This is a genomic window from Escherichia sp. WS33 (genome assembly GCF_046486385.1).
GTDB lineage: Bacteria > Pseudomonadota > Gammaproteobacteria > Enterobacterales > Enterobacteriaceae > ECMA0423.
This window is the reverse complement of record NZ_JBJQLJ010000008.1, coordinates 1-115343: the sequence shown is the minus strand read 5'-3', so window position 1 is coordinate 115343 and position 115343 is coordinate 1. Positions and strand designations below refer to the sequence as shown.

The window sequence follows — 115343 nt, the reverse complement described above, 5'->3', positions numbered from 1 at the left end:
TGCAACAGTGGGGATGGCCTAAATTACCGTTGACTGGCGACGGCAATATTCAGCTTACCGCCAGTGGCGATATTCAGGCCAATGTCCCGTTGAAACCTACGGTTAGCGGGCAATTGCATGCCGTGAACGCCGCAAAGCAGCAAGTGACTCAAACCATGAATGCTGGCATCGTTTCCAGCGGTGAAGTTACATCGACGGAGCCGGTGCGGTAAACATCAATCTCGCCGGGTACGACTCAGACGTACCCGGCATTCCATCAATAGATTACAACGTAATTGTCAGCGCATTCCCTTGAGGCTTCACCACCAGCCCCTGCTCACTTTCAGCCTGCGAACCGTCTTGCAGACCATTTACTTTCACAACATTGCGCAGGCACAGCGTCCAGTTCTTCGCCTCGCCCGCACCAGTCACAGTAATCGTGTTGCCAGTACGTGCTGCTTTTAAAGTAAAGATCACCGATCCGTCAGTAGCGGGCACTTCACAGACGGCTTCATGCCCGTCTTGCAGATTAAAGAGGTGGAATGCCGTGCCTTCGTGCCACACGTAATCGGGACGTTGATCGTTGTTGCCCAGCGCCAGTAGGGTGTTATCACGCACATAAATGGGCAGACTCAGGAAGCTGTGCTGCTGTTTATGCCAGCGACTACCGTCGAGCTCATCGTTGTGCCACAGGTGTGTCCAGCGACCTTCCGGCAGGTAGAACTGCACATCGCCCGCTTCAGTGAACACCGGCGCAACCATCACGTTGTCGCCTAACATGTATTGACGGTCAAGGTAATCACAAGCCGGATCGTCCGGGAACTCCATCATCATGGCCCGCATCATCGGCGTACCCCGCGCGTTCGCACGCGCAGCTTCACGATACAGATACGGCATCATGCGGCATTTCAGTTGCGTGAAGAAGCGCACCACATCACAGGACTCATCATCGTAGGCCCACGGCACACGATAAGATTTGCTACCGTGTAAACGGCTATGGCTGGAGAGCAAACCAAACGCGCACCAGCGTTTGTAAACGTGCGCCGGAGCGGTATTTTCAAAGCCGCCGATATCGTGGCTCCAGAAGCCAAAACCTGAAAGGCCAATAGACAAACCACCGCGCAGGCTTTCCGCCATTGATTCGTAGTTAGCGTAACAATCGCCACCCCAGTGTACCGGGAATTTCTGCGCACCGACGGAGGCCGAGCGGGCAAACAAGACAGCTTCTTCCTCACCAACGGTGTCCTTGAGCACGTTCCACACCAGTTCGTTGTAGATGTACGCATAATGGTTATGCATTTTCTGCGGATCGGAACCGTCAAACCACTGAACATCAGTTGGGATACGTTCGCCAAAGTCGGTCTTAAAGCAATCAACGCCCATCGCGACCAGACCTTTCAGTTTGTCGGCGTACCATTTGCAGGCATCCGGATTGGTAAAGTCATAAATCGCCAGACCTGGCTGCCATTTATCCCACTGCCATAGCGAACCGTCCGGGCGTTTGAGTAAATAGCCTTTCTCTTGTAACTCTTTAAAGACGGGGGATTTTTGACCGATATAGGGGTTAATCCAGACGCAGATTTTCAGTCCTTTCGCTTTCAGGCGGCGGATCATCCCTTCCGGGTCAGGGAAAGTCAGCGGGTCCCACTCAAAATCGCACCACTGGAAGGCTTTCATCCAGAAACAGTCAAAGTGGAAAACATGCAGCGGCAGATTGCGTTCCGCCATACCATCGATAAAGCTGTTTACCGTCGCTTCGTCGTAGTTGGTGGTAAATGAAGTGGTTAGCCACAGGCCGAAGGACCACGCGGGCGGCAGCGCCGGACGACCAGTAAAGCGGGTATAACGATCAAGTACCGCTTTCGGCGTCGGGCCGTCGATAACAAAGTATTCGAGATATTCACTCTCAACGCTGAACTGCACTTTGGAGACTTTCTCCGATCCCACTTCAAAAGAGACACACTGGGGATGATTGACCAGTACCCCATAACCACGGTTAGTCATGTAGAACGGGATATTTTTATACGCCTGTTCAGTACTTGTGCCGCCGTCCCGGTTCCAGGTCTCTACCGTCTGGCCATTGCGCACCAGGGCAGTAAAGCGCTCTCCCAGACCGTAAACTGTTTCGCCAACGCCAAGATCAAGCCGCTCAAACATATAATTGCGTTGATTATTCGTGTCCTGCACGTAGCCATTATTTTTCACCTGACTACCGGTAATACGTTCGCCGTTGCGCAGAAAATCCAGTGACCAGAACTCACCTTTGCTGACACGCGCGCTTAAGTTGCCACTTTTAAACTCAGCATAACGTTCTGTGTTTTCGATTGTGACCTTCACGTCCTGCAAAATATTGAGCGGATAATGAGGACCGTTATTCAGCGCCCCCTGAAAATGCTCAATCCGCACACCGACAATACCTTCCTGTGGGGAGAAAAAGCGCAACGTAAATAAAGGAGTATCAAGCTGCCAGGTACGTTCACGCACATCACGGGGGGCAGCATAGACCACCATTTCATTATCCTGCTGTTCAACCTCGAACACCTGAAGCGGGTGAATCAAATTGAGGCCAGGTTGAATCAACCAGTTTCCATCGCTAATTTTCATTGCCGTTCCTTAGTTCTGCACTTCTTGAGAGGTGAATTGTTGCTGGCAACGGCGTTTACCCTGAGCCAGCTGTTCCATAACGGTTTTCAGATTGTGCGTCGTGAGTGAGTAGTAGCGTTTAGCGATAATCGCGCTCAGCAAATAACAGATCGCCGGAACAATCGTGAATAGCGCAATAATGATGCTAATCGTGGCGCTGTTCTGCGCTTTTTCTGCCGCATCATATCCGCCATAAGCCAGCATCCAGCCGATAAGAGCGCCGCCGAAGGCCAACCCCAGTTTGAGCACAAACAGCGTGCCAGCAAAACTGATCCCGGTCAGGCGTTTACCATTGCACCACTCGCCGTAGTCGACGGTATCGGACATCATTACCCACTGGATAGGTGTCACCAGTTGATGCAACACACCAATCACGAAGATGAAGACAAACATAGTGATGCTGGCCTGCATGGGAACAAAGAACATCGCGAGGCTAATCACTGCCAGCAGGGCGTTCGTCCACCAGAAGATAGTGACTTTACATTTCCAGTCGGTCAGAGGTTTTGCCAGTGCGGAACCAATCAGGTTACCCACGCAATAAGTGGTGAGAAAAGCGACAAACACTTCCGGCGTGCCCAAAATCCATGTGACGTAATACATCATCGCCCCACCGCGTACGCACACCGCCAGGATATTGAAAATGGTTAGTAAACCGACAATCCGCCACTGGTCGTTTTGCCAGATATCACGTAAATCTTCCCGCATAGACGTTGTTGTAGGTGGTGCTTCAACGCGTTCTTTAGTGGTGAAGAAACAAAATGCCAGCATCATGAATGCCACCACGGAAAGGACCGCGATACCGCCCTGGAAACCGAGTGGTTTATTATCACCGCCAATTAAATTAACCAGTGGCATCATCAGAACAGTAGAAAGCATGCCTCCCGCGGTCGCCAGCACAAAACGCCAGGATTGCAGCGAGATACGCTGAGTCGGGTCATTGGTGATTACACCACCCAATGCGCAGTAAGGGATATTGACGACGGTATAAAGTAAGGTAAGTAGGGTGTAAGTAATTGCTGCATAGATCATTTTGCCGTTCATACTGAGATCTGGCGTGCTATAGGCCAGTACACAGACGATCCCGAATGGCAGTGCGCCAAACAGTACCCACGGACGAAATTTACCCCAGCGAGAGCGCGTTCGATCGGCCAACAACCCCATGCAAGGATCGGAAATCGCATCCAGTGCACGAGCGACCAAAAACATGGTTCCGACAAATCCGGCAGGAATGCCAAAAATATCGGTATAAAAGAACATCATATATAACATTACGTTATCGAAAATAATGTGGCTGGCGGCGTCTCCCATGCCATAACCAATTTTCTCTTTAACGGACAACACTTCACTCTTCATCTGCTTTTCCTTGATGCTATAGGGGTGCTGAGACCGATAACGCATTTTGTAAACCATCCCTGTGAGAGCGAATATTCCGATATCTGGTTATTAATTTATGATTCTTGTTTTATGTGATCGTGGTAGCGTTAATTCCGCTCATATATCATTGTAAAATATGGGTTTTATATGAACTATAATGCTTTCGTGATAATACGCTGCGTGTATTAGGCGGAAAAAACTGATCTGGGGGATGTAGAAACTCAAGGAAGTAGCTATAATGCGCCCCGCCTCCATGTAGCAATCGAGGCGCGGAAGATCGTCGTCTCCGGTGAGGCGGCTGGACTTCAAATCCAGTTGGGGCCGCCAGCGGTCCCGGGCAGGTTCGACTCCTGTGATCTTCCGCCAAAATGCCTCTCCTGACGTTCTCCAACCCCTTGTAATACTGTCAATCCAGATATTTTCTACTGCTCAATATTCAATCGGCTTCAGGAATACCTGGTCTAAGGTTTTGTGATGGACGATGAGCGGCTGAAGAATCCGCCTGTCGGTTCTTCTGTCCTCGAACGCATCCGCGATATTCACGCCAGTATGCGCCGTGTTTATTTGCAGGTGATTTGCCCCCCTGCTGACTCTCAGCCAACTGTATCGCCATTAAGGTGAAGATGTTGTTTTACTCGCCCCAGAACACCCTTTTTTATACGACTATTCTATTTCTTTAACCGCTGGCGAAAAAAACTGACTATAAACTTCACCAATAATCAGACTGCCATCAAGATTAATTTGTTCATTTAATATATCAAATCAACTTGTTTTATTTTTACTATCAAAAATAGCTCATTGCCTTACTATAATTAATATATAAATTCGGTAATTAATTCTTAACATGCTTTTACTAATAATCTCAATTGCTGGCCCTATAATATTGCGCTAGCATTGCTTTCTGGTTGTATCAGCGATACTCAAAAATTCTTAATACAATACTCATTCGACTGGTACTTATTTGTAACTCAGTTATATTTTTTCGCCCGGTGATTCAGAAGAATGCAAAAAACGGCTACCACTCCATCAAAAATACTTGATCTCACTGCCGCGGCATTTTTACTTGTCGCCTTTCTGACGGGTATTGCGGGCGCTCTTCAGACTCCTACCCTAAGTATATTCCTCGCAGATGAACTGAAAGCCCGTCCTATAATGGTAGGTTTTTTCTTCACCGGTAGCGCTATTATGGGAATTCTGGTCAGTCAATTTCTGGCAAGGCACTCCGATAAACAAGGCGACCGTAAATTACTGATTCTGCTATGTTGCTTATTTGGAGTGCTGGCCTGCACGCTTTTTGCGTGGAATCGCAACTACTTCATTCTCCTCTCAACGGGCGTACTTCTGAGTAGTTTTGCTTCCACCGCAAACCCGCAAATGTTCGCCCTCGCCCGTGAACACGCCGACAGAACAGGCCGTGAGACGGTCATGTTCAGTACATTTTTACGTGCTCAGATCTCGCTTGCCTGGGTTATCGGGCCACCGCTCGCTTATGAACTGGCAATGGGATTTAGTTTTAAAGTGATGTATCTCACCGCAGCCATCGCATTTGTTGTTTGCGGACTGATAGTCTGGTTGTTTTTGCCATCAATACAAAGAAATATTCCTGTCGTTACCCAACCCGTAGAAATTTTACCCTCCACCCACAGGAAGCGGGATACGCGGCTACTTTTTGTGGTCTGTTCAATGATGTGGGCGGCGAATAATCTCTACATGATAAATATGCCGCTATTTATTATTGATGAACTGCATCTAACCGATAAACTGGCTGGAGAAATGATTGGTATCGCTGCCGGTCTGGAAATTCCGATGATGTTAATCGCAGGCTATTACATGAAACGTATTGGCAAGCGACTATTAATGCTCATTGCTATCGTGAGTGGAATGTGTTTTTACGCCAGCGTACTCATGGCGACGACTCCGGCGGTTGAGCTGGAATTGCAAATTCTTAATGCCATCTTCCTTGGTATTCTCTGTGGTATCGGCATGCTTTATTTTCAGGACTTGATGCCTGAAAAAATAGGCTCTGCGACAACGTTATATGCAAATACTTCACGCGTCGGCTGGATTATCGCCGGCTCTGTTGACGGAATTATGGTTGAAATCTGGAGCTACCATGCGTTGTTCTGGCTGGCGATAGGGATGTTGGGTATTGCGATGATTTGCCTGCTGTTTATTAAAGATATTTAGCTCACCAGTCTGGGCTAAGAAAAATCGGCGTGGCGCAAACAGAGCCATCCTCGCCATTTTTGCTATCATGCCTGCATACATAAACGACAAAACAGTATGCAGAGGGAAAAATGGGTTCCACCAGAAAGGGGATGCTGAACGTTCTGATTGCCGCCGTGTTGTGGGGAAGTTCAGGGGTCTGCGCGCAATACATCATGGAGCAAAGCCAGATGTCGTCGCAGTTTTTGACTATGACGCGTTTGATATTCGCCGGTTTGATTCTACTGACGCTGTCATTTGTTCATGGCGATAAAATCTTTTCTATTATTAACAATCATAAAGATGCCATTAGCCTGCTGATTTTTTCCGTGGTTGGCGCGCTAACTGTACAGCTCACTTTTTTGCTAACCATCGAAAAATCGAACGCAGCCACGGCAACGGTGCTGCAATTCCTCTCACCGACGATTATCGTCGCCTGGTTCTCACTGGTGCGTAAATCGCGCCCGGGCATTCTGGTTTTCTGCGCTATTTTGACATCGCTGGTCGGGACTTTTTTATTGGTGACACACGGTAATCCGACGTCATTATCGATCTCTCCTGCCGCGTTGTTCTGGGGCATTGCCTCGGCATTTGCTGCTGCATTCTATACCACCTATCCCTCAACGCTAATTGCCCGCTATGGCACGTTACCAGTCGTCGGCTGGAGTATGCTGATTGGCGGTCTGATTCTGTTGCCTTTTTATGCCAGACAAGGAACAAACTTTGTCGTTAACGGCAGTTTGATTCTGGCGTTTTTTTATTTGGTGGTCATTGGTACGTCCCTGACATTTAGTCTGTACCTGAAAGGAGCACAATTAATTGGCGGTCCAAAAGCCAGCATTTTGAGCTGTGCAGAACCATTAAGTAGCGCGCTACTCTCTTTGCTGTTGCTGGGGATCACGTTCACATTACCGGACTGGCTGGGAACGCTGCTGATTCTGTCATCGGTGATTTTGATTTCAATGGATTCCCGTCGCCGCGCCAGAAAAATAAATCGTCCGGCGCGGCATGAGTGAGAATTACCAGCCAGGCACCGCGCCACCGTTAAAAATGGTTTCTGCCGCTTTAGCGACTTCGGGTGATTGATAAGATTGCAGAAATTCCTTCACGTTTTCTGCATTCTTATTATCTTCCCGTGCCACCAAAATATTCACATACGGCGAATTCTTATCTTCAATAAATACGCTGTCGTGCACCGGAGAAAGCCCTGTCTGCTGAATGTAAGTGGTGCTGATAATCGCTACATCAACTTTGGGATCATCCAGTACGCGCGGGAGCTGCGCCCCCTCGAGTTCCATAATCTGCAAATGACGAGGATTATCGGTTATATCCAGCGCGGTAGGTAATAACCCTTTTCCCTCTTTCAGAGTAATTAGCTTCTCTTTTTGCAACAGTAAAAGTGCGCGACCAAGGTTGGTCGGGTCGTTGGGGATCGCCACTGTCGCGCCTTCTTTTATTTGCGCCACGGTTTTGATTTTTTTGGAATAACCCGCCATAGGGAAGACAAACGTATTTCCCACCGCTACCAGTTTATAACCATGCGCCTGATTATCTTGTTCAAGAAAGGGTCGATGCTGGAAGACATTCGCATCAAGTTCGCCATGATTTGTCGCATCGTTCGGTAGCAACGAACCGCTAAATCCTACCAGTTCAACATCGAGGCCATATTTCTCTTTTGCCACCTTTTTAGCGACTTCCGCGACATCTTGTTCTGCGCCATTTATAACGCCAACTTTAATGTGTTTTGCATCGCTGCTACTCTGGTCGCAACCTGCCAGCAGAATTCCGGCCAGCAATAATGCGGCCCCTGTCCGTAGATGATGTGTTGTCAGTTTCATTTTTTTATCCTTTTATTAATGATTACCTGACTATAGCGGTAAGGTCGCTGCGGTTTAAAAAACGAAACGCTATCGATAAGAATAAAAAGGAATAAAAGTGGAATATAAAGTCTGGCACTTCTTACTGACCACGCAAGCGCGTTTCGTACAGCATGATGAGAGCGATGAAAGCAAACTACACTTATGCTTCATTCGATACACATTTGTAAAAGGTTGAATCCATGAAACCAACGACACTACTGCTTATTTTCACTTTTTTCGCTATGCCAGGCATCGTATACGCCGAGTCGCCTTTTAGCTCACTGCAGTCCGCAAAAGAGAAAACCACGGTATTACAAGATTTACGTAAAATTTGCACGCCACAGGCGTCATTATCAGATGAAGCGTGGGAAAAGTTAATGTTGTCAGATGAAAACAATAAACAACATATACGCGAGGCCATCGTGGCGATGGAACGTAATAATCAGAGCAATTATTGGGAAGCGTTGGGTAAGGTAGAATGCCCGGATATGTAAGAACAGCAACAACTACTGACCAACGCTTCTTTACCTGATATCAGGATTTCTTCATTTTCACCTTTGCAGTAACCAACAATGCAGTCAGCAACATCAATGTGCCGGACAACATCAACGGCGAAGTCAGACCAATATTATCCAGCGCATAACCGCCGATTGCCGCGCCACAGGTATTAGCAAGCTGAATAACCGCCACCTGAATAGACCCGGCTTTTTCTGCCTGATCGGCCAGCGAGCGGGTGATCCACGTTGACCAGCCGACGGGAACCAATGCAAAAGTTAGCCCCCAGATAATCGCCACGCCGGTAGCAACGATTTTATCGCTTCCCCACAACGTCAGCACCAACGCACTCACAGCCAGTATTAACGGCGCGCCTGCTAAGGCCAGTTTTACCGAACGTTTAAGAATGAACGACGAAAGCGACGTACCAATAAAGCTGGCGATACCAAAACTCAACAGCACCAGCGTTAAGCCATCCACGCCGAATCCCGCCAGGTTCATATACACCGGGCGAATATACGTGAAGAAAGCAAACTGCCCGGCGAAAGACATGAAGATGGCGATCATCCCTGCCATCACACCCGGACGTTGTAATAAGCGGAAAGTATTTTGTTTCTGATGCGAGGGTTCGCCTGGCAGTGAAGGCAATGATTTGATAATCCAGAAAATACACAGCACGCCCATCACCGCCGCCGCATTAAAGACATTGCGCCAACCGATAAGCTCGCCTAAAAAACTGCCCAACGGCGCGGCAATCACCAGCGCAATAGAAACCGCGCCGAAGATCACCGACAGTGCCTTCGGCACCGTACGCGGCGGCACCAGACGCATGGTCAGCGACGCCGACATCGCCCAGAACCCGCCCAGCGCCAGCCCCAGACAGGCACGACCGATTAAAAGCAAACTGAATGAGTTAGCAAAGGAAACCAGCAAGCAGGAGAGCGTCAGCAAAACGGCAAACAAAATAACAACGTAGCGGCGGTCAGTAGCCTGAATTGTCTGGGTAATAAACAAACTGGCAAACATTGCCACAAAGGCGGTCACGGTCACCGATTGCCCGGCAACCCCTTCCGAAATGCCTAAATCCTGGGCCATTGGCGTCAACAAACTGACGGGCAAAAACTCAACGATAATCAGACAGGCGACACAAAACGCCACCGAGAAAACGGCTGACCAGTTCGGTCGGGTGATGGCATCCGCGCCGCGGTTTTCGGCAATAAATTCACTCATGGTGTTACCCGTGGCATGTTTCAGGGGAAAAGCCGACCACTTTAACATTGAAATGTGTGACGCATTTAACGTTTTTGCAACTTTTACGGTGTTGCTTGAGCTGGAGTTAAGATCGAAACGGAACAGGGCAAAGATTACCGGATGCGGCGTGAACGTCTTATCCACCCGACAGGTCAGGCGCGGTCTGTAGGCTGATAAGACGAAACGGTTTCAATGCAACCAGTGAACGCCCTCGGCAGGCTGAAAGAACGCGTTATAGCGCATCTGAAAAGCATTAATATCCTGCATTTCAGGTTCGGTTTCGCGCAGAAAACCTAGCGCCAGCCTGACCTGAGCGTCGGTAATCGGCGCGGCGAGGCGAGCTTTTTGTAAAATCCGATGCCATTGCAGCAGGTTCTGTTCGCTACCATCGACAATGACAATTTGCCAGATGAGCAACACCTGCGCGGCGTTTTGCAGGTGCGACTCATCCGGACGATGCAAATAACGTAAAAATTCGTCACCAGCTGACTTTCCCACTTGATCGACCATCGACTCCACGGGTACGACATCGATGTTCAGCCGATCGCTGAGACGGCGAATCGCTTTTCTGGCCCCGGATGTCAGCACCCGAAAACCAACCACAAACACTACCGCCAGCGTGGCGAGCATTATCCAGATCATGAGTTCTCCTGCGTAATCAGAACTCATGATATCTGGAAACCCTCGCCAGTTACTAATCCACCAGAATAATCTTCAGTGCAAACAGAGCTGCGACCACCACCACACACAGGTTCAGATCGCGCCAGCGCCCGGTGCATACTTTCATGATGCAGTACGACATAAAGCCGAGTGCAATCCCTTCGGTGATCGAGAAAGTAAAGGGCATCATCACCGTGGTAATAAACGCAGGCACCGATTCGGTAAAATCATCCCAGTTAACGCGCGCCAGGCTCGAAGTCATCAGCACGCCAACAAAGATTAACGCTCCGGCGGTTGCGTAAGGAGGAACCATCGCCACCAGCGGTGAGAAGAACATAACTAACAGGAACATAACGCCAACCACAACCGCAGTCAGCCCCGTGCGACCACCGACTGCCACACCAGAAGTACTTTCAATATAGGCAGTAACAGACGAGGTGCCGATAAACGCCCCCGCCACCGAACTGACGCTATCAACATACAGCGCCTTATTCATATTGGGGAATTTACCGTTACTATCTATTAAGCCCGCTTTATCAGTTACACCAATTAATGTTCCTGATGAATCAAATAGGTTGATTAGCATAAAGGAGAAAATGATACCGGCGAGTTCAAGTGTTAACGCGCCGCTCAAATCTACTTCACCAATGACGCCGCTAATATCAGGCGGAATGGAATAGACGCCGCTAAAATGAACATCACCGAAAAATAATCCACAGCAAGACGTCACCACAATAGAAACCAGCACCGCGGCATGAAAATGACGTGATGACAACACGGTTATAATAAAAAACCCTAAAATACCTAACAACACGCCGTGAGAACTTAAATCGCCAATCATCACCAGCGTGTCTTTATTGGCGACAATAACGCCAGTATTTTTTAATCCCATTAAGGCGATAAATAATCCAATTCCGCTGGTGATACCAATACGTAAACTTAAGGGAATGTTGGAGATCATCCAGTACCGGATACGAAACAGCGTGAGCAAAAATAGTCCAACTGCGCCCCAGAATATTGCGCCCATCCCGGTCTGCCAGGAGATGCCCATCGCCCCCACGACCACGAAGGCAAAGAAGGCGTTCAGCCCCATTGCCGGAGCCAGCGCCACGGGTAAGTTAGCAAATATCCCCATCGCAATACTGCCGATACCGGCAATCAAACAGGTGGTAACAAACACCACTTTCGGGTCCATTTGTGCCGCGCCGAGGATTTGCGGGTTCACAAAAACGATGTACACCATGGTTAAAAAAGTGGTCATCCCCGCAATCAATTCTGTGCGGACGGTGGTCCCATGCTGAGGTAGTTTAAATAATCGCGAAAGCGTCCCTGATTCATTACTCACGTAATCGGTATTGTCATTATTCATTTTTTTGTCCATTGGAGGAGATTTAATCCCTTGCTTTTGTAAAACAAATGACAACAACGGTTCAGTGATAATTATCACATTTCAATTGCACATTAATGGATATTCTTTAATAATCTCGCGACGTTTCTTTATGATAAATAATAATCAAATTGATAAAATCAAAATGAGAAAAATATGAATAATTCTATTAACCATAAATTTCATCACATTAGCCGGGCTGAATACCAGGAATTGTTAGCCGTTTCCCGTGGCGACGCTGTTGCCGATTATATTATTGATAATGTCTCTATTCTCGACCTGATCAATGGCGGAGAAATTTCCGGCCCAATTGTGATTAAAGGACGTTACATTGCCGGTGTTGGCGCAGAATACGCTGATGCTCCGGCTTTGCAGCGGATTGATGCTCGCGGCGCAACGGCGGTGCCAGGGTTTATTGATGCTCACCTGCATATTGAATCCAGCATGATGACGCCGGTCACTTTTGAAACCGCTACCCTGCCGCGCGGCCTGACGACCGTTATTTGCGACCCTCATGAAATCGTCAACGTGATGGGAGAAGCCGGATTCGCCTGGTTTGCCCGCTGTGCCGAACAGGCAAGGCAAAACCAGTACTTACAGGTCAGCTCTTGCGTACCCGCCCTGGAAGGCTGCGATGTTAACGGTGCCAGTTTTACCCTTGAACAGATGCTCGCCTGGCGGGACCATCCGCAGGTTACCGGCCTTGCAGAAATGATGGACTACCCTGGCGTAATTAGCGGGCAGAATGCGCTGCTCGATAAACTGGATGCATTTCGCCACCTGACGCTGGACGGTCACTGCCCGGGTTTGGGTGGTAAAGAACTTAACGCCTATATTACTGCGGGTATTGAAAACTGCCACGAAAGTTATCAGCTGGAAGAAGGACGCCGGAAATTACAACTCGGCATGTCGTTGATGATCCGCGAAGGGTCCGCTGCCCGCAATCTCAACGCGCTGGCACCGTTGATCAACGAATTTAACAGCCCGCAATGCATGCTCTGTACCGATGACCGTAACCCGTGGGAGATCGCCCATGAAGGACACATCGATGCCTTAATTCGCCGCCTGATCGAACAACACAATGTGCCGCTGCATGTGGCATATCGCGTCGCCAGCTGGTCGACGGCGCGCCACTTTGGTCTGAATCACCTCGGCTTACTGGCACCCGGCAAGCAGGCCGATATCGTCCTGTTGAGCGATGCGCGTAAGGTCACGGTGCAGCAGGTACTGGTGAAAGGCGAGCCGATTGATGCGCAAACCTTACAGGCGGAAGAGTCGGCGAGACTGGCACAATCCGCTCCGCCATATGGCAACACCATTGCCCGCCAGCCAGTTTCCGCCAGCGACTTTGCCCTGCAATTTACGCCCGGAAAACGCTATCGGGTCATTGACGTCATCCATAACGAATTGATTACGCACTCCCACTCCAGCGTCTACAGCGAAAATGGTTTTGATCGCGATGATGTGAGCTTTATTGCCGTACTTGAGCGTTACGGGCAACGGCTGGCTCCGGCTTGTGGTTTGCTTGGCGGCTTTGGACTGAATGAAGGTGCGCTGGCTGCGACGGTCAGCCATGACAGCCATAATATTGTGGTGATCGGTCGCAGTGCCGAAGAGATGGCGCTGGCGGTCAATCAGGTGATTCAGGATGGCGGCGGGCTGTGCGTGGTACGTAACGGCCAGGTCCAAAGTCATCTGCCGTTGCCCATTGCCGGCCTGATGAGCACCGACACGGCGCAGTTGCTGGCGGAACAAATTGACGCCTTGAAAGCCGCCGCCCGTGAATGCGGTCCGTTACCCGATGAGCCGTTTATTCAGATGGCGTTTCTTTCTCTGCCAGTGATCCCCGCGCTAAAACTAACCAGTCAGGGGCTATTTGATGGCGAGAAGTTTGCCTTCACTACGCTGGAAGTCACGGAATAATAAAAAAGCCCGGCGTCATGCCGGGCAAAAGTCACCAGTTACGTTTATGCCACTGTCAACTGCTGAATTTTTTTCTCGCGGCGGATTTTGCGTTCTTCCATCACCGCCACTATCGCCATCAGGCAGATACAACCAATCGCGGCGATATCAAGTGCGGCGAAGGTGCCTGCCCAGCCGGTAAGGCCGAATACCGGCGTCCCATCGGCAATCATTCCCAGACCTAACTTGGCAAAGCTGTCACCAATCAGGTAAGCAAAGGTGCCTTTAATACCATCGGCAGCGCCAATCGCTTTTTTAGGTACAAAGCCAACAGCAGCCACACCAATCAACAATTGCGGGCCAAAGACCAGGAAACCCAACGCAAAGAGAGAAGCCAGATAGATATATTCGTTGCTGGCATGTTGATACACACCGAGCGTGGCGATAATCAGCGCCAGCGCGATGCAGGCCACCAGGCCACGGCGACCGTTCGCCAGGTCAGAGAGCCAGCCCCACAGCAGCGTACCGACCAGCGCACCAGCTTCAAACAGCGTAAAGCCCTGAATCGCCACCGCTTTAGAGAGTTTCAGTTCCTGGAACGCGTACACGGTTGACCACTGGTCGATACCAATACGCACCACATAGAGGAAAATGTTGGCGAAGCACAGCAGCCAGATCACTTTGTTTTTCAGCACATACTCAACAAAGATCTGCCACTTGGTCATATCGGTAGATTCTGTCTCTTTGTCCTCTTCGCTGATCTCCTCGCCGAACAGCTCTTCCGCTTTGCCGAGGCCATAAGATTCCGGGGAGTCGCTGCCGTAACGCAGGCCGATAAAACCGACAATCAACGCGATAATCGACGGGAAGATAAACATGCCGATCACGTGGCCGTCGAACAGGTAATTTGCGCCGAACAGCGCCACACCAGCCGCACCCGCGCCGCCAAGGTTATGGGAAATGTTCCAGAAACCGAGGAAGGTCCCGCGCTTACGACGCGGTGTCCATTTGGTGATGGTGGAGTAACTGCACGAACCGCCGGTACTCTGGAAAAAGCCGCTTAAGGCGTAGAAGGCAATCATCAGGAACAGGCTAACCGAGCCGCTGCCCATACTGGCACTGAAGCCCAGCATACAAATGGCAGACAGGATCAGCATGAACGGCAGGAATTGTTTGGTGTTTTTGCCGTCGGCGTAGTAGGAAACCAGCGTTTTACCCACGCCATAAGTGATGGAGAAACCCAGGCCGATCATCCCCAGCTGCGTCATGCTCAACCCGTAGGTCGAGATCATGTCGTTCTGCGCGATGTTAAAGTTCTTGCGAATCAGGTACATCGTCAGGTAGCCGATAAAGACCACCAGGTAGGATTGCATGAACGGTTTGAACCACATTTTGCGCCGCACTTCGAGCGGAAGGTCCAGGGTCGGCTTGCGAACCTGGTTTAAGAAAGCCAGCATGGGTTACTCCTGAAATGAATACCTGCGTGAGGCATGCATTGTAAAAATCAGCAGCAAATCAGGCCTGAGATAGCGTCCAGGCAAAACCTGGAAAATTTCTTAGTTTTGCCGGATATGAAGTGAAAAGGTGAGATGCATCACGCTTCGCGCGGTGCCTGGGCGTTCAAAAAGGGCAGTAACAGCAGTGCGGAAATCCCGGCGGCGATAGAGATAACCACAAAAAATCCGCTCCAGTGCCAGGTATCGAGTACTTTCGCCAGCGGCCAACCAGCAAGCGACGCCCCCAGATAAGCAAACAAGCCGACAAACCCCGTCGCCGCCCCTGCCGCCTCTTTGTGGGAACACTCTGCCGCCGCCATGCCGATTAACATCTGCGGGCCAAAGACAAAAAAACCAATGGTGAAGAAGCAGGTTGCCTGCATCACGTAGCTGGCAAATGGCATCAGCCACAGCGAGCCGACTGAAAGCAAAATTCCGGCGGCGAAAATCAAATTCATCGGCCCACGGTTGCCGTTAAACAATTTGTCCGAGCCCCAACCGGCTACCAGCGCACCGATAAATCCGCCCAGTTCAAACATCGTCACTGCCGTATTCGCCGTGACCAGATCGACGCCCAGTGTCTCGGACATATACAAATTGCCCCAGTCGTTGATCGCCGCCCGGACCACATAGACCAGCACATAGCAAAACGAAAGCAGCCAGATATACGGATTCAGCAACACATATTTGGTCAGGATCTCTTTACGCGTCAACCCTGCCCCTTCTTGTTGTTGAGCAATTTCCAGCGCGTCGTGCCGCCATTCACCGACCGCCGGTAAACCTAACGCCTGCGGGCGATCGCGTAGCCGCCAGCAGAGAAAAATCCCCACGACTATCGCCATACAACCAGCAATCATCATCCCGGCACGCCAGCCGTAATGCAGCGCACTCGCTGCCATCACAATGGGAATGAGTGCGCCGCCGACGTTATGCGCCGTGTTCCATAATGCCCACCAACCGCCGCGCTCGGTACGTGAATACCAGGCCGTTAACAGACGCGCACACACCGGTGAACCCCAGCCCTGGAAAAAGGCGTTCAGCACCCAGAGCACGGCAAACGCCCATAGCGACGTCGAGAAGCCAAACAGAATGTTCATGATGCCCGTGGCGATAAGCCCTATCCCCATAAAATAACGGGCATTTGAGCGATCGCTGACAATGCCGGAGACAAACTTCGACACGCCGTAAGTAATGTAAAACAGGGTCGCTAACAGGCCGATATCGCTACGGCTGAGCACGCCGTTAGCAAGGATTTCTGGTACCGCGGCGTTAAAACTTTTCCGCGTGAAGTAAAACAGCGCGTAACCCAGCCAGATGGTCAGCAGAATATGCCGACGCCAGTAGCGATAGCGGGCATCAATTTCATATTTATCAGTCATTAATGGCGCATCGGCAGGCGCTTTCAGAAACGGCAACATCATCAAACCTTAGACATAGCGTTGAGGTAGAGAAACGCTGACACGCGTGCCGTGCAGACAGGAAATGTGTAATGTGCCACCCAGCGCCGTTACGCGCTCGCGCATTCCGGTGAGGCCAAAACCTTGTTGCCCGGAACCCGGCGGCAAACCGCTGCCATCGTCTTCAATAACCAGCATCAACCGTTCATCCTGCTGCCAGCCTTGCAGGGTGACCGCGCTGGCATCAGCATGTTTCACAATGTTGTTCAGCCCTTCCTGGCAGACACGAAACAGCGTCACGCGCTGGTTTTCGCTTAACGCTGATTCATCGATTCGCCATTCGAGATGGCTGACAATACCGCGCCCTTCCAGCTCCATTTCCCGCATCAGTGAGCGGATGGCCTGCTCCAGGGTGAGATCATCCAACTGGCGCGGACGTAACCGACCCAACAAACGGCGCACCGCGTCGTAAACGCCCAGCGATAGTTGTTCGATGAGCTGCCCGCTCTGCTTCACGCTGGCGTTATCTGCCGCCAGCCGCTGAACAATGCCCGCCTGAGTACGAATGGCTGTGATGGTCTGACCGATATCATCATGCAGCTCACGCGCCACATCACGGCGCACGCTCTCTTCGGTTTCCAGCAACCGTTCAGCCAGATGCTGATTGCGCGCCAGTTCCTTTTGCAGCGACTGGTTAAGTTCACGCAACCGCTGGATGCCAGCGCCAAGCAACAACCCTGTCAGACTTTGCACCAGCAGCGAGAGCAATAAATCCACCGGATGATCGCGCCAGGTTTGACTGGCGATCAGCGCGATGGCGTTCATCAACGTCGCAATCAGCGCCCCTTGCCAACCATAGTGCCAGGCCAGCGCGATAATCGGCAGCGCCAGACAAAATGGCGTAAAGCGCGACAGTTCGTCCGGCAATCCCAACTGGAGCCAGAGACTGATAACAAACAGCAGCAAGTACCAGACCAGATGTCGCCCGCGCCAGTTGATCGGCTGAGAAACCAGTGACGGGCCGAGCGGCAGCCAGGTGTTATTGGCGAGATAGTGCCAGAACACCAGACATATCGGGGCCAGCGTCAGGCCGCCAGTTAAAGTCAGCAACAGCGCATTCCACGACTCTTTGCCGTGCCAAAGCCAGGGCAGCGACTGCAACAACGCCGCCGCCGTTAACGCCGCACCCTGTAACAGCAAGGTGCGCCAGTCACGCTGATGGCGATAGCGCGAGATCAGCGCCACGGGCAGTAACGTCAGTAAACTACCGATCATCAATAACGGAAAATGGGTTAAACCGACCGCCTGCGTTAGCCAGTAAATCAGCAGCCACTCCGCGCCCAGCAGCACCGGCCAGTATCCGCGCGGGCATTGCAGCATTAGCCCCAGACGCAGACCAAACGGAAATAACAGCACCGCCATATCAGGGCGCTCAACCAGGTGCAGGCTGATACTCCACAGGCAAAACCATGCGGCAGAGAAGATAAAAAAGCAGGCAATAACGGTAATTAAGCGGGAGAACAACGTCTTCATCACCAGCCATCAAACATGCGGCGCGCCAGCTCTACGTCGTTACTGACACCCAGTTTTTCCATCAGGTTGGCGCGATGGACGTGCACCGTTTTCGGCGACAAGCCCAGTTCGGCAGCAATCTCTTTCACCGCCATTCCTTGCGCCAGTTTTTCCGCCACCTGCCGTTCGCGTTTGGTTAGCGGGTCCTGACGACCGGATGCCAGTTTAATGGCAATATCCGGCGTCAGATAACAGCCGCCCGTGGCAACCGTATGCACCGCCGCAATCAGTTCGTCAGGGCTACAGCGTTTGGAGAGAAAGCCGCGTGCCCCCGCGTTAAGCGCCTGCTCAACCAGCGCCGGACTGTCATGAACAGAGAGCATTATTGTCGCCATACCTTTCGGCAGCTGGCTTAGCAGTTCCAGACCGGAGATATCGGGCATGGAGATATCGCAAATACACACCTGCACACCGCGCCCCGGCAGCCCCGCCAGCGCCTCGCGCCCCGAACCAAACTCGGCAACTACCTGCAAATCAGGTTCCAGCCCCAGCAGCTGCGCAAAGCCGGAGCGGACGATGAGGTGATCGTCTATAAGGGCAACGGTGATCATGGTCTTGTCCTGGCGGGTAAAAAAAAACGCGCTTACCTTAACGATAAGCGCGATGTTGTTCAAGCCTTGAGCGGTTACTGAAAAAACACCGCAATCTTGTTAAACATAGTCGGATCGGACTGATTACGCTGCACTTTCACCACATCTTCCAGCTTATCGATTTGGCTTATCATCTGCTCCAGACGCTGGTCGTCATTGACCAGTAGCCAGATATGGCTTTTGTCGCTGTCCTGAATCGGCAGACAAAGAATGCCTTCAACGTTAAAAGCGCGGCGGGCAAAAAGGCCACAAACGTGGGTCATTACGCCCGGATGGTTGCGAACGGTGAGCTCCAGAATCACGTTGTCATGAGTTGTGTTTTGCATGGCTTATTCCCCCACCATTTCAGTATTCGCCGCACCTGGCGGCACCATCGGGTAAACTTTTTCTTCGGCATCAATGCGCACATGGATCAGCGCCGGGCCAGGGCGATTGATGATTTCCTGCAATGCAGCCTGCGGATCGGCTTCGTTATTCAAATCACAGGTTTCGAGGCCGAATCCGGCGGCAATCTGCATAAAGTTGATTTTTCCCGGATAGGTGGCGGCAAAAACGCCTTGCTCGTAGAACAGACTCTGTTGCTGATGCACCAGCCCCAGCGCTTCGTTGTTCATCAGAATGATTTTGACATCCAGCTGATTTTCACTGGCGGTCGCCATCTCCTGAATATTCATCATCAGGCTGCCGTCGCCGGAGAAACACAACACTTTGCGATCCGGGTTCGCCAGCGCCGCGCCAATCGCCGCAGGCAGGCCAAAACCCATCGTGCCCAGCCCACCGGAGGTCAGCCACTGGCGTGGGCGATTGAGCGGATAAGCTTGCGCGGTCCACATCTGATGCTGACCCACATCGGTGGTGATAATCGCATTGTCATCGACACAGGCGGCAACGGCGTTGATCAGGCCGTAATGGCTTAATGGATCGCACGCTTTCGGGATTGGACACGGGAATTCGCGCTGCAAATCCGCTACCAACTGGTGCCACTCTGCACGCGGTTGCGCTTCCACCTGCGGGATCAATTGCGCCAGCACGTCATCAACATCCGCCTGAATCGCCACATGCGGCTGCTTGATTTTACCCAGCTCTGCGCGATCGATATCGACATGAATAATTTTGGCATTCGGACAGAACTGCTCGGTTTTGCCAATCGCCCGGTCATCAAAACGCGCACCGAGCACTATCAACAAATCCGCCTCCTGCAAAATATAGTTGGTGCTGCGCACGCCGTGCATCCCCAGCATACCCAGCGACAACGGATGCGCTTTTGGCAACATGCCCAGCGCCATTAAAGTCATGGTGGTAGGCAGTTGCGCTTTCTCCGCCAGTTCACGCACCCGTGCGGGCGCATTGATCACACCGCCGCCCAGATAAAGCACCGGGCGTTTGGCAGCGTTAATCATCGCCGCTGCGTCACGAATGCTTTCTTCGCTAAAGGCGGGGGCGGCGGCTTTTTCTGCCATAGCGGGCTGTGTTTCAATCTCAAAAACTGCCGTTTGCACATCCTTAGGAATGTCTATCCACACCGGGCCTGGGCGGCCTGATTGCGCAATGCGGAAGGCATCGCTCATGACCTGCGGGAGTTCTTCGATATGTCTGACCAGATAGTTGTGTTTGGTGATGGGGATAGAGATGCCGTAGGTGTCCACTTCCTGGAAGGCGTCGGTGCCGATCATCGAGGCGGGAACCTGACCGGTGATGCAAATCAGCGGGATGGAGTCCAGCCGCGCATCGGCAATGGCGGTCACCAGGTTAGTCGCACCCGGTCCGCTACAGGCCATACAGACCGCCGGTTTACCGTCGGTGCGCGCCATCCCCTGAGCGATAAATCCCGCGCCCTGTTCATGACGGGCCAGAATATGGCGGATTTGCGTGCTTTGGCTTAAGGCATCGTAAACAGGCAGGATAGAACCGCCCGGAATGCCCGTCACAATCTTAATGCCCTGCTGTTCCAGGAAATGAACGATAAATTCTGCGCCGGTAAAGCGCTTACGCGTCGATGTTGTGCCCGAACTTGCCATGCTCCAGTCCTTTTCTTCTGGGCCGACTTTCCGGGAGGTGCTTAAACGAAAAACCCCGCCCGGTTTGCGCCGGCGGGGTTTTGGAATCGTGTGTTGTTCCAGTCCCTACGGCGCATTGCCGACGACCACCACCACACGCACGACGACCACTGCGGCGGATAGCGCAGTTGGTAGTAGTTTTGCGTTGAACATGGAAGTAGTCATTGGGGACCTTGTTGGTTTTGTGTTTAACAATATTTATACAAGCACAGCTTTACAGGGGAGACAATGGAAAATTTTTCAGCAAGGGAAAATTGAGGGGCTGATCACGTTTTGTACTGAATTGCAGATAACAAAAAACCCCGCCGGAGCGAGGTTTCATCAGCCGCCTGCGGCTGGTAACCGCAAAGCACACTGTATTATGTCAACACTGAAAGTATACGTGTTCCGCGCAGAACGCGCAATTTCGGCACGAATTTTGACGTATTTAGGGCATAGTTGAGTATCGATCACAGTTTGCGTTTTGTCCAAATATTACTGTTTATTTATACAGTAAACTTCTATAATATCACTGTACGCAATGTGTTATGCGGGGGCCGCATCGTTACCCGGCGCACTAAGTCCTGGCTGAAACGGGTGGTGCCGTCAGCGCCTTAACCCCGCGTGAGCACACTGTGTTATGTCAACAAGCACAACGTTTCTCCTTAAGATACCGCGTGCACAACAGCTGGCAACAGGCAGCGGAAAGGTACGTCAGCTGGCAGTGCTCCTGAACCACAGGAGACGCGTATGAGCCTGGTGGATATCGCCATTCTTATCCTCAAACTCATTGTTGCAGCACTGCAACTGCTTGATGCTGTTCTGAAATACCTGAAGTAATTCAGATTCAAGTCGCACCAAAGGGGAGCGGGTAACCGCTCCCCTTTTATATTTAGCGTGCGGGTTGGAGTTGGGGGCTTCTTCTACCAGCAGAATGTTTGCACCTGCGCTGCCTGTGCCCCTCACCCTAGCCCTCTCCCCAAAGGGGCGAGGGGACCGTCCCGTGCAATGTTTAGCTCATTTTCTGAAAGGGAACGGTGGTTTCCCCCTCGCCCCTTTGGGGAGAGGGTTACAGTTCGCACGTAATCCCTCCCGGCAACATTTATTGCCGCTTTTGTTTACATATTCTGCCGCTAAACAATTCCCCATTCCTGGCGTATATCTGGCTAACATTCATCAATGTGATAGATTCCTCTCCCGCATTTATGGGAATGCGTAGTGACTTATTCTAATTATTTTTATAAAAGCATCCGTGATAATGAAAAGGCAAAGAAACGTCAATTTGTTATTGATGTTGGTATTACTCGTGGCCGTCGGTCAGATGGCGCAAACCATTTATATTCCAGCTATTGCCGATATGGCGCGCGATCTCAACGTCCGTGAAGGGGCGGTGCAGAGCGTAATGGGCGCTTATCTGCTGACTTACGGTGTCTCACAGCTGTTTTATGGCCCGATTTCCGACCGCGTGGGCCGCCGACCGGTGATCCTCGTCGGAATGTCCATTTTTATGCTGGCAACGCTGGTCGCGGTCACGACCTCCAGTTTGACGGTGTTGATTGCCGCCAGCGCGATGCAGGGGATGGGCACCGGCGTTGGCGGCGTAATGGCGCGTACTTTGCCGCGAGATTTATATGAACGGACACAGTTGCGCCATGCTAACAGCCTGTTAAACATGGGGATTCTCGTCAGTCCGTTGCTCGCACCGCTAATCGGCGGTCTGCTGGATACGATGTGGAACTGGCGCGCCTGTTATCTCTTTTTGTTGGTTCTTTGTGCTGGTGTGACCTTCAGTATGGCCCGCTGGATGCCGGAAACGCGTCCGGTCGATGCACCGCGCACGCGCCTGCTTACCAGTTATAAAACGCTTTTCGGTAACAGCGGTTTTAACTGTTATTTGCTGATGCTGATTGGCGGTCTGGCCGGGATTGCCGCCTTTGAAGCCTGCTCCGGCGTGCTGATGGGCGCGGTGTTAGGGCTGAGCAGTATGACGGTCAGTATTTTGTTTATTCTGCCGATTCCGGCAGCGTTTTTTGGCGCATGGTTTGCCGGACGTCCCAATAAACGCTTCTCCACGTTAATGTGGCAGTCGGTTATCTGCTGCCTGCTGGCTGGCTTGCTGATGTGGATCCCAGACTGGTTTGGCGTGATGAATGTCTGGACGCTGCTCGTTCCCGCCGCGCTGTTCTTTTTCGGTGCCGGGATGCTGTTTCCGCTGGCGACCAGCGGCGCGATGGAGCCGTTCCCCTTCCTGGCGGGCACGGCTGGCGCGCTGGTCGGCGGTCTGCAAAACATTGGTTCCGGCGTGCTGGCGTCGCTCTCTGCGATGTTGCCGCAAACCGGTCAGGGCAGCCTGGGGTTATTGATGACCTTAATGGGATTGTTGATCGTGCTGTGCTGGCTGCCGCTGGCGACGCGGATGTCGCATCAGGGGCAGCCCGTTTAAGCGCACGTCACCGCAGCATCGTCATCAGCTCCATGGGAGAACGATGCTGCTTTATCAGATCACGCATTACCCGCATATGCGGTGCGGAGTAAGAATAAAACGCCTGATAGCCCGCACATAGCACGCTGTCTGGCGTCTCCTCCCGAGCGTGCGGACACAGCCGATGCCAGTCGCACGCCTGGCAGTCACGGCGCAGTTGCGGGTTTTCGCTGCCACACCATTTTTGTAGGGTAGCGTCAAAAAGCTCAATCGATATACGACTGATATCTGCCCGCACCCAACACTCGAACAGGGCAATTAAAAATTTCCCCCACAGCTCTGCTGTCACCGAAGCGGCCGTCAGATCGCCCCGGTCATCAAATTCAAGATGGGGAATGAGCTGTACGGAGCGGATGCCCCGTTGTTTGAAATTGTGATAAAAATCGGCAGGTTGCAGAGCATCCTTATACTCTACAACCAGCTTATGCCTGTCCTCTTCAGCATCAATGACCTGACTTCCTGTCATGCGACTCTCTCAATAAATACGATAAGTTGATGTATATGCGTTACAGCAAACAGTATTGCGAGAGATAACACCGCGAGGGAGATCAAAAATTTGTCACGGACTACGTGAAATTGGGAAAAATCGCTATTCGTGACATCCATTAAATTGCGATTACGAGTGTAGTGCCAGAGGATCAGCGCCACGATGGCGAGGATGCCAATCGAAATCCAGAATAACATGCCCGCCTGGTGCCAGTTGTGTTTGATAGCCAACGCCATCAACGCGCCGTAGCCCAGCATGGTACGAAACCACGCCAGTGATGTACGCTCCGGCTGCAGTCCTGGGTCGGCAATGCGTCTGGCTTTGCGGCTATCCGGCATACAACACCAGTCCCATAACGATCACCGCCACGACCATCAATATTAAACTGATGATTAATAAGCTGTTGGTGTAAGGCAGGTCCTCTTTCAGACGCATCGCTTTTTCATTGCGTAACCAGCGCAAGTAGCCATACATCGCTAACCCGCCGGAAAACAGACACAACAACAACGCCAGCAGTTCGCGAATGACGGGCGTGGCGAAATCTGGCGCAAGTTGATCAAGCCCAACCCCCGCCGCCAGAAATCCTAGTGCGGTACGGATCCACGCCAGAAAAGTACGCTCATTAGCCAGCGAGAAGCGGTAATCGGGCGCTTCTCCAAGGCGGGAAATTTTCATTGTTGCTCCTTTGCAATTTCACTAACGCTCTACCTTTAGCGGTTTTTTTTTAAGAATTTCGTCCGCCCGTTTCCTGATATGCTTTCGCCATCCGCTACAAGGAGGTCAGATGGGTATCATAGCTCAAAATAAAATCAGTTCATTGGGCATGCTGTTCGGTGCCATCGCTTTAATGATGGGGATTATCCACTTTTCATTCGGCCCTTTTTCCGCACCACCGCCAACGTTTGAAAGCATCGTGGCGGACAAAACGGCTGAAATTAAAAGAGGTCTTCTCGCCGGAATAAAAGGCGAAAAAATTACCACCGTGGAGAAAAAAGAGGACGTAGATGTCGATAAAATCCTCGATCAAAGCGGTATCGCACTGGCCATTGCTGCGCTACTTTGCGCATTTATTGGCGGTATGCGTAAGGAAAATCGCTGGGGCATTCGCGGCGCGCTGGTTTTTGGCGGCGGGACGCTGGCTTTCCATACCTTGCTTTTTGGTATCGGCATCGTGTGCAGCATTTTGCTGATATTCCTGATTTTTTCCTTCCTGACCGGCGGTTCACTGGTTTAAGCAGCCTGAATAATGCCCGCCGGGTGTTCATCAGCGGGCATTATCGTCAGAACTTCTGTTTTTTCTCTTCCACTTTCACTCCTTGCGTCGGTAGGCCGGTGTCATAGTCACGTACCACCGGCGAATAGCCATCTTGTGGGCGTGGACGAAATGCCCCCATCCAGCGCGGCAGTGCATCTTTACGCCACGGACGCAGGCTCCATTGGTAACTGCGGAACGGATCGCGAATTTTGTCCATGTAATCCAATAAGGCGTCATGCATTTTGCTGCGAACGTCTGCAAAACGGATATCATCGATCAGGTTATGCATTTCATTTGGGTCATTACGGCGATCGTAAAGTTCATCACTGGTGAAGAGGTTGAGTACCAGTTTAAAGTCATCCGTCACCCAGCAACGCACCGGAATAAAACCGCCAAAGCTGTCATGCTCAATCTCGTAGCGGTTAAATTCCACCATTACACCGCGTGGCTCTTTCACGGCAAGGATATTTTCCCCCGGCAGAATCTCTGGTTTTTCAATATCTGCCAGCGCCATCATTGTCGGCAGTAAATCGATATGACTGACTGGCGTATCGACCTGTCGCCGCTCCCCTTGCGGCGAACGGATGATCAGCGGAATACGGGTGATGTCGTCATACATCGCCGCTCCTTTACTGATCAGCTTATGTGCGCCCATCATTTCGCCGTGATCGGAAGTATAAATGACCCACGTATTTTCACGTTGCTCTGGCGTTAAGGCATTGATGACCCGTCCGATTTGGTCATCAACAAAGTCATTACAGGCAAAATAGAGCGGATGGTGATAAAGCCCGTCATCACCGACTGGCGATGGCATCGCCTGCGCCCATAAGCGGTGATGTTCCGGTTTGTTCGCCAGGTCATCCTGAGCTTTCTCGCCCAGATCGTAGTAAAAATCAGCGTATTTCTCTAAATACTCCACCGGACAGGTGAACGGGTGATGCGGCTCATCATACGAAACCACCATCAGGAAGGGTTCCTCGGCGCGCGCGGGCTGTTGCAGAAAATCTACCGCCCGATTGCTGATGCGGTGCGCCCAGGTGAAGGTTTCGTCGATATGGTTCGCCTGTAAATCCTCAACGCTGTTTAGGCCATTGCGCCACAGGCTGATCTCTTTTTCCGTCAGTTCGCTAAGGTAGTTCGCCCCATCGAACCAGTAATCAGCGTCCCACTCCGGCGGACACTCGCCAGTGCCGAAATAGTCATGACCGTCGAGATGCCATTTGCCGATGTAACAGGTGTGATAGCCGGCATCCTTAAAGTAGCGCCCCATAGTGGAGATGTTTTTGCCTGGCGCGACGTTGTTGGTCCACGGGCCGGACTGGTTAGCGTAGATACCGGTAAATAGTCCGGCGCGTGCAGGCGTACAAACCGGTGAACAGGTGTAGGCGGAATTAAAGCGAATACCTTCCGCCGCCAGACTATCAATATTTTGCGTATTCAGCGGTTTACCGCTATAGCAACCGACCATATTGGTGGCCTGGGTATCGGTCATGATGAACAGAAAATTGGGGCGTTTCATAGGCTATCCTTCGCGTCGGGAGTAAAGGTTACGGCTGGGTCGTGACGATGCCGCCAGCTGTCAAAAATCAGGTAGACAATCACTACGGCGGCAATGAAATAACTGATCATCGCTAACCAGCGCGTACCGTAGCCGCCGAATTCAGCCAGCCCGGCATAGACGCCAATCATCGCGAACAGGATGCCAATTGACGCGATCTTGACGTTTCTCCACGGTTTCATGTCCACCGCAAACGCATCTTTGAAGGTGAACGGCGTGGCGCGCGGTTTGATAAAACCGATCACCAGCATCACGACCACGTTGATGCAGAACGTACAGGCCAGCACATAGAGGAAATGGAAGTCGAACTTCACCAGATAGTTGATGGTGATGTAGCTGATTATGCCAATCCCCATCGCCACTTTTGCCGCCAGCGCCGGGATGCGCGGGAAGAAAAAGCCCATAATGATGATGGTAACCAGCGGCACGTTGTAAATGCCGTTGAGCTGTTTCATCCAGCTATACAGCCCCTGCGGCGCGTTGGCGATCCACGGCGCGACCAGCACCGAAACGATAGCGATAAAGAAACCAAATTTGCGCCCGACGGTGACCAGCTGCTGCGGCTCGGCATTCTGGTTAATGATGCGACGGTAAATACCCATACTGAATAACGTACTGGCGCTATTCAGAAAGCCGTTGAAGGTACTGATCACCGCACCAAATAACACCGCGCCGAAGAAACCCACCATTGGCACTGGCAGAACGTTATTGACCAGCGTCGGGTAGGCCATGTCGGCTTTCGGTAAATCCTGATACAGATGAAACGCAATCAACCCTGGCAGCACCAGTACCAGCGGGTCGAGCATTTTCAGCACCGCCGTTAACAGCGCCCCCTTTTGCCCTTCCGCCAGGCTTTTTGACGCCAGCGTGCGTTGCACGATGCCCTGATTTGTACACCAGTAAAAGGTGTTCACCAGAATCAAACCGGTAAATGCCGCGCCAATCGGCAAGGGATCGGTCGGGCCACCGATTGAGTTTAATTTCTCGGCGTGAACGGTGGTGAGTTGCTCAATGCCCTGCATAAAGCTGCCCTTGCCCATCGCGATCAGGCCAAATACCGGCACCATCAACCCGCCGATAACCAGCCCAATACCGTTGATGGAGTCCGCCACTGCCATTGCGCGCAGTCCGCCGATCACCGCATACAAAATTCCCGCCAGACCAAGCAAAATTACCAGTAGCCAGATAGCCGCACCGTGAGAAATCTGTAGCGATTCCCCGACGTGAAACAGGCTGTTGAGCGCCAACGCGCCGGAGTAGAGAACAATCGGCAGAAAGCAGACGCCGGTGGCAATGAGGAAGCAGAAGTCGATGATAATACGCGTCGTTTTATCATAACGTTCCTCCAGAAAATCGGGGATGGTGGCAATGCCGCGCTTCAGATAGCGCGGTAAAAAGATTAGCGCGAGGAAGATCAGCGTCACCGCTGAAGTCACTTCCCAGCCCATCACCGACATGCCGCTTTTGTAGGCCTGCCCGGAAAGGCCGACCAGTTGTTCCGTGGAAAGGTTGGTTAGCATTAACGAAGCGGCAATAACCGGCGCTTTTAGTGAACGTCCGGCAAGAAAATAGCCTTGTTGCGATCCGGTATCTGTTTTGCGGACCTTCCACCAGGTGATCACCGCCACCAGCAGCGTAAAACCGACAAAACTCAAGATTTGTAACGAATTCATCTCATAGCCCTTATTTATGTTTATGTCCCGGACGCATGAATATAGGGAGAGGTAAAATGCGTCGGGTCAGGCAGTCAGATTCTTAAAATACAAACGTCGTATCCCTGAACGGATTGTTTTCTGTTAAGTTCAGGTTGTGAGCATAATTCGCCGGAGGGATATTAAAATGAATGGAAAATTGCAAAGTTCAGATGTAAAAAACGAAACTCCGTACAATATTCCCTTATTGATTAACGAAAATGTGATCTCCAGCGGAATTTCTCTGATCTCGCTCTGGCATACCTACGCCGACGAGCATTACCGGGTGATCTGGCCGCGGGACAAGAAGAAACCGCTTATCGCCAACTCATGGGTTGCGGTGTATACCGTACAAGGATGTGGGAAAATTCTTTTAAAGAATGGCGAACAAATAACACTGCATGGCAACTGTATTATATTCTTAAAGCCAATGGATATTCACTCTTATCACTGTGAAGGTTTAGTCTGGGAACAGTACTGGATGGAATTTACCCCCACCAGCATGATGGATATTCCCGTTGGTCAGCAAAGCGTTATTTATAATGGCGAAATTTATAATCAGGAACTCACCGAAGTTGCTGAGTTAATAACTTCACCAGAAGCAATAAAAAATAATCTGGCAGTCGCTTTTCTGACGAAAATTATTTATCAGTGGATTTGTCTTATGTACGCAGATGGTAAAAAAGATCCACAACGGCGGCAAATTGAAAAATTAATTGCCACTTTACATGCCAGTCTGCAACAACGCTGGAGCGTAGCTGATATGGCTGCCACGATCCCCTGTAGCGAAGCCTGGTTGCGTCGTCTGTTTTTACGCTATACCGGCAAGACGCCGAAAGAATATTACCTCGATGCGCGTCTGGATCTGGCGCTATCGCTATTAAAGCAACAAGGAAACTCGGTTGGCGAAGTCGCTGATACGCTCAACTTCTTCGACTCCTTTCATTTCAGCAAAGCCTTTAAACATAAATTTGGTTATGCGCCGTCAGCCGTGCTAAAGAATACGGACCAGCACCCAACGGATGCCAGTCCACACAATTAACGTAACTCTGGCCAGTACGCTTTGTTGGCCTCCAGCAACTCATCCAGAATAGCTTTGGCGACCGAGGCGCTCGGTACCGTTTTCGACAACGTAATCGCCTACCACAGGTGCTGATATGAACGCTGTTCCCAGGCGTCCACGACCAGTTTTTCCACCGCCACTTGCTGACTCATTAACCCTTTCTGAAACTGCGGGATATCGCCGACCACCAGTGGTTCAGGCCGTAGTAGCGCACGCGCATCTGTTTGCGATCTTGCAGCCCAACAATTTGCGCCATCCGGCTTTCAATACCGATTGGCATGTCACAGATGTTGAGGATTTTCGCATTCGGGCGCAGACGACGCGTGGCTTCTGCGACAATTGCTGCCGGGTTGGAGTAGTTGAGCATCCAGGCGTTTGGTGAATATTTTTCCATATAATCCACCAGTTCCAGGACGCCGCCAATGGAACGCATGCCGTACGCTATTCCGCCGGGTCCGCAAGTTTCCTGACCAACAACACCGTGGCGCAGTGGGATTTTTTCATCCAGTTCGCGCATCGGGTACTTGCCGACGCGGATGTGCGCCATGACAAAATCAACGTCGCTGAATGCCACTTCAGGATCGGTGGTGTAACTAAACGCAATGTCCGGCGCTTTCTCTTTAAGGATGACTTTACAGGCTTCGGCAATCACTTCCTGCCGCGCACCATCGTTATCATAAAATTTCAGTGCACGAAGCGGGAAACGGTCCTGATTCGCCAGGAGCATCAACACGATGCCTGGCGTAAAGGTGCTTCCACCGCCTGCGACAACCACTGAGAATTTGGTCATTATACTGCCTCCGTAATGGCAACATTTTCTGCTGATTGATGAGAATTAATTAAGCTATCGAGCTGTTCACGCAGCTGGGATACATGCAGACCAATGATCACCTGAATGGCATCGCCACTACGGAAGACGCCGTGCGCTCCCAGCTTTTTAAAGACTTCGTCATCCAGCGTTTGTGACATGTCATGCAGTGCAATACGTAAACGCGTCGCGCAATTGTTAATGCTGGAGATATTGCCGACCCCGCCCAGGGCTTGCAGGATACCGGCAGCCTGATCCAGCTCTTTTTTTGGCTCTGCCGCGGTGGTTTGGCCTCGCGAGGCTTTGTATTCGGCTTTTGAGTAGAGTTTCACTTCCGCATCTTCACGTCCCGGCGTGCACATGTTGAACTGCAGAATCAGTGTGCGGAAAACCACGAAGTACAGCAGGGTAAAGCACAACCCAATGGCGATTTGGGTCAGCATCATATCCGCGTGGTTGCTGAACATCGGGATCCAGTTTTGCGGTAAAACCTGGTCAATCAGACCTCCGCCCATGTTGCCCACCACACCAAAGAGATACATCACGGTCGACATTGAGGCCGCAAGCACAGCGTGTACCGCAAACAGCAACGGTGAAATGAACAGGAAGGTAAATTCCAGCGGTTCGGTAATTCCCACCAGCATGGCGGTTAAGGTTGCGGGAATCAGCAAGCCCGCCACTTTTACCCGATTTTCCGGTGCGGCAGTGAAGTACATCGCTAAAGAAATGCCCACGGCACCAAAGATTTTTGAGTTACCGTGCAGGGCAAAACCGCCTTCCGGGAACAACGATTTCAGCGGCTCGGCGCTCAGACTGAACTCTTGCAGATGCTGCGCCCAGTACATCTGAATGCCGCCTTCAACAGCTGCCGGACCAAAGATAAACGGTCCGTAGATGAAGTGGTGTAAACCGGTTGGGATCAGAATACGTTCGAGGAAGGTGTAAACCCACACCCCAAGCGCACCCGCCGAACGCAGGAACGCTTGCAGAGATTCAATCCCCATTTGTACTTTTGGCCAGCCGAGCAACGTCAGCCAGGCACAGGGGATCATCACCAGGAAGGCGATAATCACCACATAAGACGTCCCCTGGAAAATGCCGAGAAAAACCGGCAGTTTTTTATCGAACAGACGGTTATGCAGCGCCGTCACAATGCCGGAAATGATAATTGCGCCGATAATGCTGGTATCGAGGGTTTTAATCCCGGCCATCATTGTCAGACCGCTACCTGCCACCGCGTCCTGAGTGAAATCGACGCCGAAGTAGCTTCCCCAGGTCATTCCCATCGCGTTGATGAAATAGTTCCAGGTCAGGAAACTCACCATCACCGCCAGACAAGCACGCCCCTGCGCTTGCTTAGCAAGGCCAATGGGTAAACCGACAGCAAAAATCAGCGGCATATTACGGAACACCGTCCAACCGCCCTCTTCAATAATGTGTACGATTTGCGCGAATAAACTGTTCGGATCGGTCAGTGATTCCCCGACAAACATCGGGTTTTGCAGCAAGATGGCAAGACCCACCACAATCCCGGCGAAGGGAAACAGCAGCACTGGCGTGAACATCGCGCCGCCAAAGCGTTGAATTTGACTGAGCATTTCCACATCCTCTTTTCTCAATTCTGTAAGTAGGAAGCCTGATTGGTTATGCGGCAGGCCTGGAGCGAGGATAGGAAGATGCGATCGGCAGAACATGACGACCCAATGGGATTCGTGATCGCTTTCATGCTTTTCGTTGGGCGGTAGAGATCTACGTTTTCGCGAAAAAGTAGACATCTGTGAGCACAGGTACACAGCATCGAACACATCTTTAAAAAAAAGATGTTTTTTCAATCGATTAAGCAGAACTTGTGGGCGCATTACCCGTGCTTGCAGGCAAAAAAGAGATCTAGAGATGATCTACAAAAGCATTGCGGAGCGGTTAAGAATTCGACTTAATTCTGCAGATTTCACGCTAAATAGCCTTCTTCCCGGTGAAAAAAAGTTGGCGGAAGAATTTGCGGTATCGCGGATGACCATCCGTAAAGCCATTGACCTGCTGGTAGCGTGGGGATTGGTGGTCCGCCGCCACGGCAGCGGCACTTACCTGGTGCGCAAAGATGTACTGCATCAAACCGCCAGCCTGACCGGGCTGGTGGAGGTGTTAAAACGGCAGGGAAAAACGGTCACCAGCCAGGTGCTGATTTTTGAAATCATGCCTGCGCCTCCGGTCATTGCCAGCCAGTTACGGATTCAAATCAACGAGCAGATCTACTTCTCCCGTCGCGTTCGTTTTGTGGAAGGGAAACCGCTGATGCTGGAAGACAGCTATATGCCGGTAAAACTGTTCCGTAATCTTTCGCTGCAACATCTGGAAGGGTCGAAGTTTGAATATATTGAACAAGAGTGCGGGATTTTGATTGGCGGTAATTATGAAAGCCTGACGCCAGTGCTCGCCGATAGACTGCTGGCGCGGCAAATGAAGGTAGCGGAACACACGCCACTGCTGCGGATCACCTCGTTGTCATATAGCGAGAGCGGGGAGTTTTTGAATTATTCAGTGATGTTCAGAAATGCCAGCGAATACCAGGTGGAGTACCATTTACGGCGACTCCACCCGGAAAAGAGTTAACCGATACTCCAGAAGAGCACCGCCAGTAATTGGGGGGTGATAATGCGCAGGAACATCACTAACGGATAGACAGTGGCGTAAGAGAGCGCCGCCGCACCGCTGGTTGGATGAAGATTATTAGCAAACGCCAGCGCCGGAGGATCGGTCATGGAACCTGCCAGCATCCCGCACATGGTCAGGTAATTCATTTTGGCTAACATCCGCGCCAGAATGCCAACAGTAATCAGCGGAACGGCGGTGATCAGGGCACCATAACCAATCCAGCTTAGCCCTTCGCCATTGACCAGGGTATTCACAAAATCCCCACCAGATTTCAGACCAACGACCGAGAGGAACAGCACGATCCCCAGCTCCCGCAGCGCGAGGTTGGCACTTGGCGGCATAAACCAGTACAGCTTGCCGATACTGCCGATACGCCCGAGGATCAACGCCATAATCAGCGGACCGCCCGCCAGCCCCAGTTTCAACGCGGCCGGGAACCCAGGCACAAAGACGGGAATAGAACCTAACAATACGCCAAGCCCGATGCCAATAAACACTGGCAGCATCTGAACCTGTTGCAGTTTTTGCTGCGCATTCCCCAGCACATTGGCAACGGCATCAATTGCGGACGGACGCCCCACCAGATTGAGGATATCGCCGAACTGCAGGCTGATATCGCCACTGGCGACCAGTTCGACCCCGGCACGGTTCAGGCGCGAGATAACAACGTCATAGCGTTCTTTAAAGTGCAGGTCGCGAATACGTTTTCCGAGCACGTTTTCATTGGTGACCACCACACGCTCGACGCGCAAATCAGTGCCTTTCGTGGACAGCGAAGTATCGACCTCCTGACCAATCACCAGTTGCGCATTATGTAAATCCGCTGGCTGACCCACCAGATGCAGCAAATCGCCCAGTTGAATAATGGTATCTGGCGAAGGAACTTTTAGGGTTTCTTCGCGTTTCAGACGCGAGCAGATAATTTTGTCGCCGTTGAGAATCGGTACATCTTTAATGGCTAAATCATGCAGGTTAGGGTTCTCAACGCGAATATTGATAGTCTTGATCAGCGCGCCGCCATTGGTGCGTGAAGACTCGTGCTGCTGAGCTTCTGTCTCGACATTGACGCGGAAAATAACCCGCAACATCCACATGGTGAACAAAATCCCGCAAATGCCGAATGGATACGCCATCGCGTAACTCATCCCCATCTGATCGACCATTTCCATTGGTGTACCCAGGTCGCGCAAAATCTGCTGCCCTGCCCCCAGCGCTGGCGTATTGGTAACCGCACCGGAGAAAATCCCCAGCACTACCGGCAGTGGAATATCAAACAGTTTATGCAGGATGGCGGTAACCAGACCACCGATGATGACGATCAGAACAGCAAACAGGTTGAGGCGTAATCCGGAGACGCGCAATGAGGCAAAGAAGCCCGGCCCTACCTGAATCCCGATAGTATAAACGAACAGGATCAGGCCAAATTCCTGAATAACATGCAGCATATCGCTACTTAATGTCATCCCCGCCTGAGAAACAAAATGGCCGACGATGATCCCACCAAACAGCACGCCGCCAATACCTAATCCTATGCCGCGAAATTTGACATTGCCGATAAACAAACCGACGACTGCCACCAAAGCCAGAATACTGACCGTTAATGCTATATCACTCATCGTCCATTTCTCTTGAGATAACATTTTTAATTGCTACGGATTATGGCTGAATCGGTGAAGCAGATTTGCCTTATAGCGCACATTATCACGGGAAAGAACGTGCCGAAATATCTTAAACAGGCGAAATTTAACGCATTGTTGAAGAAAAAAGACAAAAAAAGCCCCACCAGAATGGCGGGGCAAAGAGAATAGCTAGTTAGCTATTTAACGCGGGACGTTCGCTGATAGCGATACGCTGCGCTGCGATGGGTTCAGGCTCATTACGAATTAAATCAATATGCAGTAAACCGTTTACGAAGGTTGCGCCAGAGACTTCCATATTTTCAGCCAGCGTAAAGCTCAGGCTAAATGGCTGATTCATAAGCCCTTGATGCAGCCATTTTTTCTCTTCTTTTGGCTGCTCCGGCGTGCCTTTTACGCTCAGGCGCGTACCTTCCAGTTGAATCTCTAAATCTTCCTGACGGAAACCTGCCAGCGCAAGGGTAATGCGGTAGTGGTTATCGTCGCTTTTCTCAATGTTGTACGGCGGGAAGCTCTGGCTTTCACCGGCGTTTTGCAGTGCGTTGGCCAGTTTGTCAAAACCGATCCATTGACGCATCAGTGGGGATAAATCGAAGTTACGCATAGTCATTTCTCCTTCTAAGAAGCGAGTAAGTACCTGCAAATCCGAAGATTCGCATATGCTCCCTGACGGCGAGCATGGAGATGTCAGGCCGCGCCAGGCGGCCTTAAGGAATTAGTTGATTTCGATACGGCGCGGTTTTTTCGCTTCCGGAATCACGCGTTCGAGATCGATATACAGCAAACCATTTACCAGGTTAGCGCCACGAACATGAATGTTCTCAGCTAACTGGAATTTGCGTTCAAAGTTGCGTTCAGCGATGCCCTGGTACAGATAGGTGCGCTCTTTTTGTTCGTCGGCGTGAGCACCTTTCACCACCAGCAGATTATCCTGGGCGGTAATTTCCAGTTCGCTCTCAGCAAAACCAGCCACAGCGATAGCAATGCGGTAATGGTTTTCGTCTACCAGTTCAACGTTATACGGAGGGTAGCCGCCATTACTCTGGCTCTGGTTGTTTTCTAAGTGGTTAAACAAACGGTCAAATCCAATAGCAGAACGGTAAAGCGGGGATAAATCAAAGTTACGCATAATCAATAGCTCCTGAAATCAGCGAGAATGTAAGACCTTCCACAATGGACAGGTCAGGTAGCCAGAACACCCATCAGGCGCGTCCTCATCGGCTACGATGTAAAAATGGGTCTGGAAATGAACTTTTCAAGCCTTATCAGCGGACTTTTTTTTGCAGTTTATGGTCTATTGCATAGACTGAGGGGGCAGCACGAAACGTTAAAGTGCGATAGCCGCCACAGTGCGACGTAATGATGATGTTATTTTCAGCAAGGGATCGCTATAACTCATCAGGCCAACACCCACGATCAACAGATGAATTTATTATGATAAGAAATGTGTTGTTAGCGTTCATGATATGCAGCGGAATGACATTACTCGGAGGATGCTCCAGCGTGATGTCCCATACCGGAGGGAAAGAAGGAACGTATCCCGGCACCCGCGCCAGCGCAACCATGATTGGCGACGATGAAACCAACTGGGGCACTAAGTCGCTGGCGATTCTCGATATGCCGTTTACCGCTGTGATGGACACGCTTTTACTGCCGTGGGATGTGTTCCGCAAAGACAGCTCGGTGCGCTCGCGCGTTGAAAAAAGCGAAGCCAACGCGCAAGCCACCAATGCGGTTATTCCACCGGCCAGAATGCCTGATAACTGATTTAGCGATCAGTTTCGGTGATCCACAGCTGGCCGCCTTCCATCCACGCCAGCCACTGACCATCCGGCGAGAAGACCACGGCGTCCGCAGAAGGTGGATTGGCGTGGTTTTCGGTTAAATACTCAACCTCGCCGCTTTGCGCATGGGCACAAGCAATTCGATTATCCAGCACAAAGCCCAACCATTCTCCTGACGGATGCCAGTTAAATGCAGACTGAATATCCGTTTTGTTATGGGTTAACTGGCGCGGCTCGCCGCCCTGTGGCGAGATAAGCCACAGTTGCACAATGCCGTTATCATCACGCATTAAAAACGCGATTTGCGTACCCTGCGGATTACAGCGCACCCAGTGGCGCGGGACGTTGACTAACCCCGGATAAGCCCGATGGTGGGTAAAGGTTAAACGTCGCTGCACGACGCCGCGCGGTGGCGCGGGCAGGGTGGTTTCCGTTCCACTTAACGGCGCATCACCTGCCGCTTTCCAGCCAGCTTCATCTTGCGGTAACTCAACGATAAACAGCTCCGGCACTTTCTCGCCCTTTGGCGAAAGTGTGTCGCCAATAAACGCCAGCGCGTGATTTCCTACCCATCCTTCTTCATAAGCACGATTGATTTCATCACTGCCAGGCTGCGGTGTGGGCGTGGTTTTGCTCACCAGTACGCACCAGTGGCTACCGCTGTATTCACGCGGATGCTGCTTTTGTACGTTGACCGGGCCAAACGGTGCGGCAACACCGACGTTTCGCAAATCCAGCGCCGGATCGAGTTCATGCATTACATGGTCGTTATAGGTAAAGCTCACCCTTTCTCCGTTCGGGCTAAAGACATGCACATGGCTGCCGCCGCGCAGCGCTCCTGGCGTATACGGCGCGGTAATATCCATTGCATCGAGATTGCTCACCTTGCCGCCTTCAGCAATGACTCCGCGTCGATGATGGAAGTCGTAATGCCATGTTTCATCAGGATTTTCCGGGCCATGGATGAAAACATATTTCTCTGACTTCGGATGAACGGTCACCACGCCGACGTGTGCGCCCTGTGACGCGCGATAGATAACCTCGACCTCGCCGGTATGGATATTCACACGCTCAATGGTCTCGCCGGTAAACGACGCCCCAGAAGGACGCACGTCAAATACCAGCCACTGGCTGTCGGGCGTCCAGGTATTGGTATTGGTGAGCAGGTGATTACGGGGAGCAAAGGTTATCTGTTTCATGGCGCGGTCCTGATACAAAACGGGTCCCGCCATCATACTTCACAAGGACTTCACTTTCAGACAATAGTCTTTTGCCATCGTGATGAATGTGAGTGAAAAGATGGAACATTTCGACGTGGCGATTATTGGCCTCGGCCCGGCAGGATCGGCGTTGGCGCGAAAATTAGCAGGCAAAATGCAGGTGATCGCGCTGGATAAAAAGCACCAGTGTGGTACTGAAGGTTTCAGCAAACCTTGCGGCGGTCTGCTGGCACCGGACGCGCAGCGATCTTTTATTCGCGATGGACTGACGCTTCCTGTCGATGTGATCGCCAATCCACAGATTTTCAGCGTCAAAACTGTCGACGTCGCCGCATCGCTCACGCGTAACTACCAGCGAAGCTATATCAATATTAATCGCCATGCTTTCGACTTGTGGATGAAATCGCTGATCCCCGCCAGCGTTGAGGTTTATCACGATAGCCTGTGCCGAAAAATCTGGCGTGAGGATGATAAATGGCATGTCATTTTTCGTGCAGACGGCTGGGAGCAACATATTACTGCCCGCTATCTGGTCGGTGCCGATGGCGCAAACTCGATGGTGCGGCGACATCTCTACCCGGATCATCAAATCCGTAAATATGTCGCTATCCAGCAGTGGTTCGCAGAGAAACATCCGGTGCCGTTCTACTCCTGCATCTTTGATAATTCGATAACTAACTGTTATTCATGGAGTATCAGCAAAGACGGTTATTTTATCTTTGGCGGTGCTTATCCAATGAAAGACGGTCAGACGCGTTTCACGACGCTGAAAGAGAAAATGAGCGCCTTTCAGTTCCAGTTTGGTAAGGCGGTGAAAAGCGAAAAATGCACGGTGCTGTTTCCCTCACGCTGGCAGGATTTTGTCTGCGGTAAGGACAACGCCTTTCTGATTGGCGAAGCGGCAGGATTTATCAGCGCCAGTTCGCTGGAGGGGATTAGCTATGCGCTGGATAGCGCAGACATTCTGCGTTCGGTGTTACTGAAGCAGCCAGAGAAGCTCAATACCGCTTACTGGCGCGCCACCCGCAAACTGCGTTTAAAACTCTTCGGCAAGATAGTAAAAAGCCGATGCCTGACCGCACCGGCTTTAAGAAAGTGGATTATGCGCAGTGGTATGGCGCATATTCCACAGTTGAAAGATTAGCCAACGCGCTTCACATCGCCCACCAGCAGGATGTAAGAGAGCGCGCCAATCAACGCGACGGCGGAGATATAAACCAGTGCAGGTGCGAAACCGTAACCCTGCGCCAGGTACCCCACCACCAGCGGAACGGTGATGCCGCCCAGACCACCGGCGAAGTTAAACACGCCGCCGGTTAAACCAATCAGGCGCATCGGTGCCAGAGAAGAGACCAGCGACCAGGTAATCGAAGCAAAACCGTTGCCGAAGAATGCCAGCGCCATCAGGCACATAATCATCATCGGATCGTTGGTGTAGTTAGCGCCCATAATGCAGGTGGAGATCAGCAAGCCGCAGATAATCGGCGTTTTACGCGCAAAGCCCAGTGAAAAGCCCTTACGTACCAGCAGATCCGCGACCCAGCCAGAGAGCAGGACGCCGACAAACGCCGCGAGGAATGGCACCGTGGTCATAAAGCCTGCTTTCAGCGCCGTGATTCCTTTTTCCTGGGTTAAATAGTTCGGGAACCAGGTTAAGAAAAACCACAGTGTAGAAGCCACCGCAAATTGCCCAAGATAAACGCCGATCAGTTTACGATGGAACACCAGTTTCCAGTCTTTGGCTGTTAACGGCTGACGCGCCTCTTTCTTCACCGGCGCATCACCATCCACCAGACCGCCGCCATCACGAATGTAATCCAGTTCAGCTTTGCTGATACCTTTGGTCAGGCGCGGCGGCTGATAAACCTTAAACCAAATCAGCGACCAGATAATGCCGATACCACCAGTGACAATGAACACCCAGTGCCAGCTCAACATCTCCTGAATCCAGATCAGCAGCGGAGTCAAAAACGCCAGACCGACAAACTGACCAGACGTATAAAAACCAACGGCGGAAGCGCGTTCATGTTCCGGGAACCAGCTGGTCACCATCCGGTTATTGGTCGGGAAAGCGGGCGCTTCGAAAATACCGGTTATCGCACGCAGACCAATTAATGACATTAATCCCGTGGCAAAGCCCTGGAATAAAGTCGCCACTGACCAACCAAATATCGCAATAAAATAAGTCACGCGAGAACCTACGCGATCTAAAAACCAACCGCCGGGGATCTGGCATAGCGTATAAAGCCAGGCGAAGGCCGAAAATACATAGCCCATTTCCGCTTTCGTAATGCCGAACTCTTCCTGAATATGGGCGGAAGCCACGGCCAGGTTAGCGCGGTCAACATAACAAATGACCACCGTAATAAAGATCATCACCAGCGTCAGATAACGCCGACGCCCCGGCTTTGCTGCATTAACGGGAATATCCATAGCGAGCTTTCTCCAGATTTTGGGCATAGCGAAGCCGCTCACCATGCCCTGTAATTTACAGAGGGTTATATTTTTGTATTGCTGTTTTAGTGCCCGATGAGGGGCTTACGTGGCAGGAATTACCACTCTGCTACGCTGTTATCTTCATGACGCCAGAGCGGATTACGCCAGTCCGGGGCATTTTTACTGAACTCAATAACTTTAGCTTCGTCGATTTCCACACCTAAGCCCGGTTTCGTTAACGGTTTAAAGAAGCCGCCAACCATACTGAAGTCTTCTTTGTTTTTCACAAAGTCGAGTAACTCCGCGCCTTTGTTGTAATGAATGCCCATACTTTGTTCCTGAAGTACCGCGTTATAGGAAACAAAGTCGATATGCAGGCAAGCCGCCAGTGCAATCGGTCCGAGCGGACAGTGCGGCGCAAGGGTCACATCATAGGCTTCTGCCATTCCAGCAATTTTGTAGCATTCGGTAATACCGCCTGCATGGGAGAGATCCGGTTGCAGAATCGAAATACCGCCTGCCTCCAGCACGCGTTTAAAATCGAAACGTGAGAACATGCGCTCACCCGCCGCCAGTGGAATATGCGTTTGTGCCGCCAATTTCGGGTAGTATTCGGCTTGTTCCGCCAGCACCGGCTCTTCAATAAACAGCGGGCGATACGGCTCCAGTTCTTTAATCAGCACTTTCGCCATTGGCGCGCTGACGCGACCGTGGAAATCAAGACCAAACTCAATCTGATTGCCAAAAGCTTCACGAATTTGTGCCACGGTGTTGACTGCCGCATCTACCGCGCGGGAGTTATCAATTAGCCCCAGTTCTTCACAACCGTTCAGTTTGAAGGTATCGAAGCCGATTTCGCGCAGGGTTTTAATGCCGTCGATAACATCCGCCGGACGATCGCCGCCGACCCAACTGTAGGCTTTAATTTTGTCGCGAACCAGGCCGCCCATCAGTTGCCAGACCGGCGCATTCAGCACTTTGCCTTTGATATCCCATAACGCCTGGTCGATCCCGGCAATGGCGCTCATCAGGATTGGACCGCCACGATAAAATCCGGCGCGATACATCACTTGCCATAAGTCATTGATGCGCGAAGGATCCTGACCAATCAAATAGTCACCCAGCTCGTGAACTGCCGCTTCCACCGTACGGGCGCGGCCTTCAATCACGGGCTCGCCCCAACCGACCACGCCTTCATCGGTTTCAATTTTCAGGAACATCCAGCGGGGAGGTAAACGATACGTGGTAATTTTGGTGATTTTCATTGCACTGCCTCTCGATACGCCTTAACAAATGCTGCTGCCTGCTGCGCGGTGCGTTCTACGGACTGCCCGGCGCGATAGAGATCGCTGCCTAAGCCCGCCCCAGCACAACCTGCGTCTATCCACTGCGCCAGGTTTTCTGGCGTCACGCCGCCAACGGCAAAGACTGCGATGTCCGATGGCAATACCGCTTTTAACGCTTTGATGTATTGCGGACCAAAAGCCGATGACGGAAATATTTTCAGCGCCTGCGCGCCCGCTTCGAGCGCGGTAAAGGCTTCGGTCGCCGTCGCGCAGCCGGGGCAGACGGTCATGCCGTAGCCCACCGCACGGCGGATCACTTCACTATGGATATTGGGCGTAACGATGAGCTGACAGCCCATCCTGGCGAGCGCATCGACCTGTTCAGGTTTCAGTACCGTACCTGCGCCAATCAACGCCTTGTCGCCATACGCATCAACGATGGCGGGAATGCTTTGCTCCCATTGTGGGGAATTCAGCGGGATTTCAACCGCGTCGAACCCGGCGTCAATCACCGCGCCAACATGCGCCAGCGCCTCGTCGGGCTTAATGCCGCGCAAAATGGCGATCAGCGGAAGTTTAGTTTGCCACTGCATGAGCGATGCTCCTTATACCAGCCTGAAATGCCGTGTCGCCCGCCACCGCCGTCACGTCGCAACCCATCGCCTGAAAGGCTTGCTGGTAGCGCGCGGTCAGCGATGTTCCGGCGACAAGGGTGATGGCGTGTTGATGGGTCACATAGTCGCGCATACTGGCAACCTCTGCGCCAATCAACAAACCAGAGAGAAATTCGCTGACCTGTTCGCGGGGAAGTGTTCCCAGCACATGCGAGGCGCGAACTTCAAAAAGCTGCGGCAATATGGCGGGCGCATTAAGGCCGCGCTCAAGGCCAGCCGCGAAGGCATCGGCAGAGTTTTCCTGCGGCGGCAAACCTGCGCCAATCAATGAGTGATTTAACAGTAAATGATGTAATTCACCGGTCATCACGGTGCGAAAATCGTTGATTTGCTGGCTATCGGCCTGCACCCATTTGCAATGCGTACCGGGCATAACATAAAGAGAGGAAGGAGCCAGAGCTGGCGCGCCGATCAATTGTGTTTCTTCGCCGCGCATCACATTGTGGTTATCGTCATGAGAGACGCATAATCCGGGAATAATCCAGATATTGTCGCCAACAGACGTTAATTGTTCGCCAATAGACGAAAAACGGGCAGGAACAGATAAATACGGAGCAACTTTCCAGCCGACATTGCTGCCGACCATTCCTGCCATCACACTGGCGTATTTTCTTCACGCCAGTCGGTCGTGACTTCTGCTAACACCGCAGCCGGAGATTTTCCGTTCAGGCGCGTGACGCCTGCTTCTGATTGCCTGCTCTCCAGGCAGTGGTCGCCCTGATAAAGCCAGGCGCGCAGATTGGTCGATCCCCAGTCAATTGCGATGTAGCGAGCTGTCATGTGATTTCCTTTAACCTTCGTGTCGAGCTGGCGATCATGGTAAGCGCCGCCTGCTCTGCCGCATCGCCGTCCTGATGCCGTATTGCATCGAACAGCGCCTTATGTTCCTGGAGCGTTTGCGGCATGTTGGCCTCATCGCCCATCCAGGTTCGTTCAAAAACCGCCCGCTGCAACGAACTGATCGCAATGCTAAGTTGCTGTAACACCGGGTTATGTACCGACTGCAGCACCGCCTCGTGGTAGCGAATATCCGCTTCGTTAAACGCTTCGCGGTCCTGATTGTTGGCAATCATCTCGTTCAGCGCCGATTCAATCTGCGCCAGATCGCTGGAAGTCGCGCGCTCTGCTGCCCAACGGGCAATCGCCGGTTCCACCAGATTTCGCACTTCGCTCATGGCACTGATAAGCCGTGGGTCGTAGTCGTTTTCCAACACCCATTGCAGTACGTCAGTGTCGAGGTAATTCCACTGGTTACGCGGTGCCACAAACGCCCCGCGATAACGTTTCATTTCAATCAGCCGCTTCGCCATCAGCGAACGGAACACCTCACGGATGATGTTGCGCGAGGTTGCAAACTCTTCACAGAGCTCCGCCTCAGCCGGAAGTGGCGAGCCAGGTACGTATTTGCCGTGAACGATCTGTTTACCCAGCGTAATGACAATGCGATCGGTTTTATTGAGAGTCATGGAGAGTCCTTGTGCTCTGTATGTTCTTCTCTACTTTACCCCGATCGATGCATAACGCGGCAACTTTGTAGTACCAGCGTGATGACGTTCGCGTTTGCCGTGTGCGTAATGTAGTACAAACTTATATTGTTGTACTACAATTTAGATCACAAAAAGAACAATGCATAAAAAAATGACATGCGTCGGGCAGAAATCTGAAAAGGGATATCAGGCGCTAAACAGGAGGGAAAGAAGAGTATGCTTTCAACGGCTTAGCTACTCGTTTAAAGGATTAATCATGAAGTTGAATTTTAAGGGATTTTTTAAGGCTGCCGGTTTATTCCCACTGGCGCTGATGCTTTCAGGCTGTATCTCGTATGCTCTGGTTTCCCATACCGCAAAGGGTAGTTCAGGAAAGTATCAATCGCAGTCAGACACCATCACTGGGCTATCGCAGGCAAAAGATAGTAATGGAACAAAAGGCTATGTTTTTGTAGGGGAATCGCTGGATTACCTTATCACTGATGGTGCCGATGACATCGTTAAGATGCTCAATGATCCAGCACTTAACCGGCACAATATTCAGGTTGCCGATGACGCAAGATTTGTTTTAAATGCGGGGAAAAAGAAATTTACCGGCACAATATCGCTTTACTACTACTGGAATAACGAAGAAGAAAAGGCACTGGCAACGCATTATGGTTTTGCCTGTGGTGTTCAACACTGTACCAGGTCACTGGAAAACCTAAAAGGCACAATCCATGAGAAAAATAAAAACATGGATTACTCAAAGGTGATGGCGTTCTACCATCCATTTAAAGTGCGATTTTATGAATACTATTCACCCAGAGGCATTCCGGATGGTGTTTCCGCAGCATTACTGCCAGTGACTGTTACGCTGGACATCATTACTGCACCGCTGCAATTTCTGGTTGTATATGCAGTAAACCAATAATCAGTAAGCGGGCAAACGCGTTTATGCTGTTTGCCCGTCCACTGATTAATTCAGCACATACTTCTCAATAGCAAACGCCACGCCATCTTCAAGGTTGGATTTGGTGACAAAGTTCGCCACTTCTTTCACCGAAGGAATAGCGTTATCCATCGCCACACCGACGCCTGCATATTCAATCATTGCGATGTCGTTTTCCTGATCGCCAATCGCCATGATTTCTTCCGGTTTAATACCTAACACGTCGGCCAGTGATTTCACACCCGTACCCTTGTTAACGCGTTTATCGAGGATTTCGAGGAAGTACGGCGCACTTTTCAGCACGGTATATTTCTCTTTCACTTCCTGCGGAATACGCGCAATAGCCTGGTCGAGGATGGCGGGTTCATCAATCATCATCACTTTCAGGAACTGGGTATTGGGGTCCATTTTCTCCGCTTCGCAGAACACCAGCGGAATGGTGGCAACGAAGGATTCATGCACCGTGTAGTAGCTGATATCGCGATTTGCTGTATACAGCGTGGTGCGGTCCAGGGCGTGGAAATGAGAACCGACTTCGCGAGAGAGTTTTTCCAGGAAACGATAGTCGTCATAGCTGAGAGCAGTTTGCGCCACGGTGCTACCATCAGCGGCCTTCTGTACCAGCGCGCCGTTATAAGTAATGCAGTAGTCGCCCGGCTGTTCCATATGCAGCTCTTTCAGGTAGTTGTGCACACCTGCATACGGGCGACCCGTCGTTAGCACGACATTCACGCCACGGGCGCGAGCTGCGGCAATCGCATTTTTAACGGCGGGTGAAATGGTGTGATCGGGCAGCAGAAGGGTGCCATCCATATCGATAGCAATGAGTTTGATAGCCATGAGTTCCCCAGGTAGATTAGTTCCTGACCCATGCTAACGCGATTCCGCTCAAAAATCAGTACAACACCCGAGGGAAAAGGGGGATGCAACGCGGGTTGCATGCTCCCCATTTGCTTAGCGGAAGAGTTTCCCTTTCAGCAGTTCCATGCCTGCGGAAAGCAGATCGTTATTGGCTTGTGGAGACACTTCACCTTGCGGTGAGAGCGCATCAATAATCTTCGGCAATTGTTCTGCCAGTAAACTGGAAGCTGTACTGGTATCCACGCCAAGTTTTTGTCCAAGATCGGACACCGCATTTGTGCCGAGCGCCGATTCCAGTTGCTCGCCACTAACCGATTGATTGCCCTGTTGATTACTCAGCCAGGTTGAGAGAATGGCCCCTAAGCCGCCACTTTGCAGTTTTTCCAGCAGCACCTGAATGCCGCCCTGCTCCTCAACCCAACTTAAAATAGCCTGATATTTCCCCGCATCGCCTTTCAGAAAGGCACCGACAACTTCATCAAAAAGCCCCATGATAATCACCTGTAAAGCGTTACGTGTTGACCCAAAAAGTATAGATCTGCGGGATGATAATTGCGGATTGCAGAAATAAAAAGGGCGGAGATGATCTCCGCCCTTTTCTTATAGCTTCTTGCCAGATGCGGCGCTAACGCCTTACCCGGCCTACAAAATCATGAAAATTCAATACATTGCAAGATTCTCGTAGGCCTGATAAGCGTAGCGCATCAGGCACGCTCGCATGGTTAACGCCATTAAATATCGATATTCGCCGCTTTCAGGGCGTTCTCTTCAATAAACGCACGGCGCGGTTCAACGGCGTCGCCCATCAGCGTGGTGAACAGCTGGTCAGCAGCAATCGCATCCTTAACGGTAACGCGCAGCATACGACGACTTTCCGGGTCCATGGTGGTTTCCCACAGCTGTTCCGGGTTCATCTCGCCCAGACCTTTATAACGCTGGATGGAGAGGCCGCGACGGGACTCTTTCACCAGCCAGTCCAGCGCCTGCTCGAAGCTGGCTACCGGCTGACGACGCTCGCCACGTTCGATAAACGCATCTTCTTCCAGCAAGCCACGCAGTTTCTCACCCAGCGTGCAGATACGACGATATTCGCCACCGGTGATAAACTCGTGATCCAGCGGATAGTCAGTATCCACACCGTGGGTACGCACGCGAACAATCGGCTCGAACAGGTTTTGCTCGGCATTGGTGTGGACATCAAACTTCCACTGGCTACCGTGCTGTTCTTTGTCGTTCAGTTCGCTGACCAGCGCGTTCACCCAGCGGGTAACGGTCTGCTCATCAGAGAGGTCAGCTTCCGTCAACGTCGGTTGATAGATAAGCTCTTTCAGCATTGCTTTCGGATAACGACGCTCCATACGATTGATCATTTTCTGCGTCGCGTTGTACTCAGATACCAGTTTCTCTAACGCTTCGCCAGCCAATGCCGGTGCACTGGCGTTGGTGTGCAGCGTTGCGCCGTCCAGCGCGATAGAGATCTGGTACTGATCCATCGCTTCGTCGTCTTTAATGTACTGTTCCTGCTTGCCTTTCTTCACTTTGTACAGCGGCGGCTGAGCGATGTAGACGTGACCGCGTTCAACGATTTCCGGCATCTGACGATAGAAGAAGGTCAACAGCAGCGTACGAATGTGCGAGCCGTCGACGTCCGCATCGGTCATGATGATGATGCTGTGATAACGCAGTTTGTCCGGGTTGTACTCGTCACGACCGATACCACAACCAAGCGCGGTGATAAGCGTCGCCACTTCCTGAGAAGAGAGCATCTTATCGAAGCGCGCTTTCTCGACGTTGAGGATTTTACCCTTCAGCGGCAGAATCGCCTGGTTCTTGCGGTTACGCCCCTGCTTCGCAGAGCCGCCCGCGGAGTCCCCTTCCACCAGGTACAGTTCGGAAAGCGCCGGATCGCGTTCCTGGCAGTCTGCCAGTTTGCCCGGCAGGCCCGCTAAGTCGAGCGCACCTTTACGGCGGGTCATTTCACGCGCGCGACGCGCCGCTTCACGGGCACGGGCAGCATCGATAATTTTGCCAACCACGATTTTCGCGTCGGTTGGGTTTTCCAGCAGGTATTCTGCCAGCAGTTCGTTCATCTGCTGTTCAACCGCCGATTTCACCTCAGAAGAAACCAGTTTGTCTTTGGTCTGGGAGGAGAATTTCGGGTCCGGCACTTTCACGGAAACGACCGCAATCAGGCCTTCACGCGCATCGTCACCGGTGGCGCTAACTTTGGCTTTTTTGCTGTAGCCTTCTTTGTCCATGTAGGCGTTCAGGGTACGGGTCATTGCCGCACGGAAGCCTGCCAGGTGAGTACCACCGTCACGCTGCGGAATGTTGTTGGTAAAGCAGTAGATGTTTTCCTGGAAGCCATCGTTCCACTGCAACGCCACTTCGACGCCAATACCGTCTTTTTCGGTGGAGAAGTAGAAGATATTCGGGTGGATCGGCGTTTTGTTCTTGTTCAGATATTCAACGAACGCCTTGATGCCGCCTTCATAGTGGAAGTGGTCTTCTTTGCCGTCACGCTTGTCGCGCAGACGAATGGAAACGCCGGAGTTGAGGAACGACAACTCACGCAGACGTTTCGCCAGAATTTCATATTCGAACTCGGTCACATTGGTGAAGGTTTCGAGGCTAGGCCAGAAACGCACCATGGTGCCGGTTTTTTCAGTCTCGCCGGTAACCGCCAGCGGGGCCTGCGGTACACCGTGTTCGTAGATCTGACGGTGAATTTTACCCTCGCGCTGGATAACCAGCTCCAGTTTTTGCGACAGGGCGTTTACTACCGAAACACCAACGCCGTGCAGACCGCCGGACACTTTATAGGAGTTATCGTCAAATTTACCGCCTGCGTGCAGAACGGTCATGATCACTTCCGCCGCCGATACGCCCTCTTCCGGGTGAATACCGGTCGGAATGCCGCGCCCGTCATCCTGTACAGAGACAGAGTTGTCGGCGTGAATGGTGACGATAATTTCTTTACAGTGACCCGCGAGCGCTTCGTCGATAGCGTTATCTACCACCTCGAATACCATGTGGTGCAGACCGGTGCCGTCATCCGTGTCGCCGATATACATACCCGGGCGCTTACGCACCGCATCCAGCCCTTTCAGGACTTTGATACTGGAGGAGTCATAAGAATTCGACATCAACGTTTCTCGCTCATTTATACTTGGGTTAATCCGTTATTTTACCCTTTTCCACGGTAAACATCTTCGAATTTTCGTCCGACATGTCTATAACGTGTTCAGCACTGATCGCGCTGACAAAGACCTGTGATTGCGTCGCTTTTAAGCGGCTGGCAAGCAGCCCGCGACGCTCATCATCAAGCTCAGAGGCAAAATCATCTATCAGGTAGAGACACCGCCGCCCGCTTTCACGGGTGAGGAACTCTCCTTGCGCCAGACGTAAGGCGCACATCAACAGCTTAAGCTGCCCACGCGATAAGGTATCTTCCACCGGCGCACCGTCGGCGCGAATGCGTAAGTCCGCTTTATGCGGGCCATGCGCGGTGTAGGTTAGCTGGCGATCGCGTTCAAAATTACGTTCCAGCACCTCAGCATATTCTGTCTCTTTCTCCCAGCCGCGCTGGAAAGAGAAAGTCAGAGAAAACTCAGGGAGAAATTGCTTACAAGTATCGGCCATATCAGCCGCGATACCGGCGCTATACTCCGCGCGCCAGGTGCTGATTTGCTCCGCCAGCGGGATCAGTTCTTTATCCCACGGGCGTAGCTGTTCGTAACGTGTCACCTGGCGCAGCGCCGCATTGCGCTGCTTGAGCAATCGCTTGAGATTGCTCCAGGCGGTGAAAAATCCGGGTTCGTTGTGAAAGCATCCCCAGTCGAGGAATGCTCTTCTGTATTTGGGGCCGCCGTTGAGTAAAGTAAACCCTTCTGGCGTTATCAACTGCATTGGCATCAGGTGCGCCAGTTCCGCGACCTTATGCCCGTCTGTACCGTCGATGCGGACTTTGCTGTCGCCCTGTTTGTCTTTGGTTAAGCCAATCGCTGTCTCGCGCTCTTCGCCCTGTAATCGCCCGTGGAGAACAAACGCCTCCTGCTCATGGCGAATGACGCGACCAATCTGCAAACTGCGAAACGCCCGACCATGGCCGAGCGTATAGATGGCTTCCAGCACGCTGGTTTTGCCACTGCCGTTGGCACCTACCAGAAAGTTAAAGCCGGGAGATAAAGCGAGATCCGCGGTTTCAATGTTGCGGAAATCGCGGATCAACAAGCGGGTGAGGGACATTACAGTCTCATTGGCATGACAACATAGGCAGCCGACTGTGATGCGGCATCTTCAATCTGCACGCTGGAAACCGAATCGGTCAGCATCATGCGGACGTTTTCGCATTTCAGCGCGTTCAGAACATCCAGCACATAGCTGACGTTGAAGCCGATTTCCATCTCCGCACCGCTATAGGTAACGTCGAGGATCTCTTCCGCTTCTTCCTGTTCCGGGTTGTTGGCGGTGATTTTCAGCTGGTTTTCGCTGACATACAGGCGCACGCCGCGGAATTTCTCGTTAGAGAGAATTGCCGCACGGGCAAACGCCTGCTTGAGCAGATCGCAGCCAGCTTCCAGATGTTTGTCCGGATTCTTCGGCAGAACGCGGCGGTAATCCGGGAAGCGACCATCCACCAGTTTGGAGGTGAAGATAAAGTCGCCAACGTGGGCGCGAATATTGTTGCTGCCAATCTGCACGCGCAGCGGATTGTCGCCGCCGTCGAGCATACGCATCAGTTCAATCACGCCTTTACGCGGTACGATCACCGAATGGCTTGGCAAAGATTGACCAATTGGCATTGAACAGACCGCCAGACGGTGGCCGTCGGTTGCCACGGTGCGCAGTTCTTCACCTTCGGTTTCAAACAGCATACCATTTAAGTAATAGCGAACGTCCTGATGCGCCATCGAAAACTGGGTCGCTTCAATCAGACGCTTCATCGTTGCCTGCGGCAGGGTAAATTCGACTTCACTCTGCCAGTCATCGAGGTTCGGGAAATCCGCCGCTGGCAGGGTAGACAGCGAAAAACGGCTACGCCCGGAGCGCACCAGCATCCGCTCACCTTCCAGCTGCACGGCAATTTCCGCGCCTTCAGGCAGACCACGGCAGATATCAAAGAATTTGCGCGCCGGAACGGTCGTCGCTCCTGGCTCGTGTGGCTGAACCAGCGCAACGCGTGCCACCATTTCCATCTCGAGATCAGTACCGGTCAGCGACAACGTACCGTCAGCAACCTGTAACAGCAGATTACCGAGAATCGGTAGCGTAGGACGACCACCTAACGGACCGCTCACCTGTTGTAGCGGTTTTAATAAATGCTCACGTTCTACGGTAAATTTCATAGGTTTACGATGACAATGTTCTGATTAAATTTGAAAAATCTTCTTTGATATCGTGGCTCTCTTCACGCAACTGCTCGATCTTACGGCAGGCATGAAGCACCGTCGTGTGGTCACGACCACCAAACGCATCGCCAATCTCCGGCAGACTGTGGTTAGTCAGCTCTTTCGCCAGCGCCATCGCCATCTGGCGCGGACGCGCCACCGAGCGGGATCGACGCTTGGAAAGGAGATCCGCAACTTTGATCTTGTAGTACTCCGCCACCGTCTTCTGAATATTGTCGATGGTGACCAGTTTTTCCTGCAATGCCAGCAAGTCGCGCAGCGCCTCACGCACGAAGTCGATGGTGATCGCCCGTCCGGTAAAGTTGGCGTTAGCAATAACGCGGTTCAGCGCCCCTTCCAGCTCACGTACGTTAGATCGTAGACGCTTGGCGATAAAGAACGCCACTTCGCCTGGCAAACGAATGTCATTTTCGTCGGCCTTTTTCATCAGGATCGCCACGCGGGTTTCCAGCTCTGGCGGTTCGATCGCCACAGTCAGCCCCCAGCCGAAGCGGGATTTCAAACGATCCTCAACGCCGTTGATCTCTTTCGGATAGCGATCCGAGGTGAGAATGATCTGTTGATTACCTTCCAGCAGGGCGTTGAAGGTGTGGAAAAACTCTTCCTGAGATCGTTCTTTATTAGCAAAAAACTGAATATCGTCGATCAGCAGTGCATCTACGGAACGGTAGTAGCGTTTAAACTCTTCGATCGCGTTGTTTTGCAGGGCTTTAACCATGTCCTGAACAAAGCGCTCGGAGTGCATATAAACCACTTTGGCATTCGGCTTGCGCGCCATAATGCCGTTACCCACCGCATGCAGCAGGTGAGTTTTACCCAGACCCGTGCCGCCATAAAGGAACAACGGGTTATAGGCACCGCCAGGGTTATCTGCCACCTGGCGAGCCGCCGCGCGCGCCAGTTGGTTAGATTTACCTTCGACGAAGTTATCAAACGTGTGTTTGACGTTTACGTTAGAACGATAGGTCGGTTCTGCCGGGGCCGGGACGTTATCCCAACCTGAGCGCGTAGAAGGCGCAGCACGTTGCGGCTGCGTTTGCGCCACCTGTGCAGGGGCCGCGACGTTGCTCGTCACTGCCGCTTGTGGCGTTTGCGTCACCGGTTTGGTGCCGACTTCAAAACGCAGCTGTGGGGCATCCGCTCCGCAGAAACTGGTTAGCAGTCCATTGATATTATTAAGGTACTTGTCCCGTACCCAATCGAGGACAAAACGGTTTGGCGCGTACAGGGCCAGCGTGTTATCGCTCAGTTCCGCCTGCAATGGGCGTATCCACATACTGAATTCTGTGGCTGGTAACTCATCCTGCAATCGGGCAAGACACTGCTGCCAAAGCGAAAGTGACACGGCGGACTCCACTCGAACAAAAGTCGATAATGACTAAGGCTGAAACATTCATGATTGTTGACGTACGTCGAAAAGACCCTGCTTGAGGGTGACGCACGAACCGCTGTCTGCGGTTATATGCCCGATCAAGATCCTGCAAAACGATCGGGACCGCGGATCATAGCCTAAACTGCGCAAGAGATCTTCTGTTTCTCACAGATTTTCCCGATTTATCCACAGGACTTTCCAGAACTCGCTAAGTGTAAACGATCCTGCCGCGAGGCGGGCACGATTTACGCCGCATATTGGAAAATTTAATGACCATAGACAAAAATTGGCTTAATCGATCTAATAAAGATCCAGGACGATCCTTGCGCTTTACCCATCAGCCCGTATAATCCTCCACCCGGCGCGCCATGCTGGTTTCCACTGGTGTGAGGTCGTACATTTTCCCTGCGAAAAGGTGCGGAAAAGCGCGGTAAATAAGGAAAGAGAATTGACTCCGGAGTGTACAATTATTACAATCCGGCCTCTTTAATCACCCATGGCTTCGGTGTCCATCGTTTCATTTTTCGGCGGATATCCAATAAAGCCATTGAATTTATTCAAGTTTAGGTAGAAATCGCCATGAAACGCACTTTTCAACCGTCTGTACTGAAGCGCAACCGTTCTCACGGCTTCCGTGCTCGTATGGCTACTAAAAATGGTCGTCAGGTTCTGGCACGTCGTCGTGCTAAAGGCCGCGCTCGTCTGACCGTTTCTAAGTAATAAAGCTAACCCCTGAGTGGTTAAGCTCGCATTTCCCAGGGAGTTACGCTTGTTAACTCCCAGTCAATTCACATTCGTCTTCCAGCAGCCACAACGGGCTGGCACGCCGCAAATTACCATTCTCGGCCGCCTGAATTCGCTGGGGCATCCCCGTATCGGTCTTACAGTCGCCAAGAAAAACGTTCGACGCGCCCATGAACGCAATCGGATTAAACGTCTGACGCGTGAAAGCTTCCGTCTGCGCCAACATGAACTCCCGGCTATGGATTTCGTGGTGGTGGCGAAAAAAGGGGTTGCCGACCTCGATAACCGTGCTCTCTCGGAAGCGTTGGAAAAATTATGGCGCCGCCACTGTCGCCTGGCTCGCGGGTCCTGATAGCCCTCATTCGGGTCTATCAACGCCTGATTAGTCCGCTACTCGGGCCGCATTGTCGTTTCACTCCAACCTGTTCAAGCTACGGAATTGAGGCATTGCGCAGGTTTGGAGTGATAAAAGGCAGTTGGTTGACGGTGAAACGCGTATTAAAATGCCACCCTTTACACCCTGGTGGTGACGATCCCGTCCCGCCCGGACCATTTGATACCAGAGAACACTAACGATGGATTCGCAACGCAATCTTTTAGTCATCGCTTTGCTGTTCGTGTCTTTCATGATCTGGCAAGCCTGGGAGCAGGATAAAAACCCGCAACCTCAGGCCCAACAGACCACGCAGACAACGACCACCGCAGCGGGTAGCGCCGCCGACCAGGGCGTACCGGCCAGTGGCCAGGGGAAACTGATCTCGGTTAAGACCGACGTGCTTGATCTGACCATCAACACCCGTGGTGGTGATGTTGAGCAAGCTCTGCTGCCGGCTTACCCGAAAGAGCTGAACTCTACCCAGCCGTTCCAGCTGCTGGAAACTTCACCGCAGTTTATTTATCAGGCACAGAGCGGTCTGACCGGTCGTGATGGCCCGGATAACCCGGCTAACGGCCCGCGTCCGCTGTATAACGTTGAAAAAGACGCTTATGTGCTGGCTGAAGGTCAAAACGAACTGCAGGTGCCGATGACGTATACCGACGCGGCAGGCAACACGTTTACCAAAACGTTTGTCCTGAAACGTGGTGATTACGCTGTCAACGTCAACTACAACGTGCAGAACGCTGGCGAGAAACCGCTGGAAATCTCCACCTTTGGTCAGTTGAAGCAATCCATCACTCTGCCACCGCATCTCGATACCGGAAGCAGCAACTTCGCACTGCACACCTTCCGTGGCGCGGCGTACTCCACGCCTGACGAGAAGTATGAGAAATACAAGTTCGATACCATTGCCGATAACGAAAACCTGAACATCTCTTCGAAAGGTGGTTGGGTGGCGATGCTGCAACAGTATTTCGCGACGGCGTGGATCCCGCATAACGACGGTACCAACAACTTCTATACCGCTAATCTGGGTAACGGCATCGCCGCTATCGGCTATAAATCTCAGCCGGTACTGGTTCAGCCTGGTCAGACTGGCGCGATGAACAGCACCCTGTGGGTTGGCCCGGAAATCCAGGACAAAATGGCAGCTGTTGCTCCGCACCTGGATCTGACCGTTGATTACGGTTGGTTGTGGTTCATCTCTCAGCCGCTGTTCAAACTGCTGAAATGGATCCATAGCTTTGTGGGTAACTGGGGCTTCTCCATTATCATCATCACCTTTATCGTTCGTGGCATCATGTACCCGCTGACCAAAGCGCAGTACACCTCCATGGCGAAGATGCGTATGCTGCAGCCGAAGATTCAGGCAATGCGTGAGCGTCTGGGTGATGACAAACAGCGTATCAGCCAGGAAATGATGGCGCTGTACAAAGCTGAGAAGGTTAACCCGCTGGGCGGCTGCTTCCCGCTGCTGATCCAGATGCCAATCTTCCTGGCGTTGTACTACATGCTGATGGGTTCCGTTGAACTGCGTCAGGCACCGTTTGCACTGTGGATCCACGACCTGTCGGCACAGGACCCGTACTACATCCTGCCGATCCTGATGGGCGTAACGATGTTCTTCATTCAGAAGATGTCGCCGACCACAGTGACCGACCCGATGCAGCAGAAGATCATGACCTTTATGCCGGTCATCTTCACCGTGTTCTTCCTGTGGTTCCCGTCAGGTCTGGTGCTGTACTATATCGTCAGCAACCTGGTAACCATTATTCAGCAGCAGCTGATTTACCGTGGTCTGGAAAAACGTGGCCTGCATAGCCGCGAGAAGAAAAAATCCTGATTCGGTGAGTTTTCGCTAAAATAAGGGCGGTCAGTTGACCGCCTTTTTTCTTTTCGTAGGGCGGATAAGCACCGCGCATCCGCCACACAAAGCAACAGGAACATCATGAGCGATAATGACACTATCGTAGCCCAGGCCACGCCTCCGGGACGTGGCGGCGTTGGCATCCTGCGCATCTCCGGCTTCAAAGCCCGTGAAGTTGCCGAAACCGTGCTGGGTAAACTACCTAAGCCGCGCTACGCCGATTATCTTCCGTTTAAAGACGCCGACGGCAGCGTGCTCGATCAGGGGATTGCGCTATGGTTCCCTGGCCCGAACTCGTTCACCGGCGAAGATGTGCTGGAACTGCAAGGTCATGGCGGTCCGGTGATCCTCGACCTGCTGTTAAAACGCATTCTGACCATTCCCGGCCTGCGGATTGCTCGCCCTGGTGAGTTTTCCGAACGCGCGTTTCTTAACGATAAACTCGACTTAGCCCAGGCCGAGGCGATTGCCGATCTTATCGACGCCAGTTCGGAACAGGCGGCCCGTTCGGCACTTAACTCGCTGCAAGGCGCATTCTCCGCACGGGTCAACCATCTGGTGGAAGCCCTCACCCACTTGCGCATTTACGTCGAAGCGGCAATTGATTTCCCTGATGAAGAGATCGATTTCCTCTCCGACGGCAAAATTGAAGCCCAGCTTAATGACGTGATTGCCGATCTCGATGCAGTGCGTGCTGAAGCACGTCAGGGTAGTTTGTTGCGCGAAGGGATGAAGGTGGTGATTGCCGGACGTCCTAACGCCGGTAAATCGAGCCTGTTAAACGCGCTGGCGGGCCGTGAAGCAGCAATCGTAACTGATATCGCCGGAACCACACGTGACGTGCTGCGTGAGCATATCCACATTGACGGAATGCCGCTGCATATCATCGATACCGCTGGGCTACGTGAAGCCAGTGACGAAGTGGAACGTATTGGTATCGAGCGCGCGTGGCAGGAAATTGAACAGGCCGACCGCGTGCTGTTTATGGTCGATGGCACCACAACAGACGCCGTGGATCCGGCAGAGATCTGGCCGGAATTTATCGCCCGTCTGCCAGCGAAACTGCCGATCACCGTGGTGCGCAATAAAGCCGATATCACCGGCGAAACGCTGGGAATGAGTGAAGTGAACGGTCACGCGTTAATTCGTCTCTCGGCAAGGACAGGTGAAGGCGTGGAGGTGCTGCGTAACCATCTCAAACAGAGCATGGGCTTTGACACCAACATGGAAGGCGGCTTCCTGGCGCGTCGTCGCCACCTACAGGCGCTGGAACAGGCAGCGGAGCATTTGCAGCAAGGTAAAGCGCAACTGTTAGGTGCCTGGGCGGGTGAACTGCTGGCGGAAGAGTTGCGCCTGGCACAGCAGAACTTAAGCGAAATCACCGGGGAATTTACTTCAGACGACCTGCTGGGGCGGATTTTCTCCAGCTTCTGTATTGGTAAGTAACCGCGCTTACGAAGCCGTATTCTGACTGTCAGATGCGGCTTCGCTTCATTGTTAGCACTCCTGTTATTCCTCAACCCTTTTTTTAAACATTAAAATTCTTACGTAATTTATAATCTTAAAAAAAAGCATTTAGTATTGCTCCCCGAACGATTGTGATTCGATTCACATTTAAACAATTTTAGAATAGACAAAATTCTTGAGTATTATACTGTAGCCTCGTGTCTTTCGAGGATAAGTGCATTATGAATATCTTACATATATGTGTGACCTCAAAATGGTTCAATATCGACAATAAGATTGTCGATCACCGCCCTTAATTTACCCTTCTGTAGCCATCACCAGAGCCAAACCGATTAGATTCAATGTGAACGATTAGTTTGCTATATCTTAATTTTGCCTTTTGCAAAGGCCATCTCTCGTTTATTTACTTATTTTAGTAAATGATGGTGCTTGTATATATACATGGCGAATTAATGGATATTGCAGATGTAATATTCACAGGGATCACTGTAATTAAAATAAATGAAGGATTATGTAATGGAAAACTTTAAACATCTCCCTGAACCGTTCCGCATTCGTGTTATTGAGCCAGTAAAACGTACTACTCGCGCTTATCGTGAAGAAGCAATTATTAAATCCGGTATGAACCCGTTCCTGCTGGATAGCGAAGATGTGTTTATCGATTTACTGACCGACAGCGGCACCGGGGCGGTAACCCAAAGTATGCAGGCAGCGATGATGCGCGGCGACGAAGCCTACAGCGGCAGCCGCAGCTACTATGCGTTAGCCGAGTCAGTGAAAAATATCTTTGGTTATCAATATACTATTCCGACTCACCAGGGCCGTGGCGCAGAGCAAATCTATATTCCGGTACTGATTAAAAAACGCGAGCAGGAAAAAGGCCTGGATCGCAGCAAAATGGTGGCATTCTCTAACTATTTCTTTGATACCACGCAGGGCCATAGCCAGATTAACGGCTGTACCGTGCGTAACGTCTATATCAAAGAAGCCTTCGATACGGGCGTGCGTTACGACTTTAAAGGCAACTTTGACCTCGAAGGATTAGAACGCGGTATTGAAGAAGTTGGCCCGAATAACGTGCCGTATATCGTTGCAACCATCACCAGTAACTCTGCAGGTGGTCAGCCGGTTTCACTGGCAAACTTAAAAGCGATGTACAGCATCGCGAAGAAATACGATATTCCGGTGGTAATGGACTCCGCACGCTTTGCTGAAAACGCCTATTTCATCAAGCAGCGTGAAGCAGAATACAAAGACTGGACCATCGAGCAGATCACCCGCGAAACCTACAAATATGCCGATATGCTGGCGATGTCCGCCAAGAAAGATGCGATGGTACCGATGGGCGGCTTGCTGTGCATGAAAGACGACAGCTTCTTTGATGTGTACACCGAGTGCAGAACCCTTTGCGTGGTGCAGGAAGGGTTCCCGACATATGGCGGCCTGGAAGGCGGCGCGATGGAGCGTCTGGCGGTAGGTCTGTATGACGGCATGAATCTCGACTGGCTGGCTTATCGTATCGCGCAGGTACAGTATCTGGTCGATGGTCTGGAAGAGATTGGCGTTGTCTGCCAGCAGGCGGGCGGTCACGCGGCATTCGTTGATGCCGGTAAACTGCTGCCGCATATCCCGGCAGACCAGTTCCCGGCACAGGCGCTGGCGTGCGAGCTGTATAAAGTCGCCGGTATCCGTGCGGTAGAAATTGGCTCTTTCCTGTTAGGCCGCGATCCGAAAACCGGTAAACAACTGCCATGCCCGGCTGAACTGCTGCGTTTAACCATTCCGCGCGCAACATATACTCAAACACATATGGACTTCATTATTGAAGCCTTTAAACATGTGAAAGAGAACGCGGCGAATATTAAAGGATTAACCTTTACCTACGAACCAAAAGTATTGCGTCACTTCACCGCAAAACTGAAAGAAGTTTAATTAATACTACAGAGTGGCTATAAGGATGTTAGCCACTCTCTTACCCTACATCCTCAATAACAAAAATAGCCTTCCTCTAAAGGTGGCATCATGACTGATCAAGCTGAAAAAAAGCACTCTGCATTTTGGGGTGTTATGGTTATAGCAGGTACAGTAATTGGTGGAGGTATGTTTGCTTTACCTGTTGATCTTGCCGGTGCCTGGTTTTTCTGGGGTGCCTTTATCCTTATCATTGCCTGGTTTTCAATGCTTCATTCCGGGTTATTGTTATTAGAAGCAAATTTAAATTATCCTGTCGGCTCCAGTTTTAACACCATCACCAAAGATTTAATCGGTAACACCTGGAACATTATCAGCGGTATTACCGTTGCCTTCGTTCTCTATATCCTCACTTATGCCTATATCTCTGCTAATGGTGCGATCATTAGTGAAACGATATCAATGAATTTGGGCTATCACGCTAATCCACGTATTGTCGGGATCTGCACAGCCATTTTCGTTGCCAGCGTATTGTGGATAAGTTCGTTAGCCGCCAGTCGCATTACCTCATTGTTCCTCGGGCTGAAGATTATCTCCTTTGTGATCGTGTTTGGTTCTTTCTTCTTCCAGGTCGATTACTCCATCCTGCGCGATGCCACCAGCACCACTGCGGGAACGTCTTACTTCCCGTATATCTTTATGGCTTTGCCGGTGTGTCTGGCGTCATTTGGTTTCCACGGCAATATTCCCAGCCTGATTATTTGCTATGGAAAACGCAAAGATAAGTTAATCAAAAGCGTGGTATTTGGTTCGCTGCTGGCGCTGGTGATTTATCTCTTCTGGCTCTATTGCACGATGGGGAATATTCCGCGCGAAAGCTTTAAGGCGATAATCTCCTCAGGCGGCAACGTTGATTCGCTGGTGAAATCGTTCCTCGGCACCAAACAGCATGGGATTATCGAGTTTTGCCTGCTGGTGTTCTCCAACTTAGCTGTTGCCAGTTCGTTCTTTGGTGTCACGCTGGGATTGTTCGATTATCTGGCGGATCTGTTTAAGATTGATAACTCCCACGGCGGGCGTTTCAAAACCGTGCTGTTAACCTTCCTGCCACCCGCGTTGTTGTATCTGATCTTCCCGAACGGCTTTATTTACGGGATCGGCGGTGCCGGACTGTGCGCCACCATCTGGGCGGTCATTATTCCCGCAGTGCTGGCAATCAAAGCTCGCAAGAAGTTTCCCAATCAGATGTTCACGGTCTGGGGCGGTAATCTTATTCCGGCGATTGTCATTCTCTTTGGTATAACCGTAATTTTATGCTGGTTCGGTAACGTCTTTAACGTGTTACCTAAATTTGGCTAAATCCTTCAGGAAGCCAGCCATTTCGCTGGCTTCTTGCCTGTCAGGAAATCACTTATGTCCAAATGGCAACTCGCCTGATTCTCCTTCACCACGTATGCTTTGCGTCACCTTACTATCAGGACGCTTTAGCCCATGTCCCGCTTTTTGATTTGTAGTTTTGCCCTGGTTTTACTTTATCCCGCCGGGATTGATATGTACCTCGTTGGTTTACCGCGCATCGCCGCCGATCTCAATGCCAGCGAAGCGCAGTTGCATATTGCGTTCTCTGTTTATCTGGCTGGGATGGCAGCTGCGATGTTATTTGCCGGTAAAGTGGCCGATCGTTCAGGGAGAAAGCCGGTCGCCATCCCCGGCGCGGCGCTATTTATTATCGCCTCGGTGTTCTGTTCACTGGCTGAAACCAGCACGTTATTTCTTGCAGGGCGCTTTCTACAGGGGTTGGGCGCGGGCTGTTGTTACGTGGTGGCGTTCGCCATTTTGCGCGACACGCTGGATGATCGACGTCGGGCAAAAGTGCTGTCATTACTCAACGGTATTACCTGCATCATTCCGGTGTTAGCGCCAGTGCTCGGACATCTGATTATGCTTAAATTCCCGTGGCAGAGTCTGTTCTGGGCGATGGCAATGATGGGCATCGCGGTACTGATGTTGTCTTTGTTTATTTTAAAAGAAACGCGCCCTGCGGCCCCCGCAGCTTCGGACAAACCACGAGAAAATAGCGAGTCGCTGCTTAACCGTTTTTTCCTCAGCCGTGTTGTTATCACCACCCTCAGCGTTTCGGTGATCCTCACTTTCGTCAATACATCGCCGGTATTGCTGATGGAAATCATGGGTTTTGAGCGCGGAGAATACGCCACCATTATGGCGTTGACTGCTGGCGTCAGCATGACCGTTTCATTCTCCACGCCATTTGCGCTGGGAATTTTTAAGCCACGTACGTTGATGATCACCTCGCAGGTGTTATTCCTTGCAGCGGGGATCACCCTTGCCGTTTCACCTTCCCATGCGGTTTCTCTGTTTGGTATCACGCTGATTTGCGCCGGTTTCTCGGTAGGTTTTGGCGTAGCGATGAGTCAGGCGTTAGGACCATTTTCATTACGCGCGGGCGTAGCCAGCTCGACCTTAGGTATTGCGCAGGTTTGCGGTTCGTCACTGTGGATTTGGCTGGCAGCGGTGGTTGGTATCGGCGCATGGAATATGCTGATCGGGATTCTGATTGCCTGTAGCATAGTGAGCCTGTTGCTGATTATGTTCGTCGCGCCTGGACGCCCCGTTGCCGCTCATGAAGAAATCCATCACCACGCTTGATCTCAATCTGCTGCTCTGTCTGCAACTGCTGATGCAGGAGCGCAGCGTGACCAAAGCGGCGAAGCGGATGAACGTGACCCCTTCAGCGGTGAGTAAGTCGCTGGCAAAGTTAAGAGCGTGGTTTGACGACCCGCTCTTTGTGAACTCACCGCTGGGCCTGTCGCCCACACCGCTAATGGTCAGCATGGAGCAAAATCTGGCGGAATGGATGCAAATGAGCAATCTGCTGCTGGATAAACCGCACCACCAGACACCGCGCGGCCTGAAGTTTGAGTTGGCGGCGGAATCGCCGCTGATGATGATCATGCTTAATGCGCTGTCGAAACGGATCTACCAACGTTACCCGCAGGCGACCATCAAACTACGTAACTGGGATTACGATTCCTTAGATGCCATTACTCGTGGTGAAGTGGATATTGGTTTTTCCGGTCGCGAAAGCCATCCTCGCTCGCGGGAGCTGTTAAGCTCGCTACCGTTAGCCATTGATTATGAAGTGCTGTTTAGTGATGTACCCTGCGTCTGGTTACGCAAAGATCATCCGGCACTGCATGAAACGTGGAATCTGGACACCTTTTTACGTTATCCGCATATCAGCATTTGCTGGGAACAGAGCGACACCTGGGCGCTGGACAATGTGTTACAGGAGCTGGGGCGCGAACGCACGATTGCTATGAGCCTGCCGGAATTTGAGCAGTCACTGTTTATGGCAGCGCAACCCGACAATCTGCTACTGGCGACCGCGCCGCGCTACTGTCAGTACTACAATCAACTCCATCAACTGCCGTTGGTTGCTCTTCCTCTCCCGTTTGACGAAAGCCAGCAAAAAAAGCTGGAAGTTCCTTTTACCCTGCTGTGGCATAAACGGAACAGCCATAATCCGAAGATCGTCTGGTTACGGGAAACCATTAAAAACCTTTACGCGTCGATGGCATAACCGAATCGTATGAAACGCGACCCAATTTCACAATAAAATGTAAAAAAGTTGTAATAAGCTTGTCTGAATCGAACTTTTAGCCGCTTTAGTCTGTCCATCATTCCAGTAAATGATTACTCTTGTATTCATAATGGACCATTAAGCATGGAGCGAAAAATGGCGACTCACTTTGCCCGAGGGATTTTAACGGAAGGACATCTGATTTCTGTTCGTCTCCCCTCCCAGTGTCATCAAGAAGCCCGAAACATTCCCCTTCATCGTCAAAGCCGTTTTCTGGCGTCCAGAGGTTTACTCGCAGAACTGATGTTCATGCTGTATGGCATTGGCGAATTGCCGGAAATTGTCACCCTGCCGAAAGGTAAACCGGTTTTCAGCGATAAAAATTTGCCTTCGTTTTCTATTTCCTATGCCGGGAATATGGTTGGCGTGGCGTTAACAACCGAAGGTGAATGTGGCCTCGATATGGAACTACAGCGTGCGACGCGCGGGTTTCATAGCCCACACGCGCCCGATAACCACACCTTTTCAAGCAATGAATCGCTATGGATCAGTAAACAAAACGATCCTAACGAAGCGCGGGCGCAGCTCATCACGCTGCGCCGAAGCGTGCTAAAACTAACCGGTGATGTTTTGAATGACGATCCGCGCGATCTGCAGCTGCTGCCCATTGCCGGACGCCTGAAATGTGCTCATGTAAATCATGTAGAAGCGTTATGCGACGCGGAAGACGTGCTGGTGTGGTCCGTGGCGGTCACGCCCACGATTGAAAAGCTCAGTGTCTGGGAGTTAGATGGCAAACACGGCTGGAAAAGCCTGCCGGATATTCACAGCCGCGCCAACAATCCTACCAGCCGGATGATGCGTTTTGCCCAGCTCTCTACCGTGAAGGCTTTTTCGCCAAATTGATAGACAACCACAGGAGTCATCATGTCTGAAAAATTGCAGGTGGTTACGTTACTGGGGAGCCTGCGCAAAGGCTCATTTAATGGCATGGTTGCACGTACCCTGCCGAAAATTGCTCCGGCAAGCATGGAAGTCAATGCGTTACCTTCCATTGCCGACATTCCTCTGTATGACGCTGACGTACAGCAGGAAGACGGTTTTCCAGCAACGGTTGAAGCTCTGGCGGAACAGATCCGTCAGGCTGACGGTGTGGTGATCGTCACGCCGGAATATAACTACTCGGTACCGGGTGGGCTGAAAAATGCCATCGACTGGCTTTCCCGCCTGCCGGATCAACCGCTGGCAGGTAAACCGGTGTTGATTCAGACCAGCTCAATGGGCGTGATTGGCGGCGCGCGCTGTCAGTATCACCTGCGCCAGATTCTGGTTTTCCTCGATGCAATGGTGATGAACAAGCCGGAATTTATGGGCGGCGTGATTCAGAACAAAGTTGATCCGCAAACCGGAGAAGTGATTGATCAGGGTACGCTGGACCACCTGACCGGGCAATTGACCGCATTTGGTGAGTTTATTCAGCGAGTTAAGATCTAAATAAAAAACCCGCCAGTAATCATGCATGGCGGGTTTTTAATGCGCTATCGATTTTAGTGAGCGTCGATAAATACAATCTTCAGGATAAACATCAGCGCAACGATGATTACGCACGGGCTAAGGTCACGCAGACGCCCGGTACCAATCTTCATCACGCAGTAGGAGATAAAGCCCAGCGCAATACCTTCGGTAATCGAAAAGCTGAACGGCATCATCACGGCGGTAATAAACGCCGGAACAGATTCAGTAAGATCCTGCCAGTTCACGCGAGCAAGACTTGAGGTCATCAACACGCCAACGTAGATCAACGCGCCAGCTGCAGCGTAGCCTGGCACCATTCCCGCCAGCGGCGACAGAAAGATAACCAGCAGGAACAGCAGACCAACAACCACTGCCGTCAGACCGGTACGACCGCCAACCGATACGCCGGAAGAGGACTCAATATAAGCCGTAACGGAAGAAGTACCGATAAACGAACCGGTCACGGAAGAGATACTGTCGACATACAGCGCCTGCTTCATGCGCGGGAATTTACCCTTCTCATCCGCCAGGCCTGCTTTATCGGTCACGCCAATCAGCGTACCGGAGGAGTCAAACAGGTTGACCAGCATGAAAGAGAAAATCACCCCTGCCAGCCCGAGGTTAAACGACCCGGCTAAATCTACATGGCCCACGACAGTCATTACGCTCGGCGGCGCAGAAACGATGCCATTGTAGTGGACATCACCCAGCATCCAGCCCAGCAGCGTTGTCACCACGATGGAAACCAGCACCGCCGCGTGAATGTTGCGCGAGGCCAGAATAGCAATGATGAAGAAGCCGAGGATCCCCAGCAGCACGCTGTGAGAAGTCAGGTTACCGATGCTGACCAGCGTTTCCGGGTTAGCGACAATCACACCTGCATTCTTCAGTCCCATCATACCAATGAACAGACCGATACCGCTGGTGATGCCCACACGCAGACTTACCGGAATGTTAGCAATCATCCAGTAACGAACGCGGAAAATCGTCAGTAACAGCAGACCAATCGCGCCCCAGAAGATTGCGCCCATCCCGACTTGCCACGGCAAGCCCATAGCCTGTACAACGACAAAAGCGAAGAATGCATTCAGGCCCATAGCGGGTGCCAGTGCAACTGGCAGGTTAGCAAACAGTCCCATCATAATACTGCCGAATGCAGCAATCAGACAGGTAGTAACGAAGACGGCGCTGGTATCCATGCCAGCAACGCCAAGAATTTGCGGGTTAACAAAAACGATGTAAACCATCGTCAGGAAGGTGGTAAAACCGGCGATCACTTCGGTCCGTGCCGTCGTGCCATGTTCGCGCAGTTTAAACACGCGTTCCAGCATCCCCTGGCCAGAAGCCTGGGTTGTGTGTTGTTGACTCATTATCTATTTCCGAACAAGGAGGGAAAATCCGTCGCTATCGTATACCAAAATGAGACAATATGGACGGCTGAAGATAACTTTTTTTCATTGTATTTGCTTATACGGCAACGATTGCGTCATGCGAATTGGCATGACGAAAACGTTAAACTAACGATAAAGGAAAGACATGTCCCAGATAGAAGCGGTATTTTTCGACTGCGACGGTACGCTGGTCGACAGTGAAGTCATTTGCTCCCGCGCATATGTAACGATGTTTCAGGAATTTGGTATTACGCTCGATCCTGAAGAGGTATTCAAACGTTTCAAAGGTGTAAAACTGTACGAAATTATCGATATTGTTTCCCTTGAACATGGTGTTACGTTAGCGAAAACAGAAGCTGAACACGTTTACCGTGCAGAAGTCGCTCGGCTGTTCGATTCAGAACTGGAAGCCATCGAAGGGGCTGGAGCGCTCCTGTCAGCGATCACTGCGCCAATGTGTGTGGTATCTAACGGCCCAAATAACAAAATGCAGCATTCTATGGGCAAGCTGAATATGTTGCACTACTTCCCGGATAAACTGTTCAGCGGCTACGATATTCAGCGCTGGAAGCCAGACCCGGCGTTAATGTTCCATGCGGCAAAAGCGATGAATGTAAATGTAGAAAACTGCATTCTGGTTGATGACTCAGTTGCCGGTGCGCAATCTGGTATCGACGCAGGTATGGAAGTGTTCTACTTCTGCGCCGACCCGCACAATAAGCCGATCGTTCACCCGAAAGTCACCACCTTTACCCATCTTTCGCAGTTACCGGAACTGTGGAAAGCGCGTGGTTGGGATATTACGGCATAGTTCTTCACACTCCCTTCACTTACCCCGCTTAAATTGGCGCTCAAAGGTAAGTAAAGGGAGTTTGATATGTCTGTTTCACGTCGGGTAATACATCACGGACTTTATTTTGCGGTTTTAGGACCGTTAATTGGTGTTCTGTTTCTTGTCCTCTACATATTCTTCGCAAAAGAACCGCTGGTTCTTTTGGTAATAATACAGGTACTTCCATTGTTTCTCTTATTGTCGATTACTACGGGAGCTATTCCTGCATTGTTAACCGGCGTGATGGTCGCCTGTCTGCCGGAAAAGATCGGGTCACAGAAAAATTATCGTTGTCTGGCTGGTGGCATAGGTGGCGTCGTTATCACCGAGATCTATTGTGCAGTTATTGTACATATTAAGGGCATGGCTTCCTCGGAGTTGTTTGAAAACATTCTTTCTGGTGACAGTCTCGTTGTCCGCATCATTCCTGCATTGCTGGCAGGTGTGGTGATGAGCAGAATCATTACCCGTCTGCCCGGATTGGATATTTCATGTCCTGAAACAGACTCTTTAAGTTAAGCGGGATACTTTATCTTTGGGCTACTCAAAAGCAGACAGGATGTTACTATGACTCAAAATATCAGGCCGTTACCCCAATTCAAATATCATCCCAAGCCACTGGAAACAGGCGCATTTGAACAGGATAAAACCGTAGAGTGCGATTGCTGTGAACAACAGACGTCAGTTTATTACTCGGGTCCCTTTTATTGCGTTGATGAAGTTGAACATCTCTGTCCGTGGTGTATTGCGGACGGTTCTGCTGCTGAAAAGTTTGCAGGTAGTTTTCAGGATGATGCCAGCATAGAAGGTGTTGAATTTGAGTATGATGAAGAGGACGAATTTGCCGGTATTAAGAACACATATCCTGATGAAATGCTGAAAGAGTTGGTTGAACGCACGCCAGGTTATCATGGATGGCAACAGGAATTCTGGCTTGCGCATTGTGGCGATTTCTGTGCTTTTATCGGCTATGTGGGCTGGAATGATATAAAAGATCGCCTCGATGAATTTGCCAACCTTGAAGAAGATTGTGAGAATTTCGGTATTAGAAATTCTGATCTAGCTAAATGCCTGCAAAAGCGTGGTGATTGTCAGGGTTATCTCTTCCGCTGTCTCCACTGCGGCAAGCTGAGACTGTGGGGTGATTTTTCGTAGTTATTTAAATAATGAGAACAGGCCGGAGCGTAATTCATGCATCCGGCCTTATTTCTTCAGCTTAACCGAGCGCTAATTCTGCGGCAGCGGCTTTATCAGCGATTACCATCAGCGAAGGATGCAGCTGCAACACGGAAGCTGGAACATCTTCGGTAACCGGACCTTGCAGCACATTTTTCAGTGCCTGCGCTTTACCTGCGCCACTGACAATTATCAGCAAGTTTTTCGCCGCCATGATGCTTTTCGGCCCCATCGTCACGTAGCTGTCAGGCACTAACGAAAAGTCGCCGCCCAACTCACCATGCGCCACAATATCAACCATCTCTCCCTGGATCGGGAACTCCACGGTTTGCTCATGGAAATGGGTCGTATTCGGCAAATTGCCACAAAAATGACCATCTGCACCTAATCCCAGCACCACCAAATCCAGGCCGCCTTCACGCGCCAGTTTCTGATCATGCTCGCGGTAGTTATCAATAGTGAGCTTCTGGATATTCTCTTCTTTGATCCCCGCAGGGGTGAAAAACAGATTACGCAGATTGGTAATCGTTACGCCTTCTCCCTCTTTGCCACGAAAGGGAATTTCATCGAAATTATAGAAATAGCAGTTATCGTACCAGGGCTTACCTTTAACCAGGGTGGTGAGGTATTCATACATGCCTTTGGGCGTGCTACCGGCGGTAATTGCCAGGTTAACACGACGCGTCTTCGACATATAACCAAGCAGATGGTGTGCCGCGACACGGCTCATTTCCTGGTAATCTTCGGTAATGATTAATTTCATCTTAATGCCTTATTTTATTTAAATAATTTCTGTACGAAGGCTGCATAGGCAGGCCGCCAGACATCCATTTCATGGTTCAGGCCGGGATATTCCTGGTAATCAAACTTAATTTTTTTCTGCTCAAGCTCAGTTTTCAGCCCGGCGATATCCTTGCCGGTTACGACATCTTTATCACCAACGACCACAGTAAAATTACGTAGTTGCTGGTTAATAGCTGCCGGATCGTTCAGCCGGGCCGCGACACATTCATCCGGTACGGTTGTCGTGGTAACACCACTGAATGTGGCCAGCCAGCCAAAGCTTTCCAGATGATTCATTCCGGAAACCAGCGCCTGGTACCCGCCTTGTGAAAGCCCTGCCAGCGCGCGACCATCGGCATCTTTACGGACATTAAAACGCTTGCTAATCAGCGGGATAATATCGTTCATCAGTTCGCGATCTGCCGCTTTAGCATTCAGCGGATAAAAGACTTTACGTCTTTCCTGAGGAACGAAATCTTCGGGAATAATGCCCTTCGCATCGGTTTCGGTATCCGGGATCACCACCAGCATCGGTTTAATTTTCCCTTCAGCCAGCAGGTTATCCATGATTTGCGGGATACGCCCCTGATCGATAGCGGAACGTCCGGTATCACCAAAACCGTGATAGAAATAGAGCACTGGCAAAGGCTCGCCCATGCCGGTGTATCCTGGCGGGGTCCAGACATACATCTGACGTTCAGATTGCAATGCGTTGGAGTGGTAAGTTATGGCGATCAAATCACCATGCGCAACAGAACGCGTATCCAGATAACTGCCTGGCACCAGAATCATACTGGAGTTAACCTGCCGCTGAGGCTTAGTCATTGCGGTGCCTGTATCAATGCTGCGTACACCATCAACATTGAAAAAATACTCGTACAGGTTGCCTTTCAGGATAGGTGTGCGCCACGACCAGACTCCTGCTTCGTCTTTGGTCATCGGGTGAATATTGTCCGGAACCGGACCACCCACCACTACAGAGACATTTTTTGCCCCAGGGGCAAAGTAGCGAAAGGTCACGCTGTTATCGGCATTGACCTGAGTCACATACTGTTTCACCGGGATAGTGGGTGCCGGGCTGGCTGGCATATCCGCTGCTATGGCCCACTGAGCAGAAATACCGCTGGCAATAGCCAGCGTTAAAGCAGCAATTTTTATATTCATCGTAATATTCCTTTCATTAAGTTCCATTACCACCAGATTTCAGCCTGGGCACCGACAGCAAACTGGTCGTCTTTATTGTCTTCGAAGGTGAAGCCATCCAGTTCGTTTTCCAGGGCTTTGATATACGTGGCGTAGAAACGAATTTCCGGACGCGAGGTCAACATACTGGTATTGACTTTAAAGGTATGGAAGAGCGTGGTTTTATAACCAGACTCATTAAATTTATTACTATTCGCATCTTTGTTTTGCTGGGTGAAATAGCCCAGTTCAACACCTGTCTGGTTATATTGGTCCCAAATATAGGCCGGGCGAACAACCGCACGAATAGATTCGAAATCAGAGTGTGCGCCTGTTTCGTAGCTATAAATATCGTTACCGAAGGAGTAAACAATCGCGTTAGCCACAATAAAATGATCGCCGATATAGGCTTCGCCCTGCGAGGTCAGACGAACTGCTGTTCCGCCGGTGTGATCACCATAATAACGACCATTAAAGGTGGTAAATGGACTTGCGCCAGCATAACGGCCAAAGTTACTGGCGATAGAGTTATTCGCAACCAGGAAGGAGAATTCGTTGAAGCCACCTTTATCAAATTTCTGCGTTAAAGATGTGCCGAACATCCAGGTATCTTTCCAGTCATAATAGCCGTTATTATCCTGATTATCTTTTTCCGATGCGCTTTCGTTTGCCGTGACATAACGACCACTCACCATTAAGGTCGCTTTATCCCATAACGGGATATCTTTATAGCGTAAATCAATAGTATTGGTATTAATCTGCTGTTTGTTTTGCAGGCTGCGATCGTAATCATCGACATCTTCGCGAACCAGCGCGATATCAATTTTACCCGGACCGACTTTCCAGTTTTCCAGACCTACACCCGCTGCGGCATCAGTACGCTGCGTTTTCCAGTCCAGCATCTGGATTTCAATTTTCGGCGCACCGTGTTTACCCACCCAGAAATCAGCCTCTGGCGCAAAGGGCAGGAAACCTTTGGTGGTAACGTACATATCGGAGAACTGCATAAAGTTCTCGCCACCGGCGTTATCGCCAAACCAGCCGGTAGAGTACTGCTGACCAACGTTACCATCCATCATCACAACGGCATCAACCCGTTTGCCGTTTTCGTTGTAGACACGTTGTTTTAACTGCAAATCAAACCAGCCGGAGTATTCGTTACCAAAGCGGCCCAGAGAACCAATCGCCCATGATTTAGGTGAACCATGAGAGGCGGTCCCCCAACCAGAACGGTAATAGCCGTTGTAACTAAAGCCAATTTCATCTTTCACAAACTTACTGAAATCTTTCAGAGTCATGGAAGAATAAATCGAGCCTGTCTCACTGGCATTTTTCTCTTCATTTTTGACCAGTACAGCATCAGGTTTTGCGGCACTACTGGTCGGGAACGGATTGGCGGCATACCCTTGATCATTCGTACTTACGCTACGATTCACCGTCGCTGGCGTATATTTTTTCTTCTCTTCATCTTTATACTTTTTGAGTTCGCTTTGCGTTTCTCTTAACGCTTTTTCTAATAACTCAAGGCGATGTTCCACCGTTAATGATTCAGCCAATGATTGTGCAGAAAAGGCTAACGGTGCCATTAATAAGATGGCAGAGGTAATAAGATTTCGTCTAAACATAATATCCCTTTATGGTGCAAAGAAAGAATTAACGTATCGCATCCAGACTGTTCTGAATGCGACGATAATTAAGGTGCTTTATTGGTTATTTTTTTAATGACAGCCCCCGCGTTTTGATCACTTCTGCATACCATCCGAAGCTTTTCTTACGCGTTCTTGTGAGGCTTCCTTCGCCATTATCATCACGATCCACATAAATAAAGCCGTAGCGCTTAGACATTTGTGAATGAGATGCACTGACTAAATCAATTGGCCCCCAACTGGTGTACCCCATAATATCCACACCATCGGCAATCGCTTCATTTACCTGTACCAGGTGATCGTTTAAATAGGCAATTCGATAATCGTCCTGTATCGAACCATCCGCTTCAACGCTGTCTTTTGCGCCTAATCCGTTCTCGACAATAAATAACGGTTTTTGATAACGATCCCAAAGCGTATTTAACAGAACCCGTAATCCAACCGAATCAATTTGCCACCCCCACTCTGAACTTTTCAGATGCGGATTGGGGATCATATTCAGTATGTTGCCCTGCGCATTTTTATTAATGCTTTCGTCGTGGGAAACACAACCAGTCATGTAATAACTAAAAGAGATGAAATCGACGGTATGTTTTAAATCTTCTGCGTCACTTTCAGTCATCTCAATGGTGATATTGTGGTCGCGGAAGAAACGCTGCATATAGCCGGGATACTGGCCACGCGCCTGAACATCACCAAAGAACATCCAGCGCCGGTTCTCTTCCATGGCCTGCAACATATCCTGTGGCTGGCAGGTGAGGGGGTAAACCAGCCCACCGAGAAGCATATTGCCGATTTTCGCTTCGGGGAGCAGGCTATGACAGGCTTTAACTGCCCGCGCACTGGCAACCAGTTGATGGTGGATAGCCTGATAAACTTCCGCCTCGCCACTCTCTTCTGCCAGCCCCACGCCCGTGAATGGCTCGTGTAACGACATGTTGATTTCATTAAACGTCAGCCATAACGCCACTTTATGTTGGTAGCGAGTAAAGACCGTGCGGGCGTAATGCTCGAAGTGATCGATGACCGCTCGATTAGCCCAACCGCCGTAGTTTTTCACCAGCCCATATGGCATTTCGTAATGGGATAACGTTACCAGCGGCTTGATCCCCGCCTGCGCCATTTCATCAAACAGCCGATCGTAAAACGCTAACCCCGCTTCATTCGGTTCGACTTCGTCGCCCTGAGGGAAAATTCGCGCCCAGGCAATGGAAATACGCAGACAGGTGAAGCCCATCTCGGCAAATAACGCGATATCTTCCGGGTAACGGTGATAAAAATCGATGGCGACATCTTTGATATTCTCTTTCCCCAGGATGCGCGGTTCCATTTTTCCCATTACGCCATGAGGCTGTAAATCTGAGGTCGAGATCCCTTTGCCATCTTCCTGCCAGGCACCTTCCACCTGATTGGCAGCTGTTGCGCCACCCCAAAGAAATGTTTCTGGAAATGCTTTCATAATTAACTTCTTTTATCGTTAGCGAATGATGGATAACAGCGGTTCACCTGCGCTTATCTGCGCCGTGCCGTGGGGTAATACGTCCGTAAAATCATCGCTATTACTGATTAATACCGGCGTCGTCAGATCAAATCCGGCCTCGCGAATAGCAGGGATATCAAAAGAAATCAGCCGATCGCCTGTATTGACCTTGTCACCCACGTTGACGTGAGCGGAAAAGAATTTGCCGTCCAGTTTTACGGTGTCGATACCGACATGAATCAGGAGCTCCACACCATCATCTGACTCAATGCCAATGGCGTGTAATGTGGCGAACAACGAAGCAATTCGACCCGCAACCGGAGAACGCACTTCACCAACCGAGGGCAGAATGGCGATACCTTTACCCAACAGGCCACTGGCAAACGTGGTATCAGCGACGTGAATGAGCGGCACAATCTCTCCCGTCATCGGTGAACAGATACCGCCCTGCTCAGGTGGTGTAATAACCTCTGGTGTTTTCTCTTGCGGGGCACCCTGCGCTGGCTGACGTTTAGCGGTGATGAAATGAAGCATCACCGTACCGACAAATGCGCAACCGATGGCAATGACACCGCCAATAACGCTGGCCCAGACGGTGAAATCAATTCCCGTTGACGGGATGGTTTGCATGAAGGTGAAAATACTTGGCAAACCAAAGGAGTACACTTTCGTTTGCGCGTAGCCAATGATGGTGGCCCCCAAAGCCCCACTGATACAGGCGATAACAAAGGGGTACTTACGCGGCAGATTAACGCCATATACCGCTGGTTCGGTGATACCAAACAGGCCCGTCAACGCCGCTGATCCCGCCACCACTTTTTTCTGCGCATCGCGTTCGCAGAGGAAGACGCCGAGCGCCGCCCCGACCTGCGCCATAATGGCGGGCATTAACAGCGGGATCATGGTGTCGTAGCCCAGCACGGTGAAGTTATTGATACACAGCGGCACCAGGCCCCAGTGCAGTCCGAACATGACGAAGATTTGCCAGAAGCCGCCCATTACCGCGCCTGCAAATGCAGGAACCGCCTGATAAAGCCAGAGATAACCGGCGGCAATCAGTTCGCTTATCCAGGTTGATAGCGGCCCCACCAGCAGAAAGGTGACGGGTGTGATAACCATCAGACATAGCAATGGTGTGAAGAAATTTTTGATTGCCGACGGTAACCACGCATTAAGTCGGCGTTCCAGAATGCTGCACAACCAGGCAGAAAAAATAATGGGAATAACCGATGACGAGTAATTCAACAATGTGACCGGAATACCCAGGAAATCCAGCCCCAGCTCATCCGCTTTTTGCCCGTTCTCGAAAGCAGTCAGAATTAATGGATGCACTAACGCTCCACCAATCACCATGGCAGTAAATGGATTACCGCCGAAGCGTTTCGCCGCGGTGTATCCCAGGATTATCGGGAAGAACCAAAACAAGGCATCACTGGCGCTGAATAAAATTAAATAAGTACCACTTTGTTCGGTCGTCCACTGAAAAGTGAGCGCCAGAGCCAGCATACCTTTCAGGATCCCGGTTGCCGCCATCAAACCGATCAGAGGCGTAAAAATACCTGAAATAACATAAACAAAGCGGTTTAGCAGATTACCTTTATCATCATTTTCCGGTGCCTGTTGCGCTTTTTCGTCAAGGCCTGCCACACTGTTAACCGCCAGGAAGACATCGGCCACATGGTTACCTATGACCACCTGAAACTGGCCACCGCTTTCCACCACCATAATAATACCGGGGGTCTTTTTCAGTACCTCTGCTTGCGCTTTGCTTTCATCCTTTAACTTAAAACGTAATCGCGTTGCGCAATGCATCAGACTCACAATGTTATCTGCGCCCCCGACTCCTGCGACTATTTTTCTGGCTAACTCCGTCATAACTTGCCCTCTACCGCTTTGCGGCAAAACTCAAAAAAAAAACCTGAAAAAAACGGCCTGACGTGAATCAAGCAATTTTTTCAGGTTTTGCCCGCTTAGTGCGGTAACAATCCTTTACTCAGTAATAATATTTCAGTGTTCTTTGCGCACGCGCTCTATATTTATGGCTAAAAACATAATCTCTGCGGGTGAGATTTTACGTTGATACTGCAAACCAATAAAAATGGCGATCCGCTCCGCACATTGCCATGCTTGCGGGTAATTTTGTTTTACTGCTTGTTGTAATGACTCATCACTATCGTTAATTGAAGCATGTCCAAGAATACGCCAGGATAAAAACTTCAGATGCGTAACCAGTCGCTGATAACTCAAGCTTTCTTCCTGGTAATTAAGGCTGAACTGAAATTTTATTAATTGCAGCATTTCGCGCATTAATTGCGTGACACCTGCAACATCCTCCATATTTCCGCTCATTTGGGCACTGACCAGATGCATGGCAATAAAGCCCACTTCATCTTTCGGTAACTGCACGCCCAACCGTTTATCAATAATGGTTAACGCTTCTTCCCCTAGCTGGAACTCTTTCGGGTAAAGCCGCTGGATATCCCACAGCAGCGGGTTGGGCAGTAACACGTTTTGCTGAAAGCGTTTAATCGCAAACTGGCAATGGTCAGTTAGCGAGATATAAATACTGTCCTGTAATTTTCCCAAGCGCTCCTGCGCTAAAGAGATAATACGATCACAGGTTGCCATCACCTCAAGAGGAATATGACTTAAGAGTTCGCTTAATCGCCCGTTCAGTTCATGACTGCTCAAGGCATACTCTTTTTCTATTCCACTTGAGTTAATTCTTTCGCCAGCGCGTTTTTGAAAGCCAATTCCGCGCCCCATGACGACTTTTTCCCGCTGTTGATCATCAATAACCACCACAACATTATTGTTGAGAATTTTGGTGATTTGCATGTTCATAGCAAGGACCTTTTTTATAAACAAAAAAACCCGACTTCACCAGTATTCTCTGGTTATGTCAGGTTTTGCCTGCGAATGCAGTAACAATCCAGTCATTTATTAATGGTTTTTATAACGAACATCCAGGTTCGGAAATTAATTTAATTGCGTGCAGAGAAAATAGCAATGCGCTATTGATAAAAATATGACCATGCTCGCAGTTATTAACTTTGTGTAATTTTAGGAATTTATAAAGTTATATATAACAAATCCCAATAATTAAGTTATTGGGATTTGTCTGGTGAATTATTTGTCGCTATCTTTCCCCGCCAGCAGTTTATCCAGCTCATCGCCACCGACGTGACGGAAATCCTGCCCCTTCACGTAGTAGAAGATAAACTCACAAATATTCTGGCAGCGGTCGCCAATACGTTCGATAGAACGCGCGCAGAACAGCGCAGTAAGTACGCTCGGAATGGTACGCGAATCTTCCATCATGTAGGTCATCAGTTGACGAACAATACCTTCGTATTCCTGATCGACTTTTTTATCTTCACGATAAATACGTACCGCTTCGTCAATGTCCATCCGCGCGAACGCGTCCAGCACGTCGTGCAGCATCTGGATGGTATGACGGCCCAGCGACTCCAGACTTACCAGCAACGGCTGATGCTGCTGGGAGAATTTCTCCAGCGCAGTACGGCAGATTTTGTCCGCCACGTCGCCAATACGCTCCAGCTCGGCAATGGTTTTACTGATCACCATAACCAGTCGCAGGTCGCTCGCCGTCGGCTGACGTTTGGCGATAATGCGCACGCAGGCTTCATCGATCGCCACTTCCATCATGTTGACGTTCTTGTCGCCTTCGATCACGCGCTTCGCCAGATCGCTGTCCTGGTTATGCATCGCGGTGATTGCATCAGAAAGCTGCTGCTCCACCATGCCGCCCATGGTCATCACCTGCGTGCGGATACTTTCCAGTTCGGCGTTGAACTGGCCGGAAATATGTTTATTAAGATTGAGACTGTCCATAACGCACTCCTGAATCAACCGTAACGACCGGTGATGTAGTCTTCTGTTTGTTTCTTCGCTGGCTTGGTGAACAGATCGTCCGTGTTGCTGAACTCAATCAATTCGCCCAGGTACATAAACGCCGTGTGGTCGGAACAACGCGCAGCCTGCTGCATGTTGTGAGTGACGATCACCACGGTGTAATCCTGCTTCAGTTCGGTGATCAGCTCTTCAATACGCCCGGTAGAGATAGGGTCGAGCGCCGAACACGGTTCGTCGAGCAGCAGCACTTCCGGGCGAATGGCGATACCACGCGCAATACACAGACGCTGTTGCTGACCACCAGAGAGAGAGTAACCGCTCTGGTGCAATTTATCTTTGGTTTCGTTCCACAATGCGGCTTTGGTCAATGCCCACTGCACGCGCTCGTCCATGTCGGCACGGGAGAGCTTCTCAAACAGACGAACGCCAAAAGCGATGTTGTCGTAGATGGACATCGGAAACGGCGTCGGTTTCTGGAACACCATGCCCACTTTCGCACGCAGCAGGGCGATATCCTGAGAGTTGGTCAGGATGTTGTCGCCATCAAGCAGAATTTCACCTTCCGCACGCTGCTCCGGGTACAGTTCAAACATTTTGTTGAAGGTACGCAGCAGCGTCGATTTACCGCAGCCGGACGGCCCGATAAACGCCGTAACCTGGTTTTTAGCGATATCCAGGTTGATGTTTTTCAGGGCATGGAATTTGCCGTAGTAGAAGTTCAAATTACGAACCTGAATTTTACTCGGGGCAGTTTCAACCATACTCATTGCAATCTTTTCCTCATCGTGCCTGATGCACTTCGCTAATCAGGCTTACCGTAGGCCGGATAAGGCGTTCACGCCGCATCCGGCAAAGTGTTAACCGTGTTTATTCTTCGCAAAAACAACGCGCGCCAGAATGTTCAGCAGCAGTACGCACAGGGTAATAATCAATACCCCGGCCCAGGCCAGTTGTTGCCATTCCGCAAACGGGCTCATCGCAAACTTAAAGATCGTCACCGGCAGGTTGGCGATCGGCTGCATCATGTCCGTGCTCCAGAACTGGTTGGAGAGCGCGGTAAACAGCAGCGGCGCGGTTTCACCAGCAATACGGGCAATCGCCAGCAGGATACCGGTCATGATCCCGGACACCGACGCTTTCAGCGTAATCGCGGAGATCATCTTCCACTTCGGTGTACCCAGCGCATAAGCCGCTTCACGCAGGCTGTCCGGCACCAGTTTCAGCATGTTCTCGGTGGTGCGGATAACAATCGGCACCTGCAACAGCGCCAGGGCAATCACGCCCGCCCAGCCGGAGAAGTGCTCCATCTGCGCCACCACGATGGTGTAAACAAACAGACCAACCACAATCGACGGCGCGGAGAGCAGAATGTCGTTAATGAAGCGAATCACTTCTGCCAGCCAGGATTTACGACCATATTCCGCCAGATAAATCCCCGCCATAATGCCCAGCGGCGTACCGAATACCGTGGCCCACAAAATTAACAGCCCGCTACCCGCCAGGGCGTTCGCCAGACCACCACCTTCCGTATTGGGCGGCGGCGTCATTTCAGTGAACAGCGCCAGCGACATACCGTCGATACCGCGAGTGATGGTGGACATTAAAATCCAGATCAGCCAGAACAGGCCGAAGGCCATCGTCGCCATCGAGAGCGTCAGCGCAATACGGTTTTTGAGGCGGCGACGCGCCTGCATTTTGCGGCGAGATTCAGCCAGCGCCGCAGTGGTTTGCATTTCAACCATAGCCATTAGCGTGCCCCCTCATTCTTAGCCAGGCGCATAATCATAAACTTCGATGCGGCGAGGACGATGAAGGTAATCACAAACAGGATCAGGCCCAGTTCCATCAGTGCGGCAACGTGCAGACCGGATTCCGCTTCCGCAAATTCGTTCGCCAGCGCAGAGGTGATACTGTTGCCCGGCATATACAGCGAGGCGCTGTCGAGCTGGTAGGTGTTACCGATGATAAAGGTCACCGCCATGGTTTCACCGAGCGCGCGGCCCAGCCCCAGCATGATGCCGCCGATAACACCATTTTTGGTGAACGGAAGAACGATACGCCAGATAACTTCCCAGGTGGTGCAGCCAATACCGTAGGCCGACTCTTTCATCATCACCGGGGTTTGTTCGAACACATCACGCATTACCGCCGCAATGTACGGAATAATCATGATGGCGAGGATCACGCCTGCCGCGAGGATACCGATACCAAATGCGGGGCCAGAGAACAGCGCGCCAACAATCGGGATATTCGACATGATATTGCCGACCGGCTCCTGGAAGTAAACGGCGAATAGCGGCGCAAAGATAAACAGGCCCCACATGCCGTAAACGATACTTGGAATGGCTGCCAGCAGCTCAATGGCGATACCCAGCGGGCGTTTCAGCCAGCCAGGCGCAAGCTCAGTCAGGAACAGGGCGATACCGAAACTCACCGGGACGGCGATCAGCAGCGCGATAAACGAAGTCACCAGCGTACCGTAGATCGGCACCAGCGCCCCGTAGATATCGTTCGGTGCATCCCACTCTTTGGTCCAGAGGAAAGCCAGACCAAATTTCTGAATGCTCGGCCAGGAGGAGATGATCAGAGAGACAATAATGCCACCCAACATCAATAGCACAATCAGCGCCGCCAGTTTTACCAGCACGCTGAAAATTATGTCGCCCTTTTTACCCGGTGGGTTAAAAGCAGGCTTGGTTGCAGCCATAAGTTACTCTTCAGTTAAACGCGTTTACAAAGTCATTTTGTAATGCCGGATGCGGCGTAAAACACCGTACCCGGCCTGGAGTTTTATTAGTACAGCGGCTTACCGCTACTGTCTTTAATATTGGTCTTCCACGCAGCGCGAACCTGTTCAACTACACTATCCGGCAGGCTGGCGTAATCCAGGTCGTTCGCCTGTTTAGCCCCGGTTTTGTACGCCCAGTCGAAGAATTTCAGCACTTCTGTGCCTTGTTCTGGTTTCTTCTGATCTTTGTGGATCAGAATGAACGTGGTAGAGGTAATAGGCCATGCATCTTCGCCTTTCTGGTTGGTCAGATCCTGAGCGAAGGTTTTGCTCCAGTCTGCACCTTTTGCTGCATTAGCGAAGTTTTCTTCGGTCGGACTAACCGGTTTACCATCAGCGGAGATCAGTTTGGTGTACGCCAGGTTGTTCTGCTTCGCGTAAGCATATTCAACATAACCAATTGCACCCGGCAGACGCTGAACGAACGCGGCGATACCGTCGTTACCTTTACCGCCCAGACCGATCGGCCATTTTACGGTAGAGCCAGTACCAACGTTGTTTTTCCACTCTTCGTTCACTTTCGCCAGGTAGCTGGTGAAGACGAAGGAAGTCCCGGAGCCATCTGCGCGGCGTACTACAGCAATGTTTTGTGAAGGCAGTTTCAGACCCGGATTCAGTTTGGCGATGGCTTCATCATCCCACTTCTTGATTTTGCCCAGGTAGATGTCGCCGAGGGTTTTACCATCCAGCACCAGTTCGCCAGACTTCAGCCCTGGAATGTTAACCGCCAGCACCACGCCGCCAATCACGGTCGGGAACTGGAACAGACCTTCCTGAGCCAGTTTTTCGTCAGACAGCGGCGCGTCAGAGGCACCAAAATCAACGGTATTAGCGATAATCTGTTTTACGCCACCGGAAGAACCGATACCCTGGTAGTTAACTTTATTACCGGTTTCTTTCTGGTAAGTGTCAGCCCATTTGGCATACACCGGCGCAGGGAAGGTTGCACCTGCACCTGTCAGGCTTGCTTCTGCAAACACAGAGAAAGCGCTCATCGATAAGGTCGCGGCGACAACAGTTGCGACGGTGGTACGCATAACTTTCATAATGTCTCCTGGGAGGATTCATAAAGCATTGTTTGTTGGCTACGAGAAGCAAAATAGGACAAACAGGTGACAGTTATATGTAAGGAATATGACATTTTTATGACAGAAAGGAATTACCAAATAACTTACTGATTTTAAATGTGAAGATGAAAATCCCACATGTCATCTTTTTGTCATGATGCATTTAAAAGTGATAAAGAAATGGGTGAGATGACAACGATGTGATGAACAATCGTTGTCAGACCTATTAGCGCACAATCTCAACAGTTATCGTCGCTGTTGCAGTAAATTGCCCCGGGGCTGGGCGAGCTCCAGTAAGGCTCGCAGGAGCAGCTGAAAAAGTTACACTACCTGATTTTTCACCATACACTGTTGATTTACCCATGTCTGTTGGCAACTCACCACCGTTCACTTTGATTTCCTTATTATTTTTGTCGTAAATTTTTATCCCCACGTTAGAGTTTGAAGTTACGACCATTGAATTGTCCGTATTGGGTTCGGTAGCATAAAAAGACGTACTGATATCATCGGTATTCAGTATCCCCAGGTTTTCACACTCAATAGTGACCGTTTTAGTAATTTTATGTGTTGTTACCGCACTTCCAACAACAGATGAAAAATCTGCAGCTGGTATTTCTTTAAAATCAAAATAAACTGGCTGTAAATTATTTATTTCGCAACTTTGCGGAGCTGTAATATCGCCCCGAATATAAACATCAGCCATCGGCTGTGAGTAATCCACCGGGGTGTCACGGCTAATTGTTCCATACAATGTCACTATCTTTGTTTCAGGAATAATCAATTTTCCTGCAAATGTCTTCTTGATATAAAAATATACTATCGCTTTAGCCCCACTAGATATACTTAAAGGTTCAATGCGGTTGCAATTGTACTTTGTATTACCAGACGGGTTGTTAGCATGATATTCAAAAGGTGCATTCACATACCCAACCCCAAGAATATCTATAGCAATCCCAACATCAAGGTTCGGATTAAGATCATAATAATTAATATTAGAGTGAACCCCAGCATAAGTTAATGCCTGGTTTATTTTTGACGTATAATAGATATAGGGGAATTCTCCTACGTTACCAGTATCACAATGACAGCGTCCAGGATATGAGGATCCATTAGTTACAGTGGTGTTAAATGTCGTTCCAACCTTATTTTCGTTCGCGGTAATAAGATATCCCGAGAAATCAAGCGTACTGTGAAATACGCCATTATCAGGGGTACAGATACCTTTAGGAGCTGCAAGTGCTACACTACTTAACGAGAGCATAAACACAGCAAAGCACCACTGTTTGATATACTTGTTCATAAAAATCCTTTTAATGACATGTCACACCCTGTTCAATTAATCCGCTCTCACTTTCTGGTGTCGAAAGTGAATAATTGAAGATGCATTTTGTTGAGGCGTTTTCTCCCCAGGATAACGTAACCTGTCCTTTTTCTGGTAGACCAGAAAGATAAAGTTCGCCACGGTCACCGACAATTCCTGAATCTGCCAAACTTGCATCTTGTATCGCAGCAATGGCTCCAAAAGGTACCGGTTTACCATTTGCATTTAACACTCTGAAGAGAACGCGATAACCCACATGAGTCACAAACTCCGCTTTAACCACTGCACCACGCGTGGGAACCATCGTAACGACGGTATTATCAAGTTCTATATTCGACTTCGAGAAATAGTTATCGCTGATTGCTACCCGATTTTCATCATAAGGGTTTAGCTGTGTCTTGACCGTATAGCCGCGCCAGTCCGTCGCAGCACCGCGCATATTATCTATTTCTAACCCGGCGGCCCCAGGTGCTTTAACAAGAGCAATAGTTTCACCTAACTCCTGACTTAACGTTACCCCTTCGCTGTGTGCCAGAATTCCCCCTCTGATACCATAATTCAGCCTCTGGGAATTTTGGCTGTAGTTATAGCTGCCGTTCACCGTGCCATAAGAGCCATCATAGGTCAGGGACATATTACCGCCAACCTCATCATCATGACTGTTATAGGACTGCATTAAATTCCATGAAAGGTTATTTCTTTCCAGCGCCGTACCGCTGAGTCCGAGTTGATGTGAGCTACCGGAATTATCGTTTTGCGAAACAGAATAGGTGGCGTAACTATTACCCCACCAGCCCGATAAAGGAACAGATAAAGAGAGCATGTAGATCTGCTCACTGGTGTTATCACTGGCATGGTTGTTCCCCGTCCCCTGTCTGGCAGTATTGGAATAACTCCAGGAGACGTTCCACGAGAGACGCTTCCAGCTACTGCTGTAGCCAAATTGCATTAATCGTTCGACATCATCGGTATGCCAGTATTGTTGCCGGCTTAATGTCAGGTATAAATTGCCATAATCTCTCCCCAACGACTGCGTTAGCGTTCCCTCCACGCGACTACGTCGGTTACCTGTTTCCCAAAAGTCTTCAGGGCTGTTGCGCCGCGATGCCCACTCATTGAGGGTATAGTAGCCCTCGGTGGAGTAACGATAGCCAACCAGGCGCAAGCTAGTGTCTGTGTCGTCAAATCGTTTTGAATAGAGAAAGCGATATGACTGACCCGTTTCTGTATCATCATGGCTAAAATTCGCACGAGCATGTGTCACATCGAAAGAAATTGCGCCCAAAGCGCCAAGATCTTTACCGACACCCAGAGCTGCAGAACCATAATTTTCAGCAGCCTGCATACCTCCATATAAAGTGATCCCGTGGGAAAAACCATGAAGTATTTGCGCCTGAAGGACGTCCGGTGTAAATCCGTCTTCATCGCGCAATTCACCCACGCTGACATCAACATCTGTCTGACCTTCACGTTTAAGAATCGCCAATGAAGCATAAGGTTGGGTGAATCGTTGTTCGCTACCGTCTTCTTCTTTGATGGTTACGTCCAAATCGCCACCTGTACTGGCGGTGTTGAGATCGGTGATCTCAAAAGCACCTTGTGGAACGGCAGACTGATAAATCACGTAGCCATTCTGCCGAATGATGACGGTGGCGTTGGACTTTGCAATCCCACGAACCACAGGAGCAAAGCCATTCTGGCTGGCGGGTAGCATATCGTTATCAGTATACAAACGCGCGCCGCGAATTTGCGTACTGTCGAAAATATCGCTCGCCGTCCACGTATCACCAATCATAATCTGGCTTCTTAACGCGGCAATATCGCGCTGTATCCAGGTACTAATGGAGTTGTATTCCGCACGGCCATCGCTGGTGTTTAAAGTACTGTAATTACGTAGCCGCCACGGTCCAATATTCAGTCCATTGCGCAGATTGAGATAACTGGTATCTGTCTCTTGTGAACCATAATCTGAACGTAGTGTATGTGAACCAGAAAAATCGTAGTTGATGGTGAGCGCGTTAATCCCCTCATCCCAACGCGTGGGGCTGATGTAATCATAAGCCATCGCGTCCATGTAGATTTGGGGAATGGATATATTCAGCTGTAATTTATCACTGTCAAACTGCCAGGATGAGCCTTCAATACGTGGAGCAGGATCGAGGCAAACCGTCTCATCCACATCATTGAACGATTTGAGCGCATCAACTTTTATGCCAAAGGAGGACAGTGTTTTTTTAATGGCAATAAAGCAAGCGTGCAGATCAGCATCTGGATTATCCTGAACAAATGTCACATCCTGACGTTCAAACATTTTACCGTTGATAAAAATATCAACGCTATAAACACCTGGGGGCATCAGGTTTGCCCGATTAAACTGGCGAATATCGACTCCGGATTGATGGTCGATTTCCAGAAGCGCCGGATTGAATACACTGACCTCGGCCATCAGGTTTTGCGAGAAAATCAGACACGTCCCTGCCGTGAGGCCAACCACTATTCTGGTCGTCATCATAATACGCCTATCCTTATCCCTTGCTTACAGCGTCATTTTTATCGGGTCACTGACTGCGCCGTAATCATTAATAAATCGCCAGGTCATTTGGCCTCCCGCAGAATTAGCAGGTAAAGGTAACGTGAGCGTTTCAAAAGGACGGATCATATTGAGGGGCACATCATGGCCATCAACGATGACATCCATCACACTGATATGAATTGGGTTGGGATTCTCTGCTATCAGATTTCGCCCTTCCCGGCGCCATTTCACTTTCGGCGCAGCATCTTCGGGAATAAGGCGGATATTTGCTGGTCGCCAGAACAGCTTGATACGCGTTTTTACTGCTATTTCCAGCGAGTTCGTCGCTTTGTTGCTCGCTGATGGCGGAATATTTTTAATATTCAGCCAGAAGACTGACTCGCGATCATCAGGCAATGACACACCTTTGGTGTGAATAATGCGTAATATTTTTTCTTGCGCAGGTTCTAATCGTGATACTGGCGGAATAACGGTAAACGGCGCTTTGCTTTTATCCTCTTTATTAAATGGATCTACCCAAGCCTGGATGAGATAAGGTATTTTTTCTTCTTTGCTAAATACAGAAATAGATTTATCAGCATTATTACTTAAGTAAACCACCCGCGTACCACCAATGACAACGCCTGCATAAGTTAATGCTGGTTGGCCTAAAAAAACGCTGAGTATAATCGCGGTAAATAACTTACATGAAACTGTTGTTTTAAAGAGCCTGATTAAACAACTTTTTCTGGACATAACGACTCCCTGGCCAAAGCCAACTGAATAAAAAGGCCCTTGATAAATTATTTCTTATATTCGACAGTAAATTGTGAATCAGCGTTCGCTGTACCAGCCGTTACGGTCGCATTGGTTGCCACATAGCGTGCAATAAACTTCATTTCAGCCTTGCCTTCAGCATCGATAGCGGTATAAGCAGAGTCGTTATAAAGTTTAACCTGCGAATTATCGGACTGGTTAAAAATACGAATACCAACGCCGGTTGCCGCAATCGCTTGTCCTGTACCGGTAAAATCACCAGGGTTGCCTGCTGTAAGCGGCGTACCCACTTTCAGGTCGCCGTCGCCGCCAGGCGCTTCTGTACCATCAAAACGAACGGCTGCTTGAGTGTACGTTGCCGGGCAATTTTCGAGCTTAATACTGAACTTCTGTGGCGACGCCAGACTACCTACACCTGAAAATGCATTTTTACTGACTTTACCCAGTGGGACAATTTGATCGGCTGTATCGGAGGTAACTTCACAAGTAGTGTCGACAATTTCACCGACGAAGTGAACAACACCATCTTCTGCCAGTGCATGCCCGGCCAGCATTAGAGATGCCAGAGTGAATGCACCGCCTATAATATTACGCTTCATAAAAACTCCATTGATATAATATATCCTTTACCATGAATCATCACTTATATTAATAAGTGTATTTTTGATTCAAAGGAATAGTACACCAAAGAGACAGCTTTATCTAAAAATAATATTAATTACGCAAAAATAAAATATAAATTTATTGTTTAAATATTATTTAAACAGTAAAAAATCAAGTTTGTTATCAGACATTAATGATAATTCAGAATATATTTATATAGAAAGATAGATGAATTTATTGATGTCAGTTATAAAAAAGGGCCACCGGTCGGCAGCCCTTTTTTATCTATGATAGTGATTACTCAACCGTAACCGATTTTGCCAGGTTACGCGGCTGGTCAACGTCGGTGCCTTTGATCAGCGCGACATGGTAAGCCAGCAGCTGCAGCGGAACGGTGTAGAAGATCGGTGCAATCACCTCTTCCACATGCGGCATCTCGATGATGTGCATGTTATCGCTACTTACAAAACCCGCATCCTGATCGGCGAAGACATACAACTGACCGCCACGCGCGCGAACTTCTTCAATGTTGGATTTCAGTTTTTCCAACAGTTCGTTGTTCGGTGCAACGACGATAACCGGCATATCCGCGTCAATCAGCGCCAGCGGGCCGTGTTTCAGCTCGCCTGCAGCGTAGGCTTCAGCGTGAATGTAAGAGATCTCTTTCAGCTTCAATGCGCCTTCCAGCGCGATTGGGTACTGATCGCCACGGCCCAGGAACAGCGCGTGATGTTTGTCAGAGAAATCTTCTGCCAGAGCTTCAATGCGTTTGTCCTGAGACAGCATCTGCTCAATACGGCTCGGCAGCGCCTGCAGACCATGCACAATGTCATGCTCAATGGAGGCATCCAGACCTTTCAGTCGAGACAGTTTTGCCACCAGCATTAGCAGCACGGTGAGCTGGGTGGTAAATGCTTTGGTGGAGGCCACACCAATTTCCGTACCGGCGTTGGTCATCAGCGCCAGATCGGATTCGCGCACCAGAGAAGAACCCGGAACGTTACAGATTGCCAGCGAACCAAGGTAACCCAGCTCTTTCGACAGACGCAGGCCCGCCAGGGTATCCGCGGTTTCGCCAGACTGTGACAAGGTGATCATCAGGCTGTTACGACGCACGGCAGATTTGCGATAGCGGAATTCAGAGGCGATTTCGACGTCGCACGGAATACCTGCCAGCGATTCAAACCAGTAGCGGGAAACCATACCGGAGTTATAAGAAGTACCACAGGCGAGGATCTGAATATGCTCAACCTTCGACAGCAGTTCGTCGGCGTTCGGTCCCAGCTCGCTTAAATCAACCTGACCGTGGCTGATGCGCCCGGTAAGGGTGTTTTTGATCGCGTTTGGCTGTTCGTAGATCTCTTTCTGCATGTAGTGACGGTAAATACCTTTATCGCCCGCGTCATATTGCAGATTGGATTCAATATCCTGACGTTTTACTTCCGCGCCAGTTTTATCGAAGATGTTTACCGAACGGCGAGTAATTTCCGCAATATCGCCCTCTTCAAGGAAGATAAAGCGACGGGTCACCGGCAACAGCGCCAGCTGGTCAGAAGCGATAAAGTTTTCGCCCATACCCAGGCCAATCACCAGCGGACTACCAGAACGTGCCGCCAGCAGGGTATCCGGGTGACGGGAGTCCATAATCACTGTACCGTACGCACCACGCAGCTGCGGGATAGCACGCAGAACAGCCTCACGCAGAGTCCCGCCTTGTTTCAGCTCCCAGTTCACCAGATGGGCAATCACTTCGGTGTCAGTTTCAGAAACGAAGGTATAGCCACGCGCTTTTAACTCTTCACGCAGCGGTTCATGGTTTTCGATGATGCCGTTATGCACCACCACAATGTGTTCAGAAACATGCGGATGCGCATTCACTTCTGAAGGTTCACCGTGGGTCGCCCAGCGAGTATGAGCAATACCGGTGCCGCCATGCAGAGGATGTTCTTCCGCTGCCTGAGCCAGCATCTGGACTTTACCGAGGCGACGCAGGCGGGTCATATGACCTTCTGCATCAACAACGGCCAGACCGGCAGAGTCATATCCGCGGTATTCCAGACGACGTAAACCTTCAAGAAGGATTTCTGCTACATCACGTTGCGCGATCGCGCCAACAATTCCACACATAGTTTTTGATTCCGATTTATATCGTTGTCGGTCAACCTGTATGCCCGTTTTTTCGGGCGCCCCGAGCCTTGTAGAGAGTGGGGTTATTTTTATAGTTACTGCTTGTGGGAGGGAGATTATGTTATCTCCTCATCCCAGATGACCGGATTACCCGGCCTGAATCACTTTTTCTTTACCGGACGACGCCAGCCTTCTTTCTGAGTCTGCGGCACACGGCTGATAGCTAATGCATTTTCGCCGACATTACGCGTCACAGTTGTACCCGCAGCAATGGTCGCGCCTTTGCCTACTGTTACCGGGGCCACCAGCTGAGTGTCGGAACCGACAAACACATCGTCGCCGATAATGGTCTTAAATTTATTCGCACCATCGTAGTTGCAGGTAATGGTTCCCGCGCCGATGTTAACGTTATCGCCAATTTCCGCATCGCCCAGGTAAGTCAGATGCCCGGCTTTCGAGCCTTTACCCAGACGCGCTTTTTTCATCTCAACGAAGTTACCGACGTGTGCACCTTCCAGCAACTCAGCACCGGGACGCAGACGGGCAAACGGGCCAATAGTACAGGCCGCTGCCAGATTCGCGTCTTCCACAACGGTATACGGACTGATTTCGCAATCATCGCCAATCACGCTGTTTTTAATCACGCAACCGGTGCCGATTTTCACGCGATGACCGAGAGTCACGTTGCCCTCGATGATAACGTTAGTATCAATTTCAACATCGCGCCCGTGAGTAAGCGTACCGCGCAGATCAAAACGCGCCGGATCGCGCAGCATAACGCCTGCTAACAGCAGTTTTTCAGCCTGTTCGGACTGGTAAACGCGCTCCAGACGAGAGAGTTGCAGGCGGTTATTCACGCCTTCAACTTCGCTTAAACGTTGCGGATGAACGGCGACGATTTCACGTCCTTCCTGATACGCCAGCGCAATAATGTCGGTGATGTAGTATTCACCCTGAGCGTTATTGTTGGTCAGCTTCGCCAGCCAGCGTTTCATATCTGCGCCGTTAGCGATCAGAATGCCGGTGTTGATCTCCTGAATCTGACGCTGCTCGTCGGTGGCATCTTTGTGCTCAACAATGCCGGTAACTTTGCCGTTTTCACGGGTGATACGTCCATAACCGGTCGGATCATCCAGTTTCACCGTCAGCAGACCAATGCCACCCTGCGGTTTAGCATCACGCAGACGCTGGAGTGTTTCCACAGAGATCAGCGGGACGTCGCCGTAGAGCATTAAAATGTCTTCATCATCGGCAAAGAAAGGTGCGGCCTGCTGCATTGCATGACCCGTACCCAGCTGCTCTGCCTGAAGCACCCAGTTCAGGTTGTCGTCTTTCAGCGCCTGTTTTAGCAGATCGCCGCCGTGACCGTACACCAGGTGAACGTGCGCTGCGCCTAATTCATTCGCAGCATCAATGACATGCTGAACCATCGCTTTCCCGGCAAGGGTATGCAGCACTTTCGGAAGATCGGAATACATGCGCGTGCCTTTGCCTGCGGCAAGGATCACTACGCTCATAGCATTATTCAACATACGCGTCCTGACTGTAATTTGAGAACGAATTTAAACCGCTTCACCTTGAAAAAACTACATTTTTTTCATCGTGAAATGGACAGAGGATAAATTGTTCAATAACGGATTATCCCCGCTGACGAAAGTGCCATTTTCGACCATCGTCACGCCTTTTGTCTGCAGAAAATTAAGGCAGTACCTTCATTTAAGCGTCAGGTGGATGTTTTTGCTCTTATTTCGATCAATGAATAAACGGGAAAACAGGGGTGTTTTATATCAGCAGGATCTATGTGAACGCTCTTCAGGACGGATCACGCGTAAAAAAAAGCCAGCCTGTTTCCAGACTGGCTTTTGTGCTTTTCAAGCCGGTGTTACATCGCTTTTTTGGTCAACTCGATAACGCGCAGCTGCGCGATCGCTTTGGCCAGTTCCGCAGACGCCTGAGCGTAATCTACGTCGCCGTGAGAGCTGCTAATGTGCTCTTCAGCCTTACGTTTCGCTTCCATGGCTCGCGCTTCGTCGAGATCCTGGCCGCGAATTGCGGTGTCGGCCAGAACGGTCACGTTGCCAGGCTGCACTTCAAGAATGCCGCCAGACAGATAGATAAACTCTTCGTGACCGTGCTGTTTCACGATGCGAATCATACCAGGCTTAATGGCGGTGAGCAGCGGTGCGTGGCCAGGGTAGATCCCCAGTTCACCTTCGCTACCCGTTACCTGGATTTTCTCGACCAGACCAGAGAACATTTGTTGCTCTGCGCTGACGACGTCCAGGTGGTAAGTCATTGCCATATCACCCTCCGATTAAGGCGTTAAAGTTTTTTGGCTTTTTCCACAGCTTCTTCGATGGAACCGACCATGTAGAACGCCTGCTCCGGCAGGTGATCGTATTCGCCTTCCATGATGCCTTTAAAGCCACGGATGGTGTCTTTCAGGGAGACGTATTTACCCGGAGAACCGGTGAATACTTCTGCCACGAAGAACGGCTGGGACAGGAAGCGCTGGATCTTACGAGCACGCGCTACCACCAGTTTGTCTTCTTCAGACAGTTCATCCATACCCAGGATGGCGATGATGTCTTTCAGTTCCTGATAACGTTGCAGGATGGACTGAACGCCACGCGCGGTGTCGTAGTGTTCCTGACCAACCACCAGCGGGTCCAGCTGACGGCTGGTGGAGTCCAGCGGGTCAACGGCCGGGTAGATACCCAGAGACGCGATCTGACGGCTCAGTACCACGGTTGCGTCAAGGTGCGCAAAGGTGGTTGCCGGAGACGGGTCAGTCAAGTCATCCGCAGGTACGTATACTGCCTGTACGGAGGTGATAGAACCAGTTTTGGTGGAGGTGATACGTTCCTGCAGAACGCCCATCTCTTCCGCCAGGGTCGGCTGATAACCTACCGCTGAAGGCATACGGCCCAGCAGTGCGGATACTTCCGTACCTGCCAGGGTGTAACGATAGATGTTGTCAACGAACAGCAGAACGTCACGACCTTCGTCACGGAATTTCTCAGCCATGGTCAGACCGGTCAGAGCAACGCGCAGACGGTTTCCCGGCGGCTCGTTCATCTGGCCATACACCAGGGATACTTTGTCGATAACGTTGGAGTCGGTCATTTCGTGGTAGAAGTCGTTACCCTCACGAGTACGTTCACCTACGCCCGCAAACACAGAGTAACCGGAGTGCTCGATCGCGATGTTACGAATGAGCTCCATCATGTTTACGGTTTTACCTACACCCGCACCACCGAACAGACCAACTTTACCGCCCTTAGCGAACGGACACATCAGGTCGATAACTTTGATACCGGTTTCCAGCAGTTCCTGAGAGTTTGACAGCTCTTCGTAGGAAGGTGCTGCGCGGTGAATCGCCCAACGCTCTTCTTCACCGATCTCGCCTTTCATGTCGACCGGTTCACCCAGTACGTTCATGATACGGCCCAGAGTCGCTTTACCTACCGGGACTTCGATCGGGTGTTCGAGGTCTTTTACATCCAGACCGCGACGCAGACCGTCGGAGGAACCCATTGCGATGGTACGCACGATACCGCCGCCGAGCTGCTGCTGAACTTCCAGCACCAGACGCTCATTACCATTTTGCACCTCAAGAGCATCGTACACGCGCGGTACGGCATCCTGAGGGAATTCGACGTCAACTACGGCGCCGATTACCTGGACAATCTTTCCAGTAGCCATCTTAAATCCTCTACGAAATAACCTGTTTAAACCGCGGCGGCCCCCGAGACGATCTCGGTGAGTTCCTGAGTAATGCTGGCCTGACGAGCTTTGTTGTATACCAACTGCAGCTCTTTAATCAGGCTGCCGCCATTGTCGGTCGCGGCTTTCATCGCCACCATACGGGCGGCCTGCTCGCTGGCCAGGTTTTCAACCACGCCCTGATAAACCTGAGATTCGACATAACGACGCAGCAGGGTATCCAGCAACGCCTTCGGATCGGGTTCGTACAGGTAATCCCAGGATTTATGTTTCAGATCATCATCATCTGATGCCGGTAACGGCAGCAGCTGGCTGATGGTCGGAACCTGAGACATGGTGTTAATAAATTTGTTGCTGACAATGTAAAGCTTGTCCAGACGGCCTTCGTCGTAGGCCTGCAACATCACTTTTACCGGACCGATCAGTTCGGACAGGGAAGGGTTATCCCCCATGCCGGTGACCTGGGCAACAACATTGCCGCCCACGGAGTTGAAGAACGACACGCCTTTCGAGCCGATCATTGCGAGGTCGCATTGAACGCCTTTGTCGGTCCAGGTCTTCATTTCCGCCAGCAGTTTTTTGAACAGGTTAATGTTCAAACCACCGCACAAACCACGGTCGGTCGACACCACCAGGTAGCCCACGCGTTTAACGTCGCGGTCTTCCAGGTAAGGGTGCTTATATTCCAGATTACCGTGTGCAAGGTGACCAATCACTTTGCGCATGGTTTCTGCATAAGGACGGCTGGCCGCCATGCGATCCTGCGATTTACGCATTTTGGAAGCGGCGACCATCTCCATCGCTTTAGTGATCTTTTGCGTGTTCTGGACGCTTGCGATCTTACTACGTATCTCTTTTGCGCCGGCCATGAGCTTCTCCTCAATGCCTTGCGGCCTGCCCTAAGGCAAGCCGCCAGACGTTACCAGGATTGGGTTGCTTTGAAGGAATCGAGGATGCCTTTCAGCTTGCCTTCGATTTCGTCGTTGTAGCCACCGGTCTGGTTGATCTCTTGCATCAACGGAGCGTGATCACGGTCGACGTAAGCCAGCAGAGCGGCTTCGAAGCTGCCAATTTTCGACAGTTCAACATCCGCCAGGTAACCACGTTCTGCTGCGAACAGAACCAGAGACTGCTGCGCAACGGACATCGGCGCATACTGTTTCTGTTTCAGCAGTTCGGTCACTTTCTGACCGTGGTCAAGCTGCTTACGTGTTGCATCGTCAAGGTCGGATGCAAACTGAGAGAACGCTGCCAGTTCACGATACTGTGCCAGAGCGGTACGGATACCACCGGACAGTTTTTTCATGATCTTGGTCTGTGCTGCACCACCAACACGGGATACGGAAATACCCGGGTTAACCGCAGGACGAATACCGGCGTTGAACAGGTTGGTTTCCAGGAAGATCTGACCATCGGTAATGGAGATTACGTTGGTCGGAACGAACGCAGAAACGTCACCCGCCTGAGTTTCGATAATAGGCAGTGCGGTCAGAGAACCGGTTTTCCCTTTCACTTCACCTTTGGTGAAGGCTTCAACGTATTCGGCGTTAACACGTGCAGCACGCTCCAGCAGACGAGAGTGGAGGTAGAAAACGTCGCCCGGGAATGCTTCACGTCCTGGCGGACGACGGAGCAGCAGGGAGATCTGACGGTAAGCAACAGCCTGTTTAGACAGGTCATCGTAAATGATCAGCGCATCTTCACCGCGGTCACGGAAGTATTCGCCCATTGCGCAACCGGCATACGGTGCCAGGTATTGCAGTGCAGCGGATTCAGACGCGGTTGCTACCACAACGATGGTGTTAGCCAGTGCGCCGTGCTCTTCCAGTTTACGTACCACGTTAGAAATGGTGGACGCTTTCTGGCCGATAGCGACATAGATACATTTGATACCGGAATCGCGCTGGTTGATGATGGCATCGATAGCCAGTGCGGTTTTACCTGTCTGACGGTCACCGATGATCAATTCACGCTGACCACGACCGATTGGGATCATGGAGTCAACGGCTTTATAACCGGTCTGTACCGGCTGATCTACGGACTGACGTTCGATAACGCCCGGAGCGATTGCTTCTACAGCAGAGAAGCCGTCGTGATCCAGCGGACCTTTACCGTCGATTGGTGCACCCAGAGTGTTAACCACACGGCCCAGCAGGCCACGGCCAACCGGAACTTCCAGGATACGGCCAGTACACTTAACTTTCATGCCTTCGGCAAGGTCAGCGTACGGACCCATAACAACCGCACCTACAGAGTCGCGCTCGAGGTTCAGTGCGATAGCGTAACGGTTACCCGGCAGGGAGATCATTTCACCCTGCATACAATCGGCCAGGCCGTGAATGCGGATAACACCGTCACTTACAGAAACAATAGTACCTTCGTTGTGAGCTTCACTCACAACATTGAACTGAGCAATGCGCTGCTTGATCAGTTCGCTGATTTCGGTGGAATTCAGTTGCATGCTCCAGTCCCCTTAAGACTGCAAGACGTCTGCAAGGCGCTCAAGACGACCGCGTACGCTGCCATCAATGACCATATCACCCGCTCGGATGATAACGCCTGCCATTACAGACTTATCGATTTTGCAATTCAGCTTAACTTTGCGTGACAGACGTTTTTCCATCGCAGCAGAAATTTTCGCGAGCTGTTGTTCACTCAGTGCGGCAGCGGAAATGACGTCTACCTCAGCGGTAGCCTCACTCACGGCACGAAGGTGAATAAACTGCTCCAGAACATCCGGGAGCGCGTTAAGACGACCATTTTCAGCCATTACCCGAATCAGGTTCTGACCGTTTTCGTCCAGTTGCTCACCACAAACTGCGATAAACGACTCGGCGAGCGTTTCTGGCGCAAGCGCGCCAGAGAGAAGCTCTGCCATTTGTTCGTTTTTGGTTACCTCGGCGGCAAACGCCAGCATGTCCTGCCAGCGTTCTACACTTTGGTGTTCGACGGCAAAGTCAAAAGCTGCTTTGGCGTAGGGGCGAGCTACCGTAATAAATTCAGACATCAGCCCCTCCCTCCTTACAGTTCAGCGACAAGTTTATCCACGATGTCGCTGTTAGCAGCTTCATCCACGGAACGTTCGATGATCTTCTCGGCGCCAGCAACAGCCAGGATAGCAACTTGCTTACGCAGCTCTTCACGGGCACGTTTACGCTCGGCTTCAATTTCTGCCTGCGCCTGGGCCACGATTTTAGTACGTTCCTGTTCTGCCTCAGCTTTCGCTTCGTCCAGAATCTGCGAGCGGCGTTTGTTCGCCTGCTCGATGATTACCTGGGCTTCCGCTTTCGCTTTTTTCAGCTGGTCGGTCGCGCTGGCCTTTGCAAGGTCAAGGTCCTTATGTGCTCGTTCTGCGGAAGCAAGGCCGTCAGCAATTTCTTTTTGACGTTTTTCGATGGCTGCCATTAATGGCGGCCATACGTACTTCATGCAGAACAGAACGAACAGGACAAACGCGATGGCCTGGCCGAGGATTGTTGCGTTAAGATTCACAGCACAATGCCTCTATTTAGTTAACGTTCTGATATTGCTCTTTAAATAAAAGCAACGCTTACTACGCGACAGCGAACATCACGTACAGACCCAGACCTACAGCGATCATCGGGATAGCATCCACCAGACCCATAACGATAAAGAACTGAGTACGCAGCAGAGGAATCAGATCAGGTTGACGCGCTGCGCCTTCCAGGAATTTACCCCCGAGGATGCCGATACCGATCGCAGCACCGATTGCCGCCAGACCCATCATCACAGCGGCAGCCATGTACAGCAGATCCATATTCAGGTTTTCCATGACAGTCTCCAGTTTGTTTCAGTTAAAACGTAGTAGTGTTGGTAAATTAATGTTCTTCAGACGCCATCGACAGATAGACGATCGTCAGAACCATGAAGATGAAGGCTTGCAGCGTAATGATCAGGATGTGGAAAATGGCCCACGGCACATTCAGGATCCACTGTGACCACCACGGCAACAGACCAGCAATCAGAATGAAAATCAGCTCACCGGCATACATGTTACCGAACAGTCGCAAACCAAGTGAAACTGGTTTGGACAGCAGGCTTACCCCTTCAAGGATTAAGTTGACAGGAATGAACGCCCAGTGATTGAACGGCTGCAGCGTCAACTCTTTCGTGAAGCCGCCGATGCCTTTCATTTTGATGCTGTAGAACAGAATCAGGATAAATACGCCCAATGCCATAGACAGCGTTACGTTCACGTCCGCAGACGGAACCACACGCAGTGCAGGCAGACCCAGTACATGTTCAGCAATGTACGGCAGCAGGTCGATAGGCAGTAAATCCATCAGGTTCATCAGGAATACCCAGACGAAGATCGTCAGGGCCAGCGGAGCAATCAGCTTGCTTTTGCCATGGTACATGTCTTTCACGCTACCATTAACAAAGCCGATCACCAGCTCAATCGCGGTCTGAAACTTACCTGGCACACCGCTGGTCGCCTTTTTGGCTACGCTACGGAATAAAACCAGGAACAACAGACCCAGCACCACCGAGAAGAACATGGAGTCAATATTGATTGTCCAGAAGGTGGCTGGGGGGTTTTGTGGATCCACCAGCGAGAATGTACGCAGGTCCAGCTGAAGGTTATTCAGGTGGTGTCCTATGTAATCCTGCGGCGTCATATTTTCTGAAGCCATGATGCCTTTTACCCTTTGTTGTTAATTACAGCCGGTGCCAGTATCTGAACCACCAGCACCAAAACCCACGTAACGATCAGCGGCAAGAATACCGCCTTTAAAACCGCCAACGCCACCACCAGTAACACCAACATCGCCAGAACTTTGAAAGCTTCGCCAAATGCGAATGTCCAGGCCACCCGGCCTTTCGCTGGTGTATGCGCCTGGTGACGCCAGGCAAATATCATAAACAAAACGTTAGGCAGAAAGACTGCCAGGCCCCCGCTTATTGCAGAGACGCCCCAGAAGGGGTCTTTGAGGCTGAACAGCAATCCACTTGCTATCACCACCAGTAACTGAACGAGCAGAAGCTTCCGAGCAACGTTTCGACTCACGAGCGACACAGACATCACGTTTTTCACTCCTGCTCCCTTCGAGGTATGCCGCGTGTCGTATAAAACTTTCTTTAAGGCTTAGAGTCAAGCATCAAAAAGCGGTCAAATTATACGGTGCGCCCCCGTGATTTCAAACAATAAGTAGCCAAAAGGTGAATAAATGTTTAAATATTTTTCCAGTGCATACAATTGCGACTTTTCTGCTAACCCTGTTCGATCATGAAAAACTGTAAATAACGCGTAAACACTGGTGATAAAGCGTGCTTCAGATCACATATTGCGCATGTTCGCGCACAGCATATTTATTTACTTGGCAAATGATGCCTTTGCAAGTTTATGATATTTCAGTCTAAAAACAGATACTGTTTTAATAAATGACATTTACACAACAAAAACCACCCATTGACATTTTTAATAATGTTTTAACAGCCAATGATGGTTCTTAGCGCCGATTTTTAGCAGACTGATATTTTCACTAATGACTTATTTTCTGCTTACCAAAAAAAGCCACGTTATCTTGTTGATGCAAAAGAGTGAACGTGGCGTTAAATGTAACCAGTTATATCAGTAGAAAACCTGGTTGTTGTTAACAGTCTAACCGGTCAATTTTTTATGATTTTTTTGATAAAAATTAAATTTTATTTGCTTTAATCACCACCAGATGACGTTCGCCATCCAGGGCTGGAACCTGAAGTTTAACCACTGATTCGACCTGATATTCTTCGGGCAACAAAGCGATTTCATCTTCCGGCATTTGCCCTTTCAGCGCGTAGAAACGGCCTTGCTCACCAGGAAGATGGTGGCACCAGCTCACCATATCGTTCAGAGAGGCAAAAGCGCGGCTAATTACGCCATCAAATGGCGGCTCTGAAGGAAACTCTTCTACCCTGCTCTGTACTGGTTCAATATTCTCCAGTTTAAGCTCATGTTGCACCTGACGAAGGAAACGCACGCGTTTACCAAGGCTATCCAACAGAGTGAAATGGGCTTCAGGACGCACGATAGAGAGTGGAATGCCTGGCAGTCCTGGTCCGGTGCCGACATCGATAAACCGTTCACCTTGCAGATACGGTGCCACCACAATGCTATCGAGAATATGGCGTACCAGCATCTCATTAGGATCGCGGACCGAAGTCAGGTTGTACGCTTTGTTCCATTTATGCAGCATATTCACGTAGGCAATAAGCTGGTTTTTCTGGTGATCGGTAAGCGAAATACCTGCGTCTTTCAGCAGTAAGGAGAGTTTGTTGAGCACGGTGATTACCTGTTCTTGATGCGTTGCCTGGTAAGCGGGTGCTTACCAGGCATTTTTAATGCGTTATGCGCTACGACGCAGCATACCCTGTTTTTTCAGCCACACCAGCAGAATGGAGATGGCCGCAGGCGTGACGCCAGAAATACGCGAAGCCTGGCCGATAGAGGCTGGTTTGTGATCGTTAAGTTTGGCGATCACTTCGTTAGAAAGACCGGATACCTGGCGGTAATCCAGTGTCGCGGGTAGCAGGGTGTTCTCGTTACGCAGCTGCTTTTCGATCTCATCTTGCTGGCGCGCGATATAACCTTCGTATTTAACCTGAATCTCAACCTGTTCCGCCGCCTGTTCGTCTGTCAATGCAGGGGCAAACGGCGTCAGCGTGGTTAATTTTTCATAAGTCATTTCCGGACGACGCAGCAGATCTTCACCACTGGCTTCACGGGAAAGCGGCGCAGTCAGGTGAGCATTCACTTCGGCTGCAGCTTCCGCCGACGGGGTTACCCAGGTCGATTTCAGACGCTGACGCTCACGCTCGATATTCTCAAGTTTCTCGTTAAAGCGCGCCCAACGTTCGTCATCCACTAGGCCCAGTTCACGACCGATTTCAGTCAAACGCAGATCCGCATTATCTTCGCGTAGCATCAGACGATATTCTGCGCGCGAAGTAAACATACGATACGGTTCTTTGGTTCCTAAAGTGCACAGGTCATCAACTAGTACGCCGAGATACGCCTGAGAACGTGCCGGAGCCCAACCTTCTTTGTCAGCAGACAGACGGGCAGCGTTAAGACCGGCCAGCAAACCTTGCGCAGCGGCTTCTTCGTAACCGGTAGTGCCGTTAATCTGACCAGCAAAGAACAGCCCCTGGATAAACTTGCTCTCCAGCGTCGGTTTCAGGTCGCGAGGATCGAAGAAGTCATACTCAATGGCATAACCCGGACGCACGATCTTCGCGTTTTCCATCCCCTGCATAGAGCGGACGATTTGCATCTGCACATCGAACGGCAGGCTGGTGGAGATACCGTTCGGATAAATTTCATTAGAGGTCAGTCCTTCCGGTTCAAGGAAGATCTGATGCTGATTTCTGTCGGCGAAGCGCATGACTTTGTCTTCGATCGACGGGCAGTAGCGTGGGCCGACACCTTCGATCACCCCTGCATACATTGGGCTACGATCGAGGTTACTGCGGATCACATCATGGGTTTTCTCGTTGGTATGAGTGATATAACACGGCACCTGCTGGGGATGCTGGGACGCATTGCCCATAAACGAGAATACCGGCATTGGGTTATCGCCATGCTGTTGCGCCAGCACACTAAAGTCGATAGTTCGAGCATCAATACGCGGTGGTGTCCCGGTTTTCAGACGACCAACGCGCAGCGGCAGTTCACGCAAACGGCGAGAAAGCGGAATGGACGGCGGATCACCAGCACGGCCACCGCTGTAATTATCCAGACCGATATGAATTTTACCGTCGAGGAACGTCCCAACGGTGAGCACGACGGCTTTGGCACGGAACTTCAGTCCCATTTGGGTAACAGCACCGACCACGCGATCGTTTTCGACAATAAGATCTTCAACCGCCTGCTGGAAGATCATCAGGTTCGGTTGGTTCTCCAGCGCCGTACGTACCGCCTGACGGTAGAGCACACGATCCGCCTGAGCTCGGGTAGCGCGAACCGCCGGTCCTTTGCTTGCGTTTAGTATCCTAAACTGGATACCCGCTTGATCGATCGCTTTCGCCATCAGACCGCCGAGTGCATCCACTTCTTTTACCAGATGTCCCTTCCCAATACCGCCGATCGCCGGGTTGCAGCTCATCTGCCCCAGAGTGTCGATATTGTGTGTCAAAAGCAGAGTCTGTTGACCCATACGCGCCGCGGCCATCGCGGCCTCGGTGCCTGCATGACCCCCGCCAATGATGATGACGTCAAAAGGATCCGGATAAAACATGGTGATTGCCTCGCATAACGCGGTATGAAAATGGATTGAAGCCCGGGCCGTGGATTCTACTCAACTTTGTCGGCTTGAGAAAGACCTGGGATCCTGGGTATTAAAAAGAAGATCTATTTATTTAGAGATCTGTTCTATTGTGATCTCTTATTAGGATCGCACTGCCCTGTGGATAACAAGGATCCGGCTTTTAAGATCAACAACCTGGAAAGGATCATTAACTGTGAATGATCGGTGATCCTGGACCGTATAAGCTGGGATCAGAATGAGGGGTTATACACAACTCAAAAACTGAACAACGGTTGTTCTTTGGATAACTACCGGTTGATCCAAGCTTCCTGACAGAGTTATCCACAGTAGATCGCACGATCTGTATACTTATTTGAGTAAATTAATCCACGATCCCAGCCATTCTTCTGCCGGATCTTCCGGAATGTCGTGATCAAGAATGTTGATCTTCAGTGTTTCGCCTGTCTGTTTTGCACCGGAATTTTTGAGTTCTGCCTCGAGTTTATCGATAGCCCCACAAAAGGTGTCATATTCACGACTGCCAATACCGATTGCGCCAAAGCGGACCGCAGAAAGATCGGGCTTCTGTTCCTGCAATGCTTCATAGAAAGGAGAAAGGTTGTCCGGAATATCTCCGGCACCGTGGGTGGAGCTGATAATCAGCCAGATCCCCGAGGCAGATAAATCTTCCAACAGCGGACCGTGCAGCGTTTCGGTGGTAAAACCCGCCTCTTCCAGCTTTTCAGCCAGGTGTTCTGCTACATATTCGGCACCGCCGAGGGTGCTGCCGCTGATAAGAGTGATATCTGCCATAAACCGCCACCTTTATTAAGAGTGGCGTATTGTACGCTGTGAACGCGTTGGGATCTACCTGTGGAAAAGTATGGGATTAAAAAAGCCGATTATGGCTTGATGGTACGCATGATCGGGTTTTGCAGGACGATCAATGTCTCGGTGGACTGAATTTCATCAATTGTTTGGATCTTGTTGATAAGTACATGCTGGAGAGCGTCGATCGAACGGCACATCACTTTTATAAAGATGCTGTAGTGGCCGGTTGTGTAATAGGCTTCAGTGACTTCATCAAGGCTTTCCAGCTTTGCCAGCGCGGAAGGGTAGTCTTTGGCGCTCTTTAATATAATGCCGATAAAGCAGCCTACGTCATAACCGAGCTGCTTCGGGCTGACATCAATACGCGCCCCGGTAATGATCCCCGCCTGCTTCATTTTCTCTACTCGAACGTGAATCGTCCCCGGACTGACGCCAAATTGTTTCGCCAGTTCGGCGTAAGCGGTGCGCGCATTGCCCATTAATGCTTCCAGGATGCCACGGTCCAGATTGTCGATCAGATAATTTTCCATAGGATTTTCTTATGCAGATTGATGATTCATTCTATTTTAGCCTTCTTTTTTAATGAATCAAAAGTGTGTTAGGCTTTTTATTGAATGATTATTGCATGTGTGTCGGTTTTTGTTGCTTAATCATAAGCAACAGGACGCAGGAGTATAAAAAATGAAAACCGCTTACATTGCCAAACAACGCCAAATTAGCTTCGTGAAATCTCACTTTTCTCGCCAACTGGAAGAACGTCTGGGGCTGATCGAAGTCCAGGCGCCGATTCTTAGCCGTGTGGGGGATGGCACGCAGGATAACTTGTCGGGCTGTGAAAAAGCGGTGCAGGTAAAAGTGAAAGCTCTGCCTGATGCCCAGTTCGAAGTGGTTCATTCACTGGCGAAGTGGAAACGTCAGACCTTAGGGCAACACGACTTCAGCGCGGGCGAAGGACTGTACACGCACATGAAAGCCCTTCGCCCCGATGAAGACCGTCTTTCTCCGTTGCACTCGGTCTATGTTGACCAGTGGGACTGGGAACGCGTAATGGGCGACGGTGAGCGTCAATTCTCGACTCTGAAAAGCACGGTAGAGGCGATCTGGGCGGGAATTAAAGCAACCGAAGCTGCGGTTAGCGAAGAGTTTGGCCTGGCACCGTTCCTGCCGGATCAGATCCACTTCGTACACAGCCAGGAGTTACTGTCTCGTTATCCGGATCTCGATGCCAAAGGGCGTGAGCGGGCGATAGCGAAAGATCTTGGCGCGGTATTCCTTGTCGGGATTGGCGGCAAGCTGAGCGATGGTCATCGCCACGACGTGCGCGCACCGGATTATGATGACTGGAGCACCCCGTCAGAGCTGGGTCATGCGGGTCTGAACGGCGATATTCTGGTGTGGAACCCTGTACTGGAAGATGCGTTTGAGCTTTCTTCCATGGGGATCCGCGTGGATGCCGACACGTTGAAGCATCAGTTGGCGCTGACCGGTGATGAAGATCGTCTGGAGCTGGAGTGGCATCAGGCGCTGCTGCGCGGTGAAATGCCGCAGACCATCGGCGGCGGTATCGGCCAGTCTCGTTTGACCATGCTGCTGCTGCAACTGCCGCATATCGGCCAGGTTCAGTGTGGTGTATGGCCAGCTGCTGTTCGCGAGAACGTCCCTTCTCTGCTGTAATAATTTATCGCCGCCAGCGTCTGAGCAGGCGGCTTCGCATCCCGGTATCAAAGCGCCAGATATGATCGAAAATGCGCATGATGCCGGGTTTGCCGTGTGCCGACATCGCCACGGCATGAAAGCGATGCTGATGTACCCGCTGCAGCTCTTTCACTTTACTCGTCACGTCGTCAGGCAACCGCTGAGCGATAAAATCAGAAATCACCACCGCGTCGGCATCAAACCATTCCCTGCTTTGCAAGCGTTCCATAATGGCGCGAAAACAACTGGCAAGATCGGTGCCGCCACGAAACTGCTGGCTTAAAAAACGGATTGCTTGTTCGATGCCTTGTGGGCCTGAAAGCTCATAACGGACGATCTCGGTGGAAAATAGCATAATATAGCAGCGCCGGTTTTCAGCGAGAGCAATGCGCATCAAGGCCAGGCAGAACGCTTTCGCACACTGTTCATTAAAGCCGCCCATTGAGCCGGAAGTATCCACACAGACAATAAACGGCCCGCGCGGCTGTTCATCGTAATCTTTATGTACCACCGGACGTTCGATCACTTTTTCACGCCACGACTCACCGTGCAGGCGATAGGTGAGCAACTGTTTTTCCACCAGCCGACGGTAAAACTCATACTCCAGTTCCGTTATCCCTAGTGTCGCCAGTTCTGGCGGCAGGAGACGTAAAATATCATCGCTTTGTTGCAGACCATCAACCTGCTCAGGAACAGTTGCCGGTTCGCGCACCATGGTGCGGAAGGCTTCCATCTGCGCATCGTTACGCGGTATTGATTTGGCTTCCCGGGAACGCCCCAGCTGTTCTGCCAGGCGTTTCAGTTCCGGCTGTTCGTTAAGAAATTCACCGTATTTCACAATCAACTGATAGTCGCCACGTTTAAGCTGACCGGCGCTCATATCCCACAGACGACCAGCTGCGGTATTGTTATCTGCGAGAATCGGTTCAAGTTGTCCGCTCAGCGTCATGCGTTCCTGAACTTCACTTAACAGTTGTTCGCGTTCTTCTTCTAATAGCTGTTGATTTAACGTCGTTGCTTGCACGATCAGACTTAAACGCCAACGCTGGAGGAAAAGCGTATGTAACGCTGAAGTGATCGTGCTGTTAGCATCAACCAACTGTCGGGCTTGTTCTGCCCATGGGGAATTCAGACGATGCAGTAAGTCCAGGATCTGTGGTAGCTGCACAATAAACTGCGGCGTGGAGAGGAGCTGGCTTTGCTGATAGCACATCACCTCTTCGGTGAGTTCCGGCGGGACTCGGGCATCTTTCAGCCGACTGCGCAGCGCCTCACGCCAGCGGGGAACATCATCAGTGATTGCCGCCTTCAGTCGTGGGAATTTTTCAAAGAAGACTGCCAGCTGCGGTGAGGCCAGCAGCGCGATGATCATCTCTTCGATCAATCCCTCTTCGCTGACGGCCAGCATCACATTAAGCGTATCCAGCGTTAGCATTGTTGTGCCTGGCGAATCTGTGCGCCGACATCCTGTAGGCTGGCTTCAATGCGACCTAACCAGTCGCCAGGGATAAACAGACATTTTTGCTGTTCGCTGAATAAAGCGTGTTGCTTGCGCCAGTCACTTTCAAGCTCTTCCAGTTGTTGTTTTATTTCACCTGGCAGACCTTCAGCCGATGAACCGGGAAGTGCCAGCGTACTGCCTTGTAAACTTACATCGCGTACAACAAGATGTTGGGCGCTATCCACTTCCAGATTCAATTTCTGGGCAAAGCCGATACCGTTCAGTTTGCCGCGAATTTCACCACCTTTACTCAGCCACTGTTCCAGCGCGTTACGCTCAAAGGAGATATGAACCACTTCCATATCATGCAATTTTAACGGTTTTTGCAGCAGCAGAGTCAGAGTGGAAGCAGTAACGTTAACAGGAAGTTGATACTGCTGACGACGGCTGAAAATGCCGCCCAGACGAATTACCGTTAAGGCTGTTTTATCGCTTTGTTGCTGCTGGAGTTGCAGGTGACGTTGCACAATCGCGCCAAGGCGAGTCAACATCCCTTGCTGTTGCCAGGCGTGACCGGTCATCAATACATCAATTTGTTGTTGTATCAAATTCAGGCTTTGCGCGTCATACCACAGGCAATCTTTCAGCAAAATGAGATCTACCGGGGCAACAGCACTGCGACCGCTAAAAAAGGCGCTGGCCTGCAATAAGCGGATCGCTTTTTTCCAGCGACGATCCGAGACATAAGGCGCATCCGGTAATTTATCCAGTTGCTGGCGCAGCATAAAAATCAGCTCAAATACATGATCGGGCAGCGTAATTTCACCAATCTCTTTCTGCCAGCGTTCATATTCTTCATCTGTGACCTGCAAGGCATCAGGAACCGGATTGTCGTTTTCATCCTGTTGACTGGTCAGCATGGAGCGGAAATTCGCTTTATCCTGCACTTTATCTAACCACAGACGAATCAGCATGCGGTCATATAACGCTTCCAGACTGCTGTCTGCTTCCGGCAGCTCGTTGGAGGCCGCCACCAGCAGACGCATCGGGATTTTTTCTACGTGTGCACCGTTGCGGAACTGGCGCTCGTTAATGGCGGTGAGCAAGGTATTAAGAATTGCCGGGCCCGCTTTCCAGATCTCATCCAGAAAGACAATTTCTGCTTCCGGCAGGTAACCGCTGGTTAAACGTTCATAGCGCCCTTCATCTTTTAGCGCCTGAATAGAAAGGGGACCAAAAACTTCTTCCGGCGTGGAGAAGCGGGTCATCAGATATTCAAACGCGCGGGCATTCTGAAAGGCGAATTTTAAGCGCCGGGCGATCAAACTTTTGGCAATACCTGGCGGGCCAAGGAGGAACACACTTTCACCACTTAATGCCGCTAATAAACACAAGCGGATGGCGTGGCTACGTTCATAAAGCCCCTTTTCCAACGAACTGCTCAGGCGGGAAATTCTTTCCGCTAATAAATGAGGGTGAGCCATAATGAAGTGGCGTCCTTTCGTCAAAAGTTCTGCGTAAATTGCGAGTATAGACGTTTCTTGCTGGTGGCTAAAATAGTCTCAAAGGGGGGGTATTTTTCTTTGAGCCAGGTTAATGTGGCCGCATTTAGGAGTACGATTTTGCCGTTAATCGTGCATACTGTGCGCTTTTTTGTGGGCCAAGGGACTAAGCACACATTTCATATTTCAACGAAAGACTAGTCTATGAGCACTGATAATAAGCAATCATTGCCCGCGATTACCCTCGCGGCGATTGGAGTTGTCTACGGCGATATTGGTACCAGCCCGTTATATACACTTCGTGAATGTTTGTCCGGCCAGTTTGGTTTTGGCGTTGAACGCGATGCCGTGTTTGGCTTTTTATCGCTGATCTTCTGGCTGCTAATCTTTGTGGTTTCCATTAAATATCTCACCTTCGTGATGCGGGCAGATAACGCCGGTGAGGGGGGGATCCTGACGTTGATGTCGCTTGCCGGGCGTAATACGTCGGCGCGAACCACATCAATGCTGGTGATTATGGGGCTAATCGGCGGCAGCTTTTTCTATGGTGAAGTCGTCATAACACCCGCTATTTCGGTGATGTCAGCCATTGAAGGTCTGGAAATCGTCGCCCCGCAGCTGGATACCTGGATAGTTCCCCTCTCAATTATCGTTCTCACTTTATTATTTATGATTCAAAAACATGGCACGGCTATGGTCGGTAAGCTGTTTGCGCCGATCATGCTGACCTGGTTTTTGATTCTGGCAGGACTGGGGTTACGTAGCATTATTGCTAACCCGGAAGTGCTGCATGCGCTGAATCCAATGTGGGCGGTGCATTTCTTCCTTGAATACAAAACGGTTTCTTTTATTGCATTAGGGGCAGTGGTGTTGTCGATTACGGGGGTCGAGGCGCTGTATGCTGATATGGGGCACTTTGGTAAGTTCCCTATTCGCCTGGCGTGGTTCACCGTCGTATTACCTTCCTTGACCCTTAATTACTTCGGTCAGGGAGCGCTGTTGTTAAAGAACCCGGAAGCGATTAAGAACCCGTTCTTCCTGTTGGCACCGGACTGGGCGCTGATCCCGCTGCTGATCATCGCCGCACTGGCGACGGTAATTGCCTCGCAGGCGGTTATCTCTGGCGTCTTCTCATTGACGCGTCAGGCGGTACGTCTGGGATATTTGTCGCCGATGCGCATTATTCACACCTCCGAAATGGAGTCAGGGCAAATCTATATTCCGTTTGTGAACTGGATGCTCTATGTCGCGGTCGTGATTGTGATTGTCAGCTTTGAGCACTCCAGCAACCTGGCGGCGGCGTACGGGATTGCGGTGACCGGAACCATGGTGCTGACGTCTATTCTCTCGACTACCGTGGCACGTCAGAACTGGCACTGGAATAAGTATTTTGTTGCGCTGATCCTGATTGCTTTCCTTTGTGTCGATATTCCATTGTTCACCGCTAACCTCGATAAACTGCTCTCCGGCGGCTGGTTGCCATTGAGCCTCGGTACTGTGATGTTTATCGTGATGACCACCTGGAAGAGCGAGCGTTTCCGCTTGCTGCGGCGGATGCATGAACATGGTAACTCTCTGGAAGCGATGATTGCTTCGCTGGAGAAATCACCGCCTGTTCGCGTGCCCGGGACCGCGGTGTATATGTCGCGTGCAATCAACGTCATTCCCTTTGCGCTGATGCATAACCTTAAACATAACAAGGTATTGCATGAGCGGGTGATTCTGTTAACTCTGCGTACCGAAGACGCGCCATATGTCCATAATGTCCGTCGGGTACAGATTGAACAACTGTCGCCCACTTTCTGGCGCGTGGTGGCAAGTTATGGTTGGCGAGAAACGCCAAACGTGGAAGAAGTTTTCCACCGCTGCGGTCTGGAAGGATTAAGTTGCCGGATGATGGAAACCTCCTTCTTTATGTCGCATGAGTCGTTGATCCTCGGCAAACGCCCGTGGTATTTGCGTCTGCGCGGCAAGCTGTACTTGCTGCTGCAACGTAATGCGCTGCGTGCACCAGATCAATTTGAAATTCCGCCAAACAGGGTTATCGAACTGGGTACTCAGGTCGAAATCTAACGCCAGACGCCTCCTTTCTCCATAAGGGGGCGTTTTTGTTTTCATGGTTAATCACCATGTAAAACGTTTCGAGGTTGATCACATTTCCGTAACGTCACGATGGTTTTCCCAACTCAGTCAGGATTAAACTGCGGGTCAGCGAAACGTTTCGCTGATGGAGAAAAAAATGAAAAAAGGCACCGTTCTTAATTCTGATATTTCATCGGTGATCTCCCGTCTGGGACATACCGATACGCTGGTGGTGTGTGATGCTGGTTTACCCATCCCCAAAAGTACAACGCGTATCGATATGGCATTAACCCAGGGTGTACCTTCTTTTATGCAGGTGCTGGGCGTCGTCACAAATGAAATGCAGGTCGAGGCTGCCATTATCGCGGAAGAGATCAAACAACATAATCCGCAACTCCACGAAACGTTGCTCACTCACCTTGAGCAGCTGCAAAAACACCAGGGAAATACCATTGAAATTCGTTACACCACGCATGAACAATTCAAACAACAAACCGCAGAAAGTCAGGCGGTAATTCGCAGCGGAGAATGTTCTCCGTATGCGAATATCATTCTCTGTGCTGGCGTGACGTTCTGAGGCCGTCATGGAAGCATTACTTCAGCTTAAAGGCATCGATAAAGCCTTCCCGGGCGTAAAAGCCCTCTCGGGCGCAGCGTTAAATGTCTATCCGGGCCGCGTGATGGCGCTGGTGGGCGAAAACGGCGCGGGTAAATCCACCATGATGAAAGTGCTTACTGGTATCTATGCTCGCGATGCCGGCACGCTTTTATGGCTGGGGAAAGAAACGACATTTACCGGGCCGAAATCTTCCCAGGAAGCCGGGATTGGGATTATCCATCAGGAACTGAACCTGATCCCGCAGTTGACCATTGCCGAAAACATTTTCCTCGGTCGTGAGTTTGTTAATCGCTTTGGCAAAATTGACTGGAAAACCATGTATGCCGAAGCGGATAAATTGCTGGCTAAACTTAACCTGCGCTTTAAAAGCGACAAGCTGGTGGGCGATCTTTCCATCGGTGACCAGCAAATGGTTGAAATCGCCAAAGTGCTGAGCTTTGAGTCGAAAGTCATCATTATGGATGAACCGACCGATGCGCTGACCGATACCGAAACCGAATCCCTGTTCCGCGTCATACGCGAGCTGAAATCGCAAGGCCGCGGTATTGTCTATATCTCCCACCGCATGAAAGAAATCTTCGAGATTTGCGATGACGTTACCGTTTTTCGTGACGGGCAATTTATTGCTGAGCGCGAAGTGGCATCACTGACCGAAGATTCGCTGATTGAGATGATGGTGGGCCGCAAGCTAGAAGATCAATATCCACACCTGGACAAAGCGCCGGGAGATATCCGCCTGAAAGTCGATAATCTCTGCGGACCTGGCGTTAACGATGTCTCTTTTACTTTACGCAAAGGCGAAATTCTTGGCGTCTCTGGTTTGATGGGCGCAGGTCGTACCGAACTGATGAAAGTGCTCTACGGCGCACTACCGCGCACCAGCGGTTACGTCACCCTGGATGGGCATGAAGTCGTTACCCGTTCACCGCAGGATGGCCTGGCAAGCGGCATTGTGTATATCTCCGAAGACCGTAAACGTGACGGTTTAGTGTTGGGCATGTCAGTAAAAGAGAACATGTCGCTGACAGCGCTGCGCTACTTCAGCCGCGCTGGCGGCAGTTTGAAGCATGCCGATGAACAGCAGGCTGTGAGTGATTTCATTCGTCTGTTTAATGTGAAAACACCGTCGATGGAACAGGCAATTGGTCTGCTTTCCGGTGGCAATCAGCAAAAAGTGGCGATTGCCCGCGGTCTGATGACACGCCCCAAAGTGTTGATCCTTGATGAACCTACCCGTGGCGTAGATGTCGGCGCGAAAAAAGAGATCTATCAACTGATTAACCAGTTCAAAGCCGATGGCTTGAGCATCATTCTGGTGTCATCGGAGATGCCAGAAGTATTAGGCATGAGCGATCGCATCATCGTCATGCATGAAGGGCATCTCAGCGGGGAATTTACTCGTGAGCAGGCCACCCAGGAAGTGTTAATGGCTGCCGCTGTGGGCAAGCTTAATCGCGTGAATCAGGAGTAAAAAAATGACAACCCAGACTGTCTCTGGTCGCCGTTATTTCACGAAAGCGTGGCTGATGGAGCAGAAATCGCTTATCGCTCTGCTGGTGCTGATCGCGATTGTCTCGACGTTAAGCCCGAACTTTTTCACCATCAATAACTTATTCAATATTCTCCAGCAAACCTCGGTGAACGCCATTATGGCGGTCGGGATGACGCTGGTGATCCTGACGTCGGGCATCGACTTGTCTGTAGGTTCTCTGTTGGCGCTAACCGGCGCAGTTGCTGCATCTATCGTCGGCATTGAAGTCAATGCGCTGGTGGCTGTCGCTGCCGCTCTCGCGTTAGGTGCCGCAATTGGTGCGGTAACCGGGGTGATTGTAGCGAAAGGTCGCGTTCAGGCGTTTATCGCTACGCTGGTTATGATGCTTTTACTGCGCGGCGTGACCATGGTTTATACCAACGGTAGCCCAGTGAATACCGGCTTTACTGAGAACGCCGATCTGTTTGGCTGGTTTGGTATTGGTCGTCCGCTGGGCGTACCGACGCCAGTCTGGATCATGGGGATTGTCTTCCTCGCGGCCTGGTACATGCTGCATCACACGCGTCTGGGGCGTTACATCTACGCGCTGGGCGGCAACGAAGCGGCAACGCGTCTTTCTGGTATCAACGTCAATAAAATCAAAATCATCGTCTATTCTCTTTGTGGTCTGCTGGCATCGCTGGCCGGGATCATTGAAGTGGCGCGTCTCTCCTCCGCACAACCCACGGCGGGGACTGGCTATGAGCTGGATGCTATTGCTGCGGTGGTTCTGGGCGGTACGAGTCTGGCGGGCGGAAAAGGTCGCATTGTTGGGACGTTGATCGGCGCATTAATTCTTGGCTTCCTTAATAATGGATTGAATTTGTTAGGTGTTTCCTCCTATTACCAGATGATCGTCAAAGCGGTGGTGATTTTGCTGGCGGTGCTGGTAGACAACAAAAAGCAGTAATAACGACTACAGGACATCTTGAATATGAACATGAAAAAACTGGCTACCCTGGTTTCCGCTGTTGCGCTAAGCGCCACCGTCAGTGCGAATGCGATGGCAAAAGACACCATCGCGCTGGTGGTCTCCACGCTTAACAACCCGTTCTTTGTATCGCTGAAAGATGGCGCGCAGAAAGAGGCGGATAAGCTTGGCTATAACCTGGTGGTGCTGGACTCCCAGAACAACCCGGCGAAAGAGCTGGCGAACGTGCAGGACTTAACCGTTCGCGGCACCAAAATTCTGCTGATTAACCCGACCGACTCCGACGCAGTAGGTAATGCTGTGAAGATGGCTAACCAGGCGAACATCCCGGTTATCACTCTTGACCGCCAGGCAACGAAAGGTGAAGTGGTGAGCCACATTGCTTCTGATAACGTACTGGGTGGCAAAATCGCCGGTGATTACATCGCGAAGAAAGCGGGTGAAGGTGCCAAAGTTATCGAGCTGCAAGGCATTGCTGGTACATCCGCAGCCCGTGAACGTGGCGAAGGCTTCCAGCAGGCCGTTGCTGCTCACAAGTTTAATGTTCTTGCCAGCCAGCCAGCAGATTTTGATCGCACTAAAGGTTTGAACGTAATGCAGAACCTGTTGACCGCTCATCCGGATGTTCAGGCTGTATTCGCGCAGAATGATGAAATGGCGCTGGGCGCGCTGCGCGCACTGCAAACTGCCGGTAAATCGGATGTGATGGTCGTCGGATTTGACGGTACACCGGATGGCGAAAAAGCGGTGAATGATGGCAAACTAGCAGCGACTATCGCTCAGCTACCCGATCAGATTGGCGCGAAAGGCGTCGAAACCGCAGATAAAGTGCTGAAAGGCGAGAAAGTTCAGGCTAAGTATCCGGTTGATCTGAAACTGGTTGTTAAGCAGTAGTTTTAATCAGGTTGTATGACCTGATGGTGACATAAATACGTCATCGACAGATGAACGTGTAATATAAAGAAAAGCAGGGCACGCGCCACCCTAACACGGTGGCGCATTTTATGGACATCCCGAATATGCAAAACGCAGGCAGCCTCGTTGTTCTTGGCAGCATTAATGCTGACCACATTCTTAATCTTCAATCTTTTCCTACTCCAGGCGAAACCGTAACCGGTAACCACTATCAGGTTGCATTTGGCGGCAAAGGCGCGAATCAGGCTGTGGCTGCTGGGCGTAGCGGTGCGAATATCGCGTTTATTGCCTGTACGGGTGATGACAGCATTGGTGAGAGCGTTCGCCAGCAGCTCGCCACTGATAACATTGATATTACTCCGGTCAGCGTGATCAAAGGCGAATCAACAGGTGTGGCGCTGATTTTTGTTAATGGCGAAGGTGAGAATGTCATCGGTATTCATGCCGGCGCTAATGCTGCCCTTTCCCCGGCGCTGGTGGAAGCGCAACGTGAGCGTATTGCCAACGCGTCAGCATTATTAATGCAGCTGGAATCACCACTCGAAAGTGTGATGGCAGCGGCGAAAATCGCCCATCAAAATAAGACTATCGTTGCGCTTAACCCGGCTCCGGCTCGCGAACTTCCTGACGAACTGCTGGCGCTGGTGGACATTATTACGCCAAACGAAACGGAAGCAGAAAAGCTCACCGGTATTCGTGTTGAAAATGATGAAGATGCAGCGAAGGCGGCGCAGGTACTGCATGAAAAAGGTATCCGTACTGTACTGATTACTTTAGGAAGTCGTGGTGTATGGGCTAGCGTGAATGGTGAAGGTCAGCGCGTTCCTGGATTCCGGGTGCAGGCTGTCGATACCATTGCTGCCGGAGATACCTTTAACGGCGCGTTAATCACGGCGTTGCTGGAAGAAAAACCATTGCCAGAGGCGATTCGGTTTGCCCATGCTGCCGCTGCGATTGCCGTAACACGTAAAGGCGCACAACCTTCCGTACCGTGGCGTGAAGAGATCGACGCATTTTTAGACAGGCAGAGGTGACGCTTGGCTACAATGAAAGATGTTGCCCGCCTGGCGGGCGTTTCTACCTCAACAGTTTCTCACGTTATCAATAAAGATCGCTTCGTCAGTGAAGCGATTTCCGCCAAAGTTGAAGCGGCGATTAAAGAACTCAATTACGCGCCATCAGCCCTGGCGCGTAGCCTCAAACTCAATCAAACACATACCATTGGCATGTTGATCACTGCCAGTACCAATCCTTTCTATTCAGAACTGGTGCGTGGCGTTGAACGCAGCTGCTTCGAACGCGGTTATAGTCTCGTCCTTTGCAATACCGAAGGCGATGAACAGCGGATGAATCGCAATCTGGAAACGCTGATGCAAAAACGCGTTGATGGCTTGCTGTTACTGTGCACCGAAACGCATCAACCTTCGCGTGAAATCATGCAACGTTATCCGACAGTGCCTACTGTGATGATGGACTGGGCTCCGTTCGATGGCGACAGCGATCTTATTCAGGATAACTCGTTGCTGGGCGGAGACTTAGCAACGCAATATCTGATCGATAAAGGTCATACCCGTATCGCCTGTATTACCGGTCCGCTGGATAAAACTCCGGCGCGCCTGCGGTTGGAAGGTTATCGGGCGGCGATGAAACGTGCGGGTCTCAGCATTCCTGATGGCTATGAAGTCACTGGTGATTTTGAATTTAACGGCGGGTTTGACGCCATGCGCCAACTGTTATCACATCCGCTGCGTCCTCAGGCCGTCTTTACCGGAAATGACGCTATGGCTGTTGGCGTTTACCAGGCGTTATATCAGGCAGAGTTACAGGTTCCGCAGGATATCGCGGTGATTGGCTATGACGATATCGAACTGGCAAGCTTTATGACGCCACCATTAACCACTATCCACCAACCGAAAGATGAACTGGGGGAGCTGGCGATTGATGTACTCATCCATCGGATAACCCAGCCGACCCTTCAGCAACAACGATTACAACTTACTCCGATTCTGATGGAACGCGGTTCGGCTTAGATTTACGCTGTCTTTTGATCAAATTATTACCATCGGTTGTTTTCAGAAGCATGAACATTGCTGCTGAAGCAACAGTAATAATGCCCATCGTGATAAACGTATAGTGGAATTGTTCGACAGTCGTTGTGCCTTCCATCCCTTCATAAACGCGAAGGACGGCCGCACTTACAGCAACGCCTAAACTAATCGACAGTTGCTGCGTGACCGCCAGAACACTGTTACCGCTGCTGGCGTTGTCATCGGTCAGATCGGCAAGTGTGATGGTATTCATCGCGGTAAATTGCGTCGACATAGCCATCCCTAATATAAACAACGGCAAGATCAGCATCCATATCGCCATTGCCGGTGATTGCAAAGAGAACTGAGCGATCATTAGCCCAATAATCACCGTGATCCCCACTAACGTATGGCGATAGCCCAGACGACGTAAGACTTGGGTAACCATCGATTTTGCAATAATGGAACCTAACGCTGTCGGTGCCATCATACAGCCGGCAATAAACGCCTGATAACCAAATCCTACCTGTAACATCAATGGCATAAGGAACGGTACACAACCGGTCCCCAGACGGGTTGCAATATTGCCTACGATACCGATCGAGAAAGTGCGGGTTTTAAATAAATCTAATGAAATTAATGGGTTTGGCGTGTGTCGCGCATGGAGAATATAGAGAAGCAGTAACCCGATGCTGGTGACAATTACCGTCAAGGCAATCCAGCTGGCGACAATCCTTTCCCCGAATAGCTCTATTCCGCTTGAGAAGAGAACAAGGCTGAGGCCAAACAGCAAAAAGCCAGTGATATCGAATCTGCGTCGTGCGGTGGTGAAATTGGGCATATGTTTGCGCGCGTAAAGAAGGCCCGCAATACCTATGGGGATATTGATTAAAAATATCCAGTGCCAGGTTGCCCAGGTGACCAGCACGCCGCCAAGAACGGGGCCTAAAATTGGCCCCACCAGACCCGGCATGGCGACAAAATTCAATACTGGAAGAAGTTCATTACGAGGATAAGCGCGCAGTAAGGCCAGCCGAGCAACAGGCATCATCATTGCGCCGCCTATCCCCTGAATAACCCGGAAGACAACCAGCTGTGGTAGCGAATTAGAAAGTGCGCAGGCCAGAGAACCCAATGTGAACAGACTCACGGCAAGGGTAAAAATGCGACGCGTACCGAAGCGATCGGCTAGCCATCCGCTTACCGGAATAAGCATCGCCACCGTCAGCGTATAACTGATGATGGCTGATTGCATCGCGAGAGGAGAACGATTAAGGCTATGAGCGATTGCGGGTAAGGCGGTATTCAGAATAGTGGCATCAAGTGCCTGCATGAAGAAGGCCATCGCCGCGATCCACGGCAAACCCGCCATACTGCGCTTCTTTTTATCGCTCATTCAATGTCCTGTTATCGGGTTGTCACTTATCAGGTGAGCGTAGCAGCGCCTGACAAGCTTTAAATGCCGCGTCGCCATCGCTTTGGACAATCGCATCGACAATCGCCTGGTGCAGATCCAGCTTTATCACTGTGTCGCTGGTAATTGACGTGAAGTAAGTGTGATAAACCGAATGGAATAGCGAGGCGAATGAGGTCAAAAACGGATTGGCGCTCATTTCATAGATATGCTCATGCCAGGCCATATCGACTTCGATCCAGCGTTCACGGCGAAAGTTCTCTTTTAATGCCGCCATTTCGGCCATTAACGTATTGAGATGCGCCTTCTGTTCCGCGGTGCCAACCGTTGCAGCCAGTAGGCAAGCTTGCGGCTCCAGACAGATACGCATAACCAGAAAGTGATCGATGACCTGATGAAAGTTCTCTTCTGTCATCCACCAGGTAAGCAATTCCTGATCAAGAAAATTCCAGTTTGATTGTGGCATGACCCGGGTACCAATTCGCGGTCGCGGTAAAACCATCCCTTTTGCCGTTAACGTTTTGACCGCTTCGCGTACCGCTGTACGACTCACTCCAAATTGCTCGCCCAGCTCAATCTCACCAGGCAAAATGGTGCCGGGTTCATATTCACCTTTTAAGATGCGTTGCGCCAGCTTCTCAGCCAGAACATACGAAAGGTTTTTCTGTGCAGCTAACTGTTGTGCGCTTAAAGGCATTACTAATCTTCCTTTTTCTTTTTATTCCTCCTTAGTATGCCACCAGGAAGTGTGATTACGGTTGCAAAAACGGCAAATTGCTTGTTTTATGGCACATTAACGGGGCTTTTGCTGAAAAAATGCGCGGTCAGAAAATTATTTTAAATTTCCTCTTGTCAGGCCGGAATAACTCCCTATAATGCGCCACCACTGACACGGAACAACGGCAAACACGCCGCCGGGTCAGCGGGGTTCTCCTGAGAATTCCGACAGAGAAAGCAAAAATAAATGCTTGACTCTGTAGCGGGAAAGCGTATTATGCACACCCCGCGCCGCTGAGAAAAAGCGAAGCGGCACTGCTCTTTAACAATTTATCAGACAATCTGTGTGGGCACTCGAAGATACGGATTCTTAACGTCGCAAGACGAAAAATGAATACCAAGTCTCAAGAGTGAACACGTAATTCATTACGAAGTTTAATTCTTTGAGCATCAAACTTTTAAATTGAAGAGTTTGATCATGGCTCAGATTGAACGCTGGCGGCAGGCCTAACACATGCAAGTCGAACGGTAACAGGAAGCAGCTTGCTGCTTTGCTGACGAGTGGCGGACGGGTGAGTAATGTCTGGGAAACTGCCTGATGGAGGGGGATAACTACTGGAAACGGTAGCTAATACCGCATAACGTCGCAAGACCAAAGAGGGGGACCTTCGGGCCTCTTG

106 protein-coding genes, 1 tRNA gene, 1 rRNA gene, 3 pseudogenes and 1 other annotated feature (1 of these 112 running past the window's edge) are annotated in these 115343 nt (G+C 50.8%); of the genes and pseudogenes, 40 read left to right on the top strand and 71 right to left on the bottom strand.

Translation table 11 applies throughout. The features are described from left to right. Positions 1 to 212, top strand: the 3' end of a protein-coding gene (locus tag ACJHXA_RS09280; protein WP_001307467.1) for an AsmA family protein. The gene continues 1498 nt to the left of window position 1, outside the view; 212 of the gene's 1710 nt are visible here — the last part of the coding sequence; its start codon lies beyond the left edge, outside the window; it ends in the stop codon at positions 210 to 212. A 52-nt stretch (positions 213 to 264) separates the two neighbouring features. Here the strand turns inward: ACJHXA_RS09280 and yicI are convergent, their stop codons facing one another. Both yicI and ACJHXA_RS09270 read right to left on the bottom strand, forming a co-directional pair. Then, positions 265 to 2583 carry an alpha-xylosidase gene (yicI, locus tag ACJHXA_RS09275; RefSeq protein WP_000702903.1) on the bottom strand — a complete coding sequence of 773 codons (2319 nt, stop codon included), beginning with the start codon at positions 2581 to 2583 and terminating at the stop codon, positions 265 to 267. A 9-nt stretch (positions 2584 to 2592) separates the two neighbouring features. Next, positions 2593 to 3975 carry a glycoside-pentoside-hexuronide family transporter gene (locus ACJHXA_RS09270; RefSeq protein WP_000834439.1) on the bottom strand — a complete coding sequence of 461 codons (1383 nt, stop codon included), beginning with the start codon at positions 3973 to 3975 and terminating at the stop codon, positions 2593 to 2595. 292 nt (positions 3976 to 4267) lie between these two features. On the opposite strand from ACJHXA_RS09270, the gene ACJHXA_RS09265 reads away from it, so the two are divergent. From ACJHXA_RS09265 to ACJHXA_RS09250, 4 genes and pseudogenes are all read left to right on the top strand, one after another. Continuing rightward, positions 4268 to 4362: transfer RNA gene (locus ACJHXA_RS09265), tRNA-Sec, on the top strand. A 78-nt stretch (positions 4363 to 4440) separates the two neighbouring features. Further along, positions 4441 to 4602: pseudogene (rhuM, locus tag ACJHXA_RS09260) on the top strand (RhuM family protein); the annotation flags it as partial. Between the two features lie 396 nt (positions 4603 to 4998). Continuing rightward, positions 4999 to 6183: a sugar efflux transporter gene (locus ACJHXA_RS09255; protein ID WP_001172876.1), complete on the top strand. Its 1185-nt coding sequence runs from the start codon at positions 4999 to 5001 to the stop codon at positions 6181 to 6183. Positions 6184 to 6293: 110 nt separating this feature from the next. Next, the gene (locus tag ACJHXA_RS09250; RefSeq protein ID WP_000535960.1) at positions 6294 to 7217 is read left to right on the top strand and encodes a carboxylate/amino acid/amine transporter; all 924 of its coding nucleotides are present in this window, start codon (positions 6294 to 6296) and stop codon (positions 7215 to 7217) included. Between the two features lie 3 nt (positions 7218 to 7220). Here the strand turns inward: ACJHXA_RS09250 and nlpA are convergent, their stop codons facing one another. After that, positions 7221 to 8039 (bottom strand): lipoprotein NlpA, encoded by an 819-nt coding sequence (nlpA, locus tag ACJHXA_RS09245; protein ID WP_000779426.1) that lies wholly within the window; start codon positions 8037 to 8039, stop codon positions 7221 to 7223. Between the two features lie 221 nt (positions 8040 to 8260). Here nlpA and yicS point away from each other — a divergent pair, with 221 nt between their 5' ends. After that, positions 8261 to 8554, top strand: a complete 294-nt coding sequence (gene yicS / locus ACJHXA_RS09240) for a protein YicS (protein WP_000805509.1) — start codon at positions 8261 to 8263, stop codon at positions 8552 to 8554. A 40-nt stretch (positions 8555 to 8594) separates the two neighbouring features. Here yicS and nepI read toward each other — a convergent pair whose 3' ends face one another. The 3 genes from nepI to adeQ all read right to left on the bottom strand — a co-directional run bounded on the left by nepI (position 8595) and on the right by adeQ (position 11835). Continuing rightward, entirely contained in the window at positions 8595 to 9785 is a 1191-nt protein-coding gene (gene nepI / locus ACJHXA_RS09235) for a purine ribonucleoside efflux pump NepI (protein WP_001288549.1), read from the bottom strand. Positions 9786 to 9995: 210 nt separating this feature from the next. Further along, positions 9996 to 10448: a DUF1198 domain-containing protein gene (locus tag ACJHXA_RS09230; RefSeq protein WP_001533764.1), complete on the bottom strand. Its 453-nt coding sequence runs from the start codon at positions 10446 to 10448 to the stop codon at positions 9996 to 9998. Positions 10449 to 10500: 52 nt separating this feature from the next. Further along, the gene (gene adeQ / locus ACJHXA_RS09225; RefSeq protein WP_001349999.1) at positions 10501 to 11835 is read right to left on the bottom strand and encodes an adenine permease AdeQ; all 1335 of its coding nucleotides are present in this window, start codon (positions 11833 to 11835) and stop codon (positions 10501 to 10503) included. Positions 11836 to 12009: 174 nt separating this feature from the next. Here adeQ and adeD point away from each other — a divergent pair, with 174 nt between their 5' ends. Beyond that, entirely contained in the window at positions 12010 to 13776 is a 1767-nt protein-coding gene (adeD, locus tag ACJHXA_RS09220; RefSeq protein ID WP_001065694.1) for an adenine deaminase, read from the top strand. A gap of 44 nt (positions 13777 to 13820) precedes the next feature. On the opposite strand, the gene uhpT is transcribed toward adeD, so the two are convergent. From uhpT to ivbL, 7 genes are all read right to left on the bottom strand, one after another. Beyond that, entirely contained in the window at positions 13821 to 15212 is a 1392-nt protein-coding gene (uhpT, locus tag ACJHXA_RS09215) for a hexose-6-phosphate:phosphate antiporter (RefSeq protein WP_000879194.1), read from the bottom strand. A gap of 137 nt (positions 15213 to 15349) precedes the next feature. Then, on the bottom strand, positions 15350 to 16669 hold the full coding sequence (gene uhpC / locus ACJHXA_RS09210; protein WP_001296914.1) for an MFS transporter family glucose-6-phosphate receptor UhpC: 1320 nt from the start codon (positions 16667 to 16669) through the stop codon (positions 15350 to 15352). A 9-nt stretch (positions 16670 to 16678) separates the two neighbouring features. Continuing rightward, positions 16679 to 18181, bottom strand: a complete 1503-nt coding sequence (uhpB, locus tag ACJHXA_RS09205; protein ID WP_001295243.1) for a signal transduction histidine-protein kinase/phosphatase UhpB — start codon at positions 18179 to 18181, stop codon at positions 16679 to 16681. Further along, complete coding sequence (gene uhpA / locus ACJHXA_RS09200) at positions 18181 to 18771, bottom strand: transcriptional regulator UhpA (RefSeq protein WP_000633668.1); 591 nt, start codon at positions 18769 to 18771, stop codon at positions 18181 to 18183. The genes uhpB and uhpA overlap by 1 nt, the downstream gene beginning before the upstream one ends. Positions 18772 to 18845: 74 nt before the next feature. Next, complete coding sequence (ilvN, locus tag ACJHXA_RS09195) at positions 18846 to 19136, bottom strand: acetolactate synthase small subunit (RefSeq protein ID WP_001181706.1); 291 nt, start codon at positions 19134 to 19136, stop codon at positions 18846 to 18848. A 3-nt stretch (positions 19137 to 19139) separates the two neighbouring features. Next, entirely contained in the window at positions 19140 to 20828 is a 1689-nt protein-coding gene (ilvB, locus tag ACJHXA_RS09190; RefSeq protein WP_000168480.1) for an acetolactate synthase large subunit, read from the bottom strand. A 105-nt stretch (positions 20829 to 20933) separates the two neighbouring features. Further along, a complete protein-coding gene (gene ivbL, locus ACJHXA_RS09185; protein WP_001315912.1) occupies positions 20934 to 21032 on the bottom strand; it encodes an ilvB operon leader peptide IvbL in 99 nt (32 codons plus the stop codon). A gap of 564 nt (positions 21033 to 21596) precedes the next feature. On the opposite strand from ivbL, the gene tisB reads away from it, so the two are divergent. Further along, complete coding sequence (gene tisB / locus ACJHXA_RS09180; RefSeq protein WP_000060506.1) at positions 21597 to 21686, top strand: type I toxin-antitoxin system toxin TisB; 90 nt, start codon at positions 21597 to 21599, stop codon at positions 21684 to 21686. A gap of 262 nt (positions 21687 to 21948) precedes the next feature. On the opposite strand, the gene ysdE is transcribed toward tisB, so the two are convergent. Further along, the gene (gene ysdE / locus ACJHXA_RS09175) at positions 21949 to 22023 is read right to left on the bottom strand and encodes a protein YsdE (protein ID WP_211180519.1); all 75 of its coding nucleotides are present in this window, start codon (positions 22021 to 22023) and stop codon (positions 21949 to 21951) included. A gap of 81 nt (positions 22024 to 22104) precedes the next feature. Between ysdE and emrD the strand changes: the two genes are divergently transcribed. Then, entirely contained in the window at positions 22105 to 23289 is a 1185-nt protein-coding gene (gene emrD, locus ACJHXA_RS09170; RefSeq protein ID WP_000828746.1) for a multidrug efflux MFS transporter EmrD, read from the top strand. Positions 23290 to 23296: 7 nt separating this feature from the next. On the opposite strand, the gene ACJHXA_RS09165 is transcribed toward emrD, so the two are convergent. Genes ACJHXA_RS09165 through ACJHXA_RS09155 form a run of 3 tightly spaced genes read right to left on the bottom strand, consistent with a single transcriptional unit; the run spans position 23297 to position 24490 of the window. Next, positions 23297 to 23794 carry a radical SAM protein gene (locus tag ACJHXA_RS09165; protein WP_000148039.1) on the bottom strand — a complete coding sequence of 166 codons (498 nt, stop codon included), beginning with the start codon at positions 23792 to 23794 and terminating at the stop codon, positions 23297 to 23299. Continuing rightward, positions 23791 to 24153, bottom strand: coding sequence for a DUF202 domain-containing protein (locus ACJHXA_RS09160; RefSeq protein WP_001113432.1), 363 nt, complete (start codon positions 24151 to 24153; stop codon positions 23791 to 23793). The genes ACJHXA_RS09165 and ACJHXA_RS09160 overlap by 4 nt, the downstream gene beginning before the upstream one ends. Further along, positions 24143 to 24490: a YidH family protein gene (locus ACJHXA_RS09155; RefSeq protein ID WP_000703959.1), complete on the bottom strand. Its 348-nt coding sequence runs from the start codon at positions 24488 to 24490 to the stop codon at positions 24143 to 24145. Before ACJHXA_RS09155 ends, ACJHXA_RS09160 begins: the two co-directional genes overlap by 11 nt. A 109-nt stretch (positions 24491 to 24599) precedes the next feature. Between ACJHXA_RS09155 and yidI the strand changes: the two genes are divergently transcribed. Beyond that, entirely contained in the window at positions 24600 to 25049 is a 450-nt protein-coding gene (gene yidI, locus ACJHXA_RS09150; protein ID WP_000511287.1) for a protein YidI, read from the top strand. Between the two features lie 46 nt (positions 25050 to 25095). Here yidI and ACJHXA_RS09145 read toward each other — a convergent pair whose 3' ends face one another. Together ACJHXA_RS09145 and ACJHXA_RS09140 are read right to left on the bottom strand one after the other, a co-directional pair. Next, entirely contained in the window at positions 25096 to 26589 is a 1494-nt protein-coding gene (locus ACJHXA_RS09145; RefSeq protein WP_000828483.1) for a sulfatase-like hydrolase/transferase, read from the bottom strand. Further along, positions 26586 to 28301 carry a solute:sodium symporter family transporter gene (locus ACJHXA_RS09140; protein WP_001087147.1) on the bottom strand — a complete coding sequence of 572 codons (1716 nt, stop codon included), beginning with the start codon at positions 28299 to 28301 and terminating at the stop codon, positions 26586 to 26588. Before ACJHXA_RS09140 ends, ACJHXA_RS09145 begins: the two co-directional genes overlap by 4 nt. A gap of 166 nt (positions 28302 to 28467) precedes the next feature. Here ACJHXA_RS09140 and ACJHXA_RS09135 point away from each other — a divergent pair, with 166 nt between their 5' ends. Beyond that, positions 28468 to 29361, top strand: a complete 894-nt coding sequence (locus ACJHXA_RS09135) for a helix-turn-helix transcriptional regulator (RefSeq protein WP_001013540.1) — start codon at positions 28468 to 28470, stop codon at positions 29359 to 29361. On the opposite strand, the pseudogene ACJHXA_RS09130 reads toward ACJHXA_RS09135, so the two are convergent. Both ACJHXA_RS09130 and ACJHXA_RS09125 read right to left on the bottom strand, forming a co-directional pair. Then, a pseudogene (locus tag ACJHXA_RS09130) lies at positions 29358 to 30172 on the bottom strand (hypothetical protein). The gene ACJHXA_RS09135 and the pseudogene ACJHXA_RS09130 sit on opposite strands and share 4 nt — an antisense overlap. Next, positions 30172 to 31788: a PTS sugar transporter subunit IIB gene (locus ACJHXA_RS09125; protein WP_000952127.1), complete on the bottom strand. Its 1617-nt coding sequence runs from the start codon at positions 31786 to 31788 to the stop codon at positions 30172 to 30174. The pseudogene ACJHXA_RS09130 and the gene ACJHXA_RS09125 overlap by 1 nt, the downstream one beginning before the upstream one ends. Positions 31789 to 32083: 295 nt before the next feature. Here ACJHXA_RS09125 and ACJHXA_RS09120 point away from each other — a divergent pair, with 295 nt between their 5' ends. After that, a complete protein-coding gene (locus ACJHXA_RS09120; protein ID WP_001315913.1) occupies positions 32084 to 32800 on the top strand; it encodes a GntR family transcriptional regulator in 717 nt (238 codons plus the stop codon). Here the strand turns inward: ACJHXA_RS09120 and ACJHXA_RS09115 are convergent. The 3 genes from ACJHXA_RS09115 to ibpA form a co-directional block, all read right to left on the bottom strand. Further along, a complete protein-coding gene (locus ACJHXA_RS09115; protein WP_001279752.1) occupies positions 32797 to 34458 on the bottom strand; it encodes a putative transporter in 1662 nt (553 codons plus the stop codon). The genes ACJHXA_RS09120 and ACJHXA_RS09115 overlap by 4 nt on opposite strands. Positions 34459 to 34654: 196 nt before the next feature. After that, positions 34655 to 35083, bottom strand: a complete 429-nt coding sequence (ibpB, locus tag ACJHXA_RS09110; RefSeq protein WP_001243431.1) for a small heat shock chaperone IbpB — start codon at positions 35081 to 35083, stop codon at positions 34655 to 34657. Positions 35084 to 35194: 111 nt separating this feature from the next. Next, entirely contained in the window at positions 35195 to 35608 is a 414-nt protein-coding gene (ibpA, locus tag ACJHXA_RS09105) for a small heat shock chaperone IbpA (protein ID WP_001243437.1), read from the bottom strand. Continuing rightward, positions 35602 to 35674: a sequence feature (ROSE (Repression Of Heat Shock gene Expression) occurs in the 5'-region of heat shock genes and acts as an RNA thermometer to modulate expression.), on the bottom strand. It overlaps the preceding gene by 7 nt. Positions 35675 to 35913: 239 nt before the next feature. Between ibpA and ACJHXA_RS09100 the strand changes: the two genes are divergently transcribed. After that, positions 35914 to 36246 (top strand): YceK/YidQ family lipoprotein, encoded by a 333-nt coding sequence (locus ACJHXA_RS09100; RefSeq protein WP_000620888.1) that lies wholly within the window; start codon positions 35914 to 35916, stop codon positions 36244 to 36246. A 1-nt stretch (position 36247) separates the two neighbouring features. On the opposite strand, the gene ACJHXA_RS09095 is transcribed toward ACJHXA_RS09100, so the two are convergent. Then, positions 36248 to 37462: a DUF3748 domain-containing protein gene (locus ACJHXA_RS09095; RefSeq protein ID WP_001295245.1), complete on the bottom strand. Its 1215-nt coding sequence runs from the start codon at positions 37460 to 37462 to the stop codon at positions 36248 to 36250. Positions 37463 to 37562: 100 nt separating this feature from the next. Between ACJHXA_RS09095 and cbrA the strand changes: the two genes are divergently transcribed. Then, positions 37563 to 38627 carry a colicin M resistance lipid reductase CbrA gene (cbrA, locus tag ACJHXA_RS09090; RefSeq protein WP_001343513.1) on the top strand — a complete coding sequence of 355 codons (1065 nt, stop codon included), beginning with the start codon at positions 37563 to 37565 and terminating at the stop codon, positions 38625 to 38627. On the opposite strand, the gene ACJHXA_RS09085 is transcribed toward cbrA, so the two are convergent. The 5 genes and pseudogenes from ACJHXA_RS09085 to dgoR all read right to left on the bottom strand — a co-directional run bounded on the left by ACJHXA_RS09085 (position 38624) and on the right by dgoR (position 43345). Further along, entirely contained in the window at positions 38624 to 39961 is a 1338-nt protein-coding gene (locus tag ACJHXA_RS09085; protein ID WP_000253455.1) for an MFS transporter, read from the bottom strand. The genes cbrA and ACJHXA_RS09085 overlap by 4 nt on opposite strands. A 74-nt stretch (positions 39962 to 40035) precedes the next feature. After that, positions 40036 to 41184: a galactonate dehydratase gene (dgoD, locus tag ACJHXA_RS09080; protein ID WP_000705001.1), complete on the bottom strand. Its 1149-nt coding sequence runs from the start codon at positions 41182 to 41184 to the stop codon at positions 40036 to 40038. Further along, entirely contained in the window at positions 41181 to 41798 is a 618-nt protein-coding gene (gene dgoA, locus ACJHXA_RS09075; RefSeq protein WP_001198699.1) for a 2-dehydro-3-deoxy-6-phosphogalactonate aldolase, read from the bottom strand. The genes dgoD and dgoA overlap by 4 nt, the downstream gene beginning before the upstream one ends. Then, positions 41782 to 42659 (bottom strand): annotated as a pseudogene (gene dgoK / locus ACJHXA_RS09070) (2-dehydro-3-deoxygalactonokinase). The gene dgoA and the pseudogene dgoK overlap by 17 nt, the downstream one beginning before the upstream one ends. Beyond that, positions 42656 to 43345, bottom strand: coding sequence for a D-galactonate utilization transcriptional regulator DgoR (dgoR, locus tag ACJHXA_RS09065; protein ID WP_000174305.1), 690 nt, complete (start codon positions 43343 to 43345; stop codon positions 42656 to 42658). Before dgoR ends, dgoK begins: the two are co-directional and overlap by 4 nt. Positions 43346 to 43622: 277 nt before the next feature. Here dgoR and yidX point away from each other — a divergent pair, with 277 nt between their 5' ends. After that, positions 43623 to 44279: a protein YidX gene (yidX, locus tag ACJHXA_RS09060; RefSeq protein ID WP_000772934.1), complete on the top strand. Its 657-nt coding sequence runs from the start codon at positions 43623 to 43625 to the stop codon at positions 44277 to 44279. Between the two features lie 45 nt (positions 44280 to 44324). Here yidX and yidA read toward each other — a convergent pair whose 3' ends face one another. The 6 genes from yidA to dnaA all read right to left on the bottom strand — a co-directional run bounded on the left by yidA (position 44325) and on the right by dnaA (position 51914). Continuing rightward, the gene (yidA, locus tag ACJHXA_RS09055) at positions 44325 to 45137 is read right to left on the bottom strand and encodes a sugar-phosphatase (RefSeq protein ID WP_000985549.1); all 813 of its coding nucleotides are present in this window, start codon (positions 45135 to 45137) and stop codon (positions 44325 to 44327) included. A gap of 114 nt (positions 45138 to 45251) precedes the next feature. Further along, a complete protein-coding gene (locus ACJHXA_RS09050) occupies positions 45252 to 45650 on the bottom strand; it encodes a YidB family protein (protein ID WP_000522208.1) in 399 nt (132 codons plus the stop codon). A 239-nt stretch (positions 45651 to 45889) separates the two neighbouring features. Further along, the gene (gyrB, locus tag ACJHXA_RS09045; RefSeq protein ID WP_000072067.1) at positions 45890 to 48304 is read right to left on the bottom strand and encodes a DNA topoisomerase (ATP-hydrolyzing) subunit B; all 2415 of its coding nucleotides are present in this window, start codon (positions 48302 to 48304) and stop codon (positions 45890 to 45892) included. 28 nt (positions 48305 to 48332) lie between these two features. Beyond that, entirely contained in the window at positions 48333 to 49406 is a 1074-nt protein-coding gene (gene recF, locus ACJHXA_RS09040; RefSeq protein WP_000060112.1) for a DNA replication/repair protein RecF, read from the bottom strand. Then, entirely contained in the window at positions 49406 to 50506 is a 1101-nt protein-coding gene (gene dnaN, locus ACJHXA_RS09035) for a DNA polymerase III subunit beta (RefSeq protein ID WP_000673464.1), read from the bottom strand. Before dnaN ends, recF begins: the two co-directional genes overlap by 1 nt. A 4-nt stretch (positions 50507 to 50510) precedes the next feature. Further along, a complete protein-coding gene (gene dnaA / locus ACJHXA_RS09030; RefSeq protein WP_000059111.1) occupies positions 50511 to 51914 on the bottom strand; it encodes a chromosomal replication initiator protein DnaA in 1404 nt (467 codons plus the stop codon). 296 nt (positions 51915 to 52210) lie between these two features. Between dnaA and ACJHXA_RS09025 the strand changes: the two genes are divergently transcribed. The 13 genes from ACJHXA_RS09025 to yieF all read left to right on the top strand — a co-directional run bounded on the left by ACJHXA_RS09025 (position 52211) and on the right by yieF (position 63404). Continuing rightward, entirely contained in the window at positions 52211 to 52291 is an 81-nt protein-coding gene (locus ACJHXA_RS09025; RefSeq protein ID WP_120795392.1) for a protein YsdD, read from the top strand. A 229-nt stretch (positions 52292 to 52520) separates the two neighbouring features. Next, complete coding sequence (gene rpmH, locus ACJHXA_RS09020) at positions 52521 to 52661, top strand: 50S ribosomal protein L34 (protein WP_000831330.1); 141 nt, start codon at positions 52521 to 52523, stop codon at positions 52659 to 52661. Between the two features lie 16 nt (positions 52662 to 52677). Continuing rightward, entirely contained in the window at positions 52678 to 53037 is a 360-nt protein-coding gene (gene rnpA / locus ACJHXA_RS09015; RefSeq protein WP_000239730.1) for a ribonuclease P protein component, read from the top strand. Further along, complete coding sequence (gene yidD / locus ACJHXA_RS09010) at positions 53001 to 53258, top strand: membrane protein insertion efficiency factor YidD (RefSeq protein ID WP_001307474.1); 258 nt, start codon at positions 53001 to 53003, stop codon at positions 53256 to 53258. The genes rnpA and yidD overlap by 37 nt, the downstream gene beginning before the upstream one ends. Before the next feature lie 2 nt (positions 53259 to 53260). Next, a complete protein-coding gene (gene yidC / locus ACJHXA_RS09005) occupies positions 53261 to 54907 on the top strand; it encodes a membrane protein insertase YidC (protein ID WP_000378258.1) in 1647 nt (548 codons plus the stop codon). A gap of 105 nt (positions 54908 to 55012) precedes the next feature. Next, entirely contained in the window at positions 55013 to 56377 is a 1365-nt protein-coding gene (gene mnmE, locus ACJHXA_RS09000) for a tRNA uridine-5-carboxymethylaminomethyl(34) synthesis GTPase MnmE (RefSeq protein WP_001282347.1), read from the top strand. Between the two features lie 242 nt (positions 56378 to 56619). After that, the gene (gene tnaC / locus ACJHXA_RS08995; RefSeq protein WP_001364348.1) at positions 56620 to 56694 is read left to right on the top strand and encodes a tryptophanase leader peptide; all 75 of its coding nucleotides are present in this window, start codon (positions 56620 to 56622) and stop codon (positions 56692 to 56694) included. Positions 56695 to 56914: 220 nt separating this feature from the next. Then, the gene (gene tnaA, locus ACJHXA_RS08990; RefSeq protein WP_001295247.1) at positions 56915 to 58330 is read left to right on the top strand and encodes a tryptophanase; all 1416 of its coding nucleotides are present in this window, start codon (positions 56915 to 56917) and stop codon (positions 58328 to 58330) included. A gap of 90 nt (positions 58331 to 58420) precedes the next feature. Then, positions 58421 to 59668: a low affinity tryptophan permease TnaB gene (gene tnaB, locus ACJHXA_RS08985; protein ID WP_000131911.1), complete on the top strand. Its 1248-nt coding sequence runs from the start codon at positions 58421 to 58423 to the stop codon at positions 59666 to 59668. Positions 59669 to 59800: 132 nt separating this feature from the next. Then, entirely contained in the window at positions 59801 to 60976 is a 1176-nt protein-coding gene (mdtL, locus tag ACJHXA_RS08980; RefSeq protein WP_000085982.1) for a multidrug efflux MFS transporter MdtL, read from the top strand. Continuing rightward, on the top strand, positions 60951 to 61910 hold the full coding sequence (gene yidZ, locus ACJHXA_RS08975; protein WP_000748502.1) for an HTH-type transcriptional regulator YidZ: 960 nt from the start codon (positions 60951 to 60953) through the stop codon (positions 61908 to 61910). The genes mdtL and yidZ overlap by 26 nt, the downstream gene beginning before the upstream one ends. 156 nt (positions 61911 to 62066) lie before the next feature. Further along, positions 62067 to 62816, top strand: a complete 750-nt coding sequence (locus ACJHXA_RS08970) for a 4'-phosphopantetheinyl transferase family protein (RefSeq protein WP_001315916.1) — start codon at positions 62067 to 62069, stop codon at positions 62814 to 62816. A 21-nt stretch (positions 62817 to 62837) separates the two neighbouring features. Beyond that, positions 62838 to 63404: a class I chromate reductase YieF gene (gene yieF, locus ACJHXA_RS08965; protein WP_001291261.1), complete on the top strand. Its 567-nt coding sequence runs from the start codon at positions 62838 to 62840 to the stop codon at positions 63402 to 63404. Between the two features lie 53 nt (positions 63405 to 63457). Here yieF and adeP read toward each other — a convergent pair whose 3' ends face one another. After that, entirely contained in the window at positions 63458 to 64795 is a 1338-nt protein-coding gene (adeP, locus tag ACJHXA_RS08960; protein WP_001299598.1) for an adenine permease AdeP, read from the bottom strand. Between the two features lie 166 nt (positions 64796 to 64961). Between adeP and yieH the strand changes: the two genes are divergently transcribed. The 3 genes from yieH to cbrC all read left to right on the top strand — a co-directional run bounded on the left by yieH (position 64962) and on the right by cbrC (position 66803). Beyond that, a complete protein-coding gene (gene yieH, locus ACJHXA_RS08955; protein ID WP_000078043.1) occupies positions 64962 to 65627 on the top strand; it encodes a 6-phosphogluconate phosphatase in 666 nt (221 codons plus the stop codon). A gap of 66 nt (positions 65628 to 65693) precedes the next feature. Beyond that, on the top strand, positions 65694 to 66167 hold the full coding sequence (locus ACJHXA_RS08950; protein ID WP_000116772.1) for a protein CbrB: 474 nt from the start codon (positions 65694 to 65696) through the stop codon (positions 66165 to 66167). Positions 66168 to 66215: 48 nt separating this feature from the next. Beyond that, positions 66216 to 66803, top strand: a complete 588-nt coding sequence (gene cbrC, locus ACJHXA_RS08945) for a PF03691 family colicin E2 tolerance protein CbrC (protein WP_000193071.1) — start codon at positions 66216 to 66218, stop codon at positions 66801 to 66803. Positions 66804 to 66864: 61 nt separating this feature from the next. On the opposite strand, the gene ACJHXA_RS08940 is transcribed toward cbrC, so the two are convergent. From ACJHXA_RS08940 to asnC, 30 genes are all read right to left on the bottom strand, one after another. Then, positions 66865 to 67587, bottom strand: a complete 723-nt coding sequence (locus ACJHXA_RS08940; protein ID WP_000766900.1) for a glucosamine-6-phosphate deaminase — start codon at positions 67585 to 67587, stop codon at positions 66865 to 66867. Between the two features lie 14 nt (positions 67588 to 67601). Next, complete coding sequence (locus ACJHXA_RS08935; RefSeq protein ID WP_001315917.1) at positions 67602 to 68771, bottom strand: esterase; 1170 nt, start codon at positions 68769 to 68771, stop codon at positions 67602 to 67604. A gap of 26 nt (positions 68772 to 68797) precedes the next feature. After that, the gene (bglH, locus tag ACJHXA_RS08930) at positions 68798 to 70414 is read right to left on the bottom strand and encodes a carbohydrate-specific porin BglH (protein WP_000489849.1); all 1617 of its coding nucleotides are present in this window, start codon (positions 70412 to 70414) and stop codon (positions 68798 to 68800) included. An 85-nt stretch (positions 70415 to 70499) separates the two neighbouring features. After that, entirely contained in the window at positions 70500 to 71894 is a 1395-nt protein-coding gene (gene bglB / locus ACJHXA_RS08925; protein ID WP_000643236.1) for a 6-phospho-beta-glucosidase BglB, read from the bottom strand. An 18-nt stretch (positions 71895 to 71912) separates the two neighbouring features. Then, positions 71913 to 73790 (bottom strand): PTS beta-glucoside transporter subunit IIABC, encoded by a 1878-nt coding sequence (gene bglF / locus ACJHXA_RS08920; protein ID WP_000137294.1) that lies wholly within the window; start codon positions 73788 to 73790, stop codon positions 71913 to 71915. Between the two features lie 132 nt (positions 73791 to 73922). Beyond that, complete coding sequence (gene bglG, locus ACJHXA_RS08915) at positions 73923 to 74759, bottom strand: transcriptional antiterminator BglG (RefSeq protein ID WP_001298954.1); 837 nt, start codon at positions 74757 to 74759, stop codon at positions 73923 to 73925. A 285-nt stretch (positions 74760 to 75044) separates the two neighbouring features. Next, entirely contained in the window at positions 75045 to 75770 is a 726-nt protein-coding gene (gene phoU, locus ACJHXA_RS08910; protein WP_000377786.1) for a phosphate signaling complex protein PhoU, read from the bottom strand. A gap of 14 nt (positions 75771 to 75784) precedes the next feature. Then, the gene (gene pstB / locus ACJHXA_RS08905; protein ID WP_000063125.1) at positions 75785 to 76558 is read right to left on the bottom strand and encodes a phosphate ABC transporter ATP-binding protein PstB; all 774 of its coding nucleotides are present in this window, start codon (positions 76556 to 76558) and stop codon (positions 75785 to 75787) included. Between the two features lie 90 nt (positions 76559 to 76648). Beyond that, complete coding sequence (gene pstA / locus ACJHXA_RS08900; RefSeq protein ID WP_001251991.1) at positions 76649 to 77539, bottom strand: phosphate ABC transporter permease PstA; 891 nt, start codon at positions 77537 to 77539, stop codon at positions 76649 to 76651. Then, the gene (gene pstC / locus ACJHXA_RS08895; RefSeq protein ID WP_000741620.1) at positions 77539 to 78498 is read right to left on the bottom strand and encodes a phosphate ABC transporter permease PstC; all 960 of its coding nucleotides are present in this window, start codon (positions 78496 to 78498) and stop codon (positions 77539 to 77541) included. Before pstC ends, pstA begins: the two co-directional genes overlap by 1 nt. A gap of 86 nt (positions 78499 to 78584) precedes the next feature. Next, the gene (pstS, locus tag ACJHXA_RS08890; RefSeq protein WP_000867146.1) at positions 78585 to 79625 is read right to left on the bottom strand and encodes a phosphate ABC transporter substrate-binding protein PstS; all 1041 of its coding nucleotides are present in this window, start codon (positions 79623 to 79625) and stop codon (positions 78585 to 78587) included. A 247-nt stretch (positions 79626 to 79872) separates the two neighbouring features. Then, positions 79873 to 80946 carry a long polar fimbrial minor subunit LpfD-O113 gene (lpfD-O113, locus tag ACJHXA_RS08885; RefSeq protein WP_001046030.1) on the bottom strand — a complete coding sequence of 358 codons (1074 nt, stop codon included), beginning with the start codon at positions 80944 to 80946 and terminating at the stop codon, positions 79873 to 79875. Between the two features lie 10 nt (positions 80947 to 80956). Beyond that, complete coding sequence (lpfC-O113, locus tag ACJHXA_RS08880; RefSeq protein WP_000989215.1) at positions 80957 to 83479, bottom strand: long polar fimbrial usher protein LpfC-O113; 2523 nt, start codon at positions 83477 to 83479, stop codon at positions 80957 to 80959. Positions 83480 to 83503: 24 nt separating this feature from the next. Continuing rightward, positions 83504 to 84235: a long polar fimbrial chaperone LpfB-O113 gene (gene lpfB-O113, locus ACJHXA_RS08875; protein ID WP_000088112.1), complete on the bottom strand. Its 732-nt coding sequence runs from the start codon at positions 84233 to 84235 to the stop codon at positions 83504 to 83506. A 47-nt stretch (positions 84236 to 84282) separates the two neighbouring features. Beyond that, complete coding sequence (lpfA-O113, locus tag ACJHXA_RS08870; RefSeq protein ID WP_000827806.1) at positions 84283 to 84855, bottom strand: long polar fimbria major subunit LpfA-O113; 573 nt, start codon at positions 84853 to 84855, stop codon at positions 84283 to 84285. A gap of 301 nt (positions 84856 to 85156) precedes the next feature. Next, the gene (gene glmS, locus ACJHXA_RS08865) at positions 85157 to 86986 is read right to left on the bottom strand and encodes a glutamine--fructose-6-phosphate transaminase (isomerizing) (RefSeq protein ID WP_000334099.1); all 1830 of its coding nucleotides are present in this window, start codon (positions 86984 to 86986) and stop codon (positions 85157 to 85159) included. A gap of 161 nt (positions 86987 to 87147) precedes the next feature. Further along, the gene (gene glmU / locus ACJHXA_RS08860) at positions 87148 to 88518 is read right to left on the bottom strand and encodes a bifunctional UDP-N-acetylglucosamine diphosphorylase/glucosamine-1-phosphate N-acetyltransferase GlmU (protein ID WP_000933736.1); all 1371 of its coding nucleotides are present in this window, start codon (positions 88516 to 88518) and stop codon (positions 87148 to 87150) included. Positions 88519 to 88868: 350 nt separating this feature from the next. Further along, positions 88869 to 89288: a F0F1 ATP synthase subunit epsilon gene (locus ACJHXA_RS08855; protein WP_001251965.1), complete on the bottom strand. Its 420-nt coding sequence runs from the start codon at positions 89286 to 89288 to the stop codon at positions 88869 to 88871. A gap of 20 nt (positions 89289 to 89308) precedes the next feature. After that, positions 89309 to 90691: a F0F1 ATP synthase subunit beta gene (gene atpD, locus ACJHXA_RS08850; RefSeq protein WP_000190506.1), complete on the bottom strand. Its 1383-nt coding sequence runs from the start codon at positions 90689 to 90691 to the stop codon at positions 89309 to 89311. A 26-nt stretch (positions 90692 to 90717) separates the two neighbouring features. Beyond that, the gene (gene atpG, locus ACJHXA_RS08845; protein WP_000896498.1) at positions 90718 to 91581 is read right to left on the bottom strand and encodes a F0F1 ATP synthase subunit gamma; all 864 of its coding nucleotides are present in this window, start codon (positions 91579 to 91581) and stop codon (positions 90718 to 90720) included. 50 nt (positions 91582 to 91631) lie between these two features. Continuing rightward, positions 91632 to 93173: a F0F1 ATP synthase subunit alpha gene (gene atpA / locus ACJHXA_RS08840; RefSeq protein WP_001176745.1), complete on the bottom strand. Its 1542-nt coding sequence runs from the start codon at positions 93171 to 93173 to the stop codon at positions 91632 to 91634. A gap of 12 nt (positions 93174 to 93185) precedes the next feature. Further along, the gene (gene atpH, locus ACJHXA_RS08835; RefSeq protein ID WP_001288587.1) at positions 93186 to 93719 is read right to left on the bottom strand and encodes a F0F1 ATP synthase subunit delta; all 534 of its coding nucleotides are present in this window, start codon (positions 93717 to 93719) and stop codon (positions 93186 to 93188) included. Positions 93720 to 93733: 14 nt separating this feature from the next. Next, positions 93734 to 94204 (bottom strand): F0F1 ATP synthase subunit B, encoded by a 471-nt coding sequence (gene atpF, locus ACJHXA_RS08830; protein WP_001052219.1) that lies wholly within the window; start codon positions 94202 to 94204, stop codon positions 93734 to 93736. A gap of 61 nt (positions 94205 to 94265) precedes the next feature. Then, on the bottom strand, positions 94266 to 94505 hold the full coding sequence (gene atpE, locus ACJHXA_RS08825) for a F0F1 ATP synthase subunit C (RefSeq protein WP_000429386.1): 240 nt from the start codon (positions 94503 to 94505) through the stop codon (positions 94266 to 94268). A gap of 46 nt (positions 94506 to 94551) precedes the next feature. Next, entirely contained in the window at positions 94552 to 95367 is an 816-nt protein-coding gene (gene atpB, locus ACJHXA_RS08820) for a F0F1 ATP synthase subunit A (protein ID WP_000135625.1), read from the bottom strand. An 8-nt stretch (positions 95368 to 95375) separates the two neighbouring features. Continuing rightward, complete coding sequence (atpI, locus tag ACJHXA_RS08815; protein WP_000116695.1) at positions 95376 to 95756, bottom strand: F0F1 ATP synthase subunit I; 381 nt, start codon at positions 95754 to 95756, stop codon at positions 95376 to 95378. 616 nt (positions 95757 to 96372) lie between these two features. Beyond that, on the bottom strand, positions 96373 to 96996 hold the full coding sequence (rsmG, locus tag ACJHXA_RS08810; RefSeq protein WP_000932839.1) for a 16S rRNA (guanine(527)-N(7))-methyltransferase RsmG: 624 nt from the start codon (positions 96994 to 96996) through the stop codon (positions 96373 to 96375). Between the two features lie 63 nt (positions 96997 to 97059). Further along, the gene (gene mnmG, locus ACJHXA_RS08805; RefSeq protein WP_000499788.1) at positions 97060 to 98949 is read right to left on the bottom strand and encodes a tRNA uridine-5-carboxymethylaminomethyl(34) synthesis enzyme MnmG; all 1890 of its coding nucleotides are present in this window, start codon (positions 98947 to 98949) and stop codon (positions 97060 to 97062) included. Between the two features lie 378 nt (positions 98950 to 99327). Next, positions 99328 to 99771: an FMN-binding protein MioC gene (mioC, locus tag ACJHXA_RS08800; protein ID WP_000763731.1), complete on the bottom strand. Its 444-nt coding sequence runs from the start codon at positions 99769 to 99771 to the stop codon at positions 99328 to 99330. An 89-nt stretch (positions 99772 to 99860) separates the two neighbouring features. Then, positions 99861 to 100319 (bottom strand): transcriptional regulator AsnC, encoded by a 459-nt coding sequence (asnC, locus tag ACJHXA_RS08795; RefSeq protein ID WP_000432970.1) that lies wholly within the window; start codon positions 100317 to 100319, stop codon positions 99861 to 99863. 151 nt (positions 100320 to 100470) lie between these two features. On the opposite strand from asnC, the gene asnA reads away from it, so the two are divergent. Beyond that, positions 100471 to 101463, top strand: a complete 993-nt coding sequence (gene asnA / locus ACJHXA_RS08790) for an aspartate--ammonia ligase (RefSeq protein ID WP_000845103.1) — start codon at positions 100471 to 100473, stop codon at positions 101461 to 101463. A gap of 4 nt (positions 101464 to 101467) precedes the next feature. Here asnA and viaA read toward each other — a convergent pair whose 3' ends face one another. Next, on the bottom strand, positions 101468 to 102919 hold the full coding sequence (gene viaA / locus ACJHXA_RS08785) for an ATPase RavA stimulator ViaA (RefSeq protein ID WP_000956630.1): 1452 nt from the start codon (positions 102917 to 102919) through the stop codon (positions 101468 to 101470). Next, positions 102913 to 104409, bottom strand: a complete 1497-nt coding sequence (gene ravA / locus ACJHXA_RS08780; RefSeq protein ID WP_001315921.1) for an ATPase RavA — start codon at positions 104407 to 104409, stop codon at positions 102913 to 102915. Before ravA ends, viaA begins: the two co-directional genes overlap by 7 nt. A 222-nt stretch (positions 104410 to 104631) precedes the next feature. Between ravA and kup the strand changes: the two genes are divergently transcribed. From kup to rbsR, 7 genes are all read left to right on the top strand, one after another. Next, positions 104632 to 106500 carry a low affinity potassium transporter Kup gene (gene kup / locus ACJHXA_RS08775; protein ID WP_000102319.1) on the top strand — a complete coding sequence of 623 codons (1869 nt, stop codon included), beginning with the start codon at positions 104632 to 104634 and terminating at the stop codon, positions 106498 to 106500. Between the two features lie 166 nt (positions 106501 to 106666). Next, the gene (gene rbsD, locus ACJHXA_RS08770; protein ID WP_000715936.1) at positions 106667 to 107086 is read left to right on the top strand and encodes a D-ribose pyranase; all 420 of its coding nucleotides are present in this window, start codon (positions 106667 to 106669) and stop codon (positions 107084 to 107086) included. A 7-nt stretch (positions 107087 to 107093) separates the two neighbouring features. Beyond that, positions 107094 to 108599 (top strand): ribose ABC transporter ATP-binding protein RbsA, encoded by a 1506-nt coding sequence (rbsA, locus tag ACJHXA_RS08765; protein ID WP_000387753.1) that lies wholly within the window; start codon positions 107094 to 107096, stop codon positions 108597 to 108599. A 4-nt stretch (positions 108600 to 108603) separates the two neighbouring features. After that, complete coding sequence (rbsC, locus tag ACJHXA_RS08760; protein ID WP_000211858.1) at positions 108604 to 109569, top strand: ribose ABC transporter permease; 966 nt, start codon at positions 108604 to 108606, stop codon at positions 109567 to 109569. A gap of 24 nt (positions 109570 to 109593) precedes the next feature. Continuing rightward, on the top strand, positions 109594 to 110484 hold the full coding sequence (rbsB, locus tag ACJHXA_RS08755; protein ID WP_001056273.1) for a ribose ABC transporter substrate-binding protein RbsB: 891 nt from the start codon (positions 109594 to 109596) through the stop codon (positions 110482 to 110484). A gap of 125 nt (positions 110485 to 110609) precedes the next feature. Further along, a complete protein-coding gene (gene rbsK, locus ACJHXA_RS08750) occupies positions 110610 to 111539 on the top strand; it encodes a ribokinase (RefSeq protein ID WP_001300603.1) in 930 nt (309 codons plus the stop codon). A gap of 3 nt (positions 111540 to 111542) precedes the next feature. Further along, entirely contained in the window at positions 111543 to 112535 is a 993-nt protein-coding gene (rbsR, locus tag ACJHXA_RS08745; RefSeq protein ID WP_000224455.1) for a ribose operon transcriptional repressor RbsR, read from the top strand. Here the strand turns inward: rbsR and mdtD are convergent. Together mdtD and ACJHXA_RS08735 are read right to left on the bottom strand one after the other, a co-directional pair. Beyond that, a complete protein-coding gene (gene mdtD / locus ACJHXA_RS08740; protein WP_001280864.1) occupies positions 112501 to 113928 on the bottom strand; it encodes a multidrug transporter subunit MdtD in 1428 nt (475 codons plus the stop codon). The two genes, rbsR and mdtD, sit on opposite strands and share 35 nt — an antisense overlap. A gap of 22 nt (positions 113929 to 113950) precedes the next feature. Further along, the gene (locus tag ACJHXA_RS08735) at positions 113951 to 114643 is read right to left on the bottom strand and encodes a FadR/GntR family transcriptional regulator (protein ID WP_001131169.1); all 693 of its coding nucleotides are present in this window, start codon (positions 114641 to 114643) and stop codon (positions 113951 to 113953) included. 480 nt (positions 114644 to 115123) lie between these two features. On the opposite strand from ACJHXA_RS08735, the gene ACJHXA_RS08730 reads away from it, so the two are divergent. Beyond that, a 16S ribosomal RNA gene (locus tag ACJHXA_RS08730) occupies positions 115124 to 115343 on the top strand; the annotation flags it as partial.

What these genes read in the sequence shown, in the direction of transcription:
- yicI (WP_000702903.1), bottom strand. Translation starts at nt 2,583, where the DNA reads ATGAAAATTAGCGATGGAAACTGGTTGATTCAACCTGGCCTCAATTTG.
- ACJHXA_RS09270 (WP_000834439.1), bottom strand. Translation starts at nt 3,975, where the DNA reads ATGAAGAGTGAAGTGTTGTCCGTTAAAGAGAAAATTGGTTATGGCATG.
- ACJHXA_RS09255 (WP_001172876.1), top strand. Translation starts at nt 4,999, where the DNA reads ATGCAAAAAACGGCTACCACTCCATCAAAAATACTTGATCTCACTGCC.
- ACJHXA_RS09250 (WP_000535960.1), top strand. Translation starts at nt 6,294, where the DNA reads ATGGGTTCCACCAGAAAGGGGATGCTGAACGTTCTGATTGCCGCCGTG.
- nlpA (WP_000779426.1), bottom strand. Translation starts at nt 8,039, where the DNA reads ATGAAACTGACAACACATCATCTACGGACAGGGGCCGCATTATTGCTG.
- yicS (WP_000805509.1), top strand. Translation starts at nt 8,261, where the DNA reads ATGAAACCAACGACACTACTGCTTATTTTCACTTTTTTCGCTATGCCA.
- nepI (WP_001288549.1), bottom strand. Translation starts at nt 9,785, where the DNA reads ATGAGTGAATTTATTGCCGAAAACCGCGGCGCGGATGCCATCACCCGA.
- ACJHXA_RS09230 (WP_001533764.1), bottom strand. Translation starts at nt 10,448, where the DNA reads ATGATCTGGATAATGCTCGCCACGCTGGCGGTAGTGTTTGTGGTTGGT.
- adeQ (WP_001349999.1), bottom strand. Translation starts at nt 11,835, where the DNA reads ATGAATAATGACAATACCGATTACGTGAGTAATGAATCAGGGACGCTT.
- adeD (WP_001065694.1), top strand. Translation starts at nt 12,010, where the DNA reads ATGAATAATTCTATTAACCATAAATTTCATCACATTAGCCGGGCTGAA.
- uhpT (WP_000879194.1), bottom strand. Translation starts at nt 15,212, where the DNA reads ATGCTGGCTTTCTTAAACCAGGTTCGCAAGCCGACCCTGGACCTTCCG.
- uhpC (WP_001296914.1), bottom strand. Translation starts at nt 16,669, where the DNA reads ATGTTGCCGTTTCTGAAAGCGCCTGCCGATGCGCCATTAATGACTGAT.
- uhpB (WP_001295243.1), bottom strand. Translation starts at nt 18,181, where the DNA reads ATGAAGACGTTGTTCTCCCGCTTAATTACCGTTATTGCCTGCTTTTTT.
- uhpA (WP_000633668.1), bottom strand. Translation starts at nt 18,771, where the DNA reads ATGATCACCGTTGCCCTTATAGACGATCACCTCATCGTCCGCTCCGGC.
- ilvN (WP_001181706.1), bottom strand. Translation starts at nt 19,136, where the DNA reads ATGCAAAACACAACTCATGACAACGTGATTCTGGAGCTCACCGTTCGC.
- ilvB (WP_000168480.1), bottom strand. Translation starts at nt 20,828, where the DNA reads ATGGCAAGTTCGGGCACAACATCGACGCGTAAGCGCTTTACCGGCGCA.
- ivbL (WP_001315912.1), bottom strand. Translation starts at nt 21,032, where the DNA reads ATGACTACTTCCATGTTCAACGCAAAACTACTACCAACTGCGCTATCC.
- tisB (WP_000060506.1), top strand. Translation starts at nt 21,597, where the DNA reads ATGAGCCTGGTGGATATCGCCATTCTTATCCTCAAACTCATTGTTGCA.
- emrD (WP_000828746.1), top strand. Translation starts at nt 22,105, where the DNA reads ATGAAAAGGCAAAGAAACGTCAATTTGTTATTGATGTTGGTATTACTC.
- ACJHXA_RS09165 (WP_000148039.1), bottom strand. Translation starts at nt 23,794, where the DNA reads ATGACAGGAAGTCAGGTCATTGATGCTGAAGAGGACAGGCATAAGCTG.
- ACJHXA_RS09160 (WP_001113432.1), bottom strand. Translation starts at nt 24,153, where the DNA reads ATGCCGGATAGCCGCAAAGCCAGACGCATTGCCGACCCAGGACTGCAG.
- ACJHXA_RS09155 (WP_000703959.1), bottom strand. Translation starts at nt 24,490, where the DNA reads ATGAAAATTTCCCGCCTTGGAGAAGCGCCCGATTACCGCTTCTCGCTG.
- yidI (WP_000511287.1), top strand. Translation starts at nt 24,600, where the DNA reads ATGGGTATCATAGCTCAAAATAAAATCAGTTCATTGGGCATGCTGTTC.
- ACJHXA_RS09145 (WP_000828483.1), bottom strand. Translation starts at nt 26,589, where the DNA reads ATGAAACGCCCCAATTTTCTGTTCATCATGACCGATACCCAGGCCACC.
- ACJHXA_RS09140 (WP_001087147.1), bottom strand. Translation starts at nt 28,301, where the DNA reads ATGAATTCGTTACAAATCTTGAGTTTTGTCGGTTTTACGCTGCTGGTG.
- ACJHXA_RS09135 (WP_001013540.1), top strand. Translation starts at nt 28,468, where the DNA reads ATGAATGGAAAATTGCAAAGTTCAGATGTAAAAAACGAAACTCCGTAC.
- ACJHXA_RS09125 (WP_000952127.1), bottom strand. Translation starts at nt 31,788, where the DNA reads ATGCTCAGTCAAATTCAACGCTTTGGCGGCGCGATGTTCACGCCAGTG.
- ACJHXA_RS09120 (WP_001315913.1), top strand. Translation starts at nt 32,084, where the DNA reads ATGATCTACAAAAGCATTGCGGAGCGGTTAAGAATTCGACTTAATTCT.
- ACJHXA_RS09115 (WP_001279752.1), bottom strand. Translation starts at nt 34,458, where the DNA reads ATGAGTGATATAGCATTAACGGTCAGTATTCTGGCTTTGGTGGCAGTC.
- ibpB (WP_001243431.1), bottom strand. Translation starts at nt 35,083, where the DNA reads ATGCGTAACTTCGATTTATCCCCACTGATGCGTCAATGGATCGGTTTT.
- ibpA (WP_001243437.1), bottom strand. Translation starts at nt 35,608, where the DNA reads ATGCGTAACTTTGATTTATCCCCGCTTTACCGTTCTGCTATTGGATTT.
- ACJHXA_RS09100 (WP_000620888.1), top strand. Translation starts at nt 35,914, where the DNA reads ATGATAAGAAATGTGTTGTTAGCGTTCATGATATGCAGCGGAATGACA.
- ACJHXA_RS09095 (WP_001295245.1), bottom strand. Translation starts at nt 37,462, where the DNA reads ATGAAACAGATAACCTTTGCTCCCCGTAATCACCTGCTCACCAATACC.
- cbrA (WP_001343513.1), top strand. Translation starts at nt 37,563, where the DNA reads ATGGAACATTTCGACGTGGCGATTATTGGCCTCGGCCCGGCAGGATCG.
- ACJHXA_RS09085 (WP_000253455.1), bottom strand. Translation starts at nt 39,961, where the DNA reads ATGGTGAGCGGCTTCGCTATGCCCAAAATCTGGAGAAAGCTCGCTATG.
- dgoD (WP_000705001.1), bottom strand. Translation starts at nt 41,184, where the DNA reads ATGAAAATCACCAAAATTACCACGTATCGTTTACCTCCCCGCTGGATG.
- dgoA (WP_001198699.1), bottom strand. Translation starts at nt 41,798, where the DNA reads ATGCAGTGGCAAACTAAACTTCCGCTGATCGCCATTTTGCGCGGCATT.
- dgoR (WP_000174305.1), bottom strand. Translation starts at nt 43,345, where the DNA reads ATGACTCTCAATAAAACCGATCGCATTGTCATTACGCTGGGTAAACAG.
- yidX (WP_000772934.1), top strand. Translation starts at nt 43,623, where the DNA reads ATGAAGTTGAATTTTAAGGGATTTTTTAAGGCTGCCGGTTTATTCCCA.
- yidA (WP_000985549.1), bottom strand. Translation starts at nt 45,137, where the DNA reads ATGGCTATCAAACTCATTGCTATCGATATGGATGGCACCCTTCTGCTG.
- ACJHXA_RS09050 (WP_000522208.1), bottom strand. Translation starts at nt 45,650, where the DNA reads ATGGGGCTTTTTGATGAAGTTGTCGGTGCCTTTCTGAAAGGCGATGCG.
- gyrB (WP_000072067.1), bottom strand. Translation starts at nt 48,304, where the DNA reads ATGTCGAATTCTTATGACTCCTCCAGTATCAAAGTCCTGAAAGGGCTG.
- recF (WP_000060112.1), bottom strand. Translation starts at nt 49,406, where the DNA reads ATGTCCCTCACCCGCTTGTTGATCCGCGATTTCCGCAACATTGAAACC.
- dnaN (WP_000673464.1), bottom strand. Translation starts at nt 50,506, where the DNA reads ATGAAATTTACCGTAGAACGTGAGCATTTATTAAAACCGCTACAACAG.
- ACJHXA_RS09025 (WP_120795392.1), top strand. Translation starts at nt 52,211, where the DNA reads ATGACCATAGACAAAAATTGGCTTAATCGATCTAATAAAGATCCAGGA.
- rpmH (WP_000831330.1), top strand. Translation starts at nt 52,521, where the DNA reads ATGAAACGCACTTTTCAACCGTCTGTACTGAAGCGCAACCGTTCTCAC.
- yidD (WP_001307474.1), top strand. Translation starts at nt 53,001, where the DNA reads ATGGCGCCGCCACTGTCGCCTGGCTCGCGGGTCCTGATAGCCCTCATT.
- yidC (WP_000378258.1), top strand. Translation starts at nt 53,261, where the DNA reads ATGGATTCGCAACGCAATCTTTTAGTCATCGCTTTGCTGTTCGTGTCT.
- mnmE (WP_001282347.1), top strand. Translation starts at nt 55,013, where the DNA reads ATGAGCGATAATGACACTATCGTAGCCCAGGCCACGCCTCCGGGACGT.
- tnaA (WP_001295247.1), top strand. Translation starts at nt 56,915, where the DNA reads ATGGAAAACTTTAAACATCTCCCTGAACCGTTCCGCATTCGTGTTATT.
- tnaB (WP_000131911.1), top strand. Translation starts at nt 58,421, where the DNA reads ATGACTGATCAAGCTGAAAAAAAGCACTCTGCATTTTGGGGTGTTATG.
- mdtL (WP_000085982.1), top strand. Translation starts at nt 59,801, where the DNA reads ATGTCCCGCTTTTTGATTTGTAGTTTTGCCCTGGTTTTACTTTATCCC.
- yidZ (WP_000748502.1), top strand. Translation starts at nt 60,951, where the DNA reads ATGAAGAAATCCATCACCACGCTTGATCTCAATCTGCTGCTCTGTCTG.
- ACJHXA_RS08970 (WP_001315916.1), top strand. Translation starts at nt 62,067, where the DNA reads ATGGCGACTCACTTTGCCCGAGGGATTTTAACGGAAGGACATCTGATT.
- yieF (WP_001291261.1), top strand. Translation starts at nt 62,838, where the DNA reads ATGTCTGAAAAATTGCAGGTGGTTACGTTACTGGGGAGCCTGCGCAAA.
- adeP (WP_001299598.1), bottom strand. Translation starts at nt 64,795, where the DNA reads ATGAGTCAACAACACACAACCCAGGCTTCTGGCCAGGGGATGCTGGAA.
- yieH (WP_000078043.1), top strand. Translation starts at nt 64,962, where the DNA reads ATGTCCCAGATAGAAGCGGTATTTTTCGACTGCGACGGTACGCTGGTC.
- ACJHXA_RS08950 (WP_000116772.1), top strand. Translation starts at nt 65,694, where the DNA reads ATGTCTGTTTCACGTCGGGTAATACATCACGGACTTTATTTTGCGGTT.
- cbrC (WP_000193071.1), top strand. Translation starts at nt 66,216, where the DNA reads ATGACTCAAAATATCAGGCCGTTACCCCAATTCAAATATCATCCCAAG.
- ACJHXA_RS08940 (WP_000766900.1), bottom strand. Translation starts at nt 67,587, where the DNA reads ATGAAATTAATCATTACCGAAGATTACCAGGAAATGAGCCGTGTCGCG.
- ACJHXA_RS08935 (WP_001315917.1), bottom strand. Translation starts at nt 68,771, where the DNA reads ATGAATATAAAAATTGCTGCTTTAACGCTGGCTATTGCCAGCGGTATT.
- bglH (WP_000489849.1), bottom strand. Translation starts at nt 70,414, where the DNA reads ATGTTTAGACGAAATCTTATTACCTCTGCCATCTTATTAATGGCACCG.
- bglB (WP_000643236.1), bottom strand. Translation starts at nt 71,894, where the DNA reads ATGAAAGCATTTCCAGAAACATTTCTTTGGGGTGGCGCAACAGCTGCC.
- bglF (WP_000137294.1), bottom strand. Translation starts at nt 73,790, where the DNA reads ATGACGGAGTTAGCCAGAAAAATAGTCGCAGGAGTCGGGGGCGCAGAT.
- bglG (WP_001298954.1), bottom strand. Translation starts at nt 74,759, where the DNA reads ATGAACATGCAAATCACCAAAATTCTCAACAATAATGTTGTGGTGGTT.
- phoU (WP_000377786.1), bottom strand. Translation starts at nt 75,770, where the DNA reads ATGGACAGTCTCAATCTTAATAAACATATTTCCGGCCAGTTCAACGCC.
- pstB (WP_000063125.1), bottom strand. Translation starts at nt 76,558, where the DNA reads ATGAGTATGGTTGAAACTGCCCCGAGTAAAATTCAGGTTCGTAATTTG.
- pstA (WP_001251991.1), bottom strand. Translation starts at nt 77,539, where the DNA reads ATGGCTATGGTTGAAATGCAAACCACTGCGGCGCTGGCTGAATCTCGC.
- pstC (WP_000741620.1), bottom strand. Translation starts at nt 78,498, where the DNA reads ATGGCTGCAACCAAGCCTGCTTTTAACCCACCGGGTAAAAAGGGCGAC.
- pstS (WP_000867146.1), bottom strand. Translation starts at nt 79,625, where the DNA reads ATGAAAGTTATGCGTACCACCGTCGCAACTGTTGTCGCCGCGACCTTA.
- lpfD-O113 (WP_001046030.1), bottom strand. Translation starts at nt 80,946, where the DNA reads ATGAACAAGTATATCAAACAGTGGTGCTTTGCTGTGTTTATGCTCTCG.
- lpfC-O113 (WP_000989215.1), bottom strand. Translation starts at nt 83,479, where the DNA reads ATGATGACGACCAGAATAGTGGTTGGCCTCACGGCAGGGACGTGTCTG.
- lpfB-O113 (WP_000088112.1), bottom strand. Translation starts at nt 84,235, where the DNA reads ATGTCCAGAAAAAGTTGTTTAATCAGGCTCTTTAAAACAACAGTTTCA.
- lpfA-O113 (WP_000827806.1), bottom strand. Translation starts at nt 84,855, where the DNA reads ATGAAGCGTAATATTATAGGCGGTGCATTCACTCTGGCATCTCTAATG.
- glmS (WP_000334099.1), bottom strand. Translation starts at nt 86,986, where the DNA reads ATGTGTGGAATTGTTGGCGCGATCGCGCAACGTGATGTAGCAGAAATC.
- glmU (WP_000933736.1), bottom strand. Translation starts at nt 88,518, where the DNA reads ATGTTGAATAATGCTATGAGCGTAGTGATCCTTGCCGCAGGCAAAGGC.
- ACJHXA_RS08855 (WP_001251965.1), bottom strand. Translation starts at nt 89,288, where the DNA reads ATGGCAATGACTTACCACCTGGACGTCGTCAGCGCAGAGCAACAAATG.
- atpD (WP_000190506.1), bottom strand. Translation starts at nt 90,691, where the DNA reads ATGGCTACTGGAAAGATTGTCCAGGTAATCGGCGCCGTAGTTGACGTC.
- atpG (WP_000896498.1), bottom strand. Translation starts at nt 91,581, where the DNA reads ATGGCCGGCGCAAAAGAGATACGTAGTAAGATCGCAAGCGTCCAGAAC.
- atpA (WP_001176745.1), bottom strand. Translation starts at nt 93,173, where the DNA reads ATGCAACTGAATTCCACCGAAATCAGCGAACTGATCAAGCAGCGCATT.
- atpH (WP_001288587.1), bottom strand. Translation starts at nt 93,719, where the DNA reads ATGTCTGAATTTATTACGGTAGCTCGCCCCTACGCCAAAGCAGCTTTT.
- atpE (WP_000429386.1), bottom strand. Translation starts at nt 94,505, where the DNA reads ATGGAAAACCTGAATATGGATCTGCTGTACATGGCTGCCGCTGTGATG.
- atpB (WP_000135625.1), bottom strand. Translation starts at nt 95,367, where the DNA reads ATGGCTTCAGAAAATATGACGCCGCAGGATTACATAGGACACCACCTG.
- atpI (WP_000116695.1), bottom strand. Translation starts at nt 95,756, where the DNA reads ATGTCTGTGTCGCTCGTGAGTCGAAACGTTGCTCGGAAGCTTCTGCTC.
- mnmG (WP_000499788.1), bottom strand. Translation starts at nt 98,949, where the DNA reads ATGTTTTATCCGGATCCTTTTGACGTCATCATCATTGGCGGGGGTCAT.
- mioC (WP_000763731.1), bottom strand. Translation starts at nt 99,771, where the DNA reads ATGGCAGATATCACTCTTATCAGCGGCAGCACCCTCGGCGGTGCCGAA.
- asnC (WP_000432970.1), bottom strand. Translation starts at nt 100,319, where the DNA reads ATGGAAAATTATCTGATCGACAATCTGGACCGTGGCATCCTGGAAGCA.
- asnA (WP_000845103.1), top strand. Translation starts at nt 100,471, where the DNA reads ATGAAAACCGCTTACATTGCCAAACAACGCCAAATTAGCTTCGTGAAA.
- viaA (WP_000956630.1), bottom strand. Translation starts at nt 102,919, where the DNA reads ATGCTAACGCTGGATACGCTTAATGTGATGCTGGCCGTCAGCGAAGAG.
- ravA (WP_001315921.1), bottom strand. Translation starts at nt 104,409, where the DNA reads ATGGCTCACCCTCATTTATTAGCGGAAAGAATTTCCCGCCTGAGCAGT.
- kup (WP_000102319.1), top strand. Translation starts at nt 104,632, where the DNA reads ATGAGCACTGATAATAAGCAATCATTGCCCGCGATTACCCTCGCGGCG.
- rbsD (WP_000715936.1), top strand. Translation starts at nt 106,667, where the DNA reads ATGAAAAAAGGCACCGTTCTTAATTCTGATATTTCATCGGTGATCTCC.
- rbsA (WP_000387753.1), top strand. Translation starts at nt 107,094, where the DNA reads ATGGAAGCATTACTTCAGCTTAAAGGCATCGATAAAGCCTTCCCGGGC.
- rbsC (WP_000211858.1), top strand. Translation starts at nt 108,604, where the DNA reads ATGACAACCCAGACTGTCTCTGGTCGCCGTTATTTCACGAAAGCGTGG.
- rbsB (WP_001056273.1), top strand. Translation starts at nt 109,594, where the DNA reads ATGAACATGAAAAAACTGGCTACCCTGGTTTCCGCTGTTGCGCTAAGC.
- rbsK (WP_001300603.1), top strand. Translation starts at nt 110,610, where the DNA reads ATGCAAAACGCAGGCAGCCTCGTTGTTCTTGGCAGCATTAATGCTGAC.
- mdtD (WP_001280864.1), bottom strand. Translation starts at nt 113,928, where the DNA reads ATGAGCGATAAAAAGAAGCGCAGTATGGCGGGTTTGCCGTGGATCGCG.
- ACJHXA_RS08735 (WP_001131169.1), bottom strand. Translation starts at nt 114,643, where the DNA reads ATGCCTTTAAGCGCACAACAGTTAGCTGCACAGAAAAACCTTTCGTAT.